79 protein-coding genes are annotated in these 89122 nt (G+C 45.9%); 44 read left to right on the forward strand and 35 right to left on the reverse strand.

The features are described 5' to 3' along the window. Window positions 1-111: 111 nt before the first annotated feature. Window positions 112-873: a TatD family hydrolase gene (locus tag R7E38_RS18230; RefSeq protein ID WP_213889256.1), complete on the reverse strand. Its 762-nt coding sequence runs from the start codon at window positions 871-873 to the stop codon at window positions 112-114. A gap of 184 nt (window positions 874-1057) precedes the next feature. On the opposite strand from R7E38_RS18230, the gene hemB reads away from it, so the two are divergent. From hemB to polA, 3 genes are all read left to right on the forward strand, one after another. Beyond that, the gene (gene hemB / locus R7E38_RS18235) at window positions 1058-2119 is read left to right on the forward strand and encodes a porphobilinogen synthase (RefSeq protein ID WP_031777176.1); all 1062 of its coding nucleotides are present in this window, start codon (window positions 1058-1060) and stop codon (window positions 2117-2119) included. 127 nt (window positions 2120-2246) lie between these two features. Beyond that, window positions 2247-2681, forward strand: coding sequence for a GNAT family N-acetyltransferase (locus tag R7E38_RS18240; protein WP_005379245.1), 435 nt, complete (start codon window positions 2247-2249; stop codon window positions 2679-2681). A 619-nt stretch (window positions 2682-3300) separates the two neighbouring features. Next, on the forward strand, window positions 3301-6087 hold the full coding sequence (gene polA / locus R7E38_RS18245) for a DNA polymerase I (protein ID WP_005379246.1): 2787 nt from the start codon (window positions 3301-3303) through the stop codon (window positions 6085-6087). A 747-nt stretch (window positions 6088-6834) separates the two neighbouring features. On the opposite strand, the gene yihA is transcribed toward polA, so the two are convergent. Then, window positions 6835-7494 carry a ribosome biogenesis GTP-binding protein YihA/YsxC gene (yihA, locus tag R7E38_RS18250; RefSeq protein ID WP_213877207.1) on the reverse strand — a complete coding sequence of 220 codons (660 nt, stop codon included), beginning with the start codon at window positions 7492-7494 and terminating at the stop codon, window positions 6835-6837. Window positions 7495-7653: 159 nt separating this feature from the next. On the opposite strand from yihA, the gene R7E38_RS18255 reads away from it, so the two are divergent. The 5 genes from R7E38_RS18255 to hemN all read left to right on the forward strand — a co-directional run bounded on the left by R7E38_RS18255 (window position 7654) and on the right by hemN (window position 12362). Next, window positions 7654-8271 (forward strand): c-type cytochrome, encoded by a 618-nt coding sequence (locus R7E38_RS18255; RefSeq protein WP_005379248.1) that lies wholly within the window; start codon window positions 7654-7656, stop codon window positions 8269-8271. Between the two features lie 838 nt (window positions 8272-9109). Next, entirely contained in the window at window positions 9110-9748 is a 639-nt protein-coding gene (locus R7E38_RS18260) for a class I SAM-dependent methyltransferase (protein WP_005379250.1), read from the forward strand. After that, entirely contained in the window at window positions 9748-10290 is a 543-nt protein-coding gene (yihI, locus tag R7E38_RS18265; RefSeq protein WP_005379252.1) for a Der GTPase-activating protein YihI, read from the forward strand. Before R7E38_RS18260 ends, yihI begins: the two co-directional genes overlap by 1 nt. Window positions 10291-10297: 7 nt before the next feature. Then, window positions 10298-10786 carry a DUF2489 domain-containing protein gene (locus tag R7E38_RS18270; protein ID WP_005379254.1) on the forward strand — a complete coding sequence of 163 codons (489 nt, stop codon included), beginning with the start codon at window positions 10298-10300 and terminating at the stop codon, window positions 10784-10786. A gap of 184 nt (window positions 10787-10970) precedes the next feature. Next, window positions 10971-12362: an oxygen-independent coproporphyrinogen III oxidase gene (gene hemN, locus R7E38_RS18275; RefSeq protein WP_213889254.1), complete on the forward strand. Its 1392-nt coding sequence runs from the start codon at window positions 10971-10973 to the stop codon at window positions 12360-12362. Window positions 12363-12431: 69 nt separating this feature from the next. Here hemN and add read toward each other — a convergent pair whose 3' ends face one another. The 6 genes from add to glnA form a co-directional block, all read right to left on the reverse strand. Next, window positions 12432-13436, reverse strand: coding sequence for an adenosine deaminase (gene add, locus R7E38_RS18280; RefSeq protein WP_005382965.1), 1005 nt, complete (start codon window positions 13434-13436; stop codon window positions 12432-12434). Between the two features lie 147 nt (window positions 13437-13583). After that, window positions 13584-16130 (reverse strand): EAL domain-containing protein, encoded by a 2547-nt coding sequence (locus R7E38_RS18285; protein ID WP_104979920.1) that lies wholly within the window; start codon window positions 16128-16130, stop codon window positions 13584-13586. A gap of 102 nt (window positions 16131-16232) precedes the next feature. Continuing rightward, window positions 16233-17636, reverse strand: coding sequence for a nitrogen regulation protein NR(I) (gene glnG, locus R7E38_RS18290; protein WP_005379267.1), 1404 nt, complete (start codon window positions 17634-17636; stop codon window positions 16233-16235). Between the two features lie 57 nt (window positions 17637-17693). After that, window positions 17694-18740, reverse strand: coding sequence for a nitrogen regulation protein NR(II) (gene glnL, locus R7E38_RS18295; RefSeq protein WP_017821940.1), 1047 nt, complete (start codon window positions 18738-18740; stop codon window positions 17694-17696). 132 nt (window positions 18741-18872) lie between these two features. Continuing rightward, entirely contained in the window at window positions 18873-19454 is a 582-nt protein-coding gene (locus R7E38_RS18300; protein WP_033905904.1) for a DUF4124 domain-containing protein, read from the reverse strand. Between the two features lie 195 nt (window positions 19455-19649). After that, window positions 19650-21059: a glutamate--ammonia ligase gene (gene glnA, locus R7E38_RS18305; protein WP_005379275.1), complete on the reverse strand. Its 1410-nt coding sequence runs from the start codon at window positions 21057-21059 to the stop codon at window positions 19650-19652. A gap of 530 nt (window positions 21060-21589) precedes the next feature. Between glnA and typA the strand changes: the two genes are divergently transcribed. After that, entirely contained in the window at window positions 21590-23419 is a 1830-nt protein-coding gene (typA, locus tag R7E38_RS18310; protein ID WP_005379276.1) for a translational GTPase TypA, read from the forward strand. A gap of 72 nt (window positions 23420-23491) precedes the next feature. Continuing rightward, a complete protein-coding gene (locus R7E38_RS18315) occupies window positions 23492-24034 on the forward strand; it encodes an AAA family ATPase (protein WP_033905906.1) in 543 nt (180 codons plus the stop codon). A 31-nt stretch (window positions 24035-24065) separates the two neighbouring features. On the opposite strand, the gene R7E38_RS18320 is transcribed toward R7E38_RS18315, so the two are convergent. Then, complete coding sequence (locus R7E38_RS18320) at window positions 24066-24707, reverse strand: DUF2959 domain-containing protein (protein WP_005382972.1); 642 nt, start codon at window positions 24705-24707, stop codon at window positions 24066-24068. Window positions 24708-24741: 34 nt separating this feature from the next. Between R7E38_RS18320 and R7E38_RS18325 the strand changes: the two genes are divergently transcribed. From R7E38_RS18325 to R7E38_RS18335, 3 genes are all read left to right on the forward strand, one after another. After that, entirely contained in the window at window positions 24742-25686 is a 945-nt protein-coding gene (locus R7E38_RS18325; protein ID WP_033905908.1) for a virulence factor BrkB family protein, read from the forward strand. Further along, entirely contained in the window at window positions 25658-26092 is a 435-nt protein-coding gene (gene dtd / locus R7E38_RS18330; RefSeq protein ID WP_005379282.1) for a D-aminoacyl-tRNA deacylase, read from the forward strand. Before R7E38_RS18325 ends, dtd begins: the two co-directional genes overlap by 29 nt. A 106-nt stretch (window positions 26093-26198) precedes the next feature. Then, window positions 26199-27116: a bifunctional GNAT family N-acetyltransferase/hotdog fold thioesterase gene (locus R7E38_RS18335; RefSeq protein ID WP_005379283.1), complete on the forward strand. Its 918-nt coding sequence runs from the start codon at window positions 26199-26201 to the stop codon at window positions 27114-27116. Here R7E38_RS18335 and R7E38_RS18340 read toward each other — a convergent pair. The 4 genes from R7E38_RS18340 to hslR all read right to left on the reverse strand — a co-directional run bounded on the left by R7E38_RS18340 (window position 27102) and on the right by hslR (window position 32668). Further along, window positions 27102-29219, reverse strand: a complete 2118-nt coding sequence (locus tag R7E38_RS18340) for an AsmA family protein (protein ID WP_005379285.1) — start codon at window positions 29217-29219, stop codon at window positions 27102-27104. The two genes, R7E38_RS18335 and R7E38_RS18340, sit on opposite strands and share 15 nt — an antisense overlap. 190 nt (window positions 29220-29409) lie before the next feature. Next, window positions 29410-31038: a phosphoenolpyruvate carboxykinase (ATP) gene (pckA, locus tag R7E38_RS18345; protein ID WP_005379288.1), complete on the reverse strand. Its 1629-nt coding sequence runs from the start codon at window positions 31036-31038 to the stop codon at window positions 29410-29412. Window positions 31039-31374: 336 nt separating this feature from the next. Beyond that, window positions 31375-32250 (reverse strand): Hsp33 family molecular chaperone HslO, encoded by an 876-nt coding sequence (hslO, locus tag R7E38_RS18350; protein WP_318081960.1) that lies wholly within the window; start codon window positions 32248-32250, stop codon window positions 31375-31377. Between the two features lie 31 nt (window positions 32251-32281). After that, the gene (hslR, locus tag R7E38_RS18355) at window positions 32282-32668 is read right to left on the reverse strand and encodes a ribosome-associated heat shock protein Hsp15 (RefSeq protein WP_005379292.1); all 387 of its coding nucleotides are present in this window, start codon (window positions 32666-32668) and stop codon (window positions 32282-32284) included. Window positions 32669-32921: 253 nt separating this feature from the next. Between hslR and gspC the strand changes: the two genes are divergently transcribed. Genes gspC through R7E38_RS18415 form a run of 12 tightly spaced genes read left to right on the forward strand, consistent with a single transcriptional unit; the run spans window position 32922 to window position 44230 of the window. Next, window positions 32922-33848, forward strand: coding sequence for a type II secretion system protein GspC (gene gspC, locus R7E38_RS18360; RefSeq protein ID WP_318081961.1), 927 nt, complete (start codon window positions 32922-32924; stop codon window positions 33846-33848). 36 nt (window positions 33849-33884) lie between these two features. Beyond that, window positions 33885-35903 carry a type II secretion system secretin GspD gene (gene gspD / locus R7E38_RS18365; RefSeq protein ID WP_005379295.1) on the forward strand — a complete coding sequence of 673 codons (2019 nt, stop codon included), beginning with the start codon at window positions 33885-33887 and terminating at the stop codon, window positions 35901-35903. Continuing rightward, window positions 35903-37405, forward strand: coding sequence for a type II secretion system ATPase GspE (gspE, locus tag R7E38_RS18370; RefSeq protein ID WP_005379296.1), 1503 nt, complete (start codon window positions 35903-35905; stop codon window positions 37403-37405). The genes gspD and gspE overlap by 1 nt, the downstream gene beginning before the upstream one ends. Further along, entirely contained in the window at window positions 37405-38622 is a 1218-nt protein-coding gene (gene gspF, locus R7E38_RS18375) for a type II secretion system inner membrane protein GspF (protein ID WP_104975741.1), read from the forward strand. The genes gspE and gspF overlap by 1 nt, the downstream gene beginning before the upstream one ends. A 59-nt stretch (window positions 38623-38681) precedes the next feature. After that, entirely contained in the window at window positions 38682-39125 is a 444-nt protein-coding gene (gene gspG, locus R7E38_RS18380) for a type II secretion system major pseudopilin GspG (RefSeq protein ID WP_005379298.1), read from the forward strand. 29 nt (window positions 39126-39154) lie between these two features. Next, window positions 39155-39754 carry a prepilin-type N-terminal cleavage/methylation domain-containing protein gene (locus R7E38_RS18385; protein WP_318081964.1) on the forward strand — a complete coding sequence of 200 codons (600 nt, stop codon included), beginning with the start codon at window positions 39155-39157 and terminating at the stop codon, window positions 39752-39754. Further along, window positions 39741-40130, forward strand: coding sequence for a type II secretion system minor pseudopilin GspI (gene gspI / locus R7E38_RS18390; protein WP_193837240.1), 390 nt, complete (start codon window positions 39741-39743; stop codon window positions 40128-40130). Before R7E38_RS18385 ends, gspI begins: the two co-directional genes overlap by 14 nt. Further along, window positions 40117-40794 (forward strand): type II secretion system minor pseudopilin GspJ, encoded by a 678-nt coding sequence (gene gspJ, locus R7E38_RS18395; protein WP_132936677.1) that lies wholly within the window; start codon window positions 40117-40119, stop codon window positions 40792-40794. The genes gspI and gspJ overlap by 14 nt, the downstream gene beginning before the upstream one ends. Next, complete coding sequence (gspK, locus tag R7E38_RS18400; protein ID WP_171344450.1) at window positions 40787-41797, forward strand: type II secretion system minor pseudopilin GspK; 1011 nt, start codon at window positions 40787-40789, stop codon at window positions 41795-41797. Before gspJ ends, gspK begins: the two co-directional genes overlap by 8 nt. Further along, window positions 41766-42968, forward strand: coding sequence for a type II secretion system protein GspL (gene gspL, locus R7E38_RS18405; RefSeq protein ID WP_033905912.1), 1203 nt, complete (start codon window positions 41766-41768; stop codon window positions 42966-42968). The genes gspK and gspL overlap by 32 nt, the downstream gene beginning before the upstream one ends. A 7-nt stretch (window positions 42969-42975) precedes the next feature. Beyond that, entirely contained in the window at window positions 42976-43467 is a 492-nt protein-coding gene (locus R7E38_RS18410; RefSeq protein ID WP_318081972.1) for a type II secretion system protein M, read from the forward strand. 1 nt (window position 43468) lies between these two features. After that, window positions 43469-44230 carry a type II secretion system protein N gene (locus R7E38_RS18415; RefSeq protein WP_158173559.1) on the forward strand — a complete coding sequence of 254 codons (762 nt, stop codon included), beginning with the start codon at window positions 43469-43471 and terminating at the stop codon, window positions 44228-44230. Between the two features lie 280 nt (window positions 44231-44510). Here the strand turns inward: R7E38_RS18415 and cysQ are convergent, their stop codons facing one another. From cysQ to R7E38_RS18435, 4 genes are all read right to left on the reverse strand, one after another. Then, window positions 44511-45338, reverse strand: coding sequence for a 3'(2'),5'-bisphosphate nucleotidase CysQ (gene cysQ / locus R7E38_RS18420; protein WP_005379308.1), 828 nt, complete (start codon window positions 45336-45338; stop codon window positions 44511-44513). A 44-nt stretch (window positions 45339-45382) separates the two neighbouring features. Further along, on the reverse strand, window positions 45383-45952 hold the full coding sequence (nudE, locus tag R7E38_RS18425; protein ID WP_005379309.1) for an ADP compounds hydrolase NudE: 570 nt from the start codon (window positions 45950-45952) through the stop codon (window positions 45383-45385). A 176-nt stretch (window positions 45953-46128) separates the two neighbouring features. Then, a complete protein-coding gene (nfuA, locus tag R7E38_RS18430; RefSeq protein ID WP_005379313.1) occupies window positions 46129-46713 on the reverse strand; it encodes a Fe-S biogenesis protein NfuA in 585 nt (194 codons plus the stop codon). A 97-nt stretch (window positions 46714-46810) separates the two neighbouring features. Then, on the reverse strand, window positions 46811-47536 hold the full coding sequence (locus tag R7E38_RS18435) for an amidophosphoribosyltransferase (RefSeq protein WP_025998648.1): 726 nt from the start codon (window positions 47534-47536) through the stop codon (window positions 46811-46813). Between the two features lie 84 nt (window positions 47537-47620). On the opposite strand from R7E38_RS18435, the gene bioH reads away from it, so the two are divergent. Then, window positions 47621-48388: a pimeloyl-ACP methyl ester esterase BioH gene (bioH, locus tag R7E38_RS18440; protein WP_005384724.1), complete on the forward strand. Its 768-nt coding sequence runs from the start codon at window positions 47621-47623 to the stop codon at window positions 48386-48388. Between the two features lie 124 nt (window positions 48389-48512). After that, window positions 48513-48977, forward strand: coding sequence for a hypothetical protein (locus R7E38_RS18445; RefSeq protein ID WP_005379316.1), 465 nt, complete (start codon window positions 48513-48515; stop codon window positions 48975-48977). 104 nt (window positions 48978-49081) lie between these two features. Here R7E38_RS18445 and R7E38_RS18450 read toward each other — a convergent pair whose 3' ends face one another. Next, window positions 49082-51403, reverse strand: a complete 2322-nt coding sequence (locus R7E38_RS18450) for a Tex family protein (RefSeq protein WP_005379317.1) — start codon at window positions 51401-51403, stop codon at window positions 49082-49084. Window positions 51404-51632: 229 nt separating this feature from the next. Here R7E38_RS18450 and R7E38_RS18455 point away from each other — a divergent pair, with 229 nt between their 5' ends. The 5 genes from R7E38_RS18455 to envZ all read left to right on the forward strand — a co-directional run bounded on the left by R7E38_RS18455 (window position 51633) and on the right by envZ (window position 56867). After that, window positions 51633-53513, forward strand: a complete 1881-nt coding sequence (locus R7E38_RS18455) for an ATP-dependent zinc protease (protein ID WP_318081965.1) — start codon at window positions 51633-51635, stop codon at window positions 53511-53513. A 117-nt stretch (window positions 53514-53630) separates the two neighbouring features. Beyond that, window positions 53631-54122, forward strand: coding sequence for a transcription elongation factor GreB (gene greB, locus R7E38_RS18460; protein WP_005379321.1), 492 nt, complete (start codon window positions 53631-53633; stop codon window positions 54120-54122). Between the two features lie 105 nt (window positions 54123-54227). Further along, window positions 54228-54623 carry a DUF1090 domain-containing protein gene (locus R7E38_RS18465; RefSeq protein WP_005379332.1) on the forward strand — a complete coding sequence of 132 codons (396 nt, stop codon included), beginning with the start codon at window positions 54228-54230 and terminating at the stop codon, window positions 54621-54623. Between the two features lie 129 nt (window positions 54624-54752). Further along, complete coding sequence (gene ompR / locus R7E38_RS18470; RefSeq protein ID WP_005379333.1) at window positions 54753-55472, forward strand: two-component system response regulator OmpR; 720 nt, start codon at window positions 54753-54755, stop codon at window positions 55470-55472. Window positions 55473-55574: 102 nt separating this feature from the next. Continuing rightward, a complete protein-coding gene (gene envZ / locus R7E38_RS18475) occupies window positions 55575-56867 on the forward strand; it encodes a two-component system sensor histidine kinase EnvZ (RefSeq protein ID WP_017820700.1) in 1293 nt (430 codons plus the stop codon). A gap of 71 nt (window positions 56868-56938) precedes the next feature. On the opposite strand, the gene R7E38_RS18480 is transcribed toward envZ, so the two are convergent. The 13 genes from R7E38_RS18480 to R7E38_RS18540 form a co-directional block, all read right to left on the reverse strand. Beyond that, entirely contained in the window at window positions 56939-58327 is a 1389-nt protein-coding gene (locus R7E38_RS18480) for a uracil-xanthine permease family protein (RefSeq protein ID WP_047103752.1), read from the reverse strand. 232 nt (window positions 58328-58559) lie between these two features. Beyond that, on the reverse strand, window positions 58560-60641 hold the full coding sequence (gene recG / locus R7E38_RS18485) for an ATP-dependent DNA helicase RecG (protein ID WP_318081966.1): 2082 nt from the start codon (window positions 60639-60641) through the stop codon (window positions 58560-58562). Between the two features lie 253 nt (window positions 60642-60894). Continuing rightward, window positions 60895-61578, reverse strand: a complete 684-nt coding sequence (trmH, locus tag R7E38_RS18490) for a tRNA (guanosine(18)-2'-O)-methyltransferase TrmH (RefSeq protein ID WP_017635001.1) — start codon at window positions 61576-61578, stop codon at window positions 60895-60897. A 52-nt stretch (window positions 61579-61630) separates the two neighbouring features. Further along, a complete protein-coding gene (spoT, locus tag R7E38_RS18495) occupies window positions 61631-63751 on the reverse strand; it encodes a bifunctional GTP diphosphokinase/guanosine-3',5'-bis pyrophosphate 3'-pyrophosphohydrolase (protein ID WP_005379340.1) in 2121 nt (706 codons plus the stop codon). A 39-nt stretch (window positions 63752-63790) separates the two neighbouring features. Continuing rightward, the gene (rpoZ, locus tag R7E38_RS18500; RefSeq protein ID WP_005379346.1) at window positions 63791-64063 is read right to left on the reverse strand and encodes a DNA-directed RNA polymerase subunit omega; all 273 of its coding nucleotides are present in this window, start codon (window positions 64061-64063) and stop codon (window positions 63791-63793) included. Between the two features lie 181 nt (window positions 64064-64244). Then, window positions 64245-64868 (reverse strand): guanylate kinase, encoded by a 624-nt coding sequence (gmk, locus tag R7E38_RS18505; RefSeq protein ID WP_005379347.1) that lies wholly within the window; start codon window positions 64866-64868, stop codon window positions 64245-64247. A 448-nt stretch (window positions 64869-65316) separates the two neighbouring features. Further along, complete coding sequence (locus R7E38_RS18510) at window positions 65317-66540, reverse strand: hypothetical protein (protein WP_318081967.1); 1224 nt, start codon at window positions 66538-66540, stop codon at window positions 65317-65319. Between the two features lie 9 nt (window positions 66541-66549). Beyond that, a complete protein-coding gene (locus tag R7E38_RS18515) occupies window positions 66550-67182 on the reverse strand; it encodes an energy transducer TonB (protein WP_005379353.1) in 633 nt (210 codons plus the stop codon). Window positions 67183-67186: 4 nt separating this feature from the next. Beyond that, window positions 67187-67594: an ExbD/TolR family protein gene (locus tag R7E38_RS18520; RefSeq protein ID WP_005379359.1), complete on the reverse strand. Its 408-nt coding sequence runs from the start codon at window positions 67592-67594 to the stop codon at window positions 67187-67189. Between the two features lie 25 nt (window positions 67595-67619). Further along, window positions 67620-68147, reverse strand: coding sequence for a MotA/TolQ/ExbB proton channel family protein (locus R7E38_RS18525; RefSeq protein ID WP_005379363.1), 528 nt, complete (start codon window positions 68145-68147; stop codon window positions 67620-67622). A 9-nt stretch (window positions 68148-68156) separates the two neighbouring features. Then, window positions 68157-69518, reverse strand: a complete 1362-nt coding sequence (locus tag R7E38_RS18530; RefSeq protein ID WP_017634999.1) for a MotA/TolQ/ExbB proton channel family protein — start codon at window positions 69516-69518, stop codon at window positions 68157-68159. Window positions 69519-69521: 3 nt separating this feature from the next. After that, on the reverse strand, window positions 69522-70286 hold the full coding sequence (locus R7E38_RS18535) for a DUF3450 domain-containing protein (protein WP_005379365.1): 765 nt from the start codon (window positions 70284-70286) through the stop codon (window positions 69522-69524). A gap of 65 nt (window positions 70287-70351) precedes the next feature. After that, a complete protein-coding gene (locus R7E38_RS18540; protein WP_047103765.1) occupies window positions 70352-72952 on the reverse strand; it encodes a TonB-dependent receptor plug domain-containing protein in 2601 nt (866 codons plus the stop codon). An 820-nt stretch (window positions 72953-73772) separates the two neighbouring features. Between R7E38_RS18540 and R7E38_RS18545 the strand changes: the two genes are divergently transcribed. From R7E38_RS18545 to R7E38_RS18570, 6 genes are all read left to right on the forward strand, one after another. Next, window positions 73773-74798 carry an ABC transporter permease subunit gene (locus R7E38_RS18545; protein WP_005384771.1) on the forward strand — a complete coding sequence of 342 codons (1026 nt, stop codon included), beginning with the start codon at window positions 73773-73775 and terminating at the stop codon, window positions 74796-74798. Between the two features lies 1 nt (window position 74799). After that, a complete protein-coding gene (locus R7E38_RS18550) occupies window positions 74800-75843 on the forward strand; it encodes an ABC transporter permease (protein WP_005379369.1) in 1044 nt (347 codons plus the stop codon). A gap of 38 nt (window positions 75844-75881) precedes the next feature. Further along, window positions 75882-77708 carry an extracellular solute-binding protein gene (locus tag R7E38_RS18555; protein ID WP_047103768.1) on the forward strand — a complete coding sequence of 609 codons (1827 nt, stop codon included), beginning with the start codon at window positions 75882-75884 and terminating at the stop codon, window positions 77706-77708. 9 nt (window positions 77709-77717) lie between these two features. Beyond that, a complete protein-coding gene (locus R7E38_RS18560) occupies window positions 77718-78575 on the forward strand; it encodes an ABC transporter ATP-binding protein (RefSeq protein ID WP_005379371.1) in 858 nt (285 codons plus the stop codon). A gap of 35 nt (window positions 78576-78610) precedes the next feature. Beyond that, the gene (locus tag R7E38_RS18565; RefSeq protein ID WP_005379372.1) at window positions 78611-79450 is read left to right on the forward strand and encodes an ABC transporter ATP-binding protein; all 840 of its coding nucleotides are present in this window, start codon (window positions 78611-78613) and stop codon (window positions 79448-79450) included. A 168-nt stretch (window positions 79451-79618) separates the two neighbouring features. Continuing rightward, a complete protein-coding gene (locus R7E38_RS18570) occupies window positions 79619-80044 on the forward strand; it encodes a phosphate-starvation-inducible protein PsiE (protein WP_047103769.1) in 426 nt (141 codons plus the stop codon). 55 nt (window positions 80045-80099) lie between these two features. On the opposite strand, the gene R7E38_RS18575 is transcribed toward R7E38_RS18570, so the two are convergent. Beyond that, window positions 80100-80966, reverse strand: coding sequence for a YicC/YloC family endoribonuclease (locus R7E38_RS18575; protein ID WP_005384776.1), 867 nt, complete (start codon window positions 80964-80966; stop codon window positions 80100-80102). Window positions 80967-81150: 184 nt separating this feature from the next. Between R7E38_RS18575 and rph the strand changes: the two genes are divergently transcribed. Both rph and pyrE read left to right on the forward strand, forming a co-directional pair. Then, a complete protein-coding gene (rph, locus tag R7E38_RS18580) occupies window positions 81151-81867 on the forward strand; it encodes a ribonuclease PH (RefSeq protein ID WP_017634994.1) in 717 nt (238 codons plus the stop codon). A 104-nt stretch (window positions 81868-81971) separates the two neighbouring features. Continuing rightward, entirely contained in the window at window positions 81972-82613 is a 642-nt protein-coding gene (gene pyrE, locus R7E38_RS18585; protein WP_318081969.1) for an orotate phosphoribosyltransferase, read from the forward strand. Between the two features lie 84 nt (window positions 82614-82697). On the opposite strand, the gene R7E38_RS18590 is transcribed toward pyrE, so the two are convergent. The 3 genes from R7E38_RS18590 to coaBC form a co-directional block, all read right to left on the reverse strand. Further along, complete coding sequence (locus tag R7E38_RS18590; protein ID WP_033905948.1) at window positions 82698-83648, reverse strand: Kdo(2)-lipid IV(A) acyltransferase; 951 nt, start codon at window positions 83646-83648, stop codon at window positions 82698-82700. A gap of 6 nt (window positions 83649-83654) precedes the next feature. Then, window positions 83655-84245, reverse strand: coding sequence for a nucleoid occlusion factor SlmA (gene slmA, locus R7E38_RS18595; protein ID WP_005379386.1), 591 nt, complete (start codon window positions 84243-84245; stop codon window positions 83655-83657). 171 nt (window positions 84246-84416) lie between these two features. Beyond that, complete coding sequence (coaBC, locus tag R7E38_RS18600; protein ID WP_225455429.1) at window positions 84417-85616, reverse strand: bifunctional phosphopantothenoylcysteine decarboxylase/phosphopantothenate--cysteine ligase CoaBC; 1200 nt, start codon at window positions 85614-85616, stop codon at window positions 84417-84419. Between the two features lie 193 nt (window positions 85617-85809). Here coaBC and R7E38_RS18605 point away from each other — a divergent pair, with 193 nt between their 5' ends. The 4 genes from R7E38_RS18605 (at window position 85810) to rpmG (ending at window position 88995) form a co-directional block, all read left to right on the forward strand. Then, window positions 85810-87483, forward strand: a complete 1674-nt coding sequence (locus R7E38_RS18605; RefSeq protein ID WP_042522607.1) for a methyl-accepting chemotaxis protein — start codon at window positions 85810-85812, stop codon at window positions 87481-87483. A gap of 114 nt (window positions 87484-87597) precedes the next feature. Next, window positions 87598-88272, forward strand: coding sequence for a RadC family protein (gene radC, locus R7E38_RS18610; RefSeq protein WP_318081971.1), 675 nt, complete (start codon window positions 87598-87600; stop codon window positions 88270-88272). 302 nt (window positions 88273-88574) lie between these two features. Next, window positions 88575-88811, forward strand: coding sequence for a 50S ribosomal protein L28 (gene rpmB / locus R7E38_RS18615; protein WP_005384783.1), 237 nt, complete (start codon window positions 88575-88577; stop codon window positions 88809-88811). Window positions 88812-88824: 13 nt separating this feature from the next. After that, window positions 88825-88995: a 50S ribosomal protein L33 gene (rpmG, locus tag R7E38_RS18620; RefSeq protein ID WP_004410866.1), complete on the forward strand. Its 171-nt coding sequence runs from the start codon at window positions 88825-88827 to the stop codon at window positions 88993-88995. The last annotated feature ends 127 nt before the right edge of the window (window positions 88996-89122 follow it).

The following is an 89122-nucleotide window of genomic DNA, read 5'->3' on the forward strand; positions in this document are numbered from 1 at the left end:
CTATAATCAAATGAGGCCTCATACGGCTTTAAAATACAAAACGCCCGATGAAGTACATCGAGCGTTTTAGTTAAAAAAGTGTCAACCCATATTAGGACGGGTCATCGTGAATTAAATATTAAACAGCTTTTTGGCATTCTCAGTCGTTATGGCATCGATGGTTGCGATGTCGACATCACGCAAGTCGGCAACACGTTGTGCAACGAGAGAAGTGTAGGCTGGTTCATTACGTTTACCACGGTGTGGCACCGGCGCTAAATATGGACAGTCGGTTTCTAAAATGACCCACTGCATATCCAAATGTGGAATGACTTTATCCATCCCGCCATTCTTAAAGGTTGATACGCCACCCAAGCCTAAGTGGAAGCCTAGCTTATTGATTGCTTGTGCTTCTTCTAAGCTGCCTCCAAAACAGTGGAATACACCACGCAGACGACCATCTTGCTCTTGTCTTAGCAAAGTGAGTGTTTCTTCAATCGAATCACGAGTGTGGATAACGACTGGTAAGTCCATCTCTTTTGCCCAGTTAAGTTGAGCTACGAACGCCATTTCTTGCTCAGCACGATAGGTTTTATCCCAATACAGGTCGATACCGATTTCGCCCACCGCAATAAACTTGTGTTTCTCAAACCAACCGCGGATGATCTCCAACGTTTGTTCAACATTGCTGTCCACATAACAAGGGTGGAGTCCCATCATTGAGTGGCACACGTCAGGATATGCCGCTTCGGTTTGTAGCATGGGCTCAATAGAGTCCAGATCGATGTTTGGCAACAGGATTTTATTAATGCCTTGCGTTAAGGCGCGTTGTACTACTTCATCGCGGTCGTTATCAAATTCGCTAGCATAGATGTGCGCGTGGGTATCGATCATCGTTACTCTCTGTGCTTCATAGTTGGTTTCGTATTCGAAGTATACTTGAGTGTGAGTGCTGGGTCATTTTCAGTTTTTTTCATTACCTTTTTCCAGATTGTCACTCGCAACATGCATCAAGAGTGATATGATTTTGTTCACCAGATGATTTGATCATCATAACCGTCCAGACAAGGAGAAAATGGTGTCTGTATCAATTCAAGGTCCATTCCCTGCACGCCGTATGCGTCGTTTACGTAAGCACGATTTTAGCCGTCGTTTGATGGCTGAGAACCAACTTTCTGTTAATGATCTGATTTACCCAATGTTCATTCTTATGGGTAAAGATCGTCGTGAGAGCGTGGAGTCCATGCCGGGTGTAGAGCGTTTGTCGATTGATTTAATGCTAGAAGAAGCACAATACCTTGCAAATCTAGGCGTTCCAGCAATCGCGCTTTTCCCTGTCGTAAACCAAGACGCTAAAAGCTTATGTGCTACTGAAGCCTACAACCCAGAAGGTTTGGTTCAGCGAGCAGTACGAGCGCTTAAAGAACACATTCCTCAAATTGGTGTAATCACAGACGTGGCACTCGACCCATTCACGACACATGGCCAAGACGGCATCATCGATGAAGATGGCTACGTAATGAATGATGAAACCACAGAAGTATTGGTTAAGCAGGCTTTGTCTCATGCAGAAGCGGGTGCTGACGTAGTCGCGCCTTCAGACATGATGGATGGCCGAATTGGTAAGATCCGCGAAGCATTAGAAAACGCGGGCTACATTCATACTCAAATCATGGCTTACTCGGCTAAGTACGCATCGAACTACTACGGACCATTCCGTGATGCGGTTGGCTCTTCTTCAAATCTAAAAGGCGGCAACAAGAAAAACTACCAAATGGACCCAGCAAACATTGATGAAGCGATTCACGAAGTGGCGCTAGACATCAACGAAGGTGCGGACATGGTGATGGTTAAACCTGGTATGCCATACTTAGATGTAGTTCGCCGAGTAAAAACTGAACTTCAAGTACCGACATTTGCTTATCAAGTCTCTGGCGAGTACGCGATGCATAAAGCGGCGATCATGAATGGCTGGCTCAAAGAGCGTGAAATTGTGATGGAATCACTATTGTGCTTCAAACGTGCAGGTGCAGATGGCATCTTAACGTACTTTGCGAAAGACGTTGCTGAGTGGTTGGCAGAAGAGAATGCACAAACTGCTCAACACCTAAATCGTACTCCGGAAGCGACAGAAGAGTAATTATCGCTCAGTGAGAAATACCAGACCAACAAGAGTTGTTCGTCTGTATATACCCAAGTAACCTCAGGCGGATTACAACAGTAACAATCCAAGGTGCTTGGGTATTTTTATTTTGGAGAAGAGAACAATGACAATGCTGATTCGTGAAGGCACATTGGAAGAAGCACTTCAAGTTGTGGCGCGTGTTACCGAGTTTTCGAAAGGAGAAACGGTAGACTCCATGACTCAACGTTTAGAAGAGAAAAACAGTTTAATCCTCGTTGCAGAAAAAAATGGCACGATTGTCGGCTTCAAAATAGGTTACGAATTAGAGGATGGTGTTTTCTATAGCTGGTTAGGTGGTGTTGTCCCTGAAGCTCGAAATGAAGGCGTGGCACAGCTGCTTTTGGAAGCTCAAGAGGATTGGGTGGCAGAACAAGGCTACAACACATTAAAAGTGAAATCTCGAAACCAGTTTCCGGCTATGCTTCGCTTGTTATTGAGAAATGGCTATATCATTGAAAAGTTTGAAGAAAAAGTAAATCTTCGAGAATCTCGAGTGCATTTCATTAAAGCAATGTGAAAATAAATGAGATTTTTTCTCATTTAACTGTTGACTACGAAATGAGAATCATTATTATTAAACCCGTCTTAGGGAATGAGGAAAGTTCACAAGGACGTTGAGTGACTTATTAACAGAAGTTAATTAACTGAAAGTTGAGAAGTGATGAAACATTTTTCCGAGAACTTGCACGAATTCTTTTTGACACGACATTGCTCACATTGCTTCCAGTGTAATTTATAGCTTCTTGGTTAAGCTGCTCTATTTACAGAATTTGCTTTACCACTTCTGCTAGGCGACCCCATTCGGGTCGCTTTTTTCTTTTCTACGATTTCTATTTGACGTCACTATTAATATCTTTTCCACATGCGATGATCATTTTAGGATCGTTGATCTTCTCGCCGTTATGCGAATTTGTTGTTATTAATCAATGGTTTGGGTTGGTGTTTTCTTGTGTTTTTTGTTATTGGATAACCAGTGGATAATTTCTATAAACAGAGTTATCCACAGGAGGTGGTGTTTTCGTGAATAAAGTCGGAAAAATTTACGCGACCTAGATCGAGCGAACAAGATAGATTCAGATCAGCAGTCATGGCATCCTAGGCAGATCTCTCAAGTACTGAATTGGATACAGACAATTATGGCAAGTATTCCTGAAAATCCGTTGATCCTTATCGACGGCTCTTCTTACCTATATCGCGCTTTTCACGCCTACCCGGGCACCATGAGCAATGGTGAAATTCCAACTAATGCCGTTTACGGCGTCGTGAACATGTTACGCAGCATGATGCGTCAGTTTGCGTCTGAGCGCATCGCGGTGGTTTTCGATGCAAAGGGAAAAACCTTTCGTGATGATATGTATGCAGAATACAAAGCGAATCGTCCGCCAATGCCGGATGACCTGCGTTGTCAAATTGAACCATTACACAATGTTATTCGTGCAATGGGTTTGCCGCTGATCTGTGTTCCTGGCGTCGAGGCGGATGACGTCATCGGTACGTTAGCATACCAAGCATCACAAAAGGGCATGCCTGTATTGATCAGTACTGGTGATAAAGACATGGCGCAGCTAGTGGATGATAACATTACCTTGATCAACACCATGACGAACGTCGTAATGGATCGTGAAGGTGTGGTTGAAAAGTTTGGCATTCCACCTGAGTTGATCATCGACTACTTAGCACTGATGGGCGATAAAGTAGATAACATTCCTGGTGTACCGGGTGTCGGTGATAAAACCGCGACCGCACTACTGCAAGGTATTGGTGGTCTGACGAAGTTGTATGAAAACCTCGATGATATTGCAGGGCTTGGTTTCCGTGGTTCTAAAACCATGGCGAAAAAGCTCATCGACAACAAAGAAAATGCCATGCTTTCGTATGAGCTCGCGACCATCAAATTGGATGTTGAGCTTGAGGAAACGCCAGAATCATTGCTGAAAGCGGAACCAAATAAAGACGAATTAGTGAAGCTGTATGGCCAACTGACGTTTAAATCTTGGTTGAATGAACTACTTGAAGGCGGTTCTGGATCTGTGGAGGCTGTAGAGCTTGCAGGATCTTCACAAGCTTCTTCTTCTCAAGCCGAGATGGAAACTTCTGCGGTAACAATCGATCGCAGCCAATATGAAACAATTCTGGATAAAGAAACCTTCAATGCTTGGCTAGATAAACTTCAAACGGCTGAGCTGTTTGCATTTGATACGGAGACCGATAACCTAGATTACATGCTAGCGAATCTAGTTGGTTTGTCATTCGCTGTCGATGAAGGTATTGCGGCTTATGTGCCAGTTGCACATGACTATTTAGATGCGCCTGAACAGCTTGATCGTGATTGGGTACTAGAACAGCTGAAGCCAATTCTTGAAGATGCAGCGAAAGCAAAAGTCGGTCAAAACTTAAAGTATGATGCGTCTGTACTCGCTCGTTACGACATTGAGCTAAAAGGTATCAAGCACGACACGATGTTGGAATCGTATATCTACAACAGTGTCGGCGGTAAACACGATATGGACAGCTTGGCGCTTCGCTTCCTACAGCACAGCTGCATTTCTTTTGAGCAAATTGCAGGTAAAGGCAAAAATCAGCTTACGTTTAACCAAATCGAACTGGAACAAGCATCGCCATACGCGGCAGAAGATGCGGATGTGACCCTTCGTCTGCACAATCGCTTGTTTGCTAATATCGAGCAGGATGAAAGCCTGAAGACAGTTTACGAAGAGATTGAAATGCCGTTGGTGCCAGTTCTTTCGCGCATTGAACGCACTGGGGTCTTTATCGATGAAATGAAGCTGAGTGCGCAGTCGGTCGAGATTACCGCTCGCCTTGATGAGCTTGAAAAGAAAGCGTACGAAATTGCTGAGCAAGAGTTTAATATGAACTCGCCAAAGCAATTACAAGCCATCCTATTTGAAAAAATGGGTTTACCGGTTGTGAAGAAAACGCCATCAGGCACACCATCGACGAATGAAGAAGTTCTGCAAGAACTCGCGCTAGACTACCCGCTACCAAAACTGATTTTGGAATACCGTGGTTTGGCGAAGCTAAAATCAACTTACACCGACAAACTGCCGAAGATGATCAACCCATCGACGGGACGTGTGCATACTTCTTACCACCAAGCAGTGACTGCAACGGGTCGTCTATCTTCTACTGATCCGAACTTACAGAACATTCCAATTCGTAACGAAGCTGGCCGTCGTATTCGTCAAGCGTTTGTCGCGCCATCAGGGCATAAAATCTTAGCGGTCGACTACTCGCAAATCGAACTTCGCATCATGGCGCACCTTTCTGGTGACCAAGCGTTATTGGATGCATTCCGTGATGGTAAAGATATCCACGCGGCAACCGCAGCAGAAATCATGGGTGTTTCTATTGAAGACGTTTCAAGTGAGCAACGTCGTCGTGCGAAAGCGGTTAATTTCGGTCTTATTTACGGCATGAGTGCGTTTGGTTTGGCGAAGCAATTAGGCATTCCTCGTGGTGAGGCTCAAGCGTACATGGATACATACTTTGAACGTTACCCAGGCGTGATGCAGTACATGGAAGACACACGCAGCACGGCAGCAGATAAAGGGTATGTTGAAACGATTTTTGGTCGACGTTTGCATTTACCAGAAATCAAATCACGCAACGGGATGCGTCGTAAAGCTGCTGAACGTGCGGCAATCAACGCACCAATGCAAGGTACGGCTGCGGACATCATTAAGAAAGCGATGCTGTTGGTTGATCAGTGGATTCAGGAAGAAGGCAATGGTCGTGTGAAGTTATTAATGCAAGTACACGATGAATTGGTCTTTGAAGTTGAAGAGTCATCATTGTCCGAAATTGAAAGTAAAGTACAGAAATTGATGGAATCTGCAGCAGAGCTAAAAGTACCGTTGGTTGCAGAAGCAGGTCATGGTGATAACTGGGATCAAGCTCATTAGTCACTTTTAGACCAAAATAACCAATTAATTATGAGCCAGCGCACAAACGCTGGCTTTTTTTTGAGATTAAAAAAGCTAGAGCAAAGTTAACTTTGATGTTGCTTAATAAAAAATTCATGAAAAAAAACTACAAAAATTCTTTGCAATTCTGACCAATTGTTGTACATTAATACTCGTAGGGTACAGAGGTAAGATGTTCTATCTTTCAGACCTTTTGTTTCACGTTATTGGATTAGGCTGATTCAGCCGCCCCAGTCAGTTTTTGACTGGGGCGTTTTTTATTGGGCGAAAGAAAATTATTCTTTTGGATCAGTAGCTTAAAGTAAGCTTTCAAAAACCTTCTTTTTTGACCTTTCTAAGTCACTGCAAAATCTCGATTTTTCCTTCAAATTTATTGCGTTATTCATCCTGTAAATTTACGCCAGTCACACTATTATTTTTTCTTGAAGGAAACTAAGTTACATCTTTTTGAAGCTTTGCTTGGCTTAACTATCTGAATTGTAACGCTATTGGGTGTTTTTGGAGTGAATGTTTGGTGATAAACAGGAAACAAGAGCGCTTTTTAACCTATTGAAATCGAATCTCAGTTCAGCAATGCTTCGTCACATAACAATAATTACCAATTTTTCTCTCCCGTTATCCCTGCCAGGAAGGCGGGGATTTTTATTGCCTGTTATTTAGTTGAGATAAACAAAAGCCCCACCAAATGGTAGGGCCGAGTCGAAGAAATTTAACAAATATTGTTAATTATTCTTCATCGCTCGTTGGTGTCTCTTGTTCGTCTTCTTCTATCAGGTGCGCTAGTGCTGGTGCAAACCAGGTATCCAGTTTTGCACGTAGCTGATCGACACCTAATCCTTTCAGTGAAGAGAACACATCAACAGAAACGTCACCACCGAAAGTTTCTACTTGCTTACGAACTTTCAGTAGAGTTTGTTTGCGTGCACCACTTTTTAGTTTATCTGCTTTGGTTAGCAAAACTTGCACAGGAATGTGGCTATCGATGGCCCAGAAAATCATTTGTTGGTCGAGATCTTTCATTGGATGACGAATGTCCATTAGAACCACTAAGCCTTTTAGGCACTCGCGTTTCTGTAGGTATTCACCCAAAGATTTCTGCCATTTGTTTTTCATTTCTACCGGTACTTGAGCAAAACCGTATCCAGGTAGATCGACAATGTGACAACCTTCTTCTACTTTGAAAAGGTTGATTAATTGCGTACGACCAGGTGTCTTTGATGTCTTGGCTAAGCTTTTTTGATTAGTTAGACGGTTAAGTGCACTCGATTTACCAGCGTTTGAGCGTCCTGCAAACGCAATTTCGACACCTTCGTCTTCCGGCAGGTGACGAATATCGGGTGCGCTGGTGATGAAATGCGTATTTTGGTAATGAATTTTTACGCTCACTGTTAACTCCATCTCGACTTTGTGTAGTCGATTGATTACTTTTTTGTGAAAATGTGTAAAATAACCGTGCTCGGCATAAGGTCGCCTATTGTACCATGAGTGTACGCGGTATGTTCACATTCCGTGGTACTGGAAGCTTGATAATTATAATGGAATGTCATGAAGAAATTAGCGCTAATTTTGAGTCTTTTAGCCAGTTGCTCAGTATGGGCCCAAGGTAATATTGAGGCTGGTAAAGCAAAATCACAAACCTGTGTCGCCTGTCACGGAGCAGATGGCAACAGTGCAATAACAACGTACCCGAAACTCGCAGGCCAACACGCTAAGTATCTTGAGAAGCAGTTAAAAGAACTTAAGCTAGGCATGACAAGTGGTGGTAAACAAGGTCGTTACGATCCTGTAATGAGTGGTATGGCAATGCCACTGAGCGATGAAGATATCGCAGACCTATCTGCTTACTACGCTTCGCTACCAGTTTCAGAAAACTCAACACCTGAAGATGTAGTAGCAAAAGGCAAAACGCTTTATACCGCTGGTGATGCCGAGCGTGGCCTAACCGCATGTATTGCATGTCATGGTCCTCGTGGCAATGGTACTGAGCTTTCAGGTTTCCCGAAAATTTCTGGTCAGCATGCTGACTACATCAAAGCTCAGCTAGAAAAATTCCGTGATGGCGACCGTGGCAATGATATGAATGCCATGATGCGCGACATCGCGAAGAAAATGACAGACGAAGATATCGAAGTGCTGTCTAAATACGTTGGCGGTCTGCACTAATATACCTAAATCGCTCAAGATCCTGCATCTTGAGCTGGTTGGGTAGATGTCCCTACATCGTTCGAGCAACTTGTACAAAAATGCCCTAGTGAATCCACTAGGGCATTTTTGTTCGTGACAGATATCACAGTCGAGTTTGGATGCGAAAGCGATAGTTGGCTCGGCAGTTTGTGAGACATTTGCCATACTTGATGTTGGCTTTTTCTTGTTAGTGTTTTTAAGCTTTTGATTAAATGATAATTTTGATTTTTTAGAAAAATAGGCGGATTATTTTTTCAACCCATTACTTGTGAGCATAACGGGATGGCGTAAAGTAGAAGTCGTTCACAGGGAGTGAATGTAAGGATTTAAGACCACGGTTTAGGTCTCCAAGGATGTAGCTCGGATGCTTGGTGATTTAGAAAGGGATTTAGATAGGTAGGGAGCCTATCAGATAAGGATGGTCATCTCGTCTGACGGTTAAGACAGTGAAACGGATCAGGCACAGGAAGTTGCTCAGTAGACAGGAAGTAAACGGATAGCCAAAACTCATCAGGAAGATGAAAAACAACTCTTTTTGGCAGGGAAAGCTCTAAAAACAAAGGGATCATTGGTGCACCAAATGTGTGCAACACAGTTTCGCCAATTGATGGCACTTAGAAAGCGACAGTCTGACTGTCGCTTTTTTTATATCCGTTGACTTGCTCAGTCGTAACTTGAATTGAGATTACTGCACTTATTTAGCTTTATAGGTTGTAAACAAAGTTTTTTAATAAAAATTGCTGAAAAAATACTCAACAACACTCCAATCCGAGTTCACTTTCTGGTATGTTTCGCATCCCTGTTTGAGGAAGTCAGCATGCATACCTGTCCTTTATGCCAAAATCAGCGCACTCACCATTATTTTGAAGATAAGCGTCGTGAATATCTTCAATGTGAGCAGTGCAGCTTGGTATTCGTAAATCCAGACCAACGTTTGGATGCGGAAAGCGAAAAAGCTCACTATGATTTGCATGAGAACAACCCCGATGATTTGGGTTACCGACGCTTTTTGTCGCGTATTGCTGACCCGATCACAGAGCGAATTTCTCCACAATCAAATGGTATCGACTTTGGTTGTGGTCCTGGACCAACGCTCTCCTTGATGCTGGAAGAGGCGGGGCACAACATGGCGTTGTACGATCTCTACTACCACCCTGATACGTCGGTTTTAGAAAAAACGTACGACTTCATGACAGCAACAGAGGTGATAGAGCACCTCTACCACCCAGATTTGGTGTGGAAGCAATGGTTGAATTTAGTTAAGCCAGGGGGCTGGATAGGCCTGATGACGAAAATGGTCATCGACGTGGAGGCTTTCAAATCATGGCATTATAAGAACGATCTCACTCACGTAGTGTTCTTTAGTCGTGACACGTTCCAGTTCCTAGCAGAGCGGGATAAGCTCGAACTCGAATTTATTGGTAATGATGTAATTTTACTGAGGAAACCCCAGTAATGAGCCGTAGTAAAAAATCTAGAAAACCGGGTGCCGCTGGTGCACCTGAGTTTGTTGTAACTCGTAACCGTACAGAATCTGATGTGGAAGGCCGCTTACGCAAGCGTGCTAAAAAGCGTAAAGGTCTGAAAACGGGTAACCGTAACTCAGAAGTTAACGAGCAGAAAAAGCAAGCTGCTGCACAAAATCGCGACCCGCGCTTAGGCAGCAAAAAGAAAATACCTCTGATTGTTGAACCTGCGAAAAAAATGACGAAGCAAGAGCGTCGTTTGTCGGCAGAGCAAGAACTAGAGATGCTAGAAAATGACGCGCAATTGAACGTGTTGCTAGACCGCATTGAAGCGGGTGAAAACCTGGGCACAGGTCTACAGAAATTCGTCGATGAGAAACTCGATCGCATTGAGAAGCTAATGGACCAACTAGGTTTGTTGGAACCTGAAGAAGAGGAAGACTTCACTGCACCTGCTGAGAAAAGCACGCGCAACGATGATGACTTGCTGGCAGATTTCGACGACATTAATTTCGACGACTATAAAGGATAATTAAGCTATGAATGTAACCTTATTAGCTATTGCTGGTGTTGTGATTATCATCGCACTCGCTTCTTATGCAGGTTACCTTCTGCTTCAATTGAAAAAGCAAAAGGAATTGCAGCTGAAGCATCAAAAATTGGCGATAGACAAACGTAACGCCAACATTTTTGAGAATGTGCATACCTTGTGTCAGGCGGGCATTCAAGGCCAGTGCGATTTATCTGAAATCAGTATCCGTGTGTATAACATCATGGATTATGTACAAGGTGAAGACCGCGTTGATTTCGATAAAACGTACCCTGCGATTTCTGAGCTTTACCACATCGTGAAAGATATGGCGCGTGGCGAAGAACGCCAACAACTTGCCAAGAAAGAGCGTATGCAACAGAACTTGACGCGTCATAAAGCGGAAAGCCGCCTCACTGATGCGATTATTGAGGAGCTCAAAGTGTTGCAGAAAAACGTCCAGCCACTGAATAATCAAATCAATATTCAGATGATTTAAGCGCGACCTCCAATAGTCTCCTTATGGCTAATGGGGGTATCGTGATCACGCTAGCACTTCTTTAGTTTTATACTTAAAAAGCCAGTCGGCGTTGCCACGCTTGTCATCGTCGTATGGCAAAATAGCGGCTCTGAATATCGGGTGACGGCTTTCGTTGCCCTAGCATTTAACGGAAAGTACCACCATGTCGAATCAACACACTGAATCGAAACAGCAAATCGTCTGGGATCAAGCGGTATTGGATAAGTACAACTATTCCGGGCCTCGTTATACGTCGTACCCAACGGCGCTGGAGTTTCATGAAGCGTTCACCATTTCTGATTATGATATGGCATGCACTCAATACCCAGAACGCCCATTATCGCTGTACGTACACATTCCGTTCTGTCACAAGCTTTGTTACTACTGTGGATGTAATAAAGTCATTACGCGCCACTCGCACAAAGCGGATGAATACCTCGACGTGCTTGAACACGAAATTCGTCAACGTGCTGCATTACTTGTTGGTCGCACCGTGACGCAATTGCATTTTGGTGGTGGTACACCGACGTTTCTCTCTGAAAAGCAAATCACGCGTGTAATGAGCCTGCTACGCCAAGAGTTTACTTTTAGTAGCGATGCTGAAATCAGTATCGAGGTTGACCCGCGTGAAATCGAGCTGACCATGCTGGATCATCTGCGTAGTGAAGGCTTCAATCGCTTGAGCATCGGTGTTCAGGACTTCAACAAAGAAGTGCAAAAACTGGTGAACCGTGAGCAAGATGAAGAGTTCATCTTTGCGATGGTTGCGCGCGCAAAAGAGTTGGGTTTCCGTTCGACAAACCTAGATTTGATCTACGGCTTGCCAAAGCAAACCAAAACCTCTTTTGCCAAGACGTTAGAACAAGTACTGGAAATGCAGCCGGGCCGTCTGTCCGTGTTTAACTACGCGCACATGCCACAGCTATTTGCAGCGCAGCGTAAGATTAAAGACGAAGATCTGCCTAAAGCAGAAGAGAAGATGGCGATTCTGCAAGACACCATCGCGACACTGACTGGCGCTGGCTATCAATTTATCGGCATGGACCACTTTGCTTTGCCGGACGATGAACTTGCTGTTGCCCAGCGCGAAGGTATTTTGCATCGCAATTTCCAAGGCTACACCACACAAGGTGAATGTGACTTGGTTGGCTTTGGTGTTTCTGCAATCTCGATGATCGGCGATGCGTACGCGCAAAACCAGAAAGAGCTGAAGAAATACTACGCTCAAGTCAACGAACTTCGTCATGCTCTGTGGAAAGGGGTCTCGCTGGACTCTGATGATTTGCTCCGTCGCGAAGTGATTAAGCAGCTGATTTGTAACTTCAAGTTAGACAAGAAAGCCATTGAGTCTGAGTTTAAAGTGAGGTTTGAACAGTACTTTAAAGAAGATTTGCAGCTACTTCAGACCTTTATTAACGATGAGCTGGTGGAAGTGGATGATAATGAAATTCGTGTGACGCTGCGAGGTCGTTTGTTGATCCGTAATATTTGTATGAGCTTCGATAAATACCTACGAGCAAAGGCGCGTCAGCAACAGTTCTCTCGTGTTATTTAATCAGAGATACAGATTCAAGATATAAAAAATGCCAGCAGATGCTGGCATTTTTTTATGTTTTCGCTGGATTTAAGCGCGATCTTTTACTTTTTCTCTCAGTTCCGATTTTTCTGCTTCTGAAAGGAACGCAATCTCAAGGCCATTGATTTGCGCTTGGCGAATCTGGTCTTGGCTCAGGCCAGCGGCTGGTGCCGCTACTTCGTATTCGTATGGCAGTTCGATGCCTTCAACCGCTGGATCGTCAGTGTTCAGACACGCAAGAACGCCATGCTCTAGGAACTGCTTGAGAGGGTGGTTTTCTAGCGTTTCTACCGTACTTGTTTGGTAGTTTGACGTCAGGCAAGATTCAATACCAATGCGGTTTTCTGCTAGGTAATCCATCAGTTTTGGATCGTGAATCGCTTTTACACCGTGACCGATACGAGTTGCGCCCAGCTCATTAATTGCTTGCCACATGCTCTCTGCACCTGCTGCTTCACCAGCATGGACCGTTACCCCAAGGCCAGCATCGCGTACTTGCTTGAAGTGAGACACAAAGCGATCACCCGGTTGGCCTAGCTCGTCACCCGCAAGGTCGACGGCAACGATGTGATCTTTCTGGCTCAGAATGCCGTCCAGTTCTTGTTGACATGCGTCAGTACCAAATGTACGACTCATGATACCGATCAGGTTGGCTTTCACGCCAAAATCGCGCATACCCGCTTGCACACCGTCCACGACGGCTTCAACAACCCCCGCTACTGGTAGTTTGTGTTTCATCGCCATGTAGTAAGGAGAGAAACGCAGCTCTGCGTAATCGATTTGTGCGTTTAGCGCGTCTTCTACGTTTTCGTACGCGACACGACGACACGCATCTAGATCGCCCAGTACAGCAACACCCCAGTCGAGCTTAGAAAGGAAAGCAACAAGAGAGGGTTCCGCTTCGACAATTTGAACGTGAGGAGTGAGAGACTCAATATCGTACGCTGGTAGGGCAATGCCAAACTTTTGGCCTAGCTCAAGAATCGTTTTAGTACGAATGTTACCGTCGAGGTGACGGTGCAAATCAGTAAGAGGAAGGTTCTTCGTTATCATTTTGTCGATCCGGATAGTTATGAACTGGAACAGGGCCCAAACATCATCTGTGACAATACATGGGTAAGATTTGCAGTTAAGTATAAATAACAGTTGGGTAGATTGTCAGTAGAGGATGACTAGGAAATCAACGACTCTCGCTCTTTTCTACTTCATGTTCACCAAATGTGTTGGCCATTCTTCTAGTGGCATAGGGCGGCTGTAGTAGAAGCCTTGCACCTGATTACAGCCTAAAGAGCGCAGTAATTGTGCTTGATTGCTATCCTCGACACCTTCCGCGACGACATTAGTTTTGAGACCTGCTGTGATATTGATGACGGCAGCGACGACTGAACTGTTTAAGTTTTCTTGTGTGAGTTGATTGATGAAGGTGCGATCAATCTTCAAGCAGGTAAACGGCAGAGAGTGGAGGTAACCCAGTGATGAGTAGCCGGTGCCAAAGTCATCTATCGCGATACCAATACCCATTTCACGCAGTTTAGTCATATTTTCTAGTGTGGTCGGTGCGCTATCAATGATACGTGATTCTGTGATCTCTAGTGTGAGGTTACTTGCTGGTAATTTCGTGATATCCAATACGCTTGTCACCGTATCAACAAAACTTGGGCAGGATAGTTGATTAACGGAGATATTCACATGCAGTTGGAAGTCCGACGGCCACTGTTTGCTTTCGATCGCTTGGTAAGTGTCGCGACAAGCTTGTAACAGAATCTGTTGGCCGATGGCTTTGATCATGCCGCTTTCTTCCGCGATTGGGATAAAATCTAATGGTGACACCATACCTGAGTCGCTATGCCAACGCGCAAGTGCTTCGGCGCCACACACTGTGCCACTGACGAGATCCACAATCGGTTGGTAATGAGGAATAAACTCTCGGTTTTCAATGCCAGTTTGGATCTTGGTCAGCATTTGTGTACGAAACTTTGAAGCGCTCGCTAGTTCTGGGCTGTAGTGACAAACACCAGTCAGTGAGTCTTGTTTAGCGTAACTTAATGCGATGCTGGCGTTGCGTAACCATAAAGGCATGGTTTCGTTTGGCTGGGTTTGTACAATACCAAGTGAAATCTTCATCACTACATTTTCGCCTTCCACCATAAATGGGGTGGAAAAGAGTTGCTGTAATCGACGCTCGGTTTGTTTAATTTTGGTTTCCGTGTCGACATTTGAGAGAAACACCGCGAATTCGTCACCACCAATCCGAGCCAATAATGCGTTGTCACGAAACTGCTGTTTTAACCTTTCAGCGATGCTGACCAACAGCTGGTCGCCGTTGTGATGACCCACACTGTCGTTGATATCTCTAAATTTGTTGATACCAAGTAAAAATAAACTGCCGTGACAAAGATCAGACTGATTTTCACAGATTTCGACCAAACCCTGACGGCTATATAAGCGTGTTAGAGAGTCATAAACCAACTGTTCACGCAATGCTTTGAATGAAGCTCTTAGATTGTTCGCCATTTCATTAAAAGCATGAACCAGTACGGTTGTCTCATACACATAACCAGGCTTTGGCATGCCGCTATCCCAATCCCCATTTGCCAGGTGCTGAGCGGCGGCGGCCGTCGCGTTAATTGGTCTAGTAACTCGGTTGAAAATGATCCAACTGATGGCGATCCCAAATAGGCTTACAATAATGCCAACGAGCCAACTCTCTTGCTGGCTTTTCGGTAACAGGCCGAGAAGCTCGGACTCCGAAATGGAGGTGCCAATAAACCATGTTAAGCCATCTTGGTCTCGATACGGGGTTAGCCGACTGAAAATACGTTGGCCATCATGTTCAAATGAAAAAGTATAAGGTTGCTTGGTGTTGTTGAGATCGAAAGACCGGACGCGGCTCGCACTGATTTTGATGATCGGGTCTGCGTTTTCAGCGGCAAGCAAACGCTGCCCTTTATCCGAAAATTTTGTGCCCCATGAGATGACGCTTCCCGGGCCTGAGTGAGCGATTAAACGATGATCTGGGTCCATGATGTAGACCGACGCTTTAGTGTTGTATTTTAACTCGCGCAGGAATTCGTTGAATGTATTGATACGAATGTCTGTCACCAAAACACCAGCAAATTGGTCGTGTTTGTACACCGGCGTCATGGCTGATAGCGTAATATCCTGGCGTTCATCAGCGTTGGTATAAATTTCAGACCAAGTGGCGTTTTGGCTCTCCGCAACGGGCTTATACCATGGGCGAGTGCGAGGATCGTATTGGGAGATAACCGTTCGAATGTTGTTACTCACATGGTTGGTCCCATAAATAACCAGATCACCATCGGTGTAGCGATCTTGCACCATTAAGGTGTAATCGTCGGAAAGCTCGCGGCGAAAGCCTGCAAAGTCGCCGTTTTCTGAACCAAATGCGATTACATCCAACTGCGGTATCGATTGGTAAAGATTTTTGAATGCACTCAGCAGGTAGTTTTGAATGTCTGAGGTATCGTGAGGGCGATAAAGGTTGTGATAGCTGACGTTGTGCGCGAGAGCCATAACCGCAGTAAAAGGCTTACGTAGATAGCTATTGAGGTGGTCGTGGACACTTTCGGTTAACACGGAAAGTTGCTTGTCACTGATATCCGTGACCACTTCTTCGTAACTTTGTTTTTGGACGTAGACAATGACACCGATCGCCAGTAAGAAGATCATGACAAATGGAATCAAAACAGCAGTACGCAGTGTAATTTGAGTCGTAGCAGTAGACATCGCCTAATCACATAGATGGTGGTGCGCCACAATTGTACTGATGTTTTTATTAATATCGAGTGACAAACGACGCTCGTTGTTAATGCACCACGTAAGTGATTGTCAGTACAATTCTTTTAATTTTCTGGTGAGTGTATTTCGCCCCCAGCCTAATACTTTAGCGGCATCTTGCTTATGACCTTTAGTGTGCTCTAAGGCTGCTTCTAATAAAATGCGTTCAAATTCTGGTAAAGCGTAAGAAAGCAGTTCTTTATCTCCTGCTGCGAGTGAATGCCGTGCCCAATCCGCTAATTGTTCTTGCCAACTACCATGTGCAGAGTCTGAAATGGATTTTTTCTCTTCGAGTAGTTCGCTTGGCAAGTCATTTGGTAACACTTCGCTACCACTGGCCATAACGGTTAACCAACGGCAAATATTCTCTAATTGACGCACGTTGCCAGGCCAATCAAGGCGGTTAAGAATCTCCACGGTTGACGGGTGGAGAGTTTTTGTTTCCACACCAAGCTCATCAGCCGCACGGATAAGAAAATGCTGTGTAAGCTTTTCAATGTCTTGCTTACGCTCACGCAGTGCCGGGATCTGCACGCGAATCACGTTTAAGCGATGAAAGAGGTCCTCACGGAAGTCACCTTCGTGCACCAGCTTTTCTAAGTTCTGGTGTGTTGCTGCGACAATTCGTACATCGACACTGATCGGAGAGTGACCGCCCACTCGATAAAACTGCCCGTCAGCTAGAACGCGTAGTAAACGAGTTTGAATGTCCAATGGCATGTCGCCGATTTCGTCTAAAAATAGAGTGCCGCCATTGGCTTGTTCGAATCGTCCTTGACGAACATTGTTTGCCCCCGTAAACGCGCCTTTTTCGTGGCCAAACAGTTCTGATTCAATCAAGTCTTTGGGAATCGCCGCCATATTGAGCGCAATGAAAGGTTTGTTAGCACGTGGACTGTGACGGTGCAGTGCATGAGCAACGAGTTCTTTACCCGTGCCCGATTCACCGTTAATCAAGACTGAAATAGAGGAGCGAGAAAGACGACCAATGGCGCGAAACACCTCTTGCATCGCTGGTGCTTCACCGATAATTTCAGGCGTTTCTGCTGGAATGTCTTCTGGAGAGAGCTGCTCGCGTTTGTTTTCGTGGCTGTGTGCAATGGCTCGTTCAACCAGAGTTAAAGTTTCATCAATATCAAAAGGTTTTGGTAAATATTCAAAAGCACCTTTTTGGTACGCATTCACTGCTGCATCTAAATCTGAGTGCGCTGTCATGATAATCACGGGAAGGTCTGGGTAATCGCGCTGTACTTGTTTTAGTAGCTCCAACCCATCAATACCTGGCATGCGAATGTCTGATACTAGAACATCCGGCACTTCGCGTTCGAGCGCCATTAACACGCTTTCCCCATCGGCATAGGTTTCACATTTGATGTTGGCAGAGGAGAGCGTTTTCTCCATTACCCAGCGAATTGAACTGTCGTCATCAACGACCCAAACATATCCTTTACTCATGTAGTAATCCTTGCAGCAAACCGAAAAACTGACGCGACTTGAAGTCCATTAGCGCAATCAGATCGGCAGATAAATAGTAAATGTTGTGTGACCAGGCCAGCTTTCTACGTCTATTTTTCCATTGTGCTGGTCGATCAAATTTTGCGAAATAGATAGCCCTAATCCTGTTCCTCCCTCGCGGCCACTGACCATGGGATAGAACAGCGTGTCTTGTAGTTCCGGTGGAATACCTGGGCCGTTGTCTGTGATTTCGACACGAGCAGCGAGTTTACAGCGTTTGCCGTGAATATTGGCTTGATGCACCGTTCTGGTGCGAATGGTTATTTTCCCGTGTTCTTGATGGCTAAGAATTTGTGCGGCGTTGCTGACGATATTAAGCATTGCCTGTTCGATTTGGTCTGTATCCATCAAAATCTCTGGCAAGCTTGGGTCATAATCTCGTTCAATGATGATTGAGCGTTGTGACTCTAATTCAACCAGTTGGCGAACCTTTTCAAGAATTTGGTGCAGATTCTCTTGTGTCTTCTTACCTGGCTTCTGCGGTCCTAGTAATCGATCCACGAGCGCCCTTAAACGGTCTGCTTGCTCAATGATGATGTGTGTATATTCGGTGAGAGAGGGCTCTGGCAGCATTTTTTCTAACAATTGCGCCGCACCGCGTAAGCCGCCAAGCGGATTTTTGATCTCATGTGCAAGCCCTCGGACTAACAGCTTCGCCGCTTGTTGTTGGGCGTGTTGGTTCAGTTCTTGAGAGAGTCGGCGCTGCTGATCAATTTTGCGCATCTCGACCAGAAGCATTAACTGCTTTTGCCAAGTGATAGGGCTAACCGTCACCTCTAGCATTAAAGGGCGGCCATCAACAACGAAAGTGACGTCACTGTCGGTGATGCTTTGGCCACTTTGCAACGGTTGAGTGAGCAGCGCGAGATCCAGCGACGCATGCTGAATCAATTGAGAAAGTGATTGTTCAATAATTCGTTTGGCGCTTTGAGAAAACAGCAATTCGGCAGCCGGATTGGCATAACGGATGGCCAATCCATCATCAAGAATCAGCGTTGCTGTCACCATATTGTTGAGAATGGCACTAGGAAGACTGGTATCCACATTACGTCCTTGTTTTGCTTTAAGATTGTGCGATGCACAATAATGGTGCAATTGAACGTTAAGTATGGCGAATAAATCTTAGAAGAAAAAGTGAAAAGCACCGCTGAGATGTGATTTTTTTCACCAGATATTCTATTTTGCCCCTTTTACGGTCGGCTTAACACTTGCTCTATGTAAATGCACCGTTATAGGGCTAGTAGATGCAATAAGCTTGCCGCTTCTTTTCGCGTGCACAGCAAGTGTGTGAGTGCCTCGGTCAATATTGTTTAACTGCCACACTATATGGCTTTGTGGCGCACCATAAGGTTTTCCATCGAGTAACAATTGCAATTGCTCACCGATACCAAGCTTGCGATTGGTTTCTAATTGAATATTGATGATGCCTCGATTGCTGCGGATGGTCTCGTTGTGCTTGGGAGTCAGCATCGAGAGTTGTAATAGAAGAGGCTTCTCGGTTGTTTTCTCTGGCTTGTTTTGTGATGCAGTAGATGGCGTAGTCTGAGGTGCGAGCGATTCAGTACTTTCTACCTCAGGAGCTGGTGCGCTGGCTTCAAGGTTTGGCAGTGCGATCGCTTTTGCTCCTTTGTTTGGCGTATCACTAAAGTGAACCACGCCATTTTCATCTACCCACGTATACGCGACCTGCGCGAAGGCGATAGAGGCGATTAACAATCCGCTGAGTGCACACAGTGATGGAATAAGCTGAACTTTCATTGCTCACCTTCTCTTGTTCGATGATTTCACGTTTCAATGGCTTAGCTCTTTGACCTGTAAGGAAAAATTCTAAGCGTATTTTTATTATCCTCTTATGTTAAACGTCGAAGCTTGACTGGCGAATACAAAAAAGGCCCGCCTGCGAGGCGAGCCTAATATTTTATTGCTGTGTTTACATTTTACACAGTGTCGACCTTACACAGAGTAGTAAAGTTCGAACTCAACAGGGTGAGTTGTCATGTTCACACGCTCTACGTCCTGAGACTTAAGGTCGATGTATGAATCGATGAAGTCGTCAGAGAATACGCCGCCCGCTGTTAAGAACTCACGATCAGCATCTAGCTCTGCTAGTGCGTCTTTTAGTGAGTATGCAACAGTTGGGATTTCTGCTGCTTCTTCAGCTGGAAGATCGTAAAGGTCTTTATCCATCGCTTCGCCTGGGTGGATCTTATTCTTGATACCGTCAAGACCAGCCATAAGCATTGCTGCGAAACATAGGTATGGGTTCGCCGCTGGGTCACCGAAACGAACTTCGATACGACGTGCTTTCGGGCTTGGTACCACTGGGATACGGATTGAAGCAGAGCGGTTACGCGCTGAGTAAGCTAGCATTACTGGTGCTTCGAAGCCTGGTACAAGACGTTTGTACGAGTTTGTTGATGGGTTAGCGAATGCGTTGATTGCACGAGCGTGTTTGATGATACCACCGATGTAGTAAAGCGCCATTTCAGATAGACCGCCGTACTTGTCACCAGCAAATAGGTTTACGCCATCTTTTGCTAGAGACTGGTGAACGTGCATACCGCTGCCGTTGTCGCCAACAAGTGGTTTAGGCATAAACGTCGCTGTTTTACCAAACGCGTGAGCAACGTTGTGTACAACGTACTTGTAGATTTGGATTTCGTCAGCTTTGGTTGTTAGCGTGTTGAAACGAGTTGCGATTTCGTTTTGACCCGCCGTTGCCACTTCGTGGTGGTGCGCTTCAACAACAAGACCCATTTCTTCCATTACTAGACACATAGCAGAACGGATGTCTTGAGATGAATCTACTGGAGCTACTGGGAAGTAACCACCTTTAACGCCTGGACGGTGACCTTTGTTACCTTCTTCGTAGTCAGAACCTGTGTTCCATGCCGCTTCTACGTCGTCGATTTTGAAGAAAGAGCCTGACATGTCTGTCGAGAACTTCACGTCATCAAATAGGAAGAATTCTGGTTCAGGACCGATAAGTACAGTATCTGCAACACCTGTAGAACGCATGAAGTCTTCAGCGCGTTTTGCGATAGAGCGTGGGTCACGGTCGTAGCCTTGCATTGTTGCAGGCTCTAAGATGTCACAACGGATATTTAGTGTTGCGTCTTCCGTGAATGGGTCAAGCACAGCAGAAGATGCGTCAGGCATCATTACCATGTCTGATTCGTTGATACCTTTCCAGCCAGCAACTGATGAACCATCGAACATTTTACCTTCTTCGAAGAAGTCTGCGTCGATTTGGTGAGCAGGGATCGAAATGTGCTGCTCTTTACCTTTTGTATCAGTGAAGCGTAGGTCAACAAACTTAACTTCGTTTTCTTGGATCAGCGATAGAACGTTTTCTACTGACATCTTGGATAACCTCCAGTGTTAATAAGCGGTAAAAGCTCGATTTATGAATTATTCATGAAACCTGGCATTGATTAATCAATTTGACTTTTCATTAATCGATGCTGTTTTAACTAAAGCCAAAACCGTGCCAAAAAAAATATTCCATTAATTTCAAGCAATTGTGTTTTTGAATGCTAGTTTGGTGCACTTGCTTGCACCAAAATGATCTTTGCTTGCACTATTATGGTGCTAAAAATCATTGTTGCACCATAATGTGACAGGTACATTGCGTATTCAGCCCAGTTTTTGAGCAAGAGTCAATTTGAATTATGCATCGATTAGAATAAAGTTGCGTTTAATCAATTCGTTCTGAGGAAGAAAATGGGCATTAAGCGTAAAAATCGCAGAAATGCTCGGGAGTAGATCACATATTTCTAGGCTTTTTGCTAAAATCTGGTACATTATGGCCGTTTTTTTAATCAGCAAATGTCGCCAGAGAGCACCCGTTCTCAGCGTGGGGGCATTTCATCTATCTAAGTGAATCAATATCCATGGCTACTCCACAGATTGATAAATTAAGAAATATCGCGATCATCGCGCACGTTGACCACGGTAAAACCACGTTGGTTGACAAGCTGCTACAACAATCAGGCACGCTTGAGTCTCGCGGTGAAGCTGAAGAGCGAGTCATGGACTCGAACGACATCGAGAAAGAGCGCGGTATTACCATTCTTGCTAAAAACACAGCAATCGACTGGAACGATTACCGTATCAACATCGTAGATACTCCGGGACACGCGGACTTCGGTGGTGAAGTTGAGCGTATCATGTCGATGGTAGACTCTGTACTACTTATCGTTGACGCAGTTGATGGTCCAATGCCTCAAACGCGTTTCGTAACACAAAAAGCGTTTGCTCACGGTTTAAAACCAATCGTTGTAATCAACAAGATTGACCGCCCTGGTGCACGTCCTGATTGGGTTATGGACCAAGTGTTCGACCTGTTCGACAACTTAGGTGCAACTGATGACCAGCTAGACTTTAAAGTAGTTTACGCATCTGCACTTAACGGTTGGGCTTCTCTAGAAGAAGGCGAAACTGGCGAGAACATGGAACCACTATTCCAAACTATCGTTGATGTTGTTGACGCGCCAAATGTTGACCTTGATGGTCCACTACAGATGCAAGTTTCTCAGCTAGACTACAGCTCTTACGTTGGTGTTATCGGCGTGGCTCGCGTAACTCGTGGTAGCGTTAAACCAAACCAGCAGGTAACCATTATTGGTGCTGACGGTAAAACTCGCAACGGTAAAGTGGGTACAGTAATGGGCTACCTTGGCCTAGAGCGTCACGAAGTGGAACAAGCTAACGCGGGTGATATCATCGCAATCACTGGTCTTGGCGAGCTGAAAATTTCTGACACTATCTGTGCACAAAACGCAGTAGAAGCATTACCACCATTGTCTGTTGATGAACCAACAGTAACGATGACGTTCCAAGTAAACACGTCTCCATTCGCGGGTAAAGAAGGTAAGTTCGTAACGTCACGTAACATCCTTGAGCGTCTTGAGAAGGAATTGGTACACAACGTTGCACTACGCGTTGAGCAAACAGACGATCCAGATAAATTCCGCGTATCAGGTCGTGGTGAACTTCACCTTTCTATCCTGATCGAAAACATGCGTCGTGAAGGCTTTGAGCTAGCAGTATCTCGTCCAGAAGTAATCATCAAAGAAGAAGATGGTCAGTTGATGGAACCGTTCGAGACTGTAACGATCGACGTAATGGAAGAGCATCAAGGCGGCATCATGGAGAACATCGGCCTACGTAAAGGTGAGCTGAAAGACATGTCTCCAGACGGTAAAGGTCGTGTGCGTATGGACTTCGTTATGCCATCACGTGGTCTGATCGGTTTTCAAACGGAATTCATGACACTGACTTCAGGTTCAGGTCTTCTTTACCATACGTTTGATCACTACGGCCCTCACAAAGGCGGTAACATCGGTCAACGTGTAAACGGTGTACTAATCGCGAACGCGATGGGTAAAGCGCTAACTAACGCACTGTTCAACCTTCAAGAGCGTGGTCGTCTATTTATCGGTCACGGTGTTGAAGTTTACGAAGGTATGGTTATCGGTATTCACAGCCGTGACAACGACCTAACGGTAAACGCACTGAAAGGTAAGCAGCTAACCAACGTTCGTGCATCTGGTACCGATGACGCACAGGTTCTTACTCCGCCAATCAAGATGACTCTTGAGCAAGCACTAGAATTCATCGATGACGACGAGCTAGTAGAAGTAACGCCTGAAAGCATCCGTATCCGTAAGAAGTTCCTAACGGAAAGCGACCGTAAGCGTGCTTCTCGTGGCGCGAAATAATTTTCGTTAAGCGATTCAATTAAGAAGAAGCCTCGAGTTATGCTCGGGGCTTTTTGTTTTCTGGAGTTGAATATGAACCCGATTATTATCACCGGTGGGCCTGGTGCGGGAAAAACAACATTGCTGAATGCGCTAGACGCGTGTGGTTACGCCACGTTTCCTGAAGGGTCTCGCGACTTGATTGAGCAGCAAAGCCAGTTAGAAAATGGTATTTTGCCGTGGACGAATTTACCTGGGTTTGCCAAGTTATGCCTTGGGTTGATGGACAAACAAAAGAGTGATGCGCGTTGTCATGATGTTGCGTTTGTTGATCGCGCCATCCCCGACATCATTGCATACCTACAAGTGGGCGGCTGTAAGGTTGACCAAGCTTTCTTAACCGAAAGCGCTGGGTACCATAGTCAGGTGTTTACTTGTCGACCTGAAGCATCCATTTACGTACAAGATGAAGTGCGTCCGCACAGCTTTGAAGAAGCATTGGAGATTCATCAGTCGTTAGTGAGTGTCTATACTGAGTTGGGTTATGAAGTGGTAGAAGTGCCATGGGGAACTGTACCAGAGAGGGTAGGCTTTGTTCGAAGTGTCATCGGTTTACTCGGTGAGGTCGCCGACTAAAACCTCCTCACTTGGAGGAGGTCTAAATCATTTACTTTTGATTGAGCTTTTGTAGGAATTTATCGGACTCTGCAATCGCTTCGTTCATTTGTTTGATCGCAAACTGAATGTCTTTCTCTAAGCTAGAGAACTCACCTTGCAAAGAACCAATCGCACTGGCGTTAAGGTTGTGTTTTAAGTACAACGTGTTGTCACGTAGCGTATCCAGTACCGGTGTCATCTTTTTCTCTGCACGCTTCATAGCGCTAAGCATGGTTTTGTACGAGGCTTTGGTTTCACGTAGTTTTTGCTCGCTTGAACGACGCAGTTTCGCACTCGAGTACAGCTCTAGCTCATCTTGCCACTCATCAAACAGTGCGCCGGATACGTCTTCAATCGCAGCAATACGGTCACGTACGTCTTGAGCCGCTTTTTCGCTATCTTCGTATTTGTCATTGATGTTGTTGTAGACATTTTCTAGCTCACCACCATCAAAGTTGGTGATCGCAGATAAGGCTTCAAGTGCACTGGTGAATTCTTCTTGTGCATCTTGTTGAGATTCTTTGGCATCTTCGACGCGGTCGACCATAATATCTCGTTTATGATACCCAACCTGCTCCATTGCTGAGTAATAAGCAGATTGACACCCTGTTAAAGTGAAAATTGATAGTACAATTGCTAATAAATAAGGCATTCTTATGTCCTCGGCGCTAATTATGGGATGAACTATGAACCAGTTATCAGAGAGTTACAAGGCGAGATTAATCAATCTACTGCCAAGTTGCGTCGCGTTTTTTACGTACCTTCTTAAGCGATTAACGCATGACCGTGTGAATGTGAACGCGGGCTATCTTGCCTACATTACCTTGTTGTCTATTGTGCCAATGCTGACGGTATTGTTATCAATATTGTCGAAATTTCCCGTTTTTGCGAACGTTGGTGAGGTGCTGCAAGGCTACATTATTGAGAATTTTGTGCCGGCTTCTGGAGAAGCTGTACATACGGCATTACAGGAATTTGTGGCGAATACGGGCAAAATGAGCGCGGTTGGCGGTGGGTTTTTATTCATTGCCGCAGTCATGCTGATTTCCAACATTGATAAGAACTTAAACTACATTTGGCGAGTTAAAGACAAGCGCCGTTTAGTCTTTTCATTCTCTATGTATTGGATGGTACTCACGTTAGGGCCGATCATGGTCGGTGCGAGTATTGCGGCGACGTCGTACGTGACTTCGCTGCAAATTTTAGAGAACGAGACATTATCTGGTGCGTTTAATTTATTTCTGCGTTGGCTACCGTTGTTGCTGTCCTTTTTTGCTTTTCTTGGCTTGTATATTCTAGTGCCGAATAAAAAAGTACACCTCGCTCATGGTGCCATGGGGGCAGCAGTCGCCGCGATACTGTTCGAGTTGAGTAAAAAAGGCTTTGCACTCTACATCACTCAGTTTCCGTCTTATCAGCTCATCTACGGCGCGTTAGCGGCGATTCCTATCTTATTTGTTTGGGTGTATTTATGCTGGATGATCGTGTTATTGGGGGCGGAAGTTACGGCTGCGCTTGGTGAGCGAGAGCACTGGAGTGAAGATTTAGACATGATACACTCGACCGCTGAATCTCAGTTAACAGATGAAGGAAGCGAGAGTAGTGATAGCGCTAATTCAACGAGTCAGTGAAGCAGCCGTCCGTGTGGATGGTGAAGTCGTAGGAGAAATTGATCGTGGTCTGCTGGTCTTATTGGGCGTAGAGAAGGACGACGATGAAGCTAAAGCAAAGCGTTTAATGGAGCGTGTTACAACCTACCGTGTGTTCGAAGATGACGAAGGCAAGATGAACCTAAACGTTAAACAGGTGGAAGGTAAAGTGCTGGTGGTTTCTCAATTTACGCTGCCTGCGGATACAAAAAAAGGCACGCGAGCTGGCTTTTCTCGCGGTGCGCATCCTGTTGATGCAGAGCGCTTGTATGATTACTTTTCTGACTTGTGTGAAGAAGTCTTACCCACACAGCGTGGCCGCTTCGCTGCCGATATGAAAGTGTCTTTGGTGAATGACGGTCCAGTGACGTTTTGGTTGCAGGTCTAATCTGGTAACACAGGCGCCATAGTCTAAGCTTTAACTCCAAGATCATGGAATTGGCTTGGAGTAATTTTTCCGACACTGATTAGTGTTGTGCTTTCAAAGGATTGATATGTTCAAACTCATTACTCCCAAAACCGATAATCAGATAAACAAGTATTATCAGTTTCGCTGGCAACTGCTTCGTGAGCCATGGCGTATGCCGATCGGCTCAGAGCGCGATGAATACGACGAAATGAGCCATCACCGCATGATTGTTGATGGACGAGGTCGTCCTATGGCGATTGGCCGTTTATACATTACACCGGATAATGATGGCCAGATCCGCTACATGGCGGTTAAAAATAATCGCCGTAGCAAAGGAATGGGTTCGCTGGTTTTGGTTGCACTAGAGTCGTTAGCGCGCCAAGAAGGAGCGAAACGCTTGGTGTGTAATGCCCGTGAAGATGCCATCGCCTTTTATGAAAAAAATGGCTTTGAGCGTCGAGGCGAGCTAACCGATGAGCGTGGCCCTGTGCGCCATCAGCAAATGGTGAAGCAACTGGATCCGATGGCCAATGTGTTACGTCGCCCTGAATGGTGTACTGAGCTTCAACAGCGCTGGGAGCAACAAATCCCAATTAGCGACAAAATGGGGATCAAAATTAATCAGTACACGGGTTACCAGTTTGAATGCTGTGCGCAGCTTAATCCTAACCTTAATCCGCATAACACCATGTTCGCCGGGTCAGCTTTTACCTTAGCAACCTTGACAGGGTGGGGGATGACGTGGCTGCTGCTTAAAGAGCGTGGGTTGCACGGTGATATTGTGTTGGCCGACAGCTCTATTCGTTATCGTCAACCAGTCGAACAAAACCCCGTGGCGAGTACTTCGTTGGATGGGATCAGTGGTGACCTAGACCGATTGGAGTCGGGACGCAAAGCACGCATCGTTATTCACGTAGTGATTTATAGTGGTGACACGCCAGCTGTGGATTTTGTCGGTACCTATATGCTGATACCGAACTACTCGCAGTTACTCAGTTGCTGATGGGGTAAGCGCCGACTGATCTGCTGGGCGCTTATCTGTTTCACCTTCTTGCTCTGTCGGTGAGAGGGTTTGTTCTGCTGCGGAATTCGTGTCGGGTACTTCATCTTCTTCGATAACTTCTTCGTAAAGCTCTTCCTCTTGAGTCTCCAAATTGATGTTATCAATTACGATTGGCTGCTCGATGGAAGGTTCATTTTTCTGTGGAGTCTCAATATCAGTAGGCTCGGCCAGTTTTGATGCGTTCACGCACTCATTACGGTGGGTTTCGCCACTTAGTAGATCGCCTTCAATGTTTCCGCACGACTCTTCCAATTGATAAGTAATGCCACTTAGCGGGTTGTTGGCCATATCAAATGTTCCCCAAACCTTACCACTTATGGCTTTTCCTGAGATGGTGACCGGCGTTATGGCAACTTCCCCTCGTTGCGCGCTTAAACGCAGTGGACTTAAGGTAATGGCTTTGAGCGAATGATCCGCTTGGGACTTCAAGCGGGTATCTCGGAGATTGGCTTCCACTTCACCCGATAAGCTGTAGGCCAGCATGTTGCGATCACCTGATAACCCTTGTAGATCGAGGCTGAGATCGGAAAAACCATCAATAGCCAGTGTGTCGGGTAAAAAATAATCGTGGAAGAGCGATAAGGGAATACCATCAGCATTGACGTTGAGCGCCCAAGGTTGGCTCGGGGTACTCAAATCTATTTGTCCGATGCCTTCTACGTAGCCTTGCTCGAGTGGCGCAAAAAGGCGAGTCAATTGCCAAAAGCCATCTTTGCTTTGCATGGCAAGTGCTGCGTGAGATGTGAGTATTTGGTCATAGCTGGCGTTGACAACGCTGACTTCCAATTCGCCTTGCCAAAGGCCCCAACGTTGAGCAGACTGTTTAATATCAAGCTGTTGCCCTTCGATATTTAAACCGGAAAGTTGCCAATAAGGTTCGTGAGATAGCTGGATAATTTGGCTGCGCTCAATGTCGAGTCGTTCGATTGCAACATGCTCTAACTCGCTGGTGGCGGCGTGCCACCAATTTAGGTTGTCTTCTGGCTGTGTTGCCCACTTGAGGCCTTGAATAGAGGCTTCTTTGAGCTTCCATTGTGTTGGCGTGAACAATCCAGAAACTTGCACTCGACCTTGCTGCCAATCTAAGCTGAGCTCGTTGAGCTGGATTACTCCTGGCTCGATAGCGGCACTCAAACGTGGCTCTATTGCGGTTTGCTGCTGGAATCGAACGCTATCCGCCTGCAATGACACTTGAGCTTTTGTCTTCCAGAGAGACAGTGGCAGCGTGGCGTTTTCCACAGAAAGATCCAAGTTCTGCCAGTGCCAGTCGCCCCATTCAATATCGGCGTTAAGCAAATCTAAGCTATTAATATGATTAATGCTAAATGGTAGATCGTGCCAAGGTTTTGCAAGCAGTGATTGGCGCTGCGTATTACTCAGTTTCAGCTTGTTGATGGTCACATTTACTAAAGACCAGCCTTGAGGATACTGCTCCCCTTGCCCAGATATTTGACTGTTACGCCAGTTAAAAGAGGTGCCATAAAGCGTACTGTCTTGCGGTTTGTAGTCTATATCGACTAAGACTTGATTAAAGGCTTCGCCATTCCAATAGAGTTGGTCAGCTGCAAGTTGAACTTCGCCATATGGTATTAAATGACCATTCCATTGTGGTGATTGAATTTGAAGGTCAATGCCATTGGCAGAGAACTGCTCGTCGGCGTAATCAATATTTTTGAGCGCGATTTGATGGAATAAAACGTTGTCTAAAGGTGGGAGCTTTGGTGCGCCATACTGCAAGCTCATACCATCAATCAATAAACTATCAACGATCCATTTACCATCGCGATAAACATCGGGATTCATCCATAAATCGACTTGCTCGATGTAAGACGCATCGTCTCCGCTGGTGTTCACGCGTTGTAAAGTTAGGTGATAGGGAAAGCCATAACGCACGCTTCCGGCCCGGAAGGGAAGAGAAAAGGTGTTTGACAGCAAGCGCCAGGTTGCGTCCGCGTAAGATGTTGTTAGCAGCGCAATCGTAGCGGCTGGAATGGCAACTAAGATAACCAGTAACAGAAGTAGAACTCGACGCGCTGTTTTCATCTTTGCTAGAACCTACGTGTGTTATGAAATAAAACTAGATAGGCTTTAGCTTGTATCAATATTCTGTGGTATTCAATAAAAAGCCCCTCAAAAGAGGGGCTTGAAGCAATTTTTGTAACTTGGCCTACGTAAAGGTGATAAGTTAATGCCAACTTTTCACTGCGTTTACGCGACGTCGCTGTTACTCGATTTAATCAATCTGAGGACCAGCCGCAACCAGGGATTTACCTTCAGCGTTGTCTGTGTACTTATCAAAGTTATTGATAAAGCGCGCTGCTAAATCTTTCGCTTTGCTTTCCCACTGAAGTGGGTCAACGTACGTGTCGCGAGGGTCTAGAATGCTAGGATCCACACCTGGTAGTGACGTTGGTACTTCAAGGTTGAAGATTGGAATGTGCTTAGTTGGTGCTTCTTCAATCGAACCATCAAGAATGGCATCAATAATTCCGCGTGTATCTTGAATAGAGATACGTTTGCCAGTGCCGTTCCAACCTGTGTTCACTAGGTAAGCCTCAGCGCCTGCTGCTTCCATGCGTTTAACCAGTACTTCTGCGTATTTAGTTGGGTGAAGCGTTAGGAACGCCGCGCCGAAACAAGCAGAGAAAGTTGGTGTTGGCTCAGTAATACCGCGCTCTGTTCCCGCTAGTTTGGCGGTAAAGCCAGACAGGAAGTGGTACTTAGTTTGCTCAGGTGTCAATTTAGATACTGGAGGCAGTACGCCAAATGCATCGGCTGATAGGAAGATCACTTTATTCGCGTGGCCGCCTTTTGATACTGGCTTAACGATATTATCGATATGGTAGATAGGGTAAGAAACACGTGTGTTTTCTGTTTTCGAACCATCATCAAAGTCGATAGAGCCATCGCCACGTACTGTTACGTTTTCTAGCAGTGCATCACGACGAATTGCGTTGTAGATGTCCGGCTCCGCTTCTTTCGAAAGTTTGATGGTTTTTGCGTAACAACCACCTTCGAAGTTGAAGACACCGTCATCATCCCAGCCGTGCTCATCATCACCAATTAGCGCACGTTTAGGATCAGTCGACAGGGTCGTTTTACCCGTACCAGATAGACCGAAGAATACCGCTACATCGCCATCTTTGCCCATGTTAGCGCTACAGTGCATTGATGCGATGTCTTTTAGTGGAAGGAAGTAGTTCATCATGGCGAACATACCTTTCTTCATTTCACCGCCGTACCAAGTACCACCGATAAGTTGCATGCGCTCGGTTAGGTTAAATACGGTGAAGTTTTCTGAGTTCAGGCCTTGCTCTTCCCATTTTGGATTAGTGCATTTTGCGCCATTCATTACTACGAAGTCTGGTTCAAATGTCGCTAACTCTTCTTCTGTCGGGCGAATAAACATGTTTTTAACGAAGTGCGCTTGCCATGCGACTTCTGTGATAACACGAATGCTCAAACGTGTATCTGGGTTTGCACCACAGTAACCGTCAACAACAAACAAGCGTTTGTTAGAAAGCTGGTTTGTGACCAGTTCTTTTAGCTCGTCCCACACTTCAGGAGTGATTGGCTTGTTATCATTTTTCACTTGATCAGACGTCCACCACATATGTTCTTCTGTCGTAGCGTCTTTGACGATGTATTTATCTTTTGGTGAGCGACCAGTAAAGATGCCAGTGTCAACGGCAACCGCACCTAGTTCAGTAACCACGCCGCGCTCATAACCGGTTAGGTCTTCACGCGTTTCTTCCTCAAACAACATTTCGTAGCTTGGGTTGCGAATAACCTCTTTTACGTTATGCAGTCCGTGCTTGGTTAGATCAAGTGTTGCAGCCTTAGTATGTTCCATAACGGTCATAGGTGCTCCTTATAAGGATTTTGTAGGGATTTTGTAAGAATGTTTTAATTTTAATCTGCTCACCATGCTAGCAACGGGGCGGGGAGAAAACAGGGAGATAGCTCAAAATTTACCCATGATTTCAATAAGGTTTTAGGTAACCCGTCACATATTGGTGGGAATAGTCTATCGTGCACGCAATCCTTTGCGCTAGGGCAAAATCATTATTAATTGTTTAAAATTAAGCAGTTGTTTTATTACGCTTGAGGCTAGTTATTACGAGGGGTTGATCACAAAAAGGCCAGCATTAAGCTGGCCTTTTGTAGGGTAAATTACGTGCTTGATAAGCTATGTAAATTAATGCAGGGTTTTCTTGTCCGTAGAAGCTTGTGCATACAGTTCAGTGACTTCAGATTCGTCGAACGTATAAGTTGTGCCACAGTAATCACAATGTAAAGAAACTGATCCAACTTCTGCCAAAATGTCATAAATTTCAGCTTTCTCAACGGTGATGATTGCGGCACCGCTACGCTCACGAGAACAGCCACAATGGAACTCGACAGGTTGTGGCTCGTACAGACGTACTTTGTCTTGGTTATATAGTCGATACAATAACTCGTTCGCTTCTAAACCAAACAATTCTTCATCTTTTACTGTATCAGTGAGCTGCTCTAGATGTTCGAAATCATCTGGAGAGCCAGTGCCGTCAGGGATCACTTGAATCAACATACCTGCTGCGTGTGCTTTGCCTTCATGCTCACCAGTGCGGATCCATAGGCGCGTTTTTAACTGCTCTGAGTTTGTAAAGTAGCCTTCTAGCACTTCTGCTAAAGTGTCACCTTCTAATCCAACGACGCCTTGGTAACGCTCGCCGTTTTTCGGTTCGATGGTGATCACAAGGTAGCCCTTACCCATTAGATCGTGAATGTTTGCGTCATCGGCAATATCGCCTTCCCAGCGAGCTACGCCACGAACACGTTGGTTATGGTCACCGTTGATAACGGCAAGAGACACAGGACCGTCGCCTTGTAGCTGGATGGTGATCGAACCTTCGAACTTAAGAGTGGCAGTTAAAAGAGTAGTTGAAACGAGTAGCTCACCCAGCAGTTTCTCTATTGCTGCCGGATATTCCTTGCTGGAGATAACACGTTGGTACGCTTCATCCAATTGTACCAACTCGCCACGTACTGAAAGATCTTCGAATAGGTAGCGGTTTAAAACATTATTTGCCATGGAGTGCTTTCCTCGTTGGTAATTCCGGCTTTTATTGGTGTTTGAACTTAATGATGTCTCTGCGCTGCTTTTTATCTGGGCGGCGTTCCGGACTTGGGTTGTGGGCATTAAGCTTACGTTGAGTCGCGTGTTCCTCACGTTTCGCGATACTCTCATTGGTTTCGCGATATAAGGTTTGTGCGATGGGAGCGCCTCGGCGTTGATCTGAGATTTGTTCGATGATCACGATTTTTTCTTCGTTGCCTTGACGAAGTCTGACTTCAGCGCCCACTTCAACGATTTTACTCGGCTTGCTTCGTTGGCCATTATAGTGGACTTTACCGCCATCGACCATGTTACGCGCGATGGAGCGGGTTTTGTAAAATCTTGCGGCCCATAGCCATTTATCTAGCCTAACGGCTTCATTTAGGGAACTCATAGAACACTACGCTATCTAATCACTGCCCGAATACGGCAATGAGTGATGGATTATTCACCTACAGATGGAGTCAAGGCGTATTTTTTTCAAGGGAGTTGGCAAAAACTGCATAAGAAAAAGGTATGAAAGACAACTTGTGATATAGTTCACTGCTCTTTGTTGAGTAATAATTTTATTGCAAATTTAGCAATTTAAAGTCGATAGCTATCGTTATAGCTTAAATGACGGACGTTAGAATAAAGGAATCCATTCAGTGAAACGTTTAGAGCTAAGTGCAGGATTATCAAGCAGACCGCTACTGGCTCAGATCAAGTCCAATCATTATACCATTCAAGCCAAACTTAGCTTGTTGCTTACCTGTCTGTTTATTGCGATAACCGGATGGATACTTGGCAAAATTGTGTGGTTAGCCATACCTCAATCGTCGGAAGTGCCGCAATGGCGTCCATCGGCGAGTAGCGTTGCTGCGAGCAATAGAGGCGACGCGATAGATTTTAATGCCCTTCAGAATGCCAACCTATTCGGTAAATACACTGAGCAAAAAGCGGCGGTTGTAGAACAGCCTATTGTTAAAGACGCCCCTAAGACGCGCCTTAACCTCACCCTAGTCGGTGCGGTTGCCAGCAGTGATGCCAATACCAGCCTTGCTGTTATTGCTAACCGAGGTAAGCAAGCTACGTACGGTTTGGGTGAAGAAATCGAAGGGACACGTGCGACGCTGAAAGCGGTATTGGTGGATCGCGTCATCATTGATAACCAAGGTCGAGACGAGACCTTAATGATGCAAGGTATAGAATATAAGAAGTTATCTGAATCGCCGCAGGTAGCTAGGGCGCAAGCTCAGCGAGCAGAAGCAGCGACGTCTGACGTTGGAGAGAAATTAGAGCAAATCCGCGAGGAAATTGCGAAAGATCCACAAAGCGTTTTTAAATACATCACCATCTCACCCGTCAAAAAAGACGGAGACATTGTTGGTTATCGAGTATCACCTGGTCGTGATGCCGCATTATTTAATGATGTAGGGCTACAACCTGGTGATATTGCGGTTCAACTGAACGGGATCGATTTAAGTGATCCGTCTTCTTCAGTACAACTGATGCAAGTGATGAGCGATCCGCAAGAATTAAATTTAACTGTTGAGCGAGACGGCCAACAGTACGATATCTATATCCAATTGTAAGACTTAGGCAACCGGCGTAAGTTCAGGGAGACATACGTGAAACATTGGTTCAGCAAAAGTGCTTGGCTACTAGCAGGAAGTTTACTCTGCGTACCAGGTGCAATGGCAAACGAATTTAGTGCGAGCTTTAAAGGCACTGATATTCAAGAATTCATCAACATAGTGGGTCGTAACCTCGAAAAGACCATCATTGTTGATCCTTCAGTACGCGGTAAAATCGATGTCCGCAGCTATGACGTTCTTAACGAAGAGCAATACTACAGCTTTTTCCTTAATGTCCTTGAAGTATACGGTTACGCAGTCGTAGAAATGGACAATGGGGTACTTAAGGTTATCAAAGCAAAAGACTCAAAAACCTCAGCAATCCCTGTGTTAGGTGATGGCAGCGCGCAAGGCGATAGTGTTATCACTCGAGTTGTCGCGGTGCGTAATGTGTCGGTTCGAGAGTTGTCTCCTCTACTTCGTCAGCTGATTGATAACGCCGGTGCCGGTAACGTGGTTCATTATGATCCAGCGAATATTATCTTGATCACAGGTCGTGCGGCAGTAGTGAATCGCTTAGCAGAGATCATCAAGCGAGTTGACCAAGCCGGTGATAAAGAAATTGAATTGGTAGAGCTGCGTAATGCATCTGCTGCTGAAATGGTACGCATTGTTGAAGCACTGAATAAAAGTGCGAATCAGAAAAGCACGCCAGAGTTCCTTGAACCTAAAATTGTGGCCGATGAACGTACTAACGCGATTTTAATTTCTGGTGATCCAAAAGTAAGAGCCCGCTTGAAACGTTTGATTCGTCAACTTGATGTTGAAATGGCGACAAAAGGTAACAACCGAGTTGTGTACCTGAAAAATGCGAAAGCTGAAGATTTGGTGGATGTATTGAAAGGTGTTTCCGATAACCTGCAAGCTGAAAAACAAGCCGGTCAGAAAACATCAGGTGCATCGCGTGGTGAGGTCGTCATTGCTGCTCACGCTGCAACTAACTCGTTAGTTTTAACAGCGCCACCAGATATTATGATGGCATTACAAGACGTCATTTCTCAACTCGATATTCGTCGTGCTCAGGTTCTTATTGAAGCGTTAATTGTCGAAATGTCTGAAGGTGATGGTATTAACCTAGGTGTTCAGTGGGGTTCATTAGAAACGGGTGCTGTAATTCAGTACGGTAACTCAGGAGCCCCGATTGGTCAGGTAATGGTTGGTCTAGAAGAAGCAAAAGATCAAACCCGAACTGAATACTATACCAACTCTAATGGCGAACGAACGCCATATGATGTTACTGAATCAGGTGACTACTCTACGCTAGCTTCAGCACTTAGCGGAGTAAATGGTGCGGCAATGAGTATTGTCATGGGTGACTGGACAGCGCTAATTAGTGCTGTTGCTTCTGACTCCAACTCAAACATTCTATCTTCTCCGAGTATTACCGTAATGGATAATGGCGAAGCATCATTTATTGTGGGTGAAGAGGTTCCGGTTATTACGGGCTCTACGGCTGGCTCAAACAACGACAACCCATTCCAAACGGTTGACCGTAAAGAAGTCGGTATCAAACTCAAAGTAGTGCCACAAATTAACGAAGGTGACTCTGTACAGTTAAACATTGAACAAGAAGTTTCCAACGTATTAGGCGCAAACGGTGCGGTTGACGTTCGCTTTGCTAAACGACAGTTAAACACCTCTGTCATGATCCAAGATGGTCAGATGTTGGTTCTTGGTGGTTTGGTCGATGAACGCGCACTTGAAAGTGAGTCTAAAGTGCCGCTATTGGGTGACATTCCGGTACTTGGCCATCTGTTCAAGTCAACTAGCACGCAAACAGAAAAACGTAACTTGATGGTGTTCATCAAGCCGACGATTATTCGCGATGGTGTGACGGCCGACGGTATTACGCAGCGTAAATACAACTTTATTCGCGCAGAACAGCTTTACAAAGCGGATCAAGGGTTGAAGTTGATGGCAGACGAGAAGATCCCGGTTATGCCTGCCTTTGGCCAGGAGCGTCAGCACCCAACAGAGATTCAAGCGTTTATTGATCAAATGGAAAACAACTAATGGTTGATATGTTAGACACAGCGCCAAGTATGCGTCGTCTGCCATTCAGTTTTGCCAACCGCTTTAAACTGGTGCTGGAGACAGAGCATCCTGAGCGTCCACCTATTCTTTACTATGTCGAGCCGCTTAACCCTGCGGCTCTGGTTGAAGTCCGTCGTGTATTAAAGAAAAGCTTCGTACCGCAACCTATCGATAAAGAAGCCTTTGATAAAAAGCTGACCGAAGCATATCAACGCGACTCGTCTGAAGCGCGTCAGTTGATGGAAGATATTGGTGCTGATAGCGATGATTTCTTCTCTTTGGCTGAAGAACTGCCGCACGATGAAGACTTATTAGAATCGGAAGACGATGCGCCAATCATCAAATTGATCAACGCCATGTTGGGCGAAGCGATCAAAGAAGGTGCGTCGGATATTCATATTGAGACGTTCGAGAAAACCCTTTCGATTCGTTTCCGTGTCGATGGCGTATTGCGTGAAGTTCTGACCCCAAGTCGTAAGCTAGCGCCTTTGCTAGTTTCTCGTGTGAAGGTTATGGCTAAACTAGATATCGCAGAAAAGCGTGTGCCTCAAGATGGCCGTATTTCGTTGCGTATCGGTGGTCGTGCGGTGGACGTGCGTGTATCTACGATGCCGTCCTCACATGGTGAGCGCGTGGTAATGCGTTTGTTGGATAAAAACGCGACTCGTCTTGATTTACATAGTTTGGGCATGACCCCTTCAGTGCATGACAACTTCCGTCACTTGATTGGCCGCCCTCACGGTATCATCTTGGTGACGGGCCCGACAGGTTCTGGTAAATCAACCACCTTGTACGCTGGCTTGCAAGAGATCAATAGCAACGAACGCAACATTTTAACGGTTGAAGACCCGATCGAATTTGATATTGATGGCATCGGTCAAACTCAGGTGAACCCAAAGGTCGACATGACTTTTGCGCGTGGCTTGCGTGCCATTCTGCGTCAGGACCCGGATGTGGTGATGGTCGGTGAGATCCGTGACTTAGAAACCGCACAAATTGCAGTGCAAGCGTCCTTAACGGGTCACTTGGTAATGTCTACTCTCCACACCAACACCGCAGTGGGTGCGATTACGCGTCTACGTGATATGGGTATTGAGCCATTCCTTATTTCTTCTTCGTTATTAGGGGTGCTAGCGCAGCGCTTAGTTCGAACGCTTTGTCCAAGCTGTAAAGAGCCGTATGAAGCCGATGCGGAACAGAAAAAACTGTTTGGTATGGAAGCGCATGAACCGTTAGAACTGCACCGAGCAAAAGGCTGTGAAGCGTGTAACCAAAAAGGCTACCGAGGTCGAACAGGTATCCACGAGCTCATTATGGTTGATGAGCAAGTGCAAGAGTTGATTCATCGAGAGTCTGGTGAACAAGAAATTGAGAGAGCCGTTCGCGCCCATACGCCAAGTATTCGCAGTGATGGTTTAAGCAAAGTACGTCGTGGTATTACGTCACTTGAAGAAGTGATGCGAGTGACGAAGGAAACCTAATGGCGGCATTTGAGTACAAAGCGCTAGATGCAAAAGGCAAGCATAAAAAAGGCACGATAGAAGGGGACAACGCCCGACAAGTGCGCCAGCGACTCAAAGAGCAAGGGATGATCCCGATTGAAGTGGTTGAGACGAAAGCTAAATCGGTTAAGTCTTCAGGCTCAGTCAGCTTTAAGCGCGGCATCTCAACATCTGAGCTGGCACTAATCACACGTCAATTGTCCACGTTAGTCCAATCAGGCATGCCTCTGGAAGAATGTTTGCGCGCGGTCTCTGAGCAGGCTGAAAAGCCGAGAATTCGTTCTATGCTGGCTGCGGTTCGCTCGAAAGTAACCGAGGGTTATCCGCTCGCCGACAGTTTTGCTGATTACCCACACGTGTTTGATGAACTGTACCGCTCTATGGTTGCGGCGGGCGAAAAATCAGGTCACCTCGATACCGTATTAGAGCGTTTGGCAGACTATGTCGAAAACCGCCAAAAGATGCGATCTAAATTGCTTCAAGCCATGATTTATCCTGTAGTTTTGGTGGTATTCGCGGTTGTCATCGTTTCGTTCTTATTGGCGACAGTGGTTCCTAAAATCATTGAACCCATCATTCAGATGGGCCAAGAGTTACCTCAATCGACGCAATTTTTACTGGCAGCCAGTGAGTTTGTGCAAGATTGGGGGCTGATTATTTTCGTTGTGCTGGTGGCGCTTTTCTATGGCCTCAAACTGGCGTTGCAAAAGCCAGACTTTCGCTTAGCTTGGGACAGAAAAATCTTGAGCTTACCGCTAATAGGTAAGATCTCTCGAGGTTTGAATACCGCACGATTCGCACGAACACTTTCGGTCTGTACTTCCAGTGCGATTCCAATTCTCGAGGGTATGCGCGTTGCGGTAGATGTTATGTCTAACCGTTATGTGAAGCAGCAAGTCTTGCTTGCAGCGGATAACGTCCGAGAGGGCGCTAGTTTGCGTAAGGCGTTGGACCAAACTCGCTTGTTTCCACCAATGATGCTACACATGATCGCCAGTGGTGAGCAAAGTGGTGAATTAGAGAGCATGTTGACGCGGGCAGCCGATAACCAAGATCAAAACTTTGAATCAACAGTCAATATTGCTCTGGGTGTGTTTACTCCTGCGCTGATTGCATTAATGGCTGGATTAGTGTTGTTCATTGTGATGGCGACCTTGATGCCAATGCTAGAAATGAATAACTTGATGAGCGGATAATTTCGAATTAAGACGTGTCTACTAACGGCATGGCTTTAATCTAACTTTCGGAGAAAAAAATGAAGTTTAAGCGTAGTAAACAACAGGGTTTTACACTTTTAGAAGTGATGGTTGTTGTCGTTATCCTTGGTATTTTGGCAAGTTTCGTTGTTCCAAACCTATTGGGTAACAAAGAGAAGGCTGACCAACAAAAAGCGATTACGGACATCGTAGCGCTGGAAAATGCCCTAGATATGTACAAGTTGGATAACAGCGTTTACCCAACAACGGACCAAGGTCTAGAAGCATTGGTTAGCAAGCCATCTAACCCAGAGCCACGCAACTACCGTGATGGTGGTTACATCAAACGTCTTCCTAATGACCCTTGGGGCAACCAGTACCAATACTTAAGCCCAGGTGATAACGGTACAATCGATATCTTCACTCTAGGCGCAGATGGCCAAGAGGGTGGAGAAGGTCCAGCTGCAGATATTGGCAACTGGAACATGCAAGATTTCCAATAATTGAGCCTAAGCCAGCACTAATGAAACAAATGCGAAAACATAACGGTTTTACATTGATAGAAATTCTATTGGTGCTGGTTTTGCTATCTCTTACGGCTGTGGCCGTGCTCTCGACGTTACCGACTAGCCAAAAAGATCTTTCCAAGCAGTATGCTCAAAGCTTTTTTCAGCGTTTACAGCTGCTCAATGAAGAAGCGGTGCTGAGCGGTAAAGATTTTGGCGTTCGAGTGGATGATGCCAAATCGACCTACGCTCTACTGAGTTTAACCTCAGAAGGTTGGCAGCCCCTGAAATTAAAGCAGATTCCGAGCAAAACCAAGCTAGAAGAAGATATTACGCTACAACTCGAACTCGGCGGTGGTGCTTGGGATAACGATGAGCGCTTATTCAAACCAGGTTCTCTTTTTGATGAAGACATGTTCGCAGAAGAAGAGGACGAAAAGAAAATTGAGCCACCGCAAGTGTTTATCTTTTCCAGCGCTGAAGTCACGCCATTCACCCTGTCTTTTTTTCCGCAAAATGGTGATGCCTTTAATGACGGTTGGCGAGTCATTGGCAAAGAAAGTGGACAAATTTTGTTATTAGCTCCGGGCGAAGAAGTGAAAGAGGATGAGAATGCGCAATTTTAAGCAAGCTCGCCTAAATTTGAGTCATCGCCGGACGAGAGGCATGACCTTACTGGAAGTATTGGTCGCACTGGCAATTTTCGCTACCGCTGCCATCAGTGTCATTCGCTCCGTGAGCCAGCATATTAATACAATCAGTTATTTAGAAGAAAAAATGTTTGCAGCCATGGTTGTGGATAATCAGATGGCAAATGTGATGTTGAATACCGGAGAACTCAAAGCGAAAAACGGCACAGAAGAGCTGGCAGGACGCACTTGGTTCTGGAAAGTCACGCCAGTCGCCACGACGCAGCCATTGCTGAAAGCATTTGATGTGAGCGTCTCGGTAGAGAAAAGCGCGAGCCCTGTAGTAACGGTACGAAGCTATGTGGCGCAATAATCATCTCCGCGCAAACACGCGCCAAAGGGTGAAAGGTTTTACACTTATTGAAGTGTTGGTATCGATTGCCATCTTTGCCAGTTTAAGTGTCGCTGCGTACCAAGTGGTATCGCAAGTACAGCGTAGCAATGCGCTATCACAAGAACGAACCCAACGCTTAAACGAAATTCAGCGTGCCATGGTTATGATGGATAACGATTTTCGTCAAATGGCGATGCGTCAAACGCGTACTAATGGTGAAGAGCCTGCTAGCCGGCTAATTTTTTGGTCCGATTACTTGTTGGACTCCGATACCAAAGGGCTGATGTTTGCCCGTTTAGGTTGGCACAATCCTCAGCAGCAGTTCCCTCGTGGAGAAGTAACCAAAGTTGGCTATCGCTTAAAAGAAGAAACACTGCAGCGAGTATGGTGGCGCTATCCTGATACGCCGGTTGGGCAACAAGGTACTGTTACTCCATTGCTAACGCAGGTCGAGTCATTTGATATGCGTTTCTATGATGGTAAGCAATGGAAAAAAGAGTGGGCTGAAGAAAAAGCGCTGCCGAAAGCGGTTTCTGTTGTTCTCACTCTCAAAGATTATGGAGAAATTGCCCGCACTTATCTCACTCCTGATGGCACATTGAGTCAGAAAGAGGAAAGTTCAGGAGACAGCAATAATGGTTAACCGTCAGCGCGGTGTTGCTTTGATTATAGTGTTGATGTTGCTGGCGATTATGGCGACGGTTGCTGCCAGTATGTCGGAACGTTTGTTCTTGCAGTTTCAGCGAGGCGCTAATCAAATCAATTACCAGCAAGCGTATTGGTACAGCCTTGGCGTCGAGGCGCTAGCAAAAGTGGGTATCGAGCAAAGTTATAAAGACACCGACACGATTAATATGAGTCAACCGTGGGCGATAAAAGAGCAAGTCTATCCGTTAGATTATGGTCAAGCGGCGGGACGAATTAGAGACAAGCAAGCGTGCTTTAATCTAAATGTATTGAGTCGTGTGCAACCAACGGGTCAGCAAATTACAAGACCATATTTAGTGAATGTATTGCAGCGCCTATTAGAAGAGTTGGGTGTCGAGCCATATCAAGCAGAAATCATTGCAGACTCTACTTGGGAATACATTGATGCTGACGACTCTGTCCGTTCGACTACTGGGGTTGAAGACAGCACATATGAAGCGATGAAGCCTTCCTATTTAGCATCAAATGGTTGGATGGCAGATGCTTCCGAGTTACGGGCTGTCTATCAGGTGAGTGGTGAAATTTTCCAAAAATTGGAGCCGCTGGTCTGTGCATTACCAAGTGATGACTGGCGTTTAAACGTGAATACGATTGATGTTGAGCAAACTCCGATTTTGGTGGCAATGTTCTCACCAAACTTAAGCAGTAGTGATGCGATTCAGCTAATTGAAAAACGCCCATTTGATGGGTGGGATAGCATTGATGAATTTTTAGCAGAGTCAGAAATGGCTGGCTTAAGTGAAGATGTAAAGAAAAACGCCAAAGGCTATTTGGGTGTGGATAGCGCCTTTTTTGAATTGGATGCACAAGTGTTGGTGGATGAATCACGTGTACGTATCCGAAGCCTTTTGCAAAGTACAAATAGAGAAACGGTGACCGTAGTTCGCCGTCGTTTTGGAGGGATCAGTGAGCGAGTTTCTGACCGTTCGGCTGAGTAGCGAACAACAAAGTACCATTCCTTGGGTGGTGTGGTCGACAGATCAACAGGAAGTGATTGCTAGCGGTGAAATCGCCGGGTGGGAACACTTAGATGAATTGGTCTCATATGCTGGTCAGCGCCAAGTTGTGGCGCTGTTGGCGAGTAATGATGTAGTCCTGACGCAAGTGGATATACCACCTGGTGCAACACGCCAATTCGAGGCTATGTTACCGTACTTAGTGGAAGACGAAGTTGCTCAGGACGTTGATGGCCTGCACTTTAGCGTGTTGGGTAAACAAGCGGATAAAGCGCAGATTTGCGCAGTTGAACGTGCTTGGATTCAGACTGTACTGCAACGTTTCTCAAGCCAAGGTATCGCCATTAAACGCATTTTACCCGATGTGCTTGCGTTACCGGTTCGTGGAGATCACAGCAGTGCTGCAATGATTGGCGAGCAATGGCTAATTCGTCACTCTGCGACAGAGGGCGCGGTTGTCGACGCTTCTTGGTTAGACCTTTACCTCTCTTCTTATCTACAAAATCATGAAGGTTGGAAGCTCGATTGCTTTAGCTCGGTCCCGGAATCTGCGTTACCTGAAATATGGGATCCGCAACCAGAAGAAATGACGATGGCTTTACTGGCGAAGGGGGTGACAGAAAGCAAAGTCAATTTGCTGACTGGGAGCTTCAAGCCGAAATCTTCTTGGGGTAAATACTGGAAGCTCTGGCAAAAAGCCACCATTGCTGCGGGGGTGCTTATCGTCGTTATGGTTGCGCAGCAGTTGCTCGTGGTCCATAAGTACGAAGCACAAGCTCAAGCGTATCGTGAGGAGAGTGAGCGTATTTTCCGCCAGGTGTTCCCAAATAAACGACGCATTCCTACCGTTAGTTACCTCAAACGACAAATGGATGATGAAGAGCGCCGCTTATCTGGTGGAAGTGGTCAGCAGGCAATGTTGTCATGGTTGGCGGCATTACCCGCGACGCTTGGTCAGGTCAGTGACTTGGAGATCACTAGCTTTAAATACGACGGACAACGTGGCGAAGTACGTATTCAGGCTCGTAGTTCAGACTTCCAACCTTTTGAGCAGGCTCGTGTGAAATTGGCAGAGAAGTTTAATGTTGAGCAAGGTCAGTTGAACCGTAGCGATAACGTTGTGGTTGGCAGCTTTGTTTTGAAGCGTTTGTGAGGTGATGATGAAAAATTTAATTTCTCAAGCTCAGGTTTGGTGGAGCAGCATCTCGCAGCGTGAGCAGCGTTTGGTCATGGAATGTGGCGCTATTGCCGTTATCGGTATTATTTATTGGGGTTTATTACAGCCAATGAGTCAACGTGCGGAGCTAGCTCAGTCACGTATTCAAAGTGAAAAGCAGTTGCTAGCTTGGGTACAAGATAAAGCGGATGGCATCACTGCACTGCGAAAAAGCAGCGGTGTGAGCTACTCTAGTCAACCGTTGAATCAGTTGGTTTCTTCTTCAGCTCGTCGTTATAAAGTTGAGTTGATTCGAGTACAACCTCGTAATGAGAGCGTTCAAGTGTGGATCAAACCACTCGCGTTTAATCAACTAGTGGATTGGTTACGTTACTTGAAAGAGCAACAGGGTATTGAAGTCGAATTTTTAGATATCGACCGAACAGAGCAAGCGGGCATGATCGATGTAAACCGCCTTCAGTTTAAGCGAGGTTAAGGTGAAGCGAGCAGTACTTTACGTTGTTATCTTTATCGTCTTTTTTTCAGTCAGTCTTTTAATGGGATTACCAGTCTCTTGGGTGTTACAACAAGCACCAACAGTGAGAGGCCTGGACATTCAAGGAGCCAACGGTTCGGTATGGCAAGGTCAAGCTTCTAGTATTCGTTGGCAGCGCCAGAACCTTGGAGAAGTTAATTGGGATTTCCAATGGTCGAGTCTACTGACAGGTAAAGCTGAGTTTGCTGTGCGCTTTGGTCGTGGTAGTGAAATGGACGTTCGTGGGCGCGGTTTTGTCGGTTATAGCTTAAGTGATGGCCCTTATGCCAAAAACTTAGTTGCCTCGATTCCGGCGGTAAAAGTTGTTGAGCAAGCGCGCCTCCCTGTGCCTGTTGGTGTTGATGGGCAACTTGAGCTGAATATTCGTCATGCGACTTATGCTGCGCCTTGGTGTAAGAACGGTGAAGGCACTTTAGTATGGAATGCCAGTGGTATTCAAAGCCCCGTTGGCAGCTTAGATCTCGGTCCTGTGATTGCCGATATAAACTGTCAGGATAGTGTATTGACGGCAACTGGTGAGCAGGGCAGCAAACAAGTCTCTGCGGCGTTTTCCGCTGAACTGATGCCTAATCAACGGTACTCAACCAAAGCGTGGTTCAAACCTGGTGCAGAGTTCCCATCCAGCATGGGGGAGCAACTGAAATGGTTGGGTAAGCCGAATGCTCAAGGTCAATATGAGTTTAATTACCAAGGGCGCTTCTAACCTATCGTGACAAAATCCAATATCTTAAAAGAGCTGCTATTGTGCAGCTCTTTTTGCTTTTGGAAAAACCTCTATTCGCTGTGCATTGGGAATGAATGGAAATTTAAAACCATGATTTTTAATTGATTTGTTTTCTTTCGTTCAGCTTTACAGGCAATTGGAACATAGTAGGCCAAATACTCCAAGTGCTGTACAGAAGGTCAAAAAGAAAAGGCCACGAAGATATTCGTGGCCTTTCTATTGCTAGAATTTTGTGCTCTAAATTTTACCGATAGGGCGCTTAATCTTTGCGTTGTAAAATCTCATTCCAAGGTAAATCCGCATCACCAAGAACAATAAAGTTCGGGTTTTCTAGTGTTTCCCGCTCGTTATATGACAGCGGTTCTAATTGCGTGCTGAGAATACGTCCGCCAGCTTCTTCAACAATGCATTGTGTCGCAGCGGTGTCCCACTCACCTGTTGGACCTAGTCGGAGATAGCAATCTACCGCCCCTTCCGCGACGAGGCATGCTTTCAATGCTGCAGAACCGAGCGGTATTAAGTCGTAATTCCAGGCGCTGCTCATACGGTTAGTAATACGATTGATGTCTTGGCGACGACTAATAGCAATTGCGATGCTTTGCTCTGGCTGTTCGTGTTTGTGTGTATGGATTTTGACGCTGTCCGACATGTCGGGAATTTTCCAGGCGCCTTTGCCATTATAAGCGTAGTAAGTCACGCCAGATACAGGGCCGTAAACGACGCCCATGGTTGGTCGATTGTTGTCGACCAACGCAATAATAGTGGCAAAGTCACCACTGCGAGCGATGAATTCTTGAGTACCATCAAGAGGGTCGACTAACCAATAACGTTCCCACTGAGCGCGTTGCTCTAAGCTTATGTCTGCGTCTTCTTCTGACAACACGGGAATGTCAGGCGTCAGATCACTCAAGCGTTCAGTGATGAACTTGTGAGCTGCAATATCTGCACTTGTTACGGGAGTTTCGTCACTTTTGGTGTAGGCCTCGTATTGCTTCTTTTCATATATTTCGAGGATCATTTGCCCAGCACTGCGGGCAATCTCGATGACTTGAGGAAGTAGGTGAGATAGATCTTTTGTCATTGGCATAAGTGATAGTCCTTACTCACAGTGTTATTCGGTTCTAATGACCGTTATTGGTTATGCTTGTGAGTGGTGTTTGGTAAGTGTTTCAGTGCCAACATTAGCGCTGTGATGCTTCGTGCTTCACAGAAATCCATGTGAGTTAATAACTCTTCGGCTTGCGCAAGTGGCCAACGCACAATTTCCAGTGGTTCAGGCTCATCGCCTTCTTGCTTCTCTGGATAAAGCGCCTGTCCTAAAAATAGAGTCATTTTGCTCGAAAAGTAAGATGGCGCGAGGATAACTTGTTTCAACGGGGTTAACTGATTACAGCCAAAGCCGATTTCTTCTTTTAACTCACGATCCGCAGCTTGGTGTGGTGTTTCTCCTGGGTCAATCAGCCCTTTTGGGAAACCTAGCTCGTAACGTTCAGTTCCAGCGGCGTATTCACGCACCAGTAATAAATCGCCTTGTTCTGTTACAGGGACTACCATTACAGCATCTCGTCCACTTGGCTTCATACGCTCATAAGTACGGTGCTCACCATTGGAAAAACGAAGGTCGAGCGCTTCCACAGCAAACAGTTTGGATTTTGCAACCGTCTGGCATGAGAGTATCTCTGGTGGGGTTCGTTTCGGCATGACGCTGGCTCCTTGGTGTCGTTGGCGTTTACGAGATGCGTAAGATTCTTAATATATGAGAACTCCGCCTGAGTTTCTAGCGGATTTTACGAGTCGAGCTAAGCATCTCAGCATCACCTCAGTATCGATACAAAAATGGGAGACCGAAGCCTCCCATTTTCTGACAGTGTTTACTCTTAGTAGTAAGAGTGATCACCACGGTCATGTTCTGTAGCATCACGAACTGCGGTTAGTTCACCAATGAACTGGTTTAGCAGCTCTTTCTCGATGCCTTCTTTTAGTGTTACGTCAACCATAGAACAGCCATTACAACCGCCACCAAATGCAACAATCGCAACACCGTCTTCAGTGATCTCAACCAAGTTTACGTGACCACCGTGGCCAGCAAGTTGTGGGTTCACTTGAGTTTGGATAACGTACTCAACGCGCTCAACCAGTGGTGCGTCGTCCGCAACTTTACGCATTTTAGCGTTAGGTGCTTTTAGCGTTAGCTGAGAGCCCATTTTATCGGTAACAAAATCGATTTCAGCGTCTTCAAGGAATGGCAGGCTTAGCTCATCCACGTAAGCTGAAAAACCGCTGTAAGAGAGTTCAGTGTCGGTCGATTCTACTGCTTCTGGTGGGCAGTAAGACACGCCACACTCAGCGTTTTGTGTACCTGGGTTCACAACGAAAATACGAATGTTAGTGCCTTCAGGTTGTTGACCTAAAAGGTTAGCGAAATGCGTTTGCGCAGTTTCTGTAATAGTAATATTTGACACGACGAATACCCGAGTAAATTTGTAGGTTACTGCTGCTATTCTACTCTTGTTGACGTATGGGTCTAGTCTTTTTGATGCTAAGGCATGGCGAAGCGATCTAGAGAGAACGAGGAGCAGGTGTTCTGCAGATGCAGTAAATATCGATGCTTTCTACGCCAACTTCAAGTAGTAAATGACATAATTGTCGGACGGTACTGCCTGTGGTGACTACATCATCGACGATGGCAACATGGGAAGAGTGAGGTTGCTTATTGAGAATAAACGCGCCTTTTAAGTTTTGTTCACGGCTTGTTTTGGTATTACCACGCTGTGATTGGGCGAGCTTTACTCGACGAAAGACCTTCGCATCAAAATTAGTCTGCAATTGCTTGGCGAGGTGTCGGGCTAAAACATCACTTTGATTAAAACCCCGGCGCAGGTAACGCTGCCAGTGCAATGGCACACTGGTAATGATTGGAGCTGGCGTGGTGATGCGCTGTGCCAGTTGCTCGGTTAATGCTTTTACATGCCAAGACTCTCCGTGATCTTTAAAGCGTTGTACTTCCCGTGAAAGGGGAAAGTCGTAATCGCCTAACGTGTATAGCCTTTGCCATGGCGGTGGCTCTGAAAGACATTCACCACAAATACTATCCGTACTCATTTCTTCTTTCTGTAATGATAAACCGCAGCGTTGACATCGTTTTACCGGAGTTAGGTATTTTAAACAGTGCTCGCACCAGCGCAGAGTATTTGTGTGGCTTGGTGTTTGAATAGGGAACCGACACAGGCCGCATTGACTGCTCAATACACGATGCATGATGTTTTGCCAGTGATGAGATAACATAGCGTTTATTCATGGTGATATTTTACTCAGCCTAACGCTTGGCTGAAGCCGTAGGGAATAAAATAAGTGGGAGAGATTGAGAGCATGAGCACGAAATTACACTGGCAGTCATTTGGTCAGGGACCAGATTTGGTGTTACTTCATGGGTGGGGCATGAATGGTGCGGTATGGCAGCAGACAGTCGAGTCTCTTCAACCTTATTTCCGAGTTCATGTGGTTGACCTTCCGGGGTACGGACATAGCGCCGAATCTCATGCTGAAGATTTAGACCATATTGCTAACTTGGTGGTGCAAGGTGCGCCAGAGAAAGCGATTTGGCTTGGTTGGTCCCTCGGAGGTTTAGTGGCGACGCATGTGGCATTAAATATGCCCGAGCGCGTGGCTAAGTTGATTACGGTTGCCAGCTCACCAAAATTTGCCGCAGAAAAACCGTGGCGTGGCATTCAACCGAATGTACTGAGTGCGTTCACCTCTCAGTTGCTAGAAGATTTCTCACTGACCATTGAGCGCTTTATGGCGTTGCAAGCGATGGGCAGCCCATCAGCGCGTAAAGACGTTAAACAGCTCAAGCAAGCGGTACTATCGCGCCCTCAGCCAAACCCTGAATCGCTGTTGGTTGGGCTAAACATCCTTGCTGATGTGGATCTGCGCGATGCGTTGACGTCTCTTTCTGTTCCAATGTTGCGTCTTTATGGCCGTTTAGATGGGTTGGTGCCAATTAAAGTAGCTAACGATTTAAGTGAACAGTTGCCTCATACCCAGCAGTTTGTTTTTAATCAGTCCTCTCATGCGCCTTTTATCACCGAACATGACGAATTTTGTGTTCAAATCCGAGAGTTTGCTCACGATTGAGCAAGTACGAGCGGAAATACCTCAAGTTGTTTAAAAAGTGGTCGATATAAAGGCTGGTGAGGTTTTATTAGCCAATAAAGCTAAGCCATATTGACGAGTTGGGCGACTCTGAGGAGGGTTCGCAATGATTGTGTCACCGACCAACGTAAGTGTGCCACTGATCGCCCCATCCGTGAATGTGCAGACGGAACAAGCAGCTCGCGACAATAAAGTCCGAGAGCCTGTAACGCCAACGGTCGCATTGGCCAAAACCAATGCAGAGCGAAAAGTAAAAGGTGACGACAAGCGCCGACGTCAGTCTTCTTGGGATCCTTCAGAGCATCCTGATTATGATATGGAAACGGAAGTCGACACGCGTTATCAAGAAGAGCCGGAAGATACACTAGAACGGCTTTTTAGTTTGCTTGCGCTCAAATCGTATAGTGAAGACCAGGGGAAAGGCTACGCGATCCGCTTTCGCTTACCAAAGCGCATTTTGGATGCTGCGATCAATGAAGGATTAATGGAAAAGCGCAGGAAGGTGATCAAGTTTCATTATGGTCATGCAGTCGCTCCCCATACCCCGTCAGAAGTGATAGCAGTATTATGACGACTCAATATCCTACTCAAACAAAAACGCTCCAAGCAGGTTGACTGATTGGAGCGTTTTCTTTTTAGTTATGAAAGCTCGTTAGCGGTGAAGCCTAGGTAAGGTTACTTTTTCGCTTTAGCAAACGCCGCCGCAAATGCACCGCCCATCGCGCTGTTCGATGACGAATCATCACGGCGAGGCTGACGACGCTGCGGTTGGTCATTACGACGTGGCGCTGCTGATGAGCGTTGGCTGCGGTTGTCTTGACCCGGTTCGTCGTTCATACGCATCGATAGACCAATGCGCTTACGCTGCACGTCCACTTCCATCACTTTCACTTTGACGATGTCGCCTGCTTTCACCACTTCACGTGGGTCAGACACATAACGATCTGTCAGTGCAGAAATATGCACAAGACCATCTTGGTGAACGCCGATATCAACGAAGGCACCGAAGTTGGCTACGTTAGACACCACGCCTTCTAGAATCATGCCCGGTTCCAAGTCAGATACCGAGTTTACACCTTCTGCAAAGGTCGCCGTTTTGAATTCTGGACGTGGGTCACGACCCGGCTTGTCTAACTCTTTGATGATGTCTGTAATGGTTGGAACGCCGAAGTTATCGTCGGTGTAATCGACCGCATGCAGACCTTTAAGGAAGCTTGAATCACCAATCAGTGCTTTGATATCTTTGTTGTTCTTCTCAGAAATCGCTTTGACCACTGGGTACGCTTCTGGGTGAACCGCAGACGCATCAAGTGGGTTCTTACCATCCATAATACGCAGGAAGCCCGCACACTGCTCGAACGCCTTAGGACCTAAACGAGGTACTTTCTTCAAGGTTGTACGTGCTTCGAAGCGGCCGTTCTCATCGCGGAAGTCGACAATGTTCTGCGCGATGGTGCTTGATAAGCCTGCTACGCGCGTCAGTAGCGCCGCAGAAGCAGTGTTCACATCAACACCAACCGCGTTTACACAGTCTTCCACAATCGCATCTAGGCGTTTTGCCAACATAGATTGGCTTACATCGTGCTGGTATTGACCCACACCAATAGATTTCGGATCAATTTTCACGAGTTCAGCCAATGGATCTTGCAAACGACGTGCAATCGACACTGCACCACGCAGTGATACGTCCATATTCGGGAACTCTTTTGCTGCAAGCTCAGACGCTGAGTAAACCGAAGCCCCTGCTTCACTTACGATGATCTTCTGAACTTTCAGGTTGCCACGTTTGATGACGTCTGCGACAAAGCTGTCGGTTTCACGTGAAGCCGTACCGTTACCAATCGCAATCAAATCCACGTTGTACTTACGCACCAACTGCTCAACGATTTGTGCTGACTTGTCGTATTGTTTTTGTGGTGGGTGAGGGTAGATGGTTTCGGTTGCAAGCACTTTACCTGTTGAGTCGACAACCGCGATTTTTGAACCTGTACGCAGACCCGGATCTAGACCAAGTGTTGCACGAGGGCCAGCCGGTGCTGCCATCAACAAGTCTTTTAGGTTAGTGGCGAATACTTCAATCGCTTCGATTTCAGCGCGCTCTTTCATTGCGCCCATTAGCTCGGTTTCCATGTGCATCGATACTTTGATGCGCCATGCCCAGCTGATCACTTGCTTACGCCAGGTATCCGCCGGTGCGCTGCTTAGCGTCACGCCATAATGGTCTGCGATAATCGTTTCGCAGTAAGACTGACGAGCGCCTTCTTCCTGTTCTGGATCAGCATTCATTGCCAATGTCAGGAAGCCTTCGTTACGGCCACGCAACATCGCCAGTGCGCGGTGCGATGGCACTTTGCTTAGGGGCTCGTTGTGGTTGAAGTAATCTTTAAACTTCTCGCCTTCTTGCTCTTTGCCTTCAACGACTCGTGAGACCAGTTCCGCATTGCGATTTAAGTGGTTGCGAATTTTTTCCAGTAAGTTTGCGTCTTCTGCGATGCGCTCCATGATGATCGCGCGAGCGCCATCCAATGCAGCTTTGGTGTCTGCGATGCCTTTGTCTGCATCAAGGTATTTGCTTGCTTCGCTTTCTGGCTCGGTTTGTGGATGATTCCAAAGCTGATCTGCGAGCGGCTCAAGACCAGCCTCAATCGCGATCTGACCTTTCGTACGACGCTTGGGTTTGTAAGGTAGGTATAAGTCTTCAAGACGAGTTTTGCTGTCTGCCTGCGCGATCTCTTGTTCTAGCTCTGGCGTCAGTTTGCCTTGCTCTTGGATTGATTTGAGGATGGTTTGGCGGCGATCATCCATTTCACGAAGGTAAGACAGACGGCTGTCCAAAGTACGCAGCTGGGTATCATCAAGGCCCCCCGTCACCTCTTTGCGGTAACGTGCAATAAAAGGGACAGTGTTGCCATCATCAATTAGGGTGACAGCGGCGTTGACTTGCTCTGGGCGAACATTCAGTTCTTGAGCAATCATGCGACAGATAGCTTGGCTCATCCGTGTTTTCTCTTTTAATTCAGTTTTGGTTGTATAGAACATTGGGGTCGTTCGAAGAATTTGCAATGTTTTAAATTAACGAGGCAAAAATTTACCGGGCGCTGGTGGACATCAGTCAGATTTATGTCAAAACTGTAATTAAATTGAGAACTTATATCCGCAGTTATCGACTAACCTAATTCCACGGTTGTTGATATCACTAAATGTACCTCGGCTTATACGGATAATCATGATGAAAAAAATGTCTTTGGCGTTAGCGCTTACGAGTGCCTTACTTGTCGCCCCGCTTAGTTGGGCGCAGTCTATCTCAGGAACCACACAAGCTCCCGTTTATCAGCTCGATAACAAATTGGTACTAGGGCGTGTGGAGAGCGTCTACTACAGTGACATTCCGGAACTAAAAGCGGTGTCATTTATTGGCAAGATTGATACTGGTGCAGATACGACATCGATGCATGCGGAGAATATCCATGTCAGTAGTTCACACCCAGATTACCAAGATTTGAAAGATAACGAGTTACTTTGGGCGATTGTCGATGACTTAGGTGGTACGAAGGCAAAGTGGGACGCCGACAGCTTTAAGCCATATCAAGTAAAGGTTAGCTTTACGGTTCCTCACCCTTATACAGGGAAGGAAATACAGATTACCGATGATCTGGAAAGAGTGAGCGCGATTCGCAGTCGAACAAGCAAAAAGCCCATCCTACGCCCGACAATAAAAATGCCGATGACAATCGCTGGTCACACCGTTGATACGGAAGTGAACCTGACCAAGCGTACGCAATTCTCTTCTCCTATCTTGATTGGTAAAACCTATCTCGATGATAACGCATGGGTCTTCGCTGGTTACGATTACCTTCAAGAACAGCCACGCGCAAAAATGATTGGCAAAAAAGAGACGGTTGAAGTCGAAGGTGTGCCATATAAGATCAGCATCTCAACTTCTAGCCGTTATACCAACGTCCATGCACTGGACATCAAGGTAGACAAAAAGCATAACGAAGTCTCTTTTATGTTAGAGGGCGAGAATGGCAAGCGTCATCCAATGACATTACCCTTGGTACGAATGCTGAAAACGACCAAAAGCGAGCGCCCTTTAGTCTATTTACCCGTCAAAGTCGGCGAAAATGAAACTCAACGTTGGTTGGTGTATCTGCGTGATCGCAGTAAGTTCAGTTCGCAAATTCGCTTAGGTCGGGACGTCGCGAGTCAGCACTTTGTTATTGATACGGACAGAGAAAATCTACTGGGTGGCGTAGAAAAAACGTTCAAAAGCGCACTCAAATCAAAACCTCTTGTCGTTTCACCAGAAGAACAGGTCACCATTGATGGTTATACCGTCCCTGCTTACCCCACTTTTACTGTGAAAACGCCATTACTGCGTGTAAATGGGTTTGAAGTAACAGAAAAAGGTAAGGATGAGTCCGTCACGTTTTATTTAATGAACGATGAGGGAAAAGAAGAAAAAATCACCAAACCAGTGTTGAAAAAGCTCAAGGTTGGCAGCGCAGTGCGCCCTGTTGTTGAAGGAGACTTTCTTCTCGGTAGGAAAGACACATCAATGAAGTTTGCGCTCGATGTGCTTGATGAGGGTGACACTCAACCCTTTTTCGTCTTTGGTCATGACATAGCCAAGGGGGGTGTGTTACTGAACACTCGCGCAGACCATCTACTAGATGTAAGGCCACTTTTCAAAGCTGGCCATATCGAAGTGGCGGAAGTTGAGGGGATGTCTTTCCCTGTGAAGTTAGACACGGGTGCAGATGTAAGCTCAATCAATGCTAAGAACATCAAGCAGTTTAAGAAAGACGGCAAAGACATGGTGAGCTTTACCTATGAGAACGATCTTGGCATGAAACAGGCGTTTACTAAGCCTGTTGTTGACGTCATGCGTATTAAAGCGAAGAAAGGCGAGAAAGCGAACGTACGCCCTGTGGTTGAAATGCATGTTAAGCTTGGCGAATTAGAGAAGAAGATCCGAGTCAACTTACAGGACCGAGGTCGCTTCCATTACAGCATGATTTTAGGTAAAAACTTCCTAAAACATGGCGCGGTTGTTTCGAGTGATACGAATTACATCGTGACGCAAAAACCGGATTACGAAAAGTAACACTCTGGCCGCCTTATCACCTTGATACCCAAAGCCTGAAAAACATTGGATCTTTGGGTATATCATCTCCTTAATGCTGCCAAAGAGCAGCATTTTTTAGTTGAGATAGGAGTTAATTTGAAAACTAAGCTGATTACACGAGAAGGTTACAACAAACTCAAACAAGAGCATGATTACCTTTGGAATGAAAAGCGCCCGGAAATCACCAAGATCGTCACTTGGGCTGCGAGCCTGGGCGATCGCTCAGAAAATGCGGATTACACCTTCAATAAACGTTTACTCCGTCAGATCGACCGTCGTGTCCGCTTCCTTCGTAAATTCCTGCCAGAAGTCACGATCGTTGACTATTCTCCGCAACAAGAAGGCAAAGTCTTTTTTGGTGCATGGGTGGAAATAGAAAATGAGGCAGGAGAAGTGAAAAAGTTTCGTATTGTCGGGCCTGAAGAGATTTATGGCGATGCGAAAGACTACATCTCTATCGATTCACCTATGGCGCGAGCGATGTTGAAAAAACAAGTGGATGAAGAGTTCACGGTACGCACCCCAGAAGGTGAAAAAGAGTGGTTCATCAACTCAATTGAATATACTCAACCGGCCTCGGAAGACTGAGGCTTTATCACCGATTCAAGTCTCATGAAGTTCACTAGGAGTGACTTGGGTCTCAATGTCAGAATATTTGGTATAAAGGCATGGTGCCTTTCTCGGAGAAGTAAAATGAACAAAGCAGTCATGTGTAGTGCTGCACTAACAATAGGTTTCTCACTTTCAGTTTTTGCTCAAGATGAAGTGAAAGGCTGTGACGCTAAAGAGTTAGCGGTAGAGCAGCAGCTTGAGTATGCAAAAGCGCAAGGTAATGAGCATCGCATTAAAGGCTTGGAGCAAGCACTTTCCGCTATCCAGAATGAATGCTCGGAAGGTGAGCTGCGCCAAGAGCTGCAAACAGAAGTGGAAGAAAAGACTAAAGAAGTTGAGGAGCGAGAGGAAGAATTAGTCGAAGCTCAGCATTCAGGGAAAGCAGACAAAATTGAGAAAAAACGTCACAAGCTGGCTGAGGCACAGCAAGAGCTGCTTGAGGCCAAACGTGAACTGGAATGGAATTATGGTCAATAGTAGGTGCTGAAAATACCTGCTAGAGAGAGAATAAAGCGCTTAAGATAAAAAGAGTAACAATTTGCTTGAGCACGTTAGGAAAAACAGTGATACATTTTCGACAATAGACGCTTCTGAAAGGATGTTTCAATGCAAGAAAATCATAAAATTTTAGTGGTTGATGACGATGCTCGTTTACGTGCTCTATTGGAGCGTTACCTTTCTGAGCAAGGTTTTCAGGTACGAAGTGTCGCCAATGGCGAACAGATGGATCGCCTACTAACGCGCGAAAACTTTCACTTAATGGTGCTGGACCTAATGTTGCCAGGTGAAGACGGTTTGTCAATTTGTCGTCGTCTACGCCACGCGAACAATATGTTGCCAATCTTAATGCTCACCGCGAAAGGTGATGAAGTGGACCGCATCGTAGGTCTTGAGGTAGGGGCGGATGATTATTTGCCAAAACCGTTTAACCCACGCGAATTATTGGCTCGCATCAAGGCCGTATTACGCCGCCAAACCGTAGAGTTGCCGGGTGCACCAAGCACGGAAGAAAAAGTGGTGGAGTTCGGGGAGTTCCGACTCAATCTAGGCACTCGCGAGATGTTCCGCGGTGACGAGGCAATGCCACTCACCTCTGGAGAGTTTGCTGTTCTAAAGGCGCTCGTGATGAATGCACGTGAGCCAATGTCACGAGATAAATTGATGAACATGGCGCGTGGCCGTGAATATTCTGCAATGGAACGCTCTATTGACGTACAAATCTCACGCTTACGTCGCATGTTAGAAGACGATCCGAGCAAGCCGCGCTACATTCAAACCGTGTGGGGCCTAGGTTATGTTTTCGTCCCAGACGGCAAAGAGGTGTAATCTCTTCACTCCATAGCCAGCACTTGGCTATAGCAACTTCAGCCTTCATTACCTTCCCTTTGAAGGCTGAAATTTCGCGATTAGGACCACTAGGAACGTTCCATGCGCATCCGAAGTTCACTGACACAATCTATTCTGCTGTTCATCTCTTTGCTTCTCGCGAGCCAAGTTTTCTCTTACTACGCCGTTTTTAACTACGCGTTGATGCCGAGTTTGCAGCAGTTCAATAAAATTCTCGCCCATGAGCTCAATTTGGTGCTTGATGATGAAGGACCTTTAAAGTCTGATGCACCGTTAAGGCGTCAATTATTAGAAAGACTAGGGGTGACGGTTCATAGTCTCGATAGCGATAAGGCGATTGAATTTCATCACGCAATGTCGATTGATTTGATGTCTGAAGAAATGAGCCAAGAGCTGGGTTCGCCCACAGAAGTGCGCTTATTGCTTGGCGATGAAAGTTACATTTTGTGGATGCACATCGAAAAGTTGCCGAACTCCATCATTCGTATTCCGTTATCTGAGCTGCAAGAAGAAGATTTTGCCCCGCTGTTTCGTAACAGCTTGATTATGGCGCTGCTGATCATTGCTGGTGGTTGGTTGTTTATTCGTTTGCAAAACCGTCCACTTTTGGCTTTAGAGAGAGCCGCGAAAGACGTCGGTCGAGGTGAGATCCCACCCCCCTTAGCAGAGAAAGGCGCATCGGAAATTCGCTCTGTAACTCGAGCCTTTAATCAAATGTCGAAAGGTATTCAAGAGCTAGAAGAAGACCGAGCCTTATTAATGGCGGGGATTAGCCATGACTTACGAACGCCTCTGACGCGTATTCGCCTAGCAACAGAAATGATGTCTCCTGAGGACAGCTATCTTGCGGAGGGGATCATTAGCGATACGGAAGAATGTAATGAGATCATCAGTCAGTTTATGGATTATCTCAAACCGGTGAACCAAGAATCGTTTGAAGCGGTTGATATCAGTACGATTGCCAGTGACGTCGCCAGTTCTGAAGGTGGCTATGAGGTTGAAATTGAAACAGATCTTAATCTTAACTTGCCGCCAGCCAAAGGAAGCGCGATTGCGATTAAGCGGGCGATCAGTAACTTAGTTGTGAATGCGCTACGTTATGGCAATGGCTGGGTCAAAATCAGCACTGGTGTGACAGCAGATAAGCAGCTAGTGTGGATTTCAGTAGAGGACAACGGACCGGGTATCGAGCATTCTCAAATCGCGAGGTTATTTGAACCCTTTACGCGTGGTGACACCGCTCGCGGTAGTGAAGGCACTGGGCTAGGGTTGGCGATTGTGAAGCGCATAATCAGCCAGCATTCAGGCTCTGTGGTGATGCGTAATCGCAGTGAAGGCGGTTTAATCGCTCAAATCAGCTTTCCTACCAAGTAAGTCGATGGCCTGCACCCTTTAAACAAAAAGCCCAACCTAAATAGGTTGGGCTTTTCTTATTCTCAATAATCTTAAGACTCTTTCACTTCCTGAGGAAGTTCATCTTCGTCTTCCAGTTTCTCTGGCAGAAGTAGATTTAAAATGATCGCTGTGATGCCACCTGCTGCAACACCAGTTGAGAAAATACTCTTAATAAATTCTGGCATAAATTGCAGGATCTCTGGTTTTTGTGCGATACCAAGTCCCATTGAGAAGGATAAGGCCATGATCAGAATTGCGCGGCGATCGAGCTCAACACGAGAGATAATACGCACACCAGCGGCAGCAATCGTACCAAACATAACAATCGTTGCGCCGCCAAGTACTGGCTCAGGAATCAGCTGAACAAAGCTAGCGACGCCAGGAAACAAGCCAAGAATCACTAACATGCCAGAAATAAAGTAACCCACGTAGCGGCTCGCGACTCCTGTTAGCATGATGATGCCGTTATTCTGGCTAAACGTTGAGTTCGGGAAGCTGTTGAAAACGGCTGCGATTGCAGAGTTTAAGCCGTCTGCTAACACACCGCCCTTAATGCGTTTCATGTACACTGGGCCTTTTACTGGCTCACCAGACACTTCAGATGTTGCGGTAATATCACCGATGGCTTCTAGTGCGGTAATAAAGAAAATCAGTACCAGCGGAATGAACAGAGACCAGTCAAACGATAAGCCATATTGCATTGGTACGGGCAGTGCTACGATCTCGGTTGCGCCTAGCTGAGAAGTATCTACCATCCCCATAAAATACGCCATGATGTAGCCCACTAGCATCGCAATCACGATTGAAGCCACACGGATGTATGGGTTTTTCGAGCGGTTTAAAATCACAATTAATCCAAGTACCGTCCCAGCCAGAGCAAGTTTGTCTAAGCTGCCGAAGGTTCCTTCATTTAATGCTGCGTAGCCACCGCCCATTGATACTAAGCCGACTTGAATCAGTGTGAGACCGATAAGAGTGACGACGATGCCTGAAACAAGCGGAGTGATGATTCGGCGGGCATGCTCCAACACGCGAGATAGAAAAATTTCTGCAAATGATGCGACTAAAATCGTACCAAAAATGGCAGCCATCATGGTACTGATGTCTGCTCCACCGGCTTTCAGCGATAGGCCTGCACCAATAATAGGACCTAAAAAGTTAAAGCTGGTGCCTTGAACAGAGAGCAAACCAGAGCCAATTGGGCCAATGGTGCGAATTTGAATAAACGAAGACACGCCTGACGCAAACAAAGACATGCTGATGATGGTATTCGTTTGGTCTGCTGGTACACCCAAAGACTGACAGATGATCAGTGAGGGAGTGATAACCGCGACGAACATCGCCAATAAGTGCTGAAGTGCGGCAAAAATGGTTTGAGGCAAAGGTGGTCGATCGTTGAGTTGATAGACCAGTTCCGAAGATCGGTTTGAAGTTGTCATTGTTTGTCTCGCTAGTCGCAATATTTCCCTAGTTCTCGCTGAATGGGAGAGCAGGGTGGAGTTGACGTCGTTACCTGTGATTGCTGTTAATCAGAGTCAACTCAGGTTGGTGGAGTGTGATCTAACACACTTAAAAATTTGTGCGCGATTATAGAGAGATTTACTCAAAAAGCAAACGTTTGCTTTGTTTTTGGCGCATTAAAAAACGAGCCACTTGGCTCGCTTTCAATCATTACGCTTTGGAGTAAATATCCCGCTCACCCAACCAGCGATCGATAATCGCTGTTGCGTTAGACGGGTAATTGTCATGAATATGACGCGCAATGCGCTGAACTTCGGGAATCAGGCGTTGATCTCGAACTAAGTCTGCGATTTTGAAATCAGCAAGACCTGTCTGCTTTGTACCCAATAGTTCTCCAGGGCCACGAATTTCTAGGTCTTTCTGCGCAATGACGAAGCCATCGTTACTTTCACGTAGTACTCCGAGACGTTTTTGCGCGGTTTTTGACAGCGGAGAGTGGTACAGCAGTACACAATGGCTAGCAACGGAACCTCGGCCCACGCGACCTCTTAACTGGTGTAATTGTGCCAAACCAAGACGTTCAGGGTTTTCTATGATCATCAAGCTAGAGTTTGGTACATCCACACCAACTTCAATCACTGTCGTTGCGACCAGCAAATGCAGTTTATTGTCTTTGAAATCTTGCATCACCGCTTGTTTCTCTGCCGGCTTCATTCGTCCGTGTACTAGACCAATTTTTACGTCCGGCAGTTTACGTTGAAGCTCTTCTGCGGTATCTGCCGCGGCTTGCGCTTCTAGTACTTCCGATTCATCAATCAGGGTACACACCCAATATGCCTGCTTGCCTTCGTTTAAGCAGGCATTTCGGACACGCTCGACGATGTCGTCACGTTTTGTATCAGGAATGGCAACGGTTTGAATCGGCGTTCGACCCGGTGGTAGCTCGTCAATCACGGAAGTTTCCAGATCGGCGTAAGCGGTCATCGCTAAGGTTCGAGGAATAGGCGTCGCCGTCATGATCAACTGATGAGGATAAGCGCCTTGTTTTGCGCCTTTTTCACGCAATTCTAATCGCTGATGGACACCGAAGCGGTGTTGTTCATCAATGATGACCAAAGCAAGGTGATGAAATTCAACGTGCTCTTGGAATAGCGCGTGAGTACCCACTACCATTTGCGCTTCACCACTGGCAATACGAGCCAGCTCGGCTTCCTTTGCCTTACCTTTGAGTTTGCCCGCTAACCAACCGACTTGAATGCCCATTCTCTCAAACCAGTTTGCGAAGTTGATAGCGTGTTGCTCGGCCAATAGTTCGGTTGGCGCCATGAGTGCCACCTGATGGCCATGCTCAATGGCTCTAACAGCGGCCAAAGCGGCAACCAATGTTTTCCCCGAACCAACATCGCCTTGCACTAATCGCATCATTGGGTGCGGTTTTTCTAGATCGGCTTCAATCTCTTGTACTACTCGGGTTTGAGCGTTTGTAGGAGAGAAAGGCAGTTGGGCTAAAAGCTGCGTTTTTAGTTTATGACAAGGACCGAGAGGTAGCGCTGAATCCTTCTGACCTTTGCTACGCACCGCCAGCATCGATAAGTTTTGTGCGAGCAATTCTTCCATGATCAAGCGGATTTGGGCAGGATGTTTGCCTTCGTCAAACTCATCTAAATTAATGGTTGGTGGTGGGCGATGAATGGTGTGCAGCGCTTGCGACATCGTGATTTGATGGTCATACAACCCAGCTGGAAGTAATTCCTGCACTGCGGTTTTATCAAGCAGGGCTAAAGCTTGTTCGGTAAGGTTGCGCAATGTGATTTGACGCAATCCATCGGTGGTGGGATAAACAGGGGTTAAGCTCTGTTCTACATCGGGCTTTTGCTCGCTGACGTAAAACTTGTAGTCAGGATGAACAATTTCCAAACCCATGCCACCGCGCTTAATTTCACCGTAAGCATGTACTAACTTACCTTGCGTGAAATTGTTCTTCATGGCTGCGGTAAAGTTGAAAAAGCGCAGCGTGATAGTGCCATTACCGTCGCTGATTTTTACCGTTAGCATTTTGCGCTTACCGAAGATGGTGTCGACTGCCATGATCTTACCTTGCACTGCCGCCCAAAGGCCAGCATGCAGTTTGGCAATAGGGTAAATACGAGTACGATCTTCGTAGCGTAACGGAAGGTGAAACAGCAAATCTTGAACGCTATGTAAGCCAACTTTGGCGAGTTTTTCTGCGACTTTCGCGCCAACTCCAGAAAGGGAGGTTAATGGGACGGCAGATAACATTTGGGCGGACATAGAGGGCTCAAGAAAATGGTTAACATAGCAGTATGTTAACCATGGAGCTGTGTTTTTGTACAGGAAAAAATAGTCATGCTTTAGTTAGTGTCATGATTTGACTGATAACCTATCATTCCGAGGAGCTTTAGCGACATCAGGATTCTATTTCCAACAAGTATGTCGCTGAAGTTAACACTATCAGCATCTGTATATTTGAGAATTAGATCCTGAACCACGCTCCTTCGCCGCCGTTCAGGATGACGAAAGTCTGTTACTTGCTTTGCATCTCTTGCCACCACGCGTCATCGGCGATGATTTGACCTTCTTCATCGAGTGGTGGGTAAACGAGCCCTTTTCGTTTCGCGACCTTTGCCAGCACAGGGTGACCACGTTCAAAGAGAATACGGTTGATTGTCTCTTTAGGCAGAGCGCTTTCTTCTCGGTCGTACATGCCTGCGGCTTCACGTTGACGTTGCGCTTCATACAAAATTACGGCACTGGCAACCGATACGTTTAGTGACTGCACCATGCCCACCATTGGGATAATAATGTCTTGATCGGCAAGCTGTTTGGCTTGCTCCGAAGCGCCAACTTTTTCACTGCCTAAAATGATTGCCGTTGGTCTGGTGTAGTCGATCTCGCGAAAATCGACGGCGGTGTCCGAAAGATTGGTCACCAAAACCTGCATACCTTGCGCTTTGAGTTCGGTAATCGCAGTTTCAATCGAATCGTGAGTATCCACTTCAACCCAGTTACGCGCGCCAGCTGAGGTATGGCTCAGCGTACGCATTTTGTCTGGCCAAATTGCGTGAACTTTGTGTAAGCCTGTCGCGTCAGCGGTGCGGATCACAGCAGAGACGTTGTTTGGCTTATGTACTTCTTCGAGACAAAGTGTCAGATCAGTTTGGCGAGTTTTTAGGACTTGGTGAATACGGTTGTAACGTTCTAGGTTCATATTTATTGAGGTATAAAAAATCGCCACCTAACAGAGTAGGTGGCGATAGAGGTTAGTTCTTTCTGCGTCTGACTCGGGTTGCTTGAGGCATTGCCTTAATCTTACGCATGATACCAGCAAGGTGGACACGATCTTTCGTCGTCAACAGCACAGTCACAGTGTATAGACGACCATCACGTTCTTCCGTTGAAAGGCCATGAATGTTTGATCCTGTTTTCGAGATCACGTTGGTCAGTTCTGCAAGAGCACCTTGGTTGTTAAGCATGTCGACTTTAAGTTCAGCAATGAACTCTTTATCGTAGTCTTCAGACCAAGCGACAGCCATATAACGGTCTGGCTCTTTCTGATAACCACGAACGTTCGGACATGTTTCTCGGTGAACAACCAAACCACGACCAGGCGATACGTGAGCAATAATGTGATCATCTGGGATAGGATGACAACAATTTGCAAACGTCAGCAATAAGCCTTCTGCGCCACGAATCGGAAGCTTCTTCTTCGAGTCCGTTGGGATTGAACTTGTTGTCGTGAGCTCTTCGGTGTCACCAAGGAGACGACGTGCGATCACAATGCTCATCAACTCACCCAATCCAATAGCAGCCAATAAATCATCGATGCTTTCTAGGCGAAGATCATTCAAGACTTCTTGGATATTTTCTGGATAAATTGAATCAATCGAGTGACGGCCAAGTGCGTGATTAAGTAGGCGACGACCTAAAGTAATCGACTCTTCACGACGCATCGTTTTCAGTACTTGACGAATCTTAGTGCGGGCACGAGAAGTCACGACATAGTTTAGCCATGCCGCATTCGGACGCGCACCAGGGGCACTGATAATTTCCACCGTCTGACCGTTTTTCAATGCCTTACTCAATGGGTAAGGGTTACGATCAACACGAGCACCAACACAAGAGTTGCCTACATCGGTATGTACGGCATAGGCAAAGTCGACAGCCGTTGCGCCTAAAGGTAATTCAACGATACGACCTTTTGGTGTGAAGACGTAAATCTCATCTGGGAAAAGATCGGATTTTACGTTTTCAATGAATTCGAATGAGTTACCCGCGCTTTGTTGTAGCTCTAACAGGCTTTGCATCCAACGCTGAGCTTTCACTTGCGCAGTGGTGCCAGACTTGTCGCCTTTGTCTTTATAAGACCAGTGTGCTGCGACACCTTTGTCCGCCATTTGATCCATATCTTCAGTACGGATCTGAACTTCAACAGGTACGCCGTGTGGGCCAACCATGGAAGTGTGTAGCGATTGATAGCCGTTCGCCTTTGGTACCGCGATGTAATCTTTCATGCGACCAGGACGTGGCTTATACAAACTGTGTACTTGGCCTAAAACGCGATAACAAGTATCAGCGGTATCAACAACGACTCGGAACGCATAGATATCCATGATGGTGTGAAAGCGCTGTTCTTTGGTTTTCATCTTGTTATAGATAGAGAACAGGTTTTTCTCACGACCAACGACGCGAGCATTCAAGCCGAAATCTTGCAGACGGCCTTCTATTTCGCTGTGAATGCGTTGGATCATCTCTTTACGATTACCACGTGCGGCTTTAACCACTTCTTTCAGTACGCGGTAGCGGTTGGGATATAGCGCCTCAAAGCCCAACTCTTCGAGTTCGGTTTTGATATTGTGAATACCAAGACGATGAGCGAGGGGCGCGTAAATTTCTAACGTTTCACGAGCAATACGACGCTTTTTATCTGGTCGAAGCGCGCCAAGCGTACGCATGTTGTGCGTGCGGTCAGCCAGTTTGATCAGAATGACGCGGATATCTTGCACCATGGCCAGAACCATCTTACGAAAGTTCTCAGCCTGAGCCTCTTTCCTATCGCGGAATTTGAGTTTGTCCAGTTTAGATACACCATCAACCAATTCTGCGACAGTGTTGCCGAATTTCTCTTCGAGATCTTCTTTAGTTACATCACAGTCTTCAATGACGTCATGCAGCAAAGCAGCTTGGAGGGTTTCGATATCAAGGCGCATTTCGGCCAAGATACGAGCCACAGCGACAGGGTGGATGATGTATGGTTCACCGCTAGAGCGGGTTTGCCCTTCATGGGCATCTCTCGCTACCACATAAGATTGACGCAGAGCCTCAATCTGAGGCTCTGTTAGGTATTCTTGGGCAACGTCTTTGAGGCTATCGAATAGATACAAATTATAGGCCCGGGAGGTTGTTGAATTCTAAAGTCAGAATTAACGGTTGTGAGCGATGCTGCTTACTGCCGCTAGCTCTGCCGCTTCTTGCTCTTGCTGTTCTTGACGTTCACGAGCGTCTAGAACTTCTTTAGTAATTAAACCTTCTTCGATTTCGCGTAGAGCGATAACCGTTGGCTTATCGTTCTCTTCTGGCACTAGTGCATCTTTACCGCCAGTTTGCATTTGACGAGCGCGGCGAGCCGCAATCAGTACTAGGTCGAAACGGTTGCCAACTTTTTCAACAGCGTCTTGAACAGTTACGCGTGCCATGAGGACTCCAAATAGTTAACTAAAATTTTAGAATGACGAGAAAGTATACAACCTAACTACTTTATTTACTAGCAATTAGACAAGCCACCGTTTGTGGACTTTCTCAGGTAGTTTATTGTGTTTTTCGCACTGGGCAAAAAACGGGAAATTCTTTATGTTTTACAGCGTGACTTTTTTGAAGTTACTCTGCTAACAACGCGTCAAGCATACCTTTATATTTAGCAGCTTGCTTTTCTTCCTTCAATCTTTCAGCACGCAAGATAGCTTTAAAATCCATCAAAGCGGTATCAAAATCGTCGTTTACGATCACGTAGTCGTACTCGTTGTAATGAGAGATTTCCGACTTGGCTTCAGCCATACGCTTTGCGATCACTTCATCGCTATCTTGACCACGAGTGTTCAAGCGACGCTCTAACTCACCGTTTGATGGTGGCAGGATGAAGATGCTTTTGGCTTCTGGCATTTGTTCACGGATTTGGCGTGCGCCTTGCCAGTCGATATCTAGAAAAACGTCGATACCTTTATTTAGTGTTTCTTCAATCCATACACGAGATGTGCCGTAATAATTACCAAACACTTCTGCGTATTCTAGGAAGTCACCTTTAGCGATCAGGGCTTCAAACTCATCTTTCGCTACAAAATGGTAGTGGACACCATTTTCTTCACCAGGTCGCATGTTGCGCGTGGTGTGAGACACAGACACTTTCATTGCGTAGGTTGGGTTGCGTTCCAACATCGCTGAGATCAAGCTAGATTTACCTGCGCCGCTAGGTGCAGATACGATATAGAGAGTACCTTTGCCCATTGTACTGTTCCACTTTTGATTGGATTGATTGAGTGCCGAAGGAAAGTTCGACATTCTTATAACGATAGCACTGGCATTGAGAAATCAACCACCAAAGGGGTGGATGTTGGTGATAATCCCGCCAGAAAAATGGAGGCGAAGAGTATCATGATCTCTATTTTGTTACCAGTTGATCTTTCTGTCTGTGATCGTCTCAGATGAAATAGTTACTTACGCCAGAGTGTTCCTAAACAGCGAAGAAGGAGCGTGATACAGGACTTACCATCCGCGCACTCTGTTATTAAAACCATTTCTACAACCGTTTAGTGTGCTGATTTTAGGTTTAGAGTCCCGATTTGGCTTGCGTGAGTGACTCTGGTTAAAAATAGGGGTTAATAAAGATAAAACGGAAAAAAGGGGAAGCTTTCACTTCCCCAGGCGTGCGACTGACTCACACTTAATCTTCGAATTATCCTTGAGACTCTAGGAAATTTATCCAAGGGCTAACGGTTGACCTGAATTTTGGCGATTGAGCAGCGCCTTTCATCGCCTGCAAGGCCTTTTGTGGTTGCTTAAGCTCGAAATAGGCCATCCCGCGAATGTATTCAAGTTCTGCCTTTTGCTCTTTAGAGGCACTGGATGCCGCGCTTTCTACAAAACGAGTTGCTTCAGAATACTGCTTGTCTTGTATCATTAAGCGAGCAATCTGAATTTGCGTTTTAGCAGAAGGAGCGAGGTTATATGACTTTTTATAAGCGAGAATTGATTTATCTAGCTCTTTAGCTTGCTGCCAGAAACTGGCTAGGCGGTCATAGTTTTCCTTCGTCTTTTCAATGTTTCCAGCTGCCATTTCCTTGTCAAGAGTTTTGGCTGCTTTATATGGAATACCTTGATAAGCCAAGAAGTTTACAAAGCGTAAATATTCCTTCTCTCCTTCTAGTTTCCCCATTTTGTAAACCATTTCTAGGGTGGCTAGAGAGTTGCGTTCTTGACCTAGCTCCATGTAGACACCAGAAAGTTGCATCCAGTAACGCTTTTTCTGAGGGTACTTTGAAGTCAGAGTTTTGAGTACACTGGCAACGCTTTTCAGCTGGCCTAACTCGTAGTGAGATGCAACGAGAATTAAGTACCAAGACTCACTTGGGCTCTTGCTCATCGCGATGGCTTTTTTGGTTGGCGGGATTGCATTTCTGTAATCTTCCAACTGAACATAAGCGCTCGCTAACGTGATATAAGCATGAGCTTGAGGCTTCTCTTTGGTTGTTTCTGCAACCTTGAACCATTCCTTCATCGTTTTTACAGACAACGTATACTTTTCTTCAGCTAGGTAAAGCTGAGCCAAGCTGTAGCGAACTTGTTGAGCAACAGGAACGGGAAGTGCGTCGAGCTGTAATGCTTCGGCAAAGTATTTTGCTGCTTGCACATAATTGTCTTGTAGCGAATACAAAAAGCCAGTCTGCTGAAGTAAAACTGCTCGGTCGTATTTTTTCGAACTTGTGCTTTCTAAAGCGCTTGCTAGTTTTTCTTTTGCTGCTGAATATTTTTCAGTTGCGATCAACTCTTGCACTTTGTTAACGGTTCGAAATGTCCGATCTGATAACTGAGGAGCTTCTTTTGCCATCGTAGGAGCGGCCATTGCCACTCCTGCGAAGAGAATTAAAGAAGCCACTTTGCTTTTCCATAAACTTTTCATCGTGACTCCTTAATTGGTTGAGAACTCTATTTCTTGCGATAGGCGCGAGCTAACAGGTTTCCCGTCAACCAATTTTGGTTTAAATGTCCATTTAGAGACTGTTTTTCTTGCCGCTCGACCGAGGCCTAAGCGTCGTGGTTGCTCTTTAAGAACTTTGATGTCCTCTACGGCACCACGTGCGTTTACAGTAAACTCTAATAAGACGACCCCTTTTTCTATTCCTGCTTTCGCAGCCTTCCTAGGCATTTGAGGTTGGAATGTCGCTAGAGGTGTTGGACCTCCGCTACCCGCGAGTTGCGCACCTCCACCCTGGCTATAATGTCCAAGCACCGAACCACCTGTAACATTTACGGGTAGGTCAAGCTTTGGCATATCCATTGGGGTCTGCTCCATCACCGGTTTTACTGTCGCTGTCACTTTCATTTCTGGCGGCGGCGGCGGACGCTTAGGCGGTGGTGGCTTTGGAAGTTCGCGTTTTTTCTCCTGTATTTTTTCGTCTGGTTTAATGCGAATAAACTCGACCATACGCAGGTCATCATTCGACACTAACTCGTGGCGCTCTTTGTTTACTAGCTTGTCCATCCCCCAGAACAACCCGAGGGAGACAATGAGCGCCAGTGCAATTGAGGCCAGATACCGCATAAGCTTAATCCTTATTGGTTGCGGCAATGGAGATGCTTTCTACACCTGCCATTTTGATCTGGTCCATAACCTTCACTACTACGCCAGCATTTGCTTCTGTGTCGGCTTGGATAACAACTGCGCCATCAGGGCTTTCTGCACGAAGACGTTCAATATTCGCGCGAACCGCGTCCACTTCGATGCGGCGTTTATCAACCCAAACATCACCCGCCGCACCAACTGCGACCATGATGTTACCTTTTTTCACGGTTTGCGCAGAGCTTGCCGTCGGGCGGTTTACTTCTAGACCAGCTTCTTTTACGAACGATGTTGTTACGATAAAGAAGATCAACATGATGAATACGATGTCGAGCATCGGTGTCATATCGATAGCGGTTTCATCACTGCTATCACTGCTATAGCGTCTTTTCATGACCTATACCTCTAATTCCATTTACTCAGGCAATATGCTTTAGCTTATCTTCCAGCTTTTGCGTTGTGACTTTGGCTAAATGATCAAGACGTGAACTAAAGAACAGTCCTGATAGAGAAGCCACCATCCCGGCTAACGTTGGGATTGTTGCCTTTGAGATCCCCGAGGCCATTGCTCGAGGGCTTCCTGTTCCTGTTACCGCTAAGATGTCGAATACTTGGATCATGCCAACAACGGTGCCGAGCAAACCCAGTAAGGGACAAAGCGCAATCAATACTTTCACGATTGGCAGGCCCTTTTTATTCTCAATGTCCTGACGAGAAACAATTTCTTGTCGGATCATCTTAGCGTTCCAGCTCTGGTGCTCTGATCGCCCCTGCCATGAGCCAACGGCTTTTTTCATGGCTTTTGGAGCGACGGCAGCAAAATAGAACCAACGTTCTAACAATACTGCCCAAAGCATAAAGCTGAGGATGAAGATGGCGACGAGTACATCGCCACCCATTCCCAAGAAGCGCCTAATTGATTCAAGTTCTCCAACTAACCACCACATAACGCCTCCTTAGCTTTCGGCTTTATGTAGTTTTTCCTGATAGCGAGCGATGAAGCCTGCACTCTGTTCTTCAAGAGTTTGAACCAAACGACGACCTTTACTGTGTACGATGGTGTACAGGAACAGTAGAGGAATTGCGACAACCAGACCAAGCATCGTAGTAACAAGTGCTTCAGAGATACCGCCAGCCATTAGCTTAGGATCACCTGTACCAAATAGTGTGATTGCTTGGAACGTACCGATCATACCCATAACCGTACCCAGTAGACCTAGAAGTGGTGCTACAGAAGCGAACAGTTTGATTGAGCTGATAAAGCGTTCAATGCTCGGTGCGTTACGTAGGATGATTTCGTCCAGTTTCGCTTCAAGATCTTCAAGGTTGTCACCTTTGTGTTCTTGGTAAGCTTGGATAACTTCACCCAGAGGGTTACCAGGAATCACGGTTTCTGATTTCGCTTGCTTACGCATTTTACCGCCAATCACTTGAAGGCGTAGGAAGCAAACTAGAGCAATGATAGCGCCAACTGCACCCATACCAAGGATGACGTAACCTACAATGCCACCTTGATCAATACGTTCTTGAACTGTAGGGCTTTGTACAAGTAGAGACAGAATTACACCACGGGATGGGTCAATAAACAGTGGCTCATAGCTGTTTGACGCTGACTCAAAGCCTGCAACATGACGTGTAATATTGGTGCGAGGCTGTCGAGAGAGTTCTTCGAACTTACCTGTTTGAGGTACATAAGTAACGTACTTACCATCGGCAATCGCGTTAAATTCACCGACAAGAGTAACATCGCGAACCGCTTCTTTACCTTCGCCATAAACAACCGTTGCTTGGGTTGTTGCTGTCTCGCCTGAGGCAACCACTTGTTGAAGAATGGTATGCCAGAATGCTTCTAGCTCTTGTGTTGATGGCAGTTCTTTGCTTTCAGCCAGTTTCGTTAGTAGAGCGTCACGCTCTGGGAACTGAACAGCGTTTTGAGAGGCAGCAAATAAACCCTTAAACTCGCCCGCATATTGGCGGACCACACCAAACATTTCGCCCAAAGTACCAGAGCGAACACGTAAGGTTTCTGTTAGTTCAGTCAGCTGCTTATCGTTTTCATCAAATGTCGCTTTAAGTTGATCGCCCAGTGCTTGCTGTGAAGCTAGCTCTTCACGAGCCTGTTGCAATAATGCCGCTTGCTTATCTCGGTTGTTCTTGAACTCAGCTTCACGGGCTTTGTTCTCTTTTGACTCAACGATGCTTTCTGATTTTACGTTTTTGAGTAGTTCAGATAGGTTTTTAGGCGTTTCTGCTTGTACGCCTGAAGCCATAAATAAGCTCGCTAGTAGACCAGCGGCTAGAGTTTTGAATCCTTTCATCTCTTATTCCTCCCCAGCATATACAGGCAATTTGATTAGCGCTGGTGGCGCTTGCTTCTTCGCGATACGAAGGCCTTGCTGTACCGCTATGCGGTAGCTTTCCGGTAATGTTTCCCATTGACGTGTTTGTTGGTTCCACATACCTGTTTCACCACCGTCTGGAGATTGGAATAAAAGCGCCGTGCGACCAATACGTAGGAAATCGTAAGTCACGGTTTCCCCATTTCTATCTAGGCTAGCTTTGTAAGATTCAATTGAGCGAGAGAAGCCTTCTTCAATTTGGTAGGCTTCCATCACTTTACGGAATTTCTCAGAAGTCGTTACGTCGGCGCGATCCATGAGACGACGCAGTTCTTGGACACGTTTATTACGTTCTTTTTTCTGGAAAGGCAGATCGAGAGTCACAAACTCATCGAGTGCATCGATCATTTTAAGTGTTAGTGGCACTACTTCTGTTGCCGTTTGATCGATCTGAGCAATTTGGTTATTTAATGAGTCCAATTCACCTTGCTGTGATTGAACCATACGGTTAATTTGCTCGTTGTAGACTTTCATGCTGTCGATTTGACGTAGTAAGCCTTTGTATTCTGCCAACATGCCTTCAGTACTTTCGGCATAATTGTCGATTTTTTGTTGCGAAGCTTCTGAAGATTGATTTGCTTTTGCTTGTGTGGAAACGACAGCACCAGAGTTGGCCGCTATAGAGCTACTACTGATAGTAAGCAATGCTGCAGCTATGGCACTGAGACCAAATTCCTTGAATTTCATGGTTGCATCCTTGTCAGTGTTTTAGTCAGTCGAAAAGGGCGCGGAAAACCCGCGCCAAATATTTTTTAGAAGTCGTATGATGCCTCGACGTATAGCTGACGTCCGATTGGATCGTCATACCCAGTTGCATAGAATGGAGAGGTATCGCTTAGAGGATCTGCAGGCGGTACTTTGTCAAACATGTTGATAGCACCAAGAGTTACACGACCACTCTCGTTGAATTGGTAAGAAGCCGTTAGGTTCCACGTTGTCATACTAGCGATTTCTGCTTTGTAACCCGCTTTTTTAGCAGAATCACAGTCATCAAAGTAGTAACGGTTTGCGTAGCTTGAACACATACGGTCGCGGTATTTACCAAATAGGTTGATAGCGACATCTTCATATGCCCAGCCAAGATTTAACGTTGCGGTGTATTCAGGCATGAAATCTCTTTCATCCGTTACAGGCTCGCTGTCGTTTTCTTGATATTCAGCAATCAAGATCTTCGTTACAGCAACACGCGTGTTAAATGAGCCGAACTCATTAGTGTCGTATGCGTATTTGATCGCTAGGTCAATACCAGAACGCTCTTCATACGACTGGTTCACTGGACCATAGGATACCGACTTGATGGTGCCATCTGGGTTACGAACGACTTCAGTACCTGGGTATTTACCTGGATCGTTAATTACGTCTTGGTAAGTTGGTGCTGTTACGACGTCTTCCATCTTGATGTGGTACCAGTCAACGGTTACACCAAGATCATCCACAGGCTCCCACGCTAGGCCCAAGTTAATGTTTGTACTTGTTTCTTCTTTCAGCTCTGAGTTAGGTCCATTAAGTGTATCGAAGTACTGAGTATCACACTCTGGGTACTTGTCTTTATCTTGTGGGCCGCTACCACCAGCGTTGGCACAAAGCACAGGGTCAAAACCAGAACCAAAGCCTCGAGTTTGATCACCAAATAGTCGCTTCAAGTCTGGAGCTCGGAAGCCTAGACCGTAGCTACCACGTAGCAATAGGGTGTCAGTAGGACGGTACGCTAGGGCTACTTTAGGAGTGAATGCGCCACCAGTTGCCGAGTCGTCGAAGTAGTGGTCGTAACGACCAGCGACAGTCATTTCTAAATCTTCAATGATAGGAATAAGAGCTTCAACACCAAGACCAATCTGATCACGGTCACCGCCGCCTGATGTTCCACCTAGGCCAGAGAAACCACCAGCTGCTGTTGTAGCATCAATCGTCTCATTGTAGTCAGTACGGTTCCATTCACCATAAACAGCAAAGCCAGACATACCTGCAGGAAGTTCAACCAAATCACCAGCCAGTGAGCCGTTAACAGAGTAAAGCTTTGAGTAGGCTTCTTTGCTTGAAGTGCCGCTGTATTTGTCTACAACGTCTTGAGAGATAGGCCCTAGAAGATCGACATCACCATTTTGTACAGCTTGGTCGAGAGTTAGGAAGATTGCTGGGTTGCTTGTTTCAACGCTTTGCTCAGAGTAACCAGCGGATAGGTCCCAATCATACGTATCAGCAAGCAGGCCGTTCAAGCCTAAGGTTAAGCCAAAAGAATCGGCTTCAGTGTTACTTTCGCGTGGTCCAAATTCGACCATACGGCGAGTGTATTCGCCTTCGCCGCGGAAGTGAGTGGCATCAACTTCAACGCTGTAAGGGTTAGGTTCGAATTCAGATTCTGTAGACTTGTAGCCAAAACGGGCTTCTGCCATGGCAGTGACATTGTCGTTAATGTCCATTTCACCACGTAAAAGTAGGTCTACTTGTTTATTTTCTGGTTTTAATGTTCGGTACGCAGAACGGTTAACACCACACTTTCCATCCGCTCGTTCAATCGCGGCATCACCAACGACTTCTTTACATGAAGAACCAGCATCAGCTGGTGTTAGAAGTGTTCCGTTGGCGCCTTCAAAGTTTGCACCGTAGCTAGAGTAGCCACTTAGCTGAGAACGGCTAGAACCGTCATCGCCAGCCCAATCATCTCGGTCAGATTGCTTTAGCATTTCGTTGCCCGCAAATTGGCCAACGAAGAGAATACGTTTGTCGTCAAAGTTTTTGCCAGCTACAACGTCTAAACGACCATTTTGGTAACCACCATCCGTCGCGTCACCCGCGCGTACTTTTACAGAAACGCCATCAAAGTCTTTCTTTAAAATGAAGTTTACGACACCACCGATTGCGTCGGAGCCGTAGATAGCAGAACCTGAGTCGGTCATTACTTCAACACGCTCAATAGCGGCGACAGGGATTTGGCCGATATCTTGGAAGTTAGATGTACCATTTTGTGCTAGCGGGTATTGAGGAAGACGACGGCCATCAATAAGAATCAATGTGCGCGACGCGCCAAGGCCACGTAAGTTGACTGACTGCGCTGCTGGTGTAAACGAGAAAGAGTCTGTTTGAGCCATTACACCACCTGTGTTTTGGGTCAAACTGTTCAATACGTCTTGCGCGCTGTTAAAGCCTTTAGACTCAATGTCTTTACTATTAATAACAGTAACTGGTGAAGGACCTTCCATATCCGTCGTGGAGATACGCGAACCAGTAACTTTCATCTTTTGAAGTTTTTCAACTTGCTGCTCTTCTGCCAGTGCTGTTGCTGGGGCTGCAACTGCTGCTGTCCCCAAAGCAAGGCTTATCGCAACAGATAAAGCGGTTGTGTTTTTATACATCCTTGTTGCTCCGATTATTATTATTTCCTATGTCAGGCCGCATAGCGGCCAAATGTGACGTTAATATTTCGTTAACGTTCGGCCAATGTATAACCGAGATGAAAAAAGGAAGTCAAACCAGTGGTAAACGGGGATGCTTAAATGTAAAAAAGATGTAAATAACTAGACTTTATTTAAAAGGCGGAATAAAAAACCGAGTAAGGTTTATGAATCGAGATTAAATTTCAATAAAACACCGTATTTTGTGTTTCTTATAAACTTTAATGACTTATCTTGCCTATGGTTTTTTAGTGGGTAATTGAATCTGGAAAAAGATATTTTTCCAGTGAATTGTTCTGAGATGAGTTTTATATCGAATCCATACTTTGTTAGCTCGAACTTATTAGGTGGTATCAAAATATGATACCCATTGCGGTTAAAGGGCTCACTCGTATTTTTAGGTCAAATATAACCTTGGATTATGTGTCTATTTATGTGTTTAGGGTGCATTTTTATGTAGGGTTTTGGCTCTAAACAGCCTAGATTGATATTCTGTATGAATTATTTTTGTGGTTTTTTATAATTTTTTACAAAAACATTTCTGTTTTTCGACATCGAAGGAAGTTTGTCATGTTTTGGTTTCAAACACTTGAAGCTGATGTGGATTCAAGATAAATATGACGCTGAAATTATTGCAGTAGTAGAAAAGTCTAGCTCTTGAGGCGCAGGGAGTGTGCTTCAACAGTTTTAGTTACTACGAGATAAATATGCACCATTTTGGGCGGAAAATATCCTCTTTCACTCCGTTTGAACTGGACAGTAGACAAGGAGCAAGTTGTATATGCTGTCGTACTTTTTACGCCGTTTGGCGTTGGTTATCCCAACGTTTCTCGGGATAACTATTCTCATCTTTGCTATCACTCGTTTCGTGCCTGGCGGACCTGTTGAACGCATGTTGTCACAAATGCAGTCTCAGGGGGACGGCGCCGCATCAATGACGTCTGCGGGTGGTAATACGGCCCTTTCTGACGATCAAATCGCGGAGCTGAATGCGTTTTATGGCCTAGATAAACCTGTAACGGAAGCGTACGTCGAGTGGTTAAGTCGTTTGGTAATGCTAGATCTTGGCGAGTCGACGCGTTACTACGAGCCTGTCTCGGACATGATCGCAGAGCGTTTGCCAGTGTCGTTGTTTTATGGCGGCATGACCTTCTTTATTAGTTATTTTATCTCGATTCCTCTTGGTTACTATAAGGCGCTCAAGCACGGTTCTGTGTTTGATTCCGCCTCTTCAGTACTCATTTTCGTAGGCTACGCGCTACCAGGTTATGTGGTGGGTGTATTGCTGATCACGTTATTTAGTTATCACTTGGAATGGTTTCCGATGGGAGGCTTTGTCGGCGATGACTTCGACGATTACGAAACCTTCTTTGAACGCGCTAAAGACATTATGTGGCATGCGGTGTTGCCTTTGATCTGTTACCTCATTGGTGATTTTGCCACGCTGACGATGACAATGAAAAATAACCTGATGGAAAACCTTTCCTCAGATTACATCCGCACCGCAATTGCGAAAGGATTACCTTTCAAAAAAGCAGTTCGTAAGCACGCGTTGCGTAACAGCTTAATCCCGATCGCGAGTCACTTTGGTAACTCTTTGTTGTTCTTCATGACCGGTGCCTTCCTGATTGAAGTTATCTTCAATATTGATGGCATTGGCTTATTAGGTTACGAATCAATCATGGAGCGTGATTACCCTGTTGTTATGGGTATTGTCGCCATTAATGCGTTGTTACTGCTCATTGGTAACATCATTTCAGATATTTGTGTTGCTTTAGTCGACCCACGTGTGAAGTTTGGAGCGTAACATGATTAAAGTTAGTCCATTAACTCAAAAGAAAATTCGTCACTTTAAAGAGATCAAACGAGGCTATTGGTCGTTTGTTGCTCTTTCTATCATGTTGATCCTTTCTCTATTCGCCGAACTTTTGATCAACAGTAAAGCGCTAGTCGTCAAGTACGATGGTAGCTACTATTTTCCTGTTGTCAGTGACGTACGTTTAGGTAGCGAATTCGGCCAAGAGTCATCCAGTGAAGCCGATTATCGTGTACTGCAAAAAGCGTTTGAGGCTGAAGGGGGCGACAACTTTGTTATTTTGCCGCTTGTGCCGTGGAACCCATATGAACAAGATTTTAGTGGTGATTTCCCGCCAACAGCACCTAGTGCCGAAAATAAGCATTATTTAGGTACAGATGTGATAGGTCGCGATATTTTGGCGCGACTCGTCTACGGATTCAGAACGGCGATGGGATTTGCGTTGCTTACGATGGCCATTTCCTACGCGATCGGTACTGCAGTCGGTTGTGCTATGGGTTTTTGGGGCGGTAAATTTGACTTGTTTGTACAGCGACTTATCGAAATCTGGTCAATGGTACCGTTTTTGTACGTCATAATGATTCTTGTTTCAATCGTTCAACCGACGTTTGCTCTCTTTGTCGCTATTAACGTGCTTTTCACTTGGATGGGGATGACATGGTACATGCGGACCATGACCTATAAAGAAGCGGCACGAGAATACGTAATGGCGGCACGTGCTTTAGGGGCATCGACTGGACGTATCTTGTTTAATCACATCTTGCCAAATACGATGGTGATGATTGTAACCCTAGCACCTTTCACTATTGCAGCTAACATCACAGCATTGACTGCTCTCGATTACCTAGGCTTAGGCTTGATGCCACCAACACCAAGTTGGGGGGAATTACTGCAACAAGGTAAGTCAAACTTAGATTCGCCATGGATTGTTGCGTCAGTAGTGACTTCTATTGTTCTGGTTCTGGTAATGGTGACCTTTATTGGTGAAGCCATTCGAGCGGCTTTCGACCCGAAAAAATTCACACGCTATGTTTAAGCGAGCATTGTGAGCAAAACATAAAAAAGGGAAGTTTTATGAAGAAATTATTTTTAGCGTCCACGCTGAGCGCCCTGAGTTTTGGTGCAATGTCAGCAACGCTTCCGACTGACTTAAACTGGCAAACAAACTGGGATGAGCCTCAATATGGTTCTCCAGAAGCGAAACGTGGAGGGACTTATCGCACCTTTATGTCAAGTTTCCCGCAGACGTTACGTAGTGTTGGTCCAGACGCTAATGCAGGGCTACGTTCTTTTATCTTAGATGAAACACCAGGCTTGGTGGTCCGCCACCCAGATACTTTAGAGTTCATACCTGAGCTTGCTAACGAGTGGGCGTTAGCAGGTGACAACAAAACGGTCTATTTTAAACTCAACCCTGAAGCCAAATGGTCGGACGGCAAACCTGTGACTGCCGACGATTTCGTGTTCATGCTGAAGTTTTATCGTTCCAAGGACATCTTGGAACCTTGGTACAACGATTACTACAACAAAACGATTGCGGATGTTATCAAGTACGACACTCATACGTTTGCTGTTAAGGCGGCGAAAGAGTTCAATCCGGAAGAGTTGCTGTTACGAATGGGGGCTCTGCGCCCACGCCCCGCACATTTTTATGCTAACCCTTCAAAAGATGAAAATGGTGACGGTATACATGACAACTTTGTCCGCTACTACAATTTTAAAAGTGAACCAACGACCAGTGCATACTACCTAGATGACATTAAAAAAGGTAAAAGTGTTACCTTCAAACATGTCGGTGAAGACTGGTGGGGTTACAGCAATAAGTATTATCAACATCGTTATAATGTCGACAAAATCCGCATCACAGTGATTCGCGACAGTGATATCGCGATGAAGCACTTTGAGAAAGGGAAGCTGGACGCATTTGGTCTTGTTTTACCAAGCTTATGGCATGATAAATCGAATACGGAACCTTACCAAAAGGGATACATTCAAAAGTTCTGGGGTTACAACCAATTTCCAGTTGGGGCTGGTGGTGTATGGATGAACACCGCGATGCCTTTGCTGGATGATTTAAACATTCGCAAGGGCATTACTTACGCGATTGACTTTGATGGCATGATAGAGAATGTCATGCGTGGCGACTACTCCCGTAAACCGAACCCGACCGGTTATGGTCATGGTAAATACACCCTACCAGATGCTAAGGCACCGAAGTTTGATCCCGCAAAAGCGGCCGAGGCATTCGAAGCCGCAGGTTTTAACAAAATTGGTTCTGATGGTATTCGTGTTAATGATAAAGGTGAGCGCTTAAGCTTCGAGCTGACCTACGGAACACCTGTTCATACTCCTCGTATTGCATTTTTGCGTGAGCAAGCCAAGCTAGCAGGGCTGGATATTGAGCTCAAGTTAGTTGATGGCTCATCTATGTTCAAATACGTACGTGAGAAAAAGCACGATTTGGCTTTCTTAGATATGGGTACGTCTGAGATCCCAACGTATTGGGAGTACTTCCATTCAGTCAATGCGAACAAGCCGCAAACTAACTCTTTCACAAACTACAGCACGCCTGAACTGGATGAAAAGATCATCGAGTATCGTTTTGGCATGGATATGGATAAAAAGATCCAGCTAGGTCATGAGATTCAGCGTGACATCATTGATGCTCACGTTATCGTCCCAGGCTACATGGTTCCTTACGTCCGCTATGGTCACTGGCGCTGGTTAAAGTTTCCAGATAAGCCAATGAATCGCATGACAGAGGCGCTGTTCAGTGGTGCAATCATAGGCGATGGCACTTACTGGATTGATAGTGATATCAAAAAAGAAACGAAACAAGCGATGAAGTCAGACAAAGCTTTTGAACCTGTCGTTGTCGTAGATGACACTTATAAGCTGTAAGGATTGGTTATGGAAAACGATGTAATCCTAAGTGTTAAAGATCTCGAAGTTGAATTTACCACCGATGATGGGCCAGTGAAGGTTCTGCATGGTGTGAACTTTGATGTGCGAGCTGGACGTACACTCGGCCTGGTGGGAGAGTCAGGTAGTGGTAAGAGCGTAACCTCAATGTCGATCATGGGGCTATTACCTAAGCCATATGGCAACATTATCAAAGGTGAAGTGAATTATCGCGGCACCAACCTAGTTGATTTGCCTGCGGAAGAGATGTACGCCATGCGTGGCGATCGCATTTCGATCATCTTCCAAGACCCGATGACGGCGCTCAACCCAGTGCACACCATTGGTCGTCAAATATGTGAAGTGCTTGAGCTCCATCGACCTGAGCTCGACAAAAAGGAGCGGGAGGCGTACTCGATTGAAATGCTGGCAAAAGTAAAAATTCCAATGCCAGAGAAGCGATTGAATGAGTATCCCCATAACCTATCTGGTGGTATGCGCCAGCGTGTCATGATCGCGATGGCATTGGCCTGTAAGCCGGATATTCTGATTTGTGATGAACCGACTACAGCGTTGGATGTTACGGTTCAGGCGTCTATCCTTGAACTGATGAATGAGCTTCAGGAAGAAACAGGCATGGCAATGATCTTCATCACTCACGACCTCGGAGTTGTGGCAGAAGTGTGTGATGATGTTGCCGTGATGTATGGTGGGCGTATTGTCGAAAAAGCAGAAATTTTTGAGTTGTTTGATAACCCGCAGCACCCCTACACAGAGCGTTTAATGGGATTGATGCCGAGCTTAGATAATGAGCCGAAGCAGATGATCGATATCAAGCCTATTGATGCCAGTATGTTTGCCAGTTAACTGAGCAAAGTGAACCAGTCATAAAAGAGGATGTTATGGCAAAAGAAGTATTAAGAATTGAAAATCTTAAGCAGCACTTTGTTTCTGGTAAAGGGCTGTTCAAGAAAGGCTACACCATCAAAGCGGTAGACGGAGTTTCACTGTCTGTTTCTGAAGGTGAAACACTGGGGCTAGTTGGTGAGTCAGGTTGTGGTAAAAGCACCCTTGGTCGCACGATCTTAAAGTTATACGAGCCAACAGAAGGTAAGATTTTCTTTGAAGGTAAAGACATCACTAAACTGTCTGTTAAAGAGATGCGCTCGCTGCGTAAAGACATGCAAATCGTCTTTCAAGACCCAATGGAGTCACTCAATCAGCGTCATACCATCGGTATGATTCTGGAAGAACCGTTTGTTATTCATAAAATTGGCACGCCAACAGAGCGTAAACAGTGGGTAAAAGAGCTTTTAATCAAAGTGGGATTACCAGAAACGGCAGTAAACCGTTATCCACATGAATTTTCAGGCGGACAACGGCAGCGTATCGGTATTGCTCGCGCGATTGCATTGAAGCCTAAATTACTGATTTGTGATGAATCGGTATCTGCGTTAGATGTGTCGGTACAGGCGCAAATCTTGAACCTATTGCTACAGCTGCAACAAGAAATGAACTTGGCGATCATATTTATCTCTCACGATCTCTCGGTGGTGAAACATGTTTCTGACAAAGTTGCCGTGATGTATTTTGGTAAAGTGGTAGAAGCAGGCAGTGCTAAAGAAATTTATGCAAACCCGCAAAACGAATACACCAAAAAACTCCTATCTGCGATTCCGATCACTCACCCTAAATATCGGAAGAAAAAGCGCGTAGCTGAAAAAAAGCAGCAAGTGGCGTAAGTGATGCCACAGGTCCTATAACACAAAAGCGCTCCGCCAAATAAGCGGAGCGTTTTTATAAGCAAATGCCAGGACTTGGAGTCGATTTGCACTGATGTTTATTCTGATTGATTGAAGATCGTTGCATGCTAAACTCAAGGCCTATTTTCTTTGTTTGGATAATGGACCATGCCGTCGAATTTACCGAAATCCTTTAGTCGACCTTTCCTGAAAATCTTCCATATTTTGGAGGCGGTGTTATTAGTCTCTATTACCTTGGCGACGTTGTACGCCATGATGCAAGAGTTTGTGCACGTATTTGTAGAGAAGCGTGTCTTACTCACGGATATTCTGTTGATGTTTATCTATCTGGAAGTGCTCGCCATGGTGCAGCAGTTCGTGATGAACGGTAAAATTCCGGTACGCTATCCTATCTACATCGCGATGATGGCCATCGCCCGCTACATCACACTCGGAATGAAAGAGCTGGATGCAGTTTTGGTTGTGTGGTTATCTCTGGCTGCGTTTATTTTGGCTGCGGCTACTTTGCTGATCAGAATTGGACACCATTATTGGCCCTACGTTGATAACAGAACCTTGGAAAAAGACGAATAAAAGAAAGCCCCGTATTAACGGGGCTTTTTTGTTTCAATACTCGATGACTTTTAGATCATTCAATGTTTTGGATCTGCTCACGCATCTGTTCAATTAGAACTTTCAGTTCAACGCCCGATGCGGTGATGTCGGTGCTGATGGATTTCGACGCTAGCGTGTTCGATTCACGGTTGAACTCTTGCATCATGAAATCTAGACGACGACCGACTGCGCCACCTTTCTTCAGGATGTTTGTTGTTTCTTTTACGTGAGAATCAAGACGGTCTAGCTCTTCTGCTACGTCTGATTTCTGTGCCAGAAGGATAAGCTCTTGCTCAACGCGAGATGGGTCTAGCTCTACTTTCGCATCTTCAAATTTAGAGAACAGACGCTCACGTTGCCACTCTAGTATTTCTGGCATGCGTGCGCGCACTTTCACAACTTCTGATGTGATCGCTTCTAGGCGTTGCTCAATTAGCGCCTTCATGTTCTCGCCTTCACGAGCGCGCGCTTCAATAAATTCATCCATTGCGCCATCAAACGCTTCTAGTAGCACTTTATTTACCGCATCCATGTCTTGCTCTGGCGTTTCCATTACCCCCGGCCATTGCATGACTTGAAATGGATTGATTCGGCTCAGTTCACCAGTCATGTGCATGACTTGTTCAGCGGCTTTAATTACCTGGCTAGCAAGCGCTTCGTTGATGCTAAGCTCACCTTTTGCGGCAGGGTTTGCTTCAAAACGCAGATTACATTCTACTTTGCCTCGCGCTAAGCGCTTACGAAAGCGCTCACGTAAAACGGGCTCTAATCCGCGAAATTGTTCTGGCATGCGGAAGTATGTTTCTAAATAACGCTGGTTCACGCTGCGGATTTCCCATACCGCAGAACCCCAATCGCCTTTTACTTCTTTGCGTGCATACGCTGTCATACTGTAAATCATCGAATTTTCCTGTCTTCATTTTTTGAAAATTACTTCAAGAGTGTATCACGCTGCGTCGATAGGTGCGCGGGATGTATGGATTGTTTATGTTGTGCCAGATGCGTAACCTATGAATCCGGAATCGATTCCGTTATAATCTTCGCCCAACCAAATCGTCTTCTCCTCATATTTAAGGTAGATGCCCATGCGTCCAAACGATCGCAAGGCGGATCAAGTTCGCCCTATCAAAATTACTCGTAACTACACAGCTTACGCTGAAGGGTCAGTGCTAGTTGAGTTCGGTAACACCAAAGTGTTGTGTAATGCGACCGTAGAAGAATCTGTGCCACGTTGGCTAAAAGGTCAAGGTAAAGGCTGGGTTACAGCTGAATACGGCATGCTACCTCGAGCAACACATTCTCGTACTCGTCGTGAAGCGGCAAGTGGCAAACAAGGCGGCCGTACGATGGAAATTCAGCGTCTTATCGCGCGAAGCCTACGTGCTGTTGTCGATCTAAAAGCCATGGGTGAGTTCATGATCACCGTTGACTGTGACGTTATCCAAGCAGACGGTGGTACGCGTACTGCATCCATCAGCGGCGCAAGTGTTGCAATGGCCGATGCGTTCCAACACCTAGTAGATAGCGGCAAGCTAAAAGCAAACCCAATGAAAGGCCACGTAGCGGCAGTTTCAGTTGGTTTGCTAGGTGATGATGTTCTGTGTGACCTTGAGTACGTTGAAGATTCAGCGGCAGACACAGACATGAACGTCGTAATGACCGAAGAAGGCAAGATGATTGAAATTCAGGGCACCGCAGAAGGTGAACCGTTCAGTCACGAACAGCTGATGGCATTGCTCGAGTCGGCGAAAGTCGGCATTACGGAAATTGTCGCAGCGCAGAAGGCGGCGTTAGCCAATTGATTTAAGTAGCTCCCATTATGGGGGCTATTTTTTTATCTCGACAATAGAGAAATGAATGATTGTCGAGAAGAGACACAAGAAACCAAGGACATAGAGAGAAAATAATGAAAGCATACCAGCGTGAATTTATTGAGTTTGCACTTGAGAAAGAAGTTCTTAAGTTTGGTGAGTTTACTTTGAAATCTGGCCGTAAAAGCCCGTACTTCTTTAACGCTGGTCTTTTCAATACTGGTCGTGACCTAGCGCGTCTTGGTCGTTTTTACGCAGCCGCGCTCGCTGATTCAGGCATTGAGTTTGATGTGCTGTTTGGCCCGGCGTACAAAGGTATCCCAATCGCGACGACAACAGCAGTCGCGCTGGCGGATCATCATGACGTCGACACGCCTTACTGCTTCAACCGTAAAGAAGCGAAAGATCACGGCGAAGGCGGTAACCTTGTAGGCTCTGCGCTTGAAGGTCGTATCATGCTAGTAGATGACGTAATCACAGCAGGTACTGCGATTCGTGAATCGATGGAAATCATTCAAGCAAATGGCGCAGACCTTGCTGGTGTGTTGGTTGCGATTGACCGCCAAGAAAAAGGCAAAGGTGAGTTGTCTGCGATTCAAGAAGTGGAGCGTGACTTTGGTTGTGCAATCATCTCAATCATTAGCCTGACTGACCTTGTGACTTTCCTTGAAGAGAAAGGCACAGACCAAGAGCATCTAGAAGCAGTCAAAGCGTACCGCGCAGAATACGGCATTTAATTGGTTACTTTTTCTGAAAAAGTAAAAAGGGCAGATGGATATTCATCTGCCCTTTTTTGTTTTTGGATTTATCGCCTTGACCACTTACTTATAGCGAATGCCTTTCTCGACATGCTCATCTTGCATGGTTTTATAGCGTTTATGGAGCCACATCCATTGCTCTGGAGCGCGTAGAATGACTTCTTCCACATACTTGTTCATATAAGCGGCAGCGGCGACTTCGTCTTTTTGTGGATAATCGGCTTCAATGCACTTATCGGCGATGATGTCGTATTTTCCTTCGTCATTGCGAAACCCTGAGCCTGGGATGATCGCACATTTTGAGGTATACGCCAGAATGCTCGTGCCTGTTGTCGTACACGCATCGTCTACGGCAAAGAAGGGCACAAATACTGATTTTTTGCGACCGTAATCGTGATCCGGTAAATAGAACAGACGCTCACCGCTGCGTAAAACACGAATCATCTTTTTTACATCTTTACGATCAATCAGTTTATTGCCGTTATGTGTCCGTCCCCAATACTGGATAAAGTTATAAGCAGGATTATTATGCGGACGAAACGCGCCGTACCCGGCCACGCCTAACACGGCGAAAGCACGCGCAGTGATCTCTAGATTTAGAGCATGGACACAACAAAGTAGGACGCCTTTACCTTCTTTGGCTTTTTCACGCAGTGCGCCGAGATCTTTCTCGACGATCAGGTTTTTAAAGCGCCAAGTCGGCCAGAACCAAGTGATTCCGGTTTCTATCAGTGCCATACCGGTATTTTTGAAGTTCTCTTCAACAATATGTTGAATCTCTTCAGGTGTTTTGTCTGGAAAAGCCAATTCTAAGTTACGCTGAGCAACGTGGACACGCTTTTTACCGTAGCGCATGCCAAGTTTACCGAGTGAACGACCTAATGAAAGCAGCAGCCGATAAGGAAGAATATTGACGAGGATGGCCAACAGGCCAAAACCAAGCCATACGCCCCAGTTACGAGGGTGAAGAAGTGAAAGAGAAAACTCGGGCTGCGTGTATTTGTCTTTACTCATAGTCTTTTACTTTATTTGTGCACTCAAAAGCGCCCAGTACTCGTCAAAGTTTGCAGTCGGCTGGTATTTAAAGTCGCTACGCACAAAGCGGTTTAGGCTCCCCTCAACTTGTCCCAGAATTTGCGCGGCTAGGATGCGCTCTTCGACAGGGAAAGACTTCCCTTCACGAATCTTACGTTCACGCAGGATTTGGCGCAATTGTGTTTCTATACGCTCAAAGAGTTGATTGATGCGTTCACGTAGACGTTCATTTTCAAACATTAGAGCATGACCCGACAAAATGCGTGTCAGACCTGGGTTACGTTCAGAGAACGCCAAAATAAGGTGCATCACCATACGAATACGCTCTAGTGTATCTTTTTCGTCGTCTAGAATACGGTTGATACGTGTCATCAAGGCTTCTTCAATGAACTCAATCAACCCTTCGAACATGCGCGCTTTACTTGGGAAATGACGATACAGCGCGGCTTCTGAAACGCCGACTTGCTTGGCCAGTTTTGCCGTAGTAATGCGTGAAGCGCCATCTGTTGATTCAAGCATTTCTGCCAATGCTTGTAAGATCTCTTCACGACGGTTGGATTTTTTACTGCCGGCCATTAGTTACTTCCTTTCAAAATACAAAGTTGAGCGGAGGGGATTATAAGACGCTATTTCGCCTCAAACTAGACCACTAAGGGTGGAATGGGAGATTTAACACCCTTAGTTGTCATTTTTGTACCAAATTTATGCCAGCTTTTGTAAAAAATTGGCAGGGTTTTCAAACGTTAGTTACATCAATTGATGCATTTTTTCGAGAATTTTAAAGCTCAATGCTTCTTTTGATTCTAAAGCGAGCGCAAGTTCACCTTCAGGCCAGTAAAGGGTAATTGCGTTGTCGTTGCTGTTAAATCCTTGCCCTGCAACCGAAACGTCGTTTGCACAGATCATATCGAGGTTTTTCTTTGTTAACTTGCCTCGAGCATAGGTCTCTACATCATTGGTTTCAGCCGCAAAACCGACGGTAAACGGACGCTTCTCCGTCATTGCTGCCACAGATGCAACAATATCAGTATTTTTAACCATATTAATGACCATTTCGTCGTTGTCTTCTGTCTTTTTCAACTTTTGAGACGCGATCGTTTGTGGGCGGTAGTCGGCAACGGCAGCGCAGCTAATAAAGGCATCATGCTGGTTTGCATGTGTCATAACGGCTTCGTGCATCTCTTGTGCACTGGAAACATTTATGCGCTCAACACCTACGGGCGTATTTAAACTGACAGGACCGCTCACGAGGGTGACTTTTGCTCCCATCTGCGCTGCGGCGCTCGCCAATGCATAGCCCATTTTCCCGGAGCTATGGTTTGTAATGTAACGCACTGGATCAATCGCTTCGCGAGTTGGTCCGGCGGTAATGAGTATCGACTTACCTTCTAGCAATTTTGGTTGAAAGAACTGTTCACATAGCTGTACTAGCTGCATTGGTTCCAGCATTCGACCTGGTCCTACATCACCACAGGCTTGCTCTCCTGCCGCAGGGCCCCAGATGTGCATACCACGACGCGCTAACGTAGCGATGTTCTCTTGGGTTGCGATATTGCGATACATCTGTTGATTCATCGCAGGAGAAACAGCAACAGGGGAATCCGTCGCGAGCACGAGCGTAGTAAGTAAATCGTTCCCCATGCCTGCGGACATGCGCGCGATTAAGTCCGCGGTCGCGGGCGCTAATAGCACTAAATCTGCCCATTTGGCCAATTCAATATGGCCCATAGAGGCTTCCGCTGCTGGGTCTAGTAAACTGTCCGAGACAGGACGGCCCGAAACGGCTTGCATGGTTAAAGGGGTAATGAACTCTTTTGCGGCTTTCGTCATTACAACTTGAACTTGCGCTCCTCTCTCTATGAGGCGACGGGTTAGCTCCGCACATTTATACGCGGCAATACCGCCACTGATGCCGAGTAGAATTTTCTTTCCTGCTAGTGTTTGCATGTGAGATCTCCAATTTGATGACCGGATTTTAACACAATTCAAAGTCTGACCGCCCGAGCATATATAACGAGAAGATAATTCACATCAAACTCCAGAGTATTAATCTGACCGAGGAAGGGAAAATTCTCGCCTACCTCACAGACAAGTTGCGCGGAGTTTGCAAGTCTGAAAAGAAAAAGAGGTAGTGGAAACCATGGTGTTGAAAAGTCGAAACAAATTGCTGCTGATAACCCTAATTCCGCTGCTGTTGATCACTACGTTGATCTCAGTGGTGTATTACATCAACAGCAGTAAAAGTTTGGAAGCGGAGTTAGCAAGAGACAGGCAAGAGCTCATCGAAACGAAAAAGAAAGAGTTACAAGCCTATATGATGATGGGCGTGACGGCGATAAAACCGTTATACGACGCGGATGTAAATGGAAGTAATAAAGAGGCAGCAAAAGAAATTCTGAAAGCCATGCGCTTTGAAAGCGATGGCTACTTTTTTGCCTACGACTCTCAAGGTGTGAATACGTTGCACGCCATCAAACCTGCATTAGAGGGTAAAAACCTTTACGACTTAAAAGATGAAAATGGGGTCGCAGTTATTGCGGGCTTGATTGACGCTTCTCAAAAAGGGGATGGGTTCCTCTATTTCTCGTGGCACAAACCGACCATTGACGCACAAGCGCCTAAGTTGGGCTATGCAGAATATCTATCGAAATGGGACTGGGTTTTAGGTACTGGCGTTTATATTGATGACATCGACCAGCAAGTTGCGATGCACAGAGAGTTAAAGACTCAAGAGCTAAAAGAGCATACATTATCTGCCGTGTTGATTTCCGCTATTGGATTGATCATTACCAGTGTTCTCACCAGTATCGTGGTGTCTAAAGGCATTCAGCCGTTACAACATGTCGCGGCTTCATTAAAAGATGTTGCCGCAGGCGGCGGTGACTTAACGGCTCGTTTAAAAGTCGAAAGTCAGGATGAAGTCGGTGAAGTGGCGGCGGCGTTTAATGAGTTTATGGATAAGCTGCATCCACTGATGCAGGACATTCATCGCTCTGCGACGACAGTACAGACCGTTTCCCAAAGCCTGAACACTCAGACCAGCCAAGCGAGCGGTCAAATGCAGGATCACTGTTTAGAGACGGACAAAGTCGTGACGGCAGTGACGCAAATGAGCATGACTGCCAAAGAAGTAGCCAGCAATACTAATGCGACCGCGCAGGCAATTGACGATGCCAACAGTCAAGTCACCGCCGCTCAGCATGAGGTCGAGCAAGCAATAGAAGGCATTACCGAACTCGTGACGGAGATAGACAGCACGTCAGATGCAATTTCTGAGTTGAGTTTACAGACCGAAAAAATAACCAAAGTGCTGGATGTGATTGGCGAGATAGCCGAGCAAACGAATTTGTTGGCCCTAAATGCGGCGATTGAAGCGGCTAGAGCCGGTGAGCAAGGTCGAGGGTTTGCCGTCGTTGCGGATGAAGTGCGCTCGTTAGCCAGTCGTACACAAAATAGTACTCATGAAATTGGCGACATGCTCAAGCAGCTACAAAATGGTGTATCAAGAGCGGTCAGTACGATGTCGGTGAGCCAAAAACGAGGTGTAAAAACGGCGGAAGAGTCCGCGCTCATTCAGCAATCTCTTTCTGGTGTTCATCATTCTATCGGAACAATTCGAGATATGGGTATTCAAACCGCGTCTGCCGCAGAAGAACAAAGTGCGGTTGCAGAAGACATCAACCAAAACTTAGTGGCTATTCAACAGATCGTGAACAACATTAATGAGACGTTGCAGCATGCCGAGTCAATCAGCACGCAGCTATCACAGTCTGGAACGGAAATTCACGGCTTGGTTGGCAACTTTAAACTCTGATGAACTGTTAAGTTGCATGGAAAGCACTGATGGTACGAAGAAAGCGAAAGTCATACTCGACTTTCGCTTTTTGTTTTGTGGAATAGGGACACTTTCCATATAAAGGGACATCAGATGATACTGAAAGCTTTGCCAAATGAGTCCATGCCCAGAGAGAAGCTACTGCAACGAGGGCCGCAAGCTTTGACCGATGCCGAACTGCTGGCCATCTTCTTGCGCACAGGCACCCGCGGAATGAACGTGATTGAGCTTGCAGACTTCCTTATTCAAGACTTTGGTTCGCTCAGACAACTATTTTCAGCATCAGAAGAAGAGTTTTGTCGTCACAAAGGATTAGGGCAAGCCAAGTATGTTCAGTTGCAAGCGGTACTAGAAATGACACAACGTTACTTGGCGGAGACGCTAAAGCGTGGTGATGCCTTAACCAGCCCCGACCAAACTAAGTTATATCTGTCTTCTATTTTAAGGGATCGGCAAAGAGAGGTTTTTTATATTCTTTTTCTCGATAACCAGCACCGAGTGATAAAAGATGAAATTTTATTTGAAGGAACGTTGGATGCAGCGTCGGTGTATCCGAGAGAAGTCGTCAAGCGTGCTCTGCATCATAACGCGGCGGCTTTGATTCTAGCGCACAATCATCCTTCAGGCGTCGCTGAGCCGAGCCAAGCTGACAGAAGGATTACAAGGCGTCTCACCGACGCATTAGCATTGGTGGATATTCGTGTTTTGGACCATTTCGTCATCGGAGATGGGGAAAGTGTCTCTTTTGCTGAAAGAGGCTGGATATAACTGTGCGTTTTTTAGGTTGTTAGTTGCTAAAAATCTGCTATCATCCACGCCACTAAATTTTTAACTGAATTCAGCTTGGACTGCTAAAAAAATCTGCTGTCTAAAAAAAGATCACGAAAACCTGTAAAAAGGATCTGTTCGGGTCTTGAGCAATGCATATCAAGTTAGTATAATGCGCGACCTTTGATAGCCTTGTATGGATTTTCCATAGCGGTTCTTAACCTCTAACTTCTTTTCGAGAGATAGAGAGGTTCGGCCACCAAGGTTGATATCGAGCTGAAACGATTTTGGAGAAGACATTCATGTCACGAGTATGCCAAGTAACTGGTAAGCGTCCAGTAACGGGTAACAACCGTTCACACGCACGAAATGCTACTAAGCGTCGTTTTCTGCCGAACCTACAAACTCATCGTTTCTGGGTAGAGAGCGAAAAACGTTTTGTTAAACTACGTCTATCTGCTAAAGGTATGCGCATCATCGACAAGAAAGGTATTGATACTGTTCTTGCAGACATGCGTGCACGTGGCGAAAACGTTTAAGAGGAAATAAGCAATGGCAAAGAAAGGCGTTCGTGAGAAAATCCGTCTAGTATCTTCTGCAGGTACAGGCCACTTCTACACAACTGATAAGAACAAGCGTAACATGCCAGGCAAATTTGAGATCAAAAAGTTTGATCCAGTAGTTCGCCAGCACGTTATGTACAAAGAAGCAAAAATCAAATAATTGGTTTCAGTCTCTTTGATGAATTGAAAAACCCAACTTTCGAGTTGGGTTTTTTATTTTCAGCCCTAAACCACCTACTTCAGTAGGTGGTTATCATCCGTTTCGGCTTTGCCTGTAAAACTACTCA

The organism is Vibrio sp. Vb2131, assembly GCF_033338535.1.
Taxonomy (GTDB): Bacteria; Pseudomonadota; Gammaproteobacteria; order Enterobacterales; family Vibrionaceae; genus Vibrio; species Vibrio alginolyticus.

Excerpts from the sequence above, each read along its gene's own strand:
- R7E38_RS18445 (WP_005379316.1), top strand. The coding sequence starts at position 48,513 with ATGATTGTGTCACCGACCAACGTAAGTGTGCCACTGATCGCCCCATCC.
- R7E38_RS18590 (WP_033905948.1), bottom strand. The coding sequence starts at position 83,648 with ATGAGTAAAGACAAATACACGCAGCCCGAGTTTTCTCTTTCACTTCTT.
- R7E38_RS18300 (WP_033905904.1), bottom strand. The coding sequence starts at position 19,454 with ATGAAAGTTCAGCTTATTCCATCACTGTGTGCACTCAGCGGATTGTTA.
- R7E38_RS18605 (WP_042522607.1), top strand. The coding sequence starts at position 85,810 with ATGGTGTTGAAAAGTCGAAACAAATTGCTGCTGATAACCCTAATTCCG.
- cysQ (WP_005379308.1), bottom strand. The coding sequence starts at position 45,338 with ATGCCAATGACAAAAGATCTATCTCACCTACTTCCTCAAGTCATCGAG.
- rph (WP_017634994.1), top strand. The coding sequence starts at position 81,151 with ATGCGTCCAAACGATCGCAAGGCGGATCAAGTTCGCCCTATCAAAATT.
- polA (WP_005379246.1), top strand. The coding sequence starts at position 3,301 with ATGGCAAGTATTCCTGAAAATCCGTTGATCCTTATCGACGGCTCTTCT.
- R7E38_RS18255 (WP_005379248.1), top strand. The coding sequence starts at position 7,654 with ATGAAGAAATTAGCGCTAATTTTGAGTCTTTTAGCCAGTTGCTCAGTA.
- envZ (WP_017820700.1), top strand. The coding sequence starts at position 55,575 with ATGCGCATCCGAAGTTCACTGACACAATCTATTCTGCTGTTCATCTCT.
- R7E38_RS18465 (WP_005379332.1), top strand. The coding sequence starts at position 54,228 with ATGAACAAAGCAGTCATGTGTAGTGCTGCACTAACAATAGGTTTCTCA.
- pyrE (WP_318081969.1), top strand. The coding sequence starts at position 81,972 with ATGAAAGCATACCAGCGTGAATTTATTGAGTTTGCACTTGAGAAAGAA.
- R7E38_RS18520 (WP_005379359.1), bottom strand. The coding sequence starts at position 67,594 with ATGAAAAGACGCTATAGCAGTGATAGCAGTGATGAAACCGCTATCGAT.
- gspE (WP_005379296.1), top strand. The coding sequence starts at position 35,903 with ATGGTTGATATGTTAGACACAGCGCCAAGTATGCGTCGTCTGCCATTC.
- gspG (WP_005379298.1), top strand. The coding sequence starts at position 38,682 with ATGAAGTTTAAGCGTAGTAAACAACAGGGTTTTACACTTTTAGAAGTG.
- hemN (WP_213889254.1), top strand. The coding sequence starts at position 10,971 with ATGTCGAATCAACACACTGAATCGAAACAGCAAATCGTCTGGGATCAA.
- glnG (WP_005379267.1), bottom strand. The coding sequence starts at position 17,636 with ATGAGTAAAGGATATGTTTGGGTCGTTGATGACGACAGTTCAATTCGC.
- R7E38_RS18535 (WP_005379365.1), bottom strand. The coding sequence starts at position 70,286 with ATGAAATTCAAGGAATTTGGTCTCAGTGCCATAGCTGCAGCATTGCTT.
- R7E38_RS18270 (WP_005379254.1), top strand. The coding sequence starts at position 10,298 with ATGAATGTAACCTTATTAGCTATTGCTGGTGTTGTGATTATCATCGCA.
- gspI (WP_193837240.1), top strand. The coding sequence starts at position 39,741 with ATGCGCAATTTTAAGCAAGCTCGCCTAAATTTGAGTCATCGCCGGACG.
- add (WP_005382965.1), bottom strand. The coding sequence starts at position 13,436 with ATGATAACGAAGAACCTTCCTCTTACTGATTTGCACCGTCACCTCGAC.
- nudE (WP_005379309.1), bottom strand. The coding sequence starts at position 45,952 with ATGCCGAAACGAACCCCACCAGAGATACTCTCATGCCAGACGGTTGCA.
- R7E38_RS18340 (WP_005379285.1), bottom strand. The coding sequence starts at position 29,219 with ATGAAAACAGCGCGTCGAGTTCTACTTCTGTTACTGGTTATCTTAGTT.
- R7E38_RS18560 (WP_005379371.1), top strand. The coding sequence starts at position 77,718 with ATGGAAAACGATGTAATCCTAAGTGTTAAAGATCTCGAAGTTGAATTT.
- yihI (WP_005379252.1), top strand. The coding sequence starts at position 9,748 with ATGAGCCGTAGTAAAAAATCTAGAAAACCGGGTGCCGCTGGTGCACCT.
- rpmG (WP_004410866.1), top strand. The coding sequence starts at position 88,825 with ATGGCAAAGAAAGGCGTTCGTGAGAAAATCCGTCTAGTATCTTCTGCA.
- ompR (WP_005379333.1), top strand. The coding sequence starts at position 54,753 with ATGCAAGAAAATCATAAAATTTTAGTGGTTGATGACGATGCTCGTTTA.
- typA (WP_005379276.1), top strand. The coding sequence starts at position 21,590 with ATGGCTACTCCACAGATTGATAAATTAAGAAATATCGCGATCATCGCG.
- R7E38_RS18555 (WP_047103768.1), top strand. The coding sequence starts at position 75,882 with ATGAAGAAATTATTTTTAGCGTCCACGCTGAGCGCCCTGAGTTTTGGT.
- R7E38_RS18240 (WP_005379245.1), top strand. The coding sequence starts at position 2,247 with ATGACAATGCTGATTCGTGAAGGCACATTGGAAGAAGCACTTCAAGTT.
- rpoZ (WP_005379346.1), bottom strand. The coding sequence starts at position 64,063 with ATGGCACGCGTAACTGTTCAAGACGCTGTTGAAAAAGTTGGCAACCGT.
- R7E38_RS18510 (WP_318081967.1), bottom strand. The coding sequence starts at position 66,540 with ATGAAAAGTTTATGGAAAAGCAAAGTGGCTTCTTTAATTCTCTTCGCA.
- R7E38_RS18550 (WP_005379369.1), top strand. The coding sequence starts at position 74,800 with ATGATTAAAGTTAGTCCATTAACTCAAAAGAAAATTCGTCACTTTAAA.
- gmk (WP_005379347.1), bottom strand. The coding sequence starts at position 64,868 with ATGGGCAAAGGTACTCTCTATATCGTATCTGCACCTAGCGGCGCAGGT.
- R7E38_RS18575 (WP_005384776.1), bottom strand. The coding sequence starts at position 80,966 with ATGATTTACAGTATGACAGCGTATGCACGCAAAGAAGTAAAAGGCGAT.
- trmH (WP_017635001.1), bottom strand. The coding sequence starts at position 61,578 with ATGAACCTAGAACGTTACAACCGTATTCACCAAGTCCTAAAAACTCGC.
- hslO (WP_318081960.1), bottom strand. The coding sequence starts at position 32,250 with ATGGCAAATAATGTTTTAAACCGCTACCTATTCGAAGATCTTTCAGTA.
- R7E38_RS18335 (WP_005379283.1), top strand. The coding sequence starts at position 26,199 with ATGTTCAAACTCATTACTCCCAAAACCGATAATCAGATAAACAAGTAT.
- gspJ (WP_132936677.1), top strand. The coding sequence starts at position 40,117 with ATGTGGCGCAATAATCATCTCCGCGCAAACACGCGCCAAAGGGTGAAA.
- radC (WP_318081971.1), top strand. The coding sequence starts at position 87,598 with ATGATACTGAAAGCTTTGCCAAATGAGTCCATGCCCAGAGAGAAGCTA.
- R7E38_RS18530 (WP_017634999.1), bottom strand. The coding sequence starts at position 69,518 with ATGAAAGGATTCAAAACTCTAGCCGCTGGTCTACTAGCGAGCTTATTT.
- recG (WP_318081966.1), bottom strand. The coding sequence starts at position 60,641 with ATGTCCGCCCAAATGTTATCTGCCGTCCCATTAACCTCCCTTTCTGGA.
- R7E38_RS18545 (WP_005384771.1), top strand. The coding sequence starts at position 73,773 with ATGCTGTCGTACTTTTTACGCCGTTTGGCGTTGGTTATCCCAACGTTT.
- pckA (WP_005379288.1), bottom strand. The coding sequence starts at position 31,038 with ATGACCGTTATGGAACATACTAAGGCTGCAACACTTGATCTAACCAAG.
- R7E38_RS18260 (WP_005379250.1), top strand. The coding sequence starts at position 9,110 with ATGCATACCTGTCCTTTATGCCAAAATCAGCGCACTCACCATTATTTT.
- R7E38_RS18455 (WP_318081965.1), top strand. The coding sequence starts at position 51,633 with ATGATGAAAAAAATGTCTTTGGCGTTAGCGCTTACGAGTGCCTTACTT.
- R7E38_RS18480 (WP_047103752.1), bottom strand. The coding sequence starts at position 58,327 with ATGACAACTTCAAACCGATCTTCGGAACTGGTCTATCAACTCAACGAT.
- slmA (WP_005379386.1), bottom strand. The coding sequence starts at position 84,245 with ATGGCCGGCAGTAAAAAATCCAACCGTCGTGAAGAGATCTTACAAGCA.
- R7E38_RS18325 (WP_033905908.1), top strand. The coding sequence starts at position 24,742 with ATGAACCAGTTATCAGAGAGTTACAAGGCGAGATTAATCAATCTACTG.
- R7E38_RS18320 (WP_005382972.1), bottom strand. The coding sequence starts at position 24,707 with ATGCCTTATTTATTAGCAATTGTACTATCAATTTTCACTTTAACAGGG.
- R7E38_RS18565 (WP_005379372.1), top strand. The coding sequence starts at position 78,611 with ATGGCAAAAGAAGTATTAAGAATTGAAAATCTTAAGCAGCACTTTGTT.
- R7E38_RS18230 (WP_213889256.1), bottom strand. The coding sequence starts at position 873 with ATGATCGATACCCACGCGCACATCTATGCTAGCGAATTTGATAACGAC.
- rpmB (WP_005384783.1), top strand. The coding sequence starts at position 88,575 with ATGTCACGAGTATGCCAAGTAACTGGTAAGCGTCCAGTAACGGGTAAC.
- R7E38_RS18315 (WP_033905906.1), top strand. The coding sequence starts at position 23,492 with ATGAACCCGATTATTATCACCGGTGGGCCTGGTGCGGGAAAAACAACA.
- R7E38_RS18515 (WP_005379353.1), bottom strand. The coding sequence starts at position 67,182 with ATGCGGTATCTGGCCTCAATTGCACTGGCGCTCATTGTCTCCCTCGGG.
- R7E38_RS18570 (WP_047103769.1), top strand. The coding sequence starts at position 79,619 with ATGCCGTCGAATTTACCGAAATCCTTTAGTCGACCTTTCCTGAAAATC.
- R7E38_RS18435 (WP_025998648.1), bottom strand. The coding sequence starts at position 47,536 with ATGTTATCTCATCACTGGCAAAACATCATGCATCGTGTATTGAGCAGT.
- gspF (WP_104975741.1), top strand. The coding sequence starts at position 37,405 with ATGGCGGCATTTGAGTACAAAGCGCTAGATGCAAAAGGCAAGCATAAA.
- glnA (WP_005379275.1), bottom strand. The coding sequence starts at position 21,059 with ATGTCAGTAGAAAACGTTCTATCGCTGATCCAAGAAAACGAAGTTAAG.
- R7E38_RS18285 (WP_104979920.1), bottom strand. The coding sequence starts at position 16,130 with ATGTCTACTGCTACGACTCAAATTACACTGCGTACTGCTGTTTTGATT.
- bioH (WP_005384724.1), top strand. The coding sequence starts at position 47,621 with ATGAGCACGAAATTACACTGGCAGTCATTTGGTCAGGGACCAGATTTG.
- R7E38_RS18450 (WP_005379317.1), bottom strand. The coding sequence starts at position 51,403 with ATGAGCCAAGCTATCTGTCGCATGATTGCTCAAGAACTGAATGTTCGC.
- R7E38_RS18410 (WP_318081972.1), top strand. The coding sequence starts at position 42,976 with ATGAAAAATTTAATTTCTCAAGCTCAGGTTTGGTGGAGCAGCATCTCG.
- R7E38_RS18540 (WP_047103765.1), bottom strand. The coding sequence starts at position 72,952 with ATGTATAAAAACACAACCGCTTTATCTGTTGCGATAAGCCTTGCTTTG.
- hslR (WP_005379292.1), bottom strand. The coding sequence starts at position 32,668 with ATGAGTTCCCTAAATGAAGCCGTTAGGCTAGATAAATGGCTATGGGCC.
- R7E38_RS18525 (WP_005379363.1), bottom strand. The coding sequence starts at position 68,147 with ATGTGGTGGTTAGTTGGAGAACTTGAATCAATTAGGCGCTTCTTGGGA.
- R7E38_RS18385 (WP_318081964.1), top strand. The coding sequence starts at position 39,155 with ATGCGAAAACATAACGGTTTTACATTGATAGAAATTCTATTGGTGCTG.
- gspK (WP_171344450.1), top strand. The coding sequence starts at position 40,787 with ATGGTTAACCGTCAGCGCGGTGTTGCTTTGATTATAGTGTTGATGTTG.
- coaBC (WP_225455429.1), bottom strand. The coding sequence starts at position 85,616 with ATGCAAACACTAGCAGGAAAGAAAATTCTACTCGGCATCAGTGGCGGT.